Consider the following 111,366-nt stretch of genomic DNA (forward strand, 5'->3'; position numbering starts at 1 on the left):
CAGCGTCCATGTGCCGTTGTCTGCGGCATAAAGCTCCATCACCGCCTTGGGATTGACGAAACCGACGGCAGTTTGTTTTTCGTCGTATTGTCGGGCGAGAAACTCCACCACCTTTGTGCGATCGGCGCAGTTGACGACGCTCTGCGCAGCTGCCGGTTGCGAATTGATGCTGACGGACGCCAGGGCAAGGATTGCCAGGGGAAGCCTGCGCATCATGTTTGATAGCATAACGCACCTCCTTCGCCGGGAGCCCCGGCGGAAGAGGATTCCGCTGACCTGTTCCGCCGAAGACCGGCATATCGCGCCTGACACCTACCCGAGAGGACCGGTGTCGACGCATAGAGCATGACGGGCTTCAACAATCACGAATATCTCTGCGGCCGTCACGCCCGAGCCTGAAGCCGTAACGTTTGCCTGGCGCGAGCCGTTCCATGAAAGGGTTTACTTTTTCTTCATTGCTTCCATGAGCGCTGCGCCGAAGGCGCCCTGGTCGGATGCTTTCGGCTTTTGCGAGTGGGCGGGCTGGCTGCGCTTGCCGCCGTTTGGCGCACCTCCTCTCGCCTCACGTCCGGAATCGGCGCCGCCGTCCTTGCGCATGGTGAGCCCGATACGCTTTCGCGCCACATCCACTTCGGTGACCCGAACCCGGACGACGTCACCGGCCTTGACGACCTCGTGCGGGTCCTTGACGAAACGATCCGCGAGTTGCGAGACATGTACGAGCCCATCCTGGTGCACGCCGATATCGACGAAGGCGCCAAAGGCCGCAACGTTCGTCACAGTGCCCTCGAGCTGCATGCCGACCGTCAAGTCCTTGATGTCGTCGATGCCCTCGGCAAAGTTCGCGGTCTTGAAGCTTGGACGCGGATCGCGGCCGGGTTTCTCGAGTTCCGCGAGAATATCCTTGACCGTCGGCAGGCCGAAGCGCTCGTCGACGAAGACCCGCGGATCGAGCTTCCTCAGCGCAGCACTGTCCCCCATCAGCGACCGCGCGTCGCGGCCGCAGGCGGCGACGATCTTCTTGGCGACGCCGTAGGCTTCCGGATGCACGGCAGAGGCATCGAGCGGCTCTGATCCGTTCGGGATTCGTAAGAACCCGGCGCACTGCTCGAAGGTGCGTGCGCCGAGACGCGGCACCTTCAAGAGTTCCTGCCGGCTGGAGAAGGGGCCCATCGCGTTGCGATGGGCGACGACCGCTTCCGCGGACGACCTGCCGAGGCCGGAGACGCGCGCCAGCAGCGAAGCCGAAGCGGTATTGAGATCAACGCCGACGGCATTCACGGCATCTTCGACCACAGCGTCCAACGAACGGCTGAGTTTCGACTGGTCGACGTCGTGCTGGTATTGTCCAACGCCGATTGACCTCGGCTCGATCTTCACGAGTTCGGCGAGTGGATCCTGGAGGCGCCGGGCGATCGATACGGCGCCTCGCAGGGAGACATCGAGGTTTGGGAACTCCGCTGCCGCGGTCTCCGAGGCTGAATAGACCGAGGCGCCAGCTTCCGAGACGATTACCTTTGTCGGCTTCGGCGCCGGCATCTGCGCGAGCATGTCGGCAACGAGCTTCTCCGTTTCGCGGCTGCCGGTGCCATTGCCGATGGCGATCAACTCGACCTTGTGCTTGCGCACCAGAGTGGCGAGCTCGGCCTGGGTGCCGCGAAGGTCGTTCTTTGGCGGGAAAGGATAGACCGTGCTCGTGTCCAGGAGCTTGCCCGTGCCGTCGACGACGGCGACTTTGACACCGGTGCGGATGCCGGGATCAAGGCCCATCGTCGGACGCGATCCGGCGGGTGCGGCAAGCAACAGGTCCTTGAGATTGCGCGCGAAGACGCGGATCGCCTCCTCCTCCGCCCTCTCACGCAGCTCTCGCATCAGGTCGAGCGAGAGCGACAGCGAAAGCTTGACGCGCCAGGTCCAGCCGATGACGTCCAGTAACCATTTGTCCCCGGGCATCTGCCCGCCGACATCATAGGCGGCAGCAATCATGCGCTCCACCGGTTTGTGCGGAGACAGTTCCACCTGGTCGACGACGATATCGACGGAAAGGATCTCTTCGTTCCAGCCGCGCAGCATGGCGAGCGCTCGGTGACCCGGTGCCGTCGCCCAGCGCTCCGAGTGATCGAAATAATCGGAAAATTTCGCTCCCGCCTCGTGCTTGCCATCGACGACTTTGGCGCGCAGGAACGCCGTTTCGCGCATGTAGTTGCGCAGGCGTCCGAGAAGGTCGGCATTCTCGGTCATGCTCTCGGCGATGATGTCGCGAGCGCCTTCGAGTGCAGCCTTCACATCCGGCACTTCCGCGTCAAGAAAGTCTGCCGCGCGGTCGGCGGGCGCAATCGACCGATCGGCGAGGATCGCCTCCGCAAGCGGACCGAGACCGCGCTCGCGCGCGATTTCCGCCTTCGTGCGCCGTTTCGGCTTATAAGGCAGATAGATATCCTCGAGCTCCGCTTTGGTCGCAGCGGCGGCAATCTTGCCCTCAAGCTCATCGGTGAGCTTGCCCTGCCCGCGGACGGAATCGAGGATCGACACGCGGCGCGCCTCGAGTTCTCGCAGGTAGGTGAGCCGCTCGGACAGGACGCGCAGCTGCGTATCGTCGAGGCCGCCTGTAGCCTCCTTTCGATAGCGGGCGATGAACGGCACCGTGGCCCCCCCATCGATCAATTCGACGGCGGCTGCGACTTGTGCGGCGGTCGCCTTGATCTCGCTTGCAATGATGGTGGCGATGGGTTTTGCGGTCGTGGCCATTCTGCAATCCGTCTGATGTTTCCGGCGGGACCATACCGGCGCAGACGGAGTAGGCCAAGGGAAGAGCAAGAATTGCCGATTGGAACTCCACAGGAGATGGGTTGCCGCCCCTCGTGCCGCTACCGCGGCAGCGGCACGAGGGGCGGCAACTACTTCAAACGGCGACGAGTTCCAGCCGTCGGCGGTTCTTCTCGAATTCGAGAAGCTCACGCTCCTTGGCTTCGATGTAATCGCGTGAGACCGGCACCGTCTCAAGCGACGGCGAGAGCTGGAGTTGGAAGATGAAGTGCTTGTCGTAGAGGAAGGCGGTCTCCGATGAGGCGAGATAGAACTCCCACATCCGGAAAAAGCGCTCGTCATAGAGCTTTATCGCCTCCTCGCGCCGCGCCACGAAGCGCTCGCGCCAGGCCCTCAGCGTCCAGGCATAGTGCATCGGCAGGATTTCGATATCCTTTACGAGCAGTCGGGTGCTCTCGACAGGAGGGAGTACCTCCGAAAGCGCGGGGATGTAGCCGCCGGGGAAGATATATTTTTCGATCCATGGATTCGTGGCCCACGGCTTGTACACCTGGCCGATCGAGTGCAGCAGCATCACCCCGTCGGGCTTCAGGAGTTCCTTCATCTTCCGGAAGAAATTGCGGTAATTGCCGATGCCGACATGCTCGAACATGCCTACAGAGACGATGCGATCGAATTGCTGCCCCTGCAAGGTGCGATAGTCCTGCAATTCGAAACGGACGCGATCGGAAAGCCCGCGCCTGGCCGCGCGTTCGCGCGAGACCTTGAGCTGCTCCTCGCTGAGCGTGATGCCCATAACCTCGACTCCCGACGATTCGGCCAGATACATGGCCATGCCGCCCCAGCCCGATCCGACTTCCAGCACCCTCTGGCCTGGCTGGAGCAACAGCTTGGCGGCAATGTGCCGCTTCTTTGCACGCTGCGCCTCGTCGAGCGATATGCCCGGCGGATGGAAATAGGCGCAGGAATATTGCCAATCCTCGTCGAGGAAGAGATTGAAGAGCTTGCCATCGAGATCATAGTGATGGGCGACATTGTAACGGTTGCGGTTGACCGGCAGACGGCTCTTTACCTGCTGGCGCAGCACGTGCCCAAGCGCGACAATCGTGTTGGCGAAAGTCGCCGCCTTTTCCAGCCCATTGCTCTTGGCGATCGCAAGAACATCGAAAATATCGCCTTCCTCGACGACCGCTCGGCCGTCCATGTACATTTCGCCGAACTTCAGCCCGGGATCATACAGGATCGCTTTTTCCGCTCCGGCGTCGGTCAGGCGGACGGTAGCGTGTTTTCCGGTGCCGTCGCCGAGCACAACCTTCTCACCGGATGAAAAAATAACCGTCAGATTGCCCCGCTGGACAAGACGGCGGAGCAACTTCAACAATGCTGCATTCATATCCTACCTCAACGCCAGACACACAAGGGACCTCTCGGTTCTTCCGTATGGAGCGGGCAGCGGTTCGGCCGGCTTCAGGAGATGAATGTTTCGCGCGACACGTCGCCGGACGCGTCCAGAAGCGGCGAGAAACCGACTCGGGAAAGCCTCACGGCGACCGGCAAGCTGGCGCGGCACGATGTGCAGGAGCAGCGCACGGGATGTCGTCAGGCCAGCCCCTTGGGCTCCTATCCATCGGAACTTCCACTAACTTAGCGGCGTTCGGCGGTTTATCAATGGGGCTTTTTTATGGCCCTTCAAGTACTTGTTGCTTTGCAAACTCGAACGAGCCGGGGTGAGCAGTCGGTGCCGACCCTCTCCCGTGCGGTTGGCTATCAGGCTCGCGCACACCGGCGTAACTCTGGCCTCCGCGCAAGGTTTCATCGATTCCGATCGATGAGCAGCGGCACTTGAACTCTCCCCAAGGCGTTGCATTGGCCGGGACCGTCACCTACCTCCCTCCTGTAGGGCCTTTACGGGTCGACCGCATGTGTTCGCAAAATTGCACCGCGGGATGAGAAAAGGTGTACGCGGTTTTTCCGCCATTGTGCACCAACTTCGTCGCGCTGCCATGTCAGTCGATGCCGTTGCGAAGGAGGAAACACGATGAAGAAATTCGCCATGGTCGCGTTCGTCATCGCCGCCATCGTCTGGCTTCTCAACTCTTCCATCCTTGCCACGCCGCCAGCCGGCGAGACGAAGGTCCTCGCCCATCGCGGTATCCATCAGGTGCACAAGCCCGATGGCGTCGACGAGAAGACCTGCACGGCAAGCCGCATCGAACCGCCGCGTCACTCCTATATCGAGAACACGATCGCTTCCATGCGCGCGGCGTTCGACAACGGTGCCGAGGTCGTCGAAATCGACGTCCATCTCACTCCGGACCGGAAATTCGCAGTCTTCCACGACTGGACGCTCGATTGCCGAACCGACGGCTCCGGCGTCACTGAGGAAACTCCGATGTCCGAACTGAAGCGACTCGACGTCGGCTACGGCTATACGGCCGATGGCGGCAAGACTTTTCCGTTCCGCGGGCATGGCGAAGGGCAGATGCCGACACTGACGGAAGTCTTCGACGCCCTGCCGCATGGCCGTTTTCTGATCAACTTCAAGAGCGAACGGCGGGAGGAAGGCGCGACGCTTGCGGTGCTGTTGCGCATCCAGCCCAAGTGGCGCAAACAGGTCTTCGGAGTGTACGGCGGCAGGACCCCGACACAGGAGGCGCTGCGCCTGGTGGATGGGCTCAGGGGCTATGACAGGCAGTCCACCCTGTCGTGCCTCGGCCGCTACGTCGCTTATGGCTGGACAGGGCTCGTGCCGGAGGCCTGTCACGACACGCTGATCGTCGTACCTGGCAACTTCGCTCCGTTCCTCTGGGGCTGGCCGCACCGCTTTGCGGCGCGCATGCAGGCGGCGGGAAGCGATATCATCCTGGCCGGCGCCAATGGCGGCGGAGATTTTACGACGGGGATCGACAGCGCCGACGACCTGGCTCTCGTTCCGGAAAATTTTTCGGGCTATATCTGGACGAACCGGGCGGAAGCGATCGGTCCTCTGCTGAGCAAGAATCTGGCAGCGTCCAACGACAGCGAATAGCATCGTTCATGCGAACGGACACGGATCCACCTGGCTGCTATCGCGGAAAGTCGAGGCCCATTTCGCGGAAGCGCTCAGGGTCGTCGCCCCAGTTCTCGCGCACCTTCACGAACAGGAAGAGGTGGACCGGCTGTTCGAGGATTTCGGAAATTTCCTTGCGGGCCGCCGTCGAGATGGCCTTGACCGCCTCACCGCCCTTGCCGAGGGCGATCTTTTTCTGGCTCTCGCGCTCGACATAGATCACCTGCTCGATGCGGACAGATCCATCCTTGCGCTCTTCCCATTTTTCAGTCTCCACATGCGATGCGTACGGAAGCTCCTGATGCAGGCGCAGGAACAGCTTCTCACGAGTGATCTCGGCTGCGAGCTGGCGCATCGGCAAATCGGAGATCTGGTCCTCCGGATAGTACCAGGGTCCCTCCGGCAGTGTTGAGGCGAGATAATCCATGAGATCATTGCAGCCGGAACCGTTGAGCGCCGAGACCATGAAGGTGCGGTCGAACTTGATGGCCTCGTTGGCTGCAGCCGCCAGCTTCAGGAGTTCCTCCGGGCGAACCCGATCGATCTTGTTCAACACCAGGACCTTCGGCTGCGGTACCTCTTTCAGGCCCTCGAGGATCGCTTCCGCATCTCCCTTGAGCCCACGCTCGCTGTCGATCAGCAGCACGATCGCGTCGGCATCCTTGGCTCCGCCCCAGGCGGAAGTCACCATGGCGCGGTCGAGCCGGCGGCGCGGCTTGAAGATGCCGGGCGTGTCCAGGAAGACGATTTGGGTGTTGTCGTGGATGGCGATCCCCCGGATGATGGCGCGTGTCGTCTGAACCTTGTGGCTGACGATCGTCACCTTCGCGCCTACGAGGCGATTGACCAATGTTGATTTGCCGGCATTCGTCGCGCCGATCAGCGCCACGAAGCCCGAGCGGGTCGGCTTGGCGCCAGCGCCCTGATGCTCAGCGCCCGTGTCCTGTTCTTTGTCCGTCATGGCTTCCGTCAACTTCCGGCAGACCGTTTCTGCCAAACACCTTCGCGTTCCAGCAACCGCGTCGCGGCGATCTGCTCGGCGCCGCGCTTGGAACGATCTACCCCCGTCTCGGGCTGGATGCCAGCTATCTCGACGGTCACCGTGAAGCGGGGATCATGGTCGGGACCGGAACGGTTGTCCGTTCTGTAGTTCGGCGCCACGCCGAACTTGGCGTGCGCCCATTCCTGCAATTCTGTCTTCGCGTCCCGGCGGGCGGCATCGGCGCTTTCGGCGCGGTGCGTCCAATGCTTGAGGACGAATTCCCGCGCCGCCTCCAGACCGCCATCGAGATAGATTGCGGCGATCAGCGACTCTACCACATCGGCCCTGACATTCATCATGTGCTTGCCGGTGATCCTTTTCACGTCCGAGCCGGTGCGAATGAACTCGTGCAGCGACAGTTCATCCGCCACCTTCGCGCAGCTCTCGGCGCTCACAAGCTGGTTCAAGCGCACTGAAAGCTCGCCTTCATTGGCGTCGACAAAGGTCTGGAACAGGAGTTCGGCGACGCAGAGCCCGAGTACCCGATCCCCCAGGAATTCCAAGCGCTGATAGTTGCTCCCTCGAGCATTGCGGGCACTCGAATGCGTCAGGGCGCGATCAAGCCGCTCCTTCTCATGGAACTGATACTCGATCGCAGCCTCGAGCCTTGTCCGATCCTCCGCGCTCAGTGAGCGACCCTTCATCATTCGACAACCTTGAACAGACGATCGTAGCGGAGGTTCGCCGGCCATTTCCAGATTTCGCGGAAGGAAGTGCCGTTGCCTAGCGAGAAGAAGATAAGGCTCGCGCGGCCCACCAGGTTCTCCGAGGGAACGAAGCCGACGTCGAAGCGGCTGTCGGCAGAATTGTCGCGGTTGTCGCCCATCATGAAGTAGTGGTCTGCCGGCACGATGAATTCGCGGGTATTGTCGCCGCGCGCATCCGGGAATTGGTCAAGCGTGTCATAGGAAACGCCGGTTTCCATGGTTTCGCGGTAGACGGGGATATCACCACCCGTGTCGTACTGGTCGTCCGCCCGGAAGAATCCGTCCGGCACACGATCGACGGGCCTGTCGTTCACATAGAGGATGCTGTTCCTGACCTGGATACGATCGCCTGGAAGGCCGACGAGGCGCTTGATGTAGTCAATGTCCGGGTTCGGCGGGAAACGGAAAACGACGATGTCCCCGCGCTGCGGCTCGCTGGCAAAGATCCGCCCGCTGAAAAGATTCGGCGAAAACGGCAGCGAATATTTCGAATAGCCGTAGGCGAACTTGTTGACGAAGATGTAGTCGCCGACGAGCAACGTCGGCATCATCGAACCCGACGGAATCGTAAAGGGCTGGAAGAAAACCGTCCGGATGACCAAGGCCAGAAGTAGCGCCTGGACGATGACTTTCACGTTTTCCCAAACGCCACTCTGCTTCGCTTCTGTCTTCTCTGCCACTCTGCGTTCTTCCTTGTCGTCCTGCCCGGAGGGCGTATTGCGCCTCAACATTCAACCGCCTCCGAATTCTCCTGCTGCGCGCCACCGCGCATGGCGATGCTATACGTTGCCGGAATGCCGCGCTTCAAGCGACCTTTGCAGCGCCGTGCGACTTTTCAGAGGCGCGGCAAGCGCCCGCGCCTCCATTCAGACGAGCAACAGTCGCTGTAGCGCATTGAATTGCTGCATGTCTTGAAAGCCATGCAGTAGAGCGCGCACTCCTGCGTGGTACCTAGCATCCCAGCAGTGCTCTAGAGCCTTTCCCGTCTAAATGAAAGGCTCTAAACCGTTCCCTCCACCGGGGCAACCGGAAGCGCCTCGATAATCACGAAGGCTTGCGCCAGCGGAAAATCGTCGGTGATCGTCAAATGGATGGCCGCACGGTGGCCGACCGGCAGGATCTCCTGCAGGCGCTCTGCTGCGCCCCCTGTCAATTGCATCGTTGGCTTGCCGCCCGGCATGTTGACGACGCCCATGTCCTTCCAGAACACGCCCTGCGCCAGGCCCGTACCCAGCGCCTTGGAGCAGGCCTCCTTGGCCGCGAAGCGCTTGGCATAGGACGCAGCGCGATTTTTGCGCCCTTCCGACTTGGCAATTTCGATGTCCGTGAAACAGCGGTTCACAAACCGCTCCCCGAACCGCTCGAGCGAATTCTCGATCCGGCGAATATCGATGAGATCGCTGCCGATGCCAATGATCATGATGGCTGTCCGAACCTTTGCCTGCGCTCCAACCGGCGCCGCTTCTGGAACAGCCAGGCCGCCCGGAAGGCTAGAGGATAGAAGATGAGGGCGCCGCCGACGGCGAGCGGCAGCGAACCGACGAGCATCGGCTTCAAAACGGGACCCCAGAGTTCGGCGAGGTTCATCTGCTCGACCATCCGACCGATCTCCGCCGATCCTATGCCCGCCCCGTCTTTTGGCCCGACGATCACGGTGCCGATCTCGTAGGAAGCCGTCAGGATCAGCGGAATGGTGACGGGATTGGCAAGTGCCGTGGTGATGGCGGCTGCAAGTACGTTGCCCGAAAGAACCCATGCGAGCACGACCGCAAGGACGATGTGGAAGCCGAAGAACGGCGTCAAGGAGGATGCGGCCCCGGCCGCGACCCCGACGGCAATCGAGTGCGGAGACGATTTCAGCCGCAGGACGCGCAAGCCAACGTAGCGAAGGCCACGCCCGCGCCCCTTGCGCGGCCAAAGCATCGCGCGAAGTCGTTCGCTCAGCGTGACCGGTTTTCTCCGCCTGAATAACATCTATGCCGTCATCGCATCCCGAAAGCGCCGCTCATCGGCGCAAGACGGCCCTTTGCACTTTGGCGGCCGCCTTTTGATGGGCGCAAGATAGGCGGGAGACCCGCGGCGCGCAAGTGAGGGGCCTGCCGCAAGTCATCCGCATGAGAAGCATGCAGCGAGCGCATATCTCACGAGGTCATCCTCTGATTGGACGCCCGGCTGCAACGCGGCACTTTCCGTTGGCGGGATCAGTAATATTTCCGGAAAAGGCCGCGATCGATCTGATGCTGACGGTATTCGAGGTCGATGCGATCGACGGAACCGTTCAGATACGCGATCTCGCGTTCCTCGACGGAGGGAATGTGCAGGGCACGGGTGATCTTCTTCAACTGCTTGAACATGGCAAACCTCTTCGTTTACCTCCCAAGCCGAAGATAGTTTAGCTGTCGCTGCTTCACCAGCGCGGCGATCAATCGTCAGCCATGCATCCAGCGCATGGCAATCCGACTTCCCGTTCATCCTGGGTCGATTATCACTCGAACAGACGCTTCACCAGGGAAATGCTTGGCAGTTCCTTGAGCTGAGTCATCAAGTGGTTGAGCTGGCGCAAATCCCAGACTTCAAGATCGAATTGCATTTCGCTGAAGTCGGCCGCCACGCGCCCCATGGAGAGGGAGCGGATGTTCACATCGGTCGTTGCGATCGCCTGGGCGATTTCCGCAAGCGTACCGGGCTCGTTCAGCGCACTGACCGCAATCCTCGCCATGAAGCGGCTGTTGTTCGCCTCGTCGAGATCCCAACGCACATCGATCCAACGCTCCGGCTCCTCGTCGAACTTCTGCAGGATCGGCGACTGAATCGGGTAGATGGTGATGCCCTTCTCCTTGTCCATGATGCCGACGATCCGGTCGCCGGGAACCGCCCCTGCGGGACTGAAATGCACCTCGGCGTTGCCGGAGAGGCCGCGGATCGGCAATGCCTCCGGCCCCTCGCCTTTTTGCCCGGCGACCGCCTCCTTCGAGTGGCCGGGCAGCTTGAAGACCATGCCCGCGGCACTGCGCATGTTGAACCAGCCGTCGTCGGCGCTGGGCTTGACGGTGACTCGCTCGTCCTGGTGATCGGGGAAGACCGCACGCAGGACGTCGAGCGAGGAGAGCTCGCCGCGGCCGACGGCCGCGATGGCATCTTCGATCTCCTTCTGACCGAGCCGGTGAAGGACCGGCTTCAGCGCCTCGCGCGAAAAGGTCTTGCCGGCCCGCTCGAAAGTGCGCTCGAGGATGCGGTAGCCGAGACCGGCATATTGTTTGCGTACCGCGGCGCGCGTCGCGCGGCGGATCGCCGCGCGCGCCTTGCCGGTGACGACGATTTCCTCCCAGGCGGGCGGAGGCACCTGGATGCCGGAGCGGATGATCTCCACCTCGTCGCCGTTGTTGAGCCGCGTCACCAGCGGCATGATGCGGCCGTTGATCTTGGCACCGACACAGGTGTCGCCGATATTGGTATGGACCGCATAGGCAAAATCGATCGGCGTCGCGCCACGTGGCAGCGCGATCAACTGCCCCTTGGGCGTGAAGCAGAACACTTGGTCCTGGAAGAGCTCGAGCTTGGTGTGTTCGAGGAATTCTTCCGGGTTGTCGCCCTCGGCAAGCGACTCGATCGTCCGGCGCAGCCATGCATAGGCGTTCGACGTGGGCGAGCGCGTCGCATCCCCCGAAACGCTGTCGCGATCTTTGTAGATCGCGTGTGCCGCGATACCGTATTCCGCGATCTCGTGCATGCGCTTGGTACGGATCTGCAGTTCGATGCGCTGGCGAGACGGGCCAATGATCGTGGTGTGAAGCGACTGATAGTCGTTCTGCTTTGGCGTCGAGATATAATCCTTGAAGCGACCGGGCACCACGCGCCAGCGGGTATGCACGATGCCGAGCGCCCGATAACAGGAGGGGATATCGTCGACGATGATGCGGAAGCCCCAGACGTCCGACAATTGCTCGAAGGAGAGAGATTTCGACTGCATCTTGCGGAAGACCGAATAGGGCTTCTTCTGGCGCCCCTTGACGTGCGCATTCTTCAGGCCTTCGGCCTCGAGCAGTTCGCTCAATTCCTCTTCGATCTTCTTGATCAGCCCCTCGTTGCGTAGCGAGAGCTCCTGCAGTCGCCTGGTGACCGTCTCATAGGCCTCCGGGTTGATGTGTCGGAAGGCGAGGTTCTCGAGTTCCTCGCGCATGTCCTGCATGCCCATGCGCCCGGCGAGCGGCGCATAAATGTCCATCGTCTCCTCGGAGATGCGGGCGCGCTTTTCCGCGGACATGTGATCGAGCGTGCGCATATTGTGCAAGCGATCGGCGAGCTTGACCAGGAGAACACGGACATCGTCGGAGATCGCCAGCAGGAGCTTGCGAAGATTTTCCGCCTGCTTCGCTTTCTTGGTAACGAGATCGAGCTTCTTGATCTTGGTCAGCCCCTCGACCAGTGCACCGATGTCTTCGCCGAAGAGCTCGTCGATTTCCTGCCGCGTGGCCGTCGTATCCTCGATCGTGTCATGCAACAGCGCCACGGCGATCGTGGACTCGTCCAAGTGCATTTCCGTGAGGATCGCCGCTACTTCCAGGGGATGGGAGATGTAAGGGTCGCCGCTCGCCCGCTTCTGCTGGCCATGCTTTTGCATCGCATAGACATAGGCCTTGTTGAGCAGGGCCTCATTGACGTCGGGCTTGTACTTCTGCACGTGCTCAACGAGCTCGTATTGGCGCATCATCCGCTGGCGGCTCCATGGCAATCATACGAACAAAAAAGTGCGCCAATCATGGAGTGGCGCACTGCTTCGAAAACACGTTGGAACGGCTGTGTCCGAACGGATCTCAGTAGTCGTCGCTCTTTTCGGGAGGCACCAGGCCCTCGATACCGGCCAGCAGCTCCTCTTCGGACATGCGGTCGAAGGTCAAAGCCTCCGGCTGGTCTTCCTCCTCCGCAGCCTCTGTGAAAGCAGCGGCCTCCGTCTGCGAGAGCGCAGCCGCATCGGGCTCGGGCTCGTCCACTTCCACATGCTTCTGCAGAGAGTGGATCAGATCTTCCTTCAGGTCGCCGGGAGAAAGCGTCTCATCAGCAATCTCGCGCAATGCGACGACCGGGTTCTTGTCATTGTCCCGATCGACGGTGATCGGAGCACCCTGCGAGATCAAACGTGCACGGTGACTGGCGAGCAGGACGAGTTCGAAACGGTTTTCGACCTTGTCGATGCAATCTTCAACGGTGACGCGGGCCATGGCCTTGTCCTTTGCGACTGGAAGCGCGGCGGTGTCGCCGCTGCGCGATTGACGACGCGAAACCGGATTGGCCGCAGCATGACGGTTCCATCGGCTCCGATTTCTGGAATTAGCGCCCGGATACAATCAAAACCGCATAAGTTCAAGTTTTTCCTGCATCCGGCGCTCACATCATTGCCCGCCACATGATAGAATAGGGTATTTGAGGCATAGGGCGGAGGTCCACAAATACTGATTGTATTCAGCGGAAGCGAGGCAAGAACTCCACCAGCAATCGCAAATTGAAATGTGGATGATCTGCAGCAACTGCTAAAATTTGCAATAGGCAGCATACGCCGCTTGGATTAATGCAATGGCCTAACTTACATTATTTGCAATATCAGCAATTATTAATGTAGTGCACCTATTTTCTGCGCGGCCTGCCGCAGGGGCGGCTCGGTACAATGCGCAGGGCATGAAAAGGAAATTGTGATGTTCGATCCCCGGGAGAAAATCGCTCTGTTCATCGACGGCGCCAATCTCTATGCCGCCTCGAAGAGCCTAGGTTTCGACATCGATTACCGCAAACTGCTCAAAGCATTCCAGAAGCGCGGCTATCTATTGAGAGCCTATTATTACACGGCCCTCATCGAGGACCAGGAATATTCGTCGATCCGCCCGCTGATCGACTGGCTCGATTATAACGGCTACAAGGTCGTCACCAAGCCAGCCAAGGAATTCACCGACTCGCTCGGCCGGCGCAAGATCAAGGGCAATATGGACATAGAGCTTGCGATCGACGCCATGGAGCAATCCGAGACGGTCGACCATCTGGTGATCTTCTCCGGCGACGGTGATTTCACGACGCTCGTCGAGGCGCTGCAGCGCAAGGGCCGCAAGGTCTCCGTCGTCTCGACCATGTCAACCCAGCCGCCGATGATTGCCGACGACCTGCGCCGGCAGGCCGACCACTTCATCGACCTGGCAACGCTCAGAGGCGAGATCGGGCGCGAGCCGTCCGAACGCGCCCCGCGCCCGGCCGAGCCGATCGCCGATGATGTGGAGCTTTAAAGCTCCGAACGATCACGCTCCCAATCCATGAACGACCCACCCCCTCCCCGTAACGGGCAGGGGCTCACGGGCTGGGCTACATCGCCTACATCTCTGCCGCGACCGGCTCGACCAGACGCAACGGTACAAGATAGTGGGCAGGCGAGAGCCGCAGGCGCCTAACCCGTCCCCCTTACGGGAGGGTCTTGATCCACGAGGGAATGGGTCAGCTCACGATATGAGAAAGACACCCGCTCCAAACAACCGCAGAATTCACCCACGCTCTTTGAGCAGCCGGTTTTTCTGGCGGTTCCAGTCGCGCTCCTTGGCCGTCTCGCGCTTGTCGTGCAGCTTCTTGCCCTTGGCGAGCGCCAGTTCGAGTTTTGCCCGACCTCGCTCGTTGAAATAGATCTTGAGCGGCACGAGCGACATGCCTTCCCGGTTGACGGCACCCTGCAGGCGATTGACCTCGCGCTTCGACAGCAGCAATTTCCGGCGACGGCGGGTCTCGTGGTTGAAGCGGTTGGCCTGCAGATATTCCGGCAGGTAGGAATTGATAAGCCAGATCTCGCCGCCCTCGTCGGTTGCGTAGGACTCCGATATATTCGCCTTGCCATCGCGCAACGACTTGACCTCCGTGCCGGTCAGGACGAGACCGGCCTCGTAAGTGTCGACGATCTCGTAGTTGAAGCGGGCCTTCCGGTTTTCCGCCACAACTCGTCTGACCGTGCGCTCGCTGCCCTTTGGTGCCATCAGTTCATCAATCCCGCATGCCTGAGAGCCGCGTCGATCGCCGCCTCGGTCGACGGCTCCAGTGCCGAGAGCAGCGGCGAACGCACGACCCGGCTCATCCGGCCGAGGCGATGGAGCGCGTATTTTGCACCGCAGAGGCCTGGCTCCATGAAGATCGCCTTGTGAAGCGGCATCAACTTATCCTGATACTCCAGTGCCTTGGCGAAGTTGCCGGCAAGTGTCGCCTCCTGGAACTCGGCGCAGAGGCGCGGCGCGACATTCGCCGTGACGGAGATGCAGCCGACACCGCCATGCGCATTGAAGCCGAGCGCGGTCGCATCCTCGCCGGAAAGCTGGACGAAGGACTTGCCGCAGGCCATGCGTTGCTCGGATACGCGCTCGATCTTGCCGGTCGCATCCTTGACGCCGATGATCGTCGGATAGGCCTTCGCGAGCGCCGCCATCGTCTCGACGCTCATGTCGACGACGGAGCGGCCGGGTATGTTGTAAATCACGATCGGCAGCTTCACGGCCTCCGCGATCGCTGCAAAATGGGCAAAGAGCCCCTTCTGCGTCGGCTTGTTATAATAGGGTGTGACGACCAGAATTGCGTCGGCGCCCGCCTTCTCGGCGTGCTGCGCCAGTTCGATCGCCTCGATCGTATTGTTGGAGCCCGCGCCGGCAATGACCGGCACCCGCCGCGCGGCAACCGCGACGCAAAGTTCCACGACCTTCTTGTGCTCGTCGTGCGAGAGCGTCGGGGATTCGCCGGTGGTGCCCACCGGCACCAGGCCGTGGCTGCCCTCTTTTATCTGCCATTCCACGTGCGCGACGAAACTATCCGCGTCCAGCGCCCCGGTGGACGTGAACGGGGTTACGAGTGCAGGAATGGAACCCTTGAACATGCACAACTCCTGACGGCTTGAAGGGCAAGACACGCCCACGCTTTGGCCGCATTCGACGGTTAAAAACTGCCGCACCATAATCATGTGGCATGGTTGCGGCAAGCGGCGTGAAGGTGCATTTCCCGTCTGTTGCGGCGCAATTCGATCGCTACTTTTGGCCTGGGGCGATGTCGAGCGGTGACGAGGCATGTGGAACGCCGGGATCAGACGTTTGCCCGGATCTACACTGGTCAGCGCCGCGCGTCTTATTGGACGCGCATGGGCGGCTATAGACATTTAATTGCTGCATATCCTTGTCGTTTGAATCAAGGCGCATTGAGGAGACGTGCAGTTGGGGCGTTAAACCTTCATTAAGCCAAGCCGGCGCCAAATGAAGGTGAGACAAGGGGAAGCTCGGGGGCTCTTGATGCGCAGACCACTTTTTCTGTCTGCCGCCACCGTAATGGGTGCCGCAATGATGGGCTCCTTCGCGATCGCGAGCGAGGGCCGGATACCCGTCCCGGCGAGCCGGCCCGAGGCCGCTGCAGCGGCGGGCGCTCCGGCCAAAGCCGGACGTGTTGCGGGGGAAACCACCGGCGCCATCCTGGCCGCAATGGCTCCCTTAGCCGGCGCCCTTAAGTCCGGACTCGATGCACTCTCAAATCGGCAAGCGGACAAGGCGCTCGCCATTCGCGAAGGAATGCGAACGGATACGCTTGACCGGCACATCCTCACCTGGGCGATCGCCGTGTCCGGTCAGAAGGGAATACCGTCGCTCGAGATCTCCAAAGCGCAGCATGAACTTCGCGGCTGGCCTGGACTCAAATCGCTGCGCTCCCATTCGGAACGCGCGCTTTACCGCGAAAATCCGCCGGCGGCCGACGTGATCGCCGCCTTCGGCTCGACCCGCCCGGAAACCGCTGAAGGTGCGATCATCCTTGCGCGCGCACTCGTCGCGGAAGGCAAGAGCGGGGCCGCGGCAGAGCATCTCAGGACCGCCTGGTCCAAGGAGACGCTCGACGAGGACGTCGAGAACAAGATCCTCGCCGAGTTTTCCGGCCTGTTGACGACTGCTGACCACAAGCGCCGCATGGAGATGCTTCTCTATCGCAGCCGGGTCGATCAGGCGGAGCGTTTTGCAGCCCTCGGCAAGGCGCAGTCGCTGTACCGGGCCTGGGCGGCCGTGATCCGCGGCCGCGCAAAAGCGGCCGATCTGATCGCCGCGGTCGATCCTTCCTGGCGCGACGATCCGGCCCATCTTTTCCTGCGCATCGAATATCTGCGCAGGCAGGAGAAATACGAGGAGGCCGCGAAGCTCCTCGCGCAGATGCCGCGGGAGAGCGAAGCCTTGGTCGACCCGGGCGAATGGTGGACGGAACAGCGCATTGTCAGCCGCGGACTGCTCGACAGAGGAGATTTCCGCGGTGCCTACCGCATCGCCGCAAATCACACGGCAACCGCAGCGACGGATGTCGTTGATGCCGAATTTCATGCCGGCTGGTACGCCCTTCGCGGGCTTGAGGATGCAGCGGCGGCCGCGCGTCATTTCCGCAGGATTCTCGATGCATCGAGCCGGCCGATTTCGGCCTCGCGCGCCTGGTATTGGCTCGGGCGGGCCGCAGAGGCCGGTGGCCCCGGCAATGCGAGCGACTTTTTCGCCAGTGCGGCGCTCTATCCGGGAACCTTCTACGGCCAACTCGCCGCCGCAAGACTTGGCCGGTCCACCCTGAACGTCAATTATCCCGCACCGACGTCTGACGACCGCGCTCGCTTCGAGAGCCGCGAGGCCGTCCGCGCCATCGATCGGCTGGAGGCGGCCGGCCATGGCTGGCGGGCGGACAACATTTATCGGGCGCTCGCCGAGGAACTAACCAGCCCCGGGGAACTCGCGATCCTTGCGGCGCGCGCGGAAAAGACACGCAACCACCAGCTCTCGCTGCAGATCGGCAAGGTTGCATTCGGCCGCGGCATCGACGTCGCGGCGCTCGCATTCCCGCTCGGCGTCATCCCATCCAGTGCCAATATCGATGGCGCCGGCAAGGCGCTCGCCTATGCAATCGCCCGCCAGGAGAGCGCCTTCAATCCCGCGGCTGTCTCGCCGGCTGACGCCCGCGGCCTCCTGCAGCTCTTGCCGACCACCGCGAAAGGAGTGGCCAGCCGCTATGGCCTTGCTTATTCCGAAGGCCGGCTGACGAACGACGCAGGCTATAATGCGACGCTAGGGTCCCATTATCTCGGGGAGCAGATCGACAGTTTCGGCGGTTCCTACATCCTGACCTTCATCGCCTATAATGCCGGGCCGCGCCGGGTTCCGCAGTGGATTGCGCGCTACGGCGATCCCCGCGGCAAGCCCATCGACGAGGTCGTCGACTGGATCGAGCGCATTCCGTTCGAGGAGACGCGCAATTACGTTCAGCGGGTGATGGAGAATTACCAGGTCTACAAGTCGCGGCTCGGGCAGAAGGCAGACATCGTCTCGGACCTGAGAATGGGGCGCGGGTCTTGAGTTCGGGGGCCGGGTCAGAGTGGACGTCAACCCCGAAGGGAAGCCGATGTTTCAAGAGCATTATTTCCGCGCCAGCGACGGGCTGAAGCTCTACGCCAGAACCTATGGCTTCGAGATTGGTGAAAAACGCAGGCGTCTCCCCATCGTCTGCCTGCCGGGGCTGACCCGCAACAGCCGCGATTTTCACTCTCTGGCGACTTTCCTCGCCTCGCCCGAAGGCGGCGCGCATAAAATTATCGCGCTCGACTATCGCGGCCGTGGGCAGTCTGATCGCGACGCGGACAAGGGCCGCTACACGATCGCCGTCGAAGCCGAAGACGTGGTCACTGCCTGTATGCATTTCAACATCGAAAGGGCGACCTTCATTGGCACCTCGCGTGGCGGGCTCATCCTTCACCACCTCGCCGGCGCGGCCCCTGCCCTTATCGCCCGCGCCGTTCTCAACGACATAGGCCCGGCCATCGAGCTTGAGGGCTTGCTGAAGATAAGGGACTATCTCAACGCGGCGACACGGCCGCAAAGCTGGCCAGCGGCGCCGGCCCATCTGCGAGCCGTGCACGGCGCCGAGTTTCCGATCCTCGGTGAAGAGGACTGGCGCGAGATGGCCGAGGCGATCTTCCGCGACGAAAACGGGGTCCCGGTCCCCGATTGCGATCCGGCGATTGCCGCTCAATTGCAAGGTCTCACCAGCGAAACCGTGCTTACCCCTCTCTGGCCGCAATTCGAAGCCCTTGCGCGCATCCCCACCATGGTCGTGCGAGGCGACAATTCCAGATTGCTGAGCGAGGCGACCGTTGCGGAGATGACCCGCCGGCATGCCGGCCTGGTCACCGTTACCGCACCCGGTCAAGGCCATGCGCCGCTTCTGCATCTCGATGGGCTGAAAGAGGCTGTCGGCGAGTTCGTTAAGGCGTAAAAGGCCGCAACTTCTGACCCTTCTGGAAGACCCTGGGAGGAGTAGAGGCGATCGCAATCGGTCGTCCAACGTTCAATTCTGACTGGAGGTCAGAAATGAACATCAAGAGCCTTCTTCTCGGCTCCGCTGCTGCGCTCGCAGCAGTATCCGGCGCGCAGGCTGCCGACGCCATCGTCGCCGCCGAGCCGGAACCCATGGAATACGTTCGCGTCTGCGACGCTTTCGGCACGGGCTACTTCTACATTCCCGGCACGGAAACCTGCCTCAAGATCAACGGCTTCGTCCGCTTCCAGGTCAACTTCGGTGAAGACGCAGGCGGGTTCTCCGATTGGGATGCTTTCTCGCGTGGCTTCCTGGCGTTTGACGCCAAGAGCGACACGGAATTCGGTACGCTCACCAGCCTCATTGCAATCGAAGCTGATGCTGATGCTCAAGACGGCGCCGACTTCAAGCTTGACGAGGCCTACATCCAGCTCGGCGGCCTAAAGGTCGGTCACTTCTACAGCTGGTGGGACAAGGGTCTGAATGGTGAAACCGATTCGGTCGGTGAGAACACCAAGTTCAATTCTATTGCTTACCTTTATGACGGCGGTGCCTTCCAGGCTGGCGTTGCCATCGACGAGCTTGAAGGCCTGACTACTCGAAACAATGGTGTCGGCGTCGAGGGTATCGTTTCTGCTTCGCTCGGCGGCGTGTCGTTCGACCTGCTTGGCGGGTTCGACACCGAAGTTGAAGATGGTGCGATCCGCGGCTTGATCTCTGCTGACCTTGGCCCGGGTACTCTCCAGGCTGCTGCCATCTGGGCCTCCGACCCGAACGCTTACTGGTCTGACTCCGAGTGGGCTGTTGCTGTGTCCTATGCCTTCCAGGCAACCGAGAAGTTCAAGATCACGCCCGGCGCTCAGTACTGGGGTGACCTCCGTAACGGCGTTGAATTCAACGAAGGCTACGCCGGTGGTGGCGGCTCCTTCGGTAACGGCGATGCCTGGAAGGTCGGTATCACGGCTGACTACCAGATCACCGAAGGTCTCGCAGCTCGTGCGACGGTTAACTACACCGACGTCGACTACGACAACACCTTCGCTGATGATGATTTCGTCACCGGCTTTGTTCGCCTGCAGCGCGACTTCTAATCTGATCTAGTCTCAGGCCCGCAACTCTAAGAGTTGCGGGCTGTTGCTGTTCTGCAACATACGCGTGCCGTCTAGGTCATTGAGATTGCTGAAATATAAGCGTTGGCTTGAGTGCCAGCGGTTTCTTGGTCCATTCGTGGTGGGGTGGGAAGGAAACGGCAAACGTGACGTCAGGCGCCGAAAAATTGGCGAGCGGCTTCGGGATTTCGGGCGATCGTCCGGAATACGAGGTCAATTATTGTTTTGGCCGACAAGGTCCGATCGGTTTGGTAAAGGAGACCTCGCTTGCCGAGTTGTTCCATCGCTATGCCGATATCCTGTGGGACGAAGGGCACCACAAATACAATGTGAAGGCCTTCATCGGTGAACTCGACGAGATTCTACTCGGTGCGCGGTTTTCCACCTTCTCGCAGGACTTGCTCGACAATTTGATTGGCGCATTACGCAAGCGGGGCAACAGCAACGCGACCATTAATCGAAAGATGGCCGCATTGAGCAAGTTGCTGCGGAAAGCGTACAAGATGGGCGATATCCATAGTCTGCCGGAGTTCAGGCGTCAGAAGGAGAGAGCCGGACGCCTGCGATTCCTGGAAGCCGAAGAAGAGGAAGCGTTGTTCCGAGAGATCGGAACCCGCTCGGAACTCTTTCTGAAATTCTCCATCTTCCTTGTGGATACAGGCGCTCGCCTCGGCGAGGGCATCGGCCTCAAATGGAACGACATTCATGAGGGCCGGGTAACGTTCTGGATTACCAAATCCGGTCGAAGCCGCACGGTCCCGCTGACGTCCAGGGCAAAGCAGGTCCTACGTGAGCTTAAGGACAGGGCTCCGGGGCCCTTTGCCGATGTGGATCCGCAGAAATACAGGGCAGCTTGGAACGCGGCTAAAATCGACGCGAAACTGGGCGACGAAGCGGATGTCGTCCCCCATGTCCTGAGACATACCTGCGCGTCCCGCCTAGTACGGGGCGGAATCGATCTCCGGCGGGTCCAGATGTGGCTGGGCCATCAGACGCTGACGATGACGATGCGTTATGCCCACCTGGCAACGCATGATTTGGACATGTGTGTTCCCGTTCTCGAACGGCATCTCGCCAGCTAGGCCCGTTGCCGTCCAGCGACTTGCCCATGCCTGTGGATAGGCACCCATCGTGCGAAGTCCTTGGGCTAAGAAACCCTGGTTCTCCGCTCGCTGTCTCGGAATTGAAAAAGCCCGGCTCGATGAGCCGGGCTTTCCTTCACTGACCGAGGTCAGGTCAGATTAGAAGTCACGCTGCAGGCGGAGGAAGCCGCTGACCTGCTCATCAGCGTCATCCGGATCCGTGTAGTTGATCGTGAAGCGCGAAGCGAGGCCTTCGGTGATCTGGTAATCAGCCGTGATACCAACGCGCCACTGATCGTCACCGGAGTCGAAGCCGCCAGCGCCGTCGTTCAGGTCACCCCAGTACTGAGCGCCGGGGGTGATTGCGAACTTTTCGGTTGCGTTGAAGCGGTACGAAGCAGCAACGCTCCACTCGGAGTCAGACCAGTAAGCGTTCGGGTCGGATGCCCAGATCGCAGCGGCCTGGAAGGTGCCGGGACCAACGTCTGCAGAAAGCAGAGCGCGGATCGCGCCTTCTTCGAGTTCGGTGTCGAAGCCGCCGAGGAGGTCGAAGCTTACGCCGCCGAGCGAAGCGGAAACGATGCCTTCGATGCCGACGCCGTTGTCACGCGTGGTGATGCCCTGGAGTTCGTCAACAGCGATACCAGCCTGGAACGTACCGGCATCATAGACATAGCGGATCGAGTTGAATTCGGTGTTTTCGCCGATCGAGTCGGTTTCACCGTTCAGGCCCTTATCCCACCAGCTGTAGAAGAAGCCAGCGCGGAGGCCGCCGAGTTCGATGTAGGCTTCGTCGACGTCGATGCGGCTGTCGCCAGGGCCGGTGTCGTTGTCGGCGTTGAATTCGATCGCGGCGAAGCCGGTGAGCGTGCCGAATTCGGTGTCGCTCTTGGCGTCGAACGAGATGTAAGCGCGCGAGAAGACATCCCAGTCGGAAAAGCCTTCGACCGCGTCGGCGCCCTCGCCCCAATCACTTGCGTCACGGCCGAAGTCGCCCTGAACGCGGATGAAGCCGCCGATCTTCAGGCAGGTTTCCGTGCCCGGAATGTAGAAGTAGCCCGTGCCGAAAGCGTCGCAAACGCGAACGTATTCCAGGGGCTCCGGCTCGGCGGCGACGATGGCGTCGGCAGCCTGTGCGCCGGATACTGCTGCGAGCGCAGCAGCGGAGCCGAGAAGAAGGCTCTTGATGTTCATTTCTGACCTCCAGTCAAAAGTTTCACACGGGTCTGGGTATCTTTGCTGAAGGACAGCGTTCCCTGCCCCATCCCCAATCGTTCAAGAAGTCGGACGATCAACCGCCCTTGCTTCCGGAGTTGAAAATACAAAACCGGATGGGGCGCGCAACGACCAACTTGCCTGATCGACTCCTTTGCGCCGCCCTTCCCCGATCCCTGTTGCTCAAACGACACAAAATCGCCCCAGACGGCCCGAGTGCGTTAAAAAAGCCTTAAGAAAATCCTTTGGTGACGGGAGGTTAGCGCAAGCCTCGCGGGCACCTCCTGTACCATAAAGAGGCAAAAATCGGCCGAAAAGGGGGGCAGAATCGGGCGCTGGGATGATTCCCCCGGCCGCCATCAGCAGGGTTCGGGGCTCCGACAGAGGCGTTCGGCCAGCTGGAATTGGGTCGATTTCAGCGATTCCCAACAGAATCAACAGGCAAGGATTCGCGAATCGAGGACGGCGCTCGGGGAGAGCGATCGAGTCGGGCTCGGCGCTCTTGGGGTGGGGATTGGCGGCGGCAGCTATCGGCGCCACTCTCTTGCCATGCGGAACTCACACGGACTCCGTGGGGAGAAGGCTTAGCGGCGCCGTCCGGCCCAGCCCGTAACTGTCAGGAGGTAGGTGGCTACCATAGCCGTTTGTTGGCGAAGGCGTGGCCCGACCCGGATTTGAGATAGCGCTCGAACGAGTCCGCTTTCGCCCGCTCAGAAAATGCGACGTAAGTCGTCAGCCGCCATGGCTTGAATTTGGAGGTGTGGGCTGATTTGCCGGCATTGTGCTCTTGTAGACGCTGCTTGAGATCAGCAGTCACTCCTACATAGCGCTGGCCGCAGTTTGACAGGCTTTCGATTAGATAGACGTAAAACAATAAAGCCCTGCTTCGCCAGAGATGTTCTAGCAATCCTGCGAAGCTCGAAGAGCGAAGCAGGATGGCGGAGAAGAAGGGATTCGAACCCTCGATACCGTTTCCGGTATACTCCCTTAGCAGGGGAGCGCCTTCGACCACTCGGCCACCTCTCCGTCAGGGCCTGACTAGTGTCACCGCGCCTTCAATGCAAGATTTTTTTGTCGGTTTTCAGGAAATCCTGGCTTTTTGGGCGCGAGCATCTGCCGCCCAGATACGAGGCGACAAGGCTGGAGCAAGCCCGGTTGGGGAAAGTCCCCCCAATTTTCGCCGTTCGCCTGGCATGCAAGCGCGATCCACGGCGAGATGAAGGAGCGATATTCCCGAGGTCTGGCGATGTCGATGATCATGCATCTCGCGCAAGGAAGATCCGGCCGCGCGGCCGTTTCCTATCCGCATTATGTGATAGAGCGCCCCTGCCGCATTCTCGTCATCGCCAGCCAGCTCAAGGCGAAGACCAAGTATCAGGCGCTCTTGCGCCACATCTCGATCGGCGGCGCAATGCTCGACTTCAACGCCGGGATTATGCTGCCGAAGCATTTCTTCCTTGAAATCGACGGATTGGACGAGGAGATCGGCTGCGCCGAGGTGCATCGCAACGGGTCAGAGCTCGGCGTGCGCTTCAATATGCTGCTCGCGCAGGAATTTCTAAGCCGGCTCATCCGCCTGCAGTTTGCGAGCGGGCTCTGAGCGGCCGATCGCACCCCGCCCAGCTCGACGCCTTGCTAGATTTTTAATGAATGACTTCAAGAGATTGCAAGACTGTCGAGGGAAACTGATCCTCGGCCTTCGCCGCTCACGGGCTCACCGGGACGGGCAGAAGCCGCTGGCGCCTTGCTCTGGCGTGGCAATTATACCGGAGACGACGCATGCTGCAGTCGACGATGTATTCGCTTGTGCCTTCTCCGCTCTACGAGCGACGCTACGAGCGTTTTGCCATCGCCCATGCGGGAACGCTGATGTCGGTACAGCCAGGCCTTGGCGGCGTATCCATCCGCGCCTGCAGGATGATCGAAATTTCGCGAGGCGGAGCACGGCTCTCCGTCGGCACGACCATCGGCCTGCCGCATCATTACTATCTTCACATCGTAGGAACGAACCGCCGTATCGGCTGCGCCGAGATCCACCGGGCGGGAGACAACATCGCCGTACACTTCATCAAGTCGATCGACGAATCGTTTCTCCACCAAATCGTCCGCCACGACTATTTCACCGGCCGGACCAGTGATTTGAGGTCAGGGAGCAGCAGCTACCGCCACGCGCCCTCGGACGAGCATCCTGCTCTGCTGATGAACACCAGGAATAGCGCGGGATGAGTACTGATCGATCACGCGTCAGAGTCTAGGTCGATCCGAGCTGAAATCATCGTGGTCCAGCCGAGATTCCTCGCAGCGGATCTTTCTTTGCGCAAGCCGATTCCGATTCCCGCACATATACGATAAGTTCCGCGGCGCATTTCGTTCGGGGTTGTCCACATGTCCACCTTCTCGCGCTTCACGCCGCTCATCCAATCCTTGCCGGCCACCGTTCCATTCGTCGGACCCGAAGCCATCGAACGGCAGCGCGGCCGCAGCATCGCCGCCCGCATCGGTGCGAACGAGAGCGGCTTCGGTCCGGCCCCTTCGGTGCTACTTGCGATCCGGGAGGCAGCAGCCGAGACATGGAAATACGCGGACCCGGAAAACCACGATCTCAAACAGGCGCTGGCCGGCCGTCTCGGCACGTCTCCTGGCAATATCGCCGTCGGAGAAGGCATTGACGGCCTGCTGGGTCAGATCGTCCGCCTCGTCGTCGAGCCGGGCATGCCGGTCGTGACTTCGCTCGGAGGCTATCCGACATTCAACTACCACGTCGCAGGCCACGGCGGCCGGCTGGCAACCGTGCCCTATGCCGATGATCGAGAAGACCTCGAGGGGCTCCTTGCCACTGTCAAGCGGGAGAACGCGCCGCTCGTCTATTTCGCCAATCCGGACAATCCCATGGGCAGTTGGTGGCCCGCCGATCGCATCATCGAATTCGCCGTCGCCTTACCGGAAACGACGCTGCTCATCCTCGATGAGGCCTATAGCGAAACCGCGCCGCCCGACTCGGTGCCTTCGATCGAAAGCCTGATCGACCGGCCGAACGTCATTCGCACTAGGACCTTCTCAAAGGCCTATGGTCTCGCGGGCGCGCGTGTCGGTTACGTGCTCACCACACCCGGCACTGCCCAGGCCTTCGACAAGATCCGCAATCATTTCGGCATGAACCGCGTCGGCGTCGCGGCGGCGATCGCCGCGCTCGCCGACCAGGCGTACCTGGAGGAGGTCGTCGCCAAAATAACAAGTTCCCGCGACCGGCTCTCCGCAATCGCTCGCGGAAACGAGTTGTTGCCGCTTGCCTCCGCCACGAATTTCGTCGCCGTCGATTGTGGGCGGGACGCGACCTATGCCAAGGCGATCGTCGAGCGGCTGATGGGCGACCACGGCATCTTCATCCGCATGCCGGGTGTGGCACCTCTCAATCGCTGCATCCGCATCAGCGCCGCGCCCGAAGCCGAGATGAAGTTGCTGGAGGCTGCCTTGCCGGCTGTGCTGAAGAGCCTGGGCTAGTCAGTGCCCCTTCCCCTCCGGCCCGCCGGCTGCGCTCGGCAGGCGCGTGGCTTGCACACGGTCAGTGCATCGTCATCCATTCGCGCGCCGCGCGAAGGGCGGCCGCAAGGTCGGTCTTGCTCATTGTTGCCGCAAGGTCTACGCGGAGGCTGGCGGCACGGTCGCAGCCCTTGATGGCGGCGATATTCAGCCACTTGTGCGCGGCGACCAGATCGACGGGTCTGCCGCGGCCGGTTGCATAGGCGAGGCCCATTGCGCAAAGGGCATCGGCCCGGTTGTCGCCGCCCATCGCGGCCTCCGAACCGATCTGCATATCAAAGAGTGCCATTCTCGTCGTCCCTGTCTTCTGTTTAGCGAAGCGGCGCGCCTTTGCCTGGGGAATACGGCAGGCGCGCCCGGCTTCAGTTCGTTGGTCCCTGTTTTGGCCTGCCTCTTATCGGGCGTCCCGAAAGCGCACCGTCTTCGGCAGCGTCGCTTGCGGTTCTTCGGCGGGTTGTTTTCCCTGCTCGTCTTATGGCTTCGAGTATGGCGGGCGCCTTTCAACAGCCGTTTAAAATGCATGCTTAACTTGCCGCAAACAAAGTTCAAACGCTTGGTAAATTTGGGTTTTCGTTAAGCATCAGAATGCCCGGAGTGGCGGCACTCCGCTTAAAAATTTACGAAAACTTAAGTGACGGGTTTCAACCAATTGCTAACCACAAAAGCGAAACGAGTTTTGCGAAGAAGTTGGCCTGCCCCCACGCGACGCGCCGGCGCAGCCTCGAAAACAGAGCCGAAGGCGCGTGGTCGCTTGCCTGCGCCGGCCGCGGTTCCTGAGCGGCTCGCCTGTCGCCTGAAGCACCTGATGCCGAGGGTGGGACGTATTTATCTTTACGTGCGCGTAAGTTAGTCTCCGGCGTTCTAGCGGCTAGGAGGCCGCACTGCTTTGCGGAGGAGATTCAATGATACGTACTTTGCTTGTCACCACGGCGCTCGCTTTCATGGCGACAGGCCCGGCCCTTGCCGCCGAGCCGATCGTCGGAGACTGGAGGACCGCGAGCGGCGCCACAGCGGAAATCGCTCCCTGCGGCGGATCTTTCTGCGTCACGCTGATGACGGGCAAGCATGCGGGCAAGCGTATCGGCAATCTTGCCGGCGCCGGCGGCAGCTATAGCGGCGAAATCACCGATCCGGAGAGCGACAAGACCTATAGCGGCTCGGGCTCCGTCCAAGGCAATTCGCTCAAGATGAAGGGCTGCATACTAAAGGTTCTCTGCAAGTCGCAGACGTGGACCCGTCTTTGAAATTTTGGTTGGGGGTTGGGGTGAAGACCCCTCAACCCCCAGAGACCCATCCCCAACCCCTCCCCACAAGGCGAAGGGGCTTTCTGCGCTGCGCCGCCGCACTTCGATCTTGACCCCCGCGCCAGACGCAAAGGTCACGGACTAGCAGACGAGCGCGACGGACACCTAGCCCCTCTCCCTTGTGGGGAGGGGTCTCTCCTATCCGCACGCTGACCGAGAGCTAGCGTGCGCGCTGACCGAACAGGATCTTCTGAGCTTCCTTGTCCTCTGCAAGCGCCTTCTGGCGGGCTCGTTCCTCCTTGCCGACTTCGATCGCCTTCTTCACCGCGGGCCGCGCCAGCATCGTCTCGAACCAGCGCTTCAAGTTCGGGAAATCATTTAGGTCCTGTCCCTGGTTCTCGTGCGGGATCACCCAGCCGGTCGCAGCCATGTCCGCAATGGAATAGTCGCCGGCCAGGAACGGCCGGTCGGCAAGGCGCTTGTTCATCACGCCGTAGAGGCGGTTCACCTCGTTCGTGTATCGCTCGATGCCATAGGCGATCCGTTCCGGCGCATATTGGCGGAAGTGGTGTGCCTGCCCCGCCATCGGACCAAGGCCGCCCACCTGCCAGAAGAGCCATTGCTCCACCTCGACGCGGGCGCGTTCGTCGCCCGGATAGAATTTTCCGTGTTTGCGGCCGAGATATTGCAGGATCGCACCCGATTCGAAGACTGAGATCGGCTCGCCGCCAGGACCGTCGGGGTCAATGATCGCCGGCATGCGGTTATTCGGCGAAATCTTCAGGAAATCCGGTGCGAACTGGTCGCCCCGACCGATATTGACGTATTTGACCGCATAGCGAACGCCGAGCTCCTCAAGCATGATGGTGATCTTCCAGCCGTTAGGGGTCGGCCAGTAATAGAGCTCGATCGGAGCAGTCATAGGCAGTCTCTCCTCAGGTTCTTGGGAGTCCACACTTAGGAACGCGCTTCGCGCGTGGCAAGGCCCGCGCCTTCAACCAAGATGAACGGCAGATGAATGGGCGCCTCAGCAAGAATTCAGTTTGGTTATGCGAAAAAGCGCTCAATCGATTTAAGAGTGCCTCCAGCCCACGGACAAGATCATGGATATGCTCGCCCGCCGCCTCACAATCATCAGCCTGTTGATGGTTGCCTTCGCCATGACGCTCGCGGCAGCGGTCGGCGCCGATACGGAGCGTCGCCGCCAGAACACCTATATCGGCTCGCTGACGGACTGCACCGTGCACACAGCGCAATATTGCCAGGCCAAGCTCTAAGCAGGGTGAGGCCAAGCGGCGGCTTGCGGCTTGCCGCCCGCGTCCGCGACTAACCCAGGATCGTTATGGAAATGGCCGTGTTCGTCTCCTCCGCCATGCTGGCACTCCGGCTCCTGTTCTTCACTGGTCTGCTGATCGCGCCGTTCGGGGCGGTCGCCTACAACAAGGCCAGCGCTTCCGGCATCGGCAAGAACGGCGCCGGCTTGGTGCTCTTCATAACGCTCCAGCGCCAGGCGATGAGCTGATCTTCCGATGTCGCGCGACTTTAGGACGAGCGACGGTTGCGTAGCACTTTCCTTCGACCTCGCCCCGGAGCGAATTTTCTCCTTGCACAAGGCTCCGCGCTTCGCTCCATTCCCGCGTTGGAAGGAGCGCAACCATGTCCGCATTCGCCATCTATTTTCTTGCCGCGCTGGCCGAAATCGCCGGATGCTTTGCCTTCTGGGCATGGCTCAAGCTCGGCAGGTCGGTCTTGTGGCTGGTGCCCGGCATGGGATCGCTGGCGCTTTTTGCCTGGCTTCTGACGATGATCGATACGGCCGCCGCGGGCCGAGCCTATGCGGCTTACGGCGGCGTGTACATCGCTGCTTCGCTCTTCTGGCTGTGGATTGCCGAAGGTGTCAGACCGGATCGGTGGGACATTACCGGCATGGCTGTGGCACTGGTCGGCAGCACGATCATCCTGGCGGGACCCCGTTAAACGAGATGTGAAAACTACTCATCTGTCGTTTGCTTGTCAGAAGTCGCGGCCTATAATGCGACATGGACAAACAAATTTCTTCAAATTCCGCCCTCTCCACCACCACACCTGAAGCCTTCGAGCCGCAATCCTTCGATAATCCGGCCGAAGCCGTCGATTGCCTGGAGGCGCTTTACGAGCGCAATACGCGCTTCCTGCGCGAGGCATTCGAGGGTTTGGGAAAGAGCGGCAGACCCCTTACCCGTTTCCGCGCCTGCTATCCGCAGGTTAGCATCGAGACGAGCAGCTTCGGCCATGTCGATTCGAGGCTGTCCTTCGGCTATGTCAGCGCACCCGGCGTCTACACGACGACGATCACCCGCCCAAAGCTCTTTCGCCATTACCTGAAGGAGCAGCTCGGGCACCTTATCCGCAACCATGGCGTCAGCGTCGTCGTTTCGGAGTCGGCGACTCCGATCCCGCTGCATTTTGCTTTCGGCGAGAACGCGCATGTCGAGGCGTCGGCGGCCGAAAGCATCGACATTCCGTTGCGCGATCTGTTCGATGCCCCGGATATCACGACCACCGACGACGAGATTGCCAACGGTTCATATGAACCCGGTCCTGGCGAGCCCTCTCCGCTCGCCCCCTTCACCGCACAGCGCATCGACTATTCGCTGGCCCGCCTCAGCCACTACACCGCAACCAGCGCCTCGCATTTCCAGAATTTCGTGCTCTTCACGAACTACCAGTTCTATATCGACGAATTCTGCGCATGGGCGCGCCAGCAGATGGCCGAAGGCGGCAACGGTTACACGGCCTTCGTCGAGCCCGGCAACATCACCACATTGGCAGGCGCCGACAAGCCGGAGAACGATTATTCTCTCGCTCGCCTGCCGCAGATGCCGGCATACCACCTGAAGAAAAAGGGCCACGGCGGCATCACGATGGTCAATATCGGCGTCGGTCCGTCCAATGCCAAGACGATCACCGACCACATCGCCGTCTTAAGGCCGCATGTCTGGCTGATGCTCGGCCATTGCGCCGGTCTTCGTAATAGCCAACGCCTCGGCGATTACGTGCTGGCGCATGCCTATATGCGCGAAGACCACGTGCTCGACGACGATCTTCCGGTCTGGATTCCGCTGCCCGCCCTTGCGGAGGTTCAGGTCGCCCTGCAGGATGCGGTCGCGGAAGTGACGGGCTACAAGGACTACGATCTCAAGCAGATCATGCGCACCGGCACTGTCGCAACGATCGACAACCGCAACTGGGAACTGCGTGACCAGCGCGGTCCGGTCAAGCGCCTCTCGCAGGCGCGGGCCATTGCGCTGGACATGGAGGCGGCAACCATTGCCGCCAATGGCTTCCGCTTCCGGGTGCCCTACGGAACCCTGCTCTGCGTGTCGGACAAGCCGCTGCACGGAGAGTTGAAGCTGCCGGGCATGGCGACGGCCTTCTACCGCACGCAGGTGAGTCAACATCTAAAGATCGGTATCCTGGCGCTGCAGAAGCTCGCGGCCATGCCGCCGGAGAAATTGCATTCGCGCAAGCTCAGGAGCTTTTACGAGACGTCGTTCCAGTAGCGCGCTTCTTCAATTCTTCGGTTTCAGACCGAGCGACAGCAGCGTGCCTGCGGCGGCCGAGACAATCACGAGCAGATGCGCATTGACGCTCGCCCGGCCGAGCACCCCAAGCGTCGCTGCATCGCCCGCCGCGCCGAACGAAATTGCGCCGGCGACGATAGCTGCGGCATAGGTGCCGACGCCGGCCGGCGCATGCACCGGGAGGACCGATGACAGTTCTCCACCGAGCGCCCCGCCGAATGAGGCGGCAAACGGCGCCACCCCCATTAAGGCGAGCACCCAGGCGAGAATCACCACCTTGACCGCCCAGTTCAGCAGCGTCATTGCCCAGGCCCGCAGGAACGTCGAAACGTGATCCGGCAGACCGGCCTCGACTTCCTCTAAGTAGGGCTTGAGCCTGCCGGGCGCCATGCGCCGCGCCACCGCAAGGACCCTCGCCTTGAGCAGAAAGAAGACGAGCGGCGAGACGAAACCCAGAAGCCAAAGGACCCACCAGGCCGCCTGCCCACTCGTTCCGATCACGACGCCAATCGCCGCAACAAAGAGGAGCGCGTGCAGGTCGAGGAGCCGCATGACGAACAGCGCCGAGGTGCCGCGTAACAGCGGAACGCCGAATTCGGAGCGCATCAGCAATGGAAAGCTTGTCTCGCCCGCCCTGAAGGGCAGCATGATGTTGAGCAGATTGTGGATCTGGGTAAGGCGCAGAAGCGTCAGGAACCGACCGGCGGTCTCATTGGGAAAGTAGTCGTAGATTCTGTAGCAGCGCACGAAATAGGTGGCGACCAGGAGTGCAAGCGCCGAAAGCACCGGTGCGAGACCGACTTCTGCCCATTGCCGCATCAAGGCGAGCCATCCCCAGATCCACTCTACGAAGACGGCGTAAGCCGCGACGGCCGTCAGGGAAATCAGTGCCATGCGGTTGCGCGCAAGCCATGATGGCCGACCGAGCTGCCTGTCCGAATTCATGAGATGCCGATTTCCTCTACCGGGCAACGCGATTTCCTTGTTGGTTACTACTGTCAACTGTGCAAGAAAGCCAGAGACAGCAGATCGCGGAGATCACCCTTTGAATCAGAGAGAAGAACCCGCTCAAGCAATGACCAGCGTTGTGCGGCGCGTCGAATTGTCCATCGTCGTCCCGGTGTTCAACGAGGAGGAAAGCGTCCAGCCTTTGATCAACCGCATTAGCGAGGCGATGGTCGATTTCGGCAGCTCATGGGAGTTGATCCTGGTGGACGACGGCAGTACCGACCGAACCTTGCCGAACGCCCGGAGCGAGCTTGCACGCCCCGGATTGCGGTTGAAGGTCATCGAGTTGCAGAAGAATTTTGGCCAGACCGCGGCCATGCAGGCGGGGATTGACGCCGCCAGCGGCCGATTGATCGCCACGCTCGATGGAGACCTGCAAAACGATCCTAGAGACATCCCGCTGATGGTGGCCGCGATCGAGGCGCGCGAGCTCGACCTGCTCGTCGGCTGGCGAAAGAACCGCCGGGACGGCCTGCTGCTCCGCAAGATACCCTCATGGTGCGCCAATTACCTGATCGGCAAAATCACCGGCGTGAAGCTGCATGACTATGGCTGCAGCCTCAAAATCTACCGCGGCGCCATCATCAAGCAGGTGAAGCTCATGGGTGAAATGCATCGCTTCATCCCCGCATGGGTAGCCGGCGTCGTGCCCAGCAGCCGCATTGGCGAAATGGCAGTGACGCATCACGCCCGCCATTTCGGCACGTCGAAATATGGTCTCTCGCGGACTTTCCGCGTGATTCTCGACCTCTTGGCGGTGCTGTTCTTCATGCGCTACAAAGCGCGGCCCGGCCATTTCTTCGGTTCGATCGGGCTGGCCGCCGGTGGCATCAGCGCGCTCATCCTCATCTATCTTGGCATCGACAAGTTCATCCTGGGTAATGACATTGGCACCCGGCCGATGCTGCTGGTCGGCATCATGCTCTTCCTCTCCTCGATCCAGCTCATCACCACCGGCATCCTCTCGGAAATGATGGCGCGCGCCTACTTCCGCGACGACGAGACGGCGAGCTACATCGTGCGGCAGGTCTTCGACCAGGAACCGCCGCATGCTTGAAATGGTCGAACGGCGACCGAACGCGGTTTTCCTGCTTCTCGCCGGCTATTTCCTTCTGTGTATCGCCCTGCGGCTGGCGGCATCCAATTCGCTCGAGATCGACGAGGCCGAGCAGGCGTTCCTGTCGCAGTTCCTGCGGCTCGGATATGGCCCTCAGCCGCCCTTCTATAACTGGCTGCAATATGGGCTTTCGCAAGCGATCGGCACCTCGCTTGCGACGATGACGCTTCTGAAAAACGGGCTTCTGTTCCTCTGCTGTCTCTTCTACGGTCTCGCCGCCCGGCTCGTCCTTGGAGACCGGCACTTGTCGGCGATCGCAACGTTCGGCGTACTCAGCCTGCCTCCGGTTTTCCTGCTGGCGCAACGGGACCTCTCGCACACGGTTGCCGCACTTTTTGCCGTCTCGCTTTTTCTGTACGGGTTTCTTAGAACGCTCACGCGCCCAAGCCTTTTCTCCTATCTGCTGACCGGCATCGCGGTCGGAATCGGCGCCATCTCGAAGTACAACTTCGTGCTGGTTCCCATCGCCGCCATCATTGCCATTCTGCCGGAGCGCGACCTGCGCACGCGCATCTTCGACTGGCGAATTCTCGCAGCGATCGCCGCCGCCGCCATCATCGCCACGCCGCACGGGATTTGGGTGTTGCAAAATCTCGACGCCGCCTCCTCCGGAACCCTGGACGAGATGAAGGAGCGTGAGGCGGAAGGGCGCCTCTTTGAGGCGTTCCACGGCATCGCCGCACTTGCTTCGGCAACGATCGGTGGCAGCTTCGTCACCGTGCTGCTCTTCGGCCTTTTCGCCCACGGCAAGATCCGGCAGATCTGGCAAGCGGAAAGCCAGTGGACTCGCATTGTCGGGCGGATGATTGCGTTTTGTCTCCTGGGGGTGCTGCTGATAGTGCTCGGGGTGGCTGCGACGCATGTTCGCGAGAAGTGGCTGGTCCTCTACCTGGTCCTGCTGCCGCTCTACCTTTGTCTTAAGATCGAGGCCGCGCGGATCAATGCCGCGCCGGGCCTCCGGCTTTTCGTTCCACTGATCGCGACCATTGTTATCGGGGCGCTTGTCATCGTTTCCTCTCGGGCCGCGGTGCGCCCCTGGTTCGGCGATTATTCCCGCTTGAACATCCCCTATGCAGCCTTTGCTGAGAAGGTTGCAAAGATGGAAGGGCGCGAACCCGCCCTCGTCATTGCCAACGACAAGCAGATCGCCGGCAATATTCGCACGCAATTCGCCAGGGCGACGGTCGCCATCCCCTCGATGCTGGAGACAGTCCCGGTCGACAAGAGGAGAAGGCCGCTGCTGGTGGTCTGGCGCAGCGAGGCGGATTCAGCGACGCAAATTCCCGACGCTCTCAACGGGGCACTCAACGCCCTCGGGATGGACGGGAATAAGCAGCGACGGGACCTCGCATTGCCCTATATCTATGGCTCCGATGCGGATCGGTACGGGTTCAGTTATGTCTGGCTCAACGATTAGTGCTTGGATGATGCAGGCGAAATTTACTGGTCGCCTGTGCCGACGAGCAGCTTCAATTCGCCCGGGTGGACGCGCAGGGCAATATCGCGCCGCGCAATCGGCAGAAGCTCGCCGTCGATAACACAGTTGATCTTGCGATCCACCTTCGGGAAATGCAGATCGACGGCGATCGCGCTCATTTCCGTGATGAGAGGGCTTGCCCGAAAACGGCCGCGCAAAATATCGAAGGCGAGTTTCGCCACGCCCGCGGGACTGAGCGGCGGCGCCGTGTAGAAGCCGAGGTGACCAGCGGTCACGTCCTCCGCATACATCAGCGTCGCGTGACCGAAATGGTTGTTCGAAACCGATATCTGCGAGACATGTCGGCGCTCACGATGGCCGTCGGCATCGAATTCGATTTCGAAATCCGGCGGATTAAAGATCACGCCGATGGCCGCACGCGTGCTCGCGCCGATCTTTCCAATGCGTGACGCAAATCGATAGGCATTGCGGTAGCGCACCAGGCGAGCATGGAGCCCCATGGAGAACTGATGTACGAAGGCGCGGCCATCTGCGCTGCCGATGTCGCCGTCGATGATTCTTCCATTTGCGAGAACCTCCGGCACTTTCCAAATATCGATAGGCAGTTTCAGCGACCGGGCGAAAAGGTTCATTGTGCCCGCCGGGATGATGCCGAGCGGCATGCCGCACTTCCAGGCGACACCCGCGGCGGCGGAAATTGTCCCATCGCCGCCGCCGGCGATCATCGCGTCGAGATCGGCGCGCCGGCCAGCCGTCTCCAGCGCCTGGCGCATTTCACCCGCTCCGACGACCGCGATCTCTAGTTCGTGTCCGGCCGCATAAAAGGCCGCCTCCACCGCCCTGCCATAGGCCGCCATGTCCGTCGTGCGAAATGTTCCACCATCCCGATTGAAGATGGCTCTAAGCTTCATGAATACTCCGTTGGCCCAGGCGTCGGCATCTCAGATAAGCGCTTCCGCAGTCGTTTCCAGAGGAACAACTGCAAGTCTCCTCCCAAATCGGCGCGTTTTCAGGGCTCACAAACCTCGAGCGCGATTGCAGGTCACCGTCCGAATGAGTGAGGCTTCAGGGGCCCGCGCCTGACAAGATGCGCGGCGCTGGAAGCATGCACCTTGAAAACGAAAGCGGCTCGAGACGGAGTCCCGAGCCGCTTGCCTTTGCGGGATATCGCCGACCAGCTCGGCGGCCAATCATTCAGCCGTGGACGATTTCCAGGTGCCGCTGCAGGCGGCGGCCATAGGCTTGGCTGACGCGGTCGAAGATGATCGCGATGCCGACGATGGCCATGCCATTGAAAATGCCGAGCGTGAAGTACTGGTTGGCGATCGCCTTCAAGACCGGTTGGCCCAGGCCCTGAACGCCGATCATCGAAGCGATGACCACCATGGCAAGCGCCATCATGATCGTCTGGTTGATGCCGGCCATGATCGTCGGCAGCGCCAACGGCATCTGCACGTTCTTCAGCTTCTGCCAATTCGACGAACCGAAGGCGTCCGCCGCCTCGAGCACGTCCTTGTCCACCAGCCGGATGCCGAGATTGGTCAAGCGGATCATCGGCGGAATGGCGTAGATCACAACGGCGATCAGTCCCGGCACCTTGCCGATGCCGAGCAGCATCACGACGGGGATGAGGTAGACGAAGCTCGGCATCGTCTGCATCACGTCGAGCACCGGGTTGACGACATTCTGGAACCGATCGGAGCGCGACATGGTGATGCCGATCGGGATACCGATCGCGATCGACAGCACCGTACAGACGAAGATCATCGAAATCGTCTTCATCGTGTCGTCCCACATGTCGAAATAGCCGATGACGAGAAGCGTCCCGATACAGCCCGCGACGATTTTCCAGTTGCGGCTGGCGAACCAGGCGATGAGCGCAACAAGCAGGAGAATGATCGGCCAAGGCGTGCGCGTCATGAAGCGCTCGGACTCGATCAGGAAAAACTGCAGCGGATCGAAAAACGCTTCGATGCTGTCGCCATAGGCGCGAGTAAATGCCCGGAAACCTTCGTCGATTACCTTCTTCAGATCCCGAAGCCGGCCGTCATCCATGTGCGGAAATCTGGTCAACCATTCCATCTCTATTCCCCTTCGCAATCGTCAAGGCGGCCCGCCTTTATTGTTCTTTGCCGCCGAAGCACCCTTCACAAGGGAGCCACAGAAGGTTGTCGTTCGAGAGAACGACAACCCATGAAACGGGAGCGGCGCGCAACCGGCGCGCCGCTCCACAGCAGGGATTTCGATCAGAGGGCCGCCTTGACCTTCTCTGCGACTTCCGGCGACACCCACTTGGTCCAGATGTCCGGGTTTTCCTCGAGGAAGTGCTTGGCGCCCTCCTCGCCGCTTGCCTGGTTGTCGGTCATCCAGGCCATCAGCTTGTTGACCACGTCATTCGTCCATGCGCGGGTGTTTAGGTATTCCATGGCCGGGCCGGCGCGGTCGGCGAAGGCTTTCGTTACCAGCGTCTGGACCGTGTCCTTCGGCCAATCGTTCTTCTTCGGATCCGGGCAATCGGCGACCGTATTGCAACGCTTCCACTCTGCGGCGTCATGCGGGACGCCATGGTCGAGCTTCACCATCTCGTATTTGCCGAGCAGAGCCGTCGGAGCCCAATAGTAGCCGACCCAGCCCTGCTTGCGCTCGTACGCCTTGGCGACCGAGCCGTCGAGGCCGGCCGCAGAACCGGTGTCGACCAGGGTGAAGCCTGCTTCTTCAGCGCCGTAAGCCTTGTAGAGCTGCGTCGTCACGACCGTGCCGCCCCAGCCCTGCGGGCCGTTGAAGACGGCACCCTTGCTCGGATCTTCCGGATCGGGGAAGAGCTCCTTATGCTTCAGCACGTCATCGATCGTCTTGATGTCCGGGTGTTCGTCGGCGATGTATTTAGGCATCCACCAGCCCTGGACGCCGCCGTCGGAAAGTGCGGTTGCTGCGGCGACGATCTTACCTTCTTCGAGACCGCGCTTGACGACGTCCGGCAGAAGATCGACCCAGCCTTCCGGTGCGATGTCGGGCTCGCCCTTTTCGATCATCGAGGTGATGGTCGGCACCGTATCGCCGACTACCAGCTCGGCATTGCAGCCATAGCCTTCCGTCAGGATGAATTTATCGACGCTCGCCAGCACCTCCGCGCTCTGCCAGTTCATGTTGGCAATGGTCACATCGCCACATTCCTGCGCCGACGCCGCAGTCCCCAGTCCGAACAGACCAGCGGCCAGGCATGTCGTTGCTAGAAATTTTCTCATTTTACAGTTCCCTCTGTTCCGACGGTGTATTCAAGCAAACTGCCAAACCTCCACCGCATCGGCCGGCAGCGAATGGAACAAGGATTGCTCCAGCCCAAGGCTCTGAAAACAACCACTTGCGCAGCCATGAATCCATACTCCCGATTCATGGTTCCTAACATTGCTATCGGTTCTTTCCGGCGCACACTTGCCCATTTGCGTCAGCAATTGCCCTGACGGCCATTTTGGCGCCAAACACAGATAATTAAAGGCCTAATCTTCACATGGAAGCTGACCATAGGGCCGTTTGACTGCTTTAAAGTCGCCAGTGCGGACACGACATGGGTTGGCAGCAACGGCCATGCTGGTACCAGCGGCCCGCCTTCCGAACACTGCATGTTCGGATAGACCGGGCCCGCGCCCCCTTCTTCCCGGCGGGAGTCCGGGCGGCCCGCCTTCCGAACACTACATGTTCGGATAGACCGGGCCTTCGCCCGCTTCTTTCCTGGCGGGAGTCCGGGCGGCCCGCCTTCCGAACACTACATGTTCGGATAGACCGGGCCCTCGCCCCCTTGTGGCGGCACCCAGTTGATGTTCTGGTTCGGGTCCTTGATGTCGCAGGTCTTGCAGTGGACGCAGTTCTGGGCGTTGATGACGAAGGTCGACTGGCCGTCCTTCTCCACCCATTCGTAGACGCCGGCCGGACAGTAGCGCGTCGACGGGCCGGCGTAGACGTCATATTCCGAACGTTTCTGCAGATCCCAGTCCTTGACCTGCAGGTGCACCGGCTGATCCTCCTCGTGATTAGTGTTCGACAGGAACACCGAGGAGAGCCGGTCGAAGGTAAGCACGCCGTCCGGCTTCGGGTAGTCGATCTTCTGGTGTTTCGCCGCCGGCTCCAGGGAGGCCGCATCGGTCCTGCCATGCTTCAGCGTGCCGAAGAAGGAGAAGCCGAAGAGCTGGTTCGTCCACATGTCGAGCCCACCGAGCGCGACACCCACCGCCGTGCCGAAGCGCGACCACAGCGGCTTGACGTTCCTGACCTTCTTCAGATCCTGGCCGATGGCGCTGTCGCGCCAGCCACGCTCGATCTCGATCGGCTCGTCATTGGCGCGACCGGCAGCGATCGCCTCCGCCAGTTTCTCCGCCGCGAGCATGCCGGAGAGCACCGCATTGTGGCTGCCTTTGATGCGCGGCACGTTGACGAAGCCGGCCGAGCAGCCGATCAGCGCGCCACCGGGGAATGAGAGCTTCGGCACCGACTGATAGCCACCCTCGGTAATCGCGCGGGCGCCATAGGAGAGGCGCTTGGCCCCCTCGAAGGTGCCGCGGATCGCCGGATGGGTCTTGAAGCGCTGGAACTCCTCGAAGGGATGGAGATAGGGGTTCTTGTAGTTCAGGTGGACGACGAAGCCGACCGCAACGAGATTGTCTTCGAGATGATAGAGGAAGGAGCCGCCGCCGGTCTTCATGTCGAGCGGCCAACCGAAGGAATGCTGAACCAGGCCGGGTTTATGGTTCTCCGGCTTCACCTCCCAGAGCTCCTTCAGGCCGATGCCGAATTTCGGCACGTCGCGGCCTTCACCGAGCTTGAATTTGGCGATCAGCTGCTTGGCGAGCGAGCCGCGTACGCCCTCGCCGATCAGCGTGTATTTGCCGAGAAGCGCCATGCCACGGGCATAGTTCGGTCCCGGCTCGCCGGATCTCTCAATGCCCATGTCGCCGGTGGCGACACCGATCACCGCGCCCTCGTCATTATAGAGCACTTCGGTGGCGGCAAAGCCCGGATAGATCTCGACGCCCAGTGCCTCGGCATGGGTGGCGAGCCAGCGACAGACATTGCCGAGCGAGACGACATAGTTGCCGTGATTGTTCATCAAGGGCGGCATCAGGAAGTTGGGCAAGCGGATCGAGCCGGCCGGACCTAAGAAGAGGAAATGGTCGTCGGTGACTTCCGTCTTGAAGGGATGATCCGGCTCATCACGCCAGCCGGGCAAGAGCCGGTCGATGCCGATCGGGTCGACGACGGCACCGGAGAGGATATGCGCGCCGACTTCGGCGCCCTTCTCGAGCACCACCACCGAGAGCTCCGGATCGACCTGCTTCAGCCGGATCGCCGCCGCAAGCCCGGCCGGCCCCGCCCCGACGATCACCACGTCGAATTCCATGCTCTCGCGCTCGGGGATTTCTTGTTGCTCGGTCATTTCCATGCTCTCCAGTCTCCCGGTCTTCCGCCGGCTCTGTCCCAGCTACACCCATTCGTCATTGCAAATGTGTTAGGCCTTGTCGAGCCGGGATGCGACAGAGTTTCTCTGCATTTGCGCATGACTTGATGAGTTTAGCACAGCCGTATCTTACTTGAACGTAAGCGTAAACACATTTGCCACTTGCTTTCGGCCGAGGCACATGCGAGGAGGCCCGCCGCATCCAAGCACGGAGAAGCTCATGGCATCCGCCCTCGGGATCGATTTCGGGACCACCAACTCCGTGCTTGCCGTGGCGGAAGGCGCCTCCACCCGTACCGTCGTGATGGAGAGCCCCGCCGGCAAAGCCTACTCGACCCGGACGGCGCTTTCCTTCCTGAAGGGTTCTGGCCCTCTCCCCTTGAGATAGAAGCCGGGCAGGCAGCGATACGCGAGTTCATCGACAATCCGGGCGGGTGCCGTTTCCTGCAATCGATCAAGACCTTTGCCGCAAGCGCGCTGTTTCAGGGTACGCTCGTCTTTGCAAAGCGGTATGATTTCGAAGATCTGATGCACCGCTTCCTTGTCCGCCTGCGGGAATATGCCGGCGAACTCATGTCCATCGCCCACGGCTTGGCGCTTATCGGCGAACGGGACGATATCGCGACCTGGACGGCGGTTCATTGACGGCCCCTCGGCGGTTGGACCACATTCGCCGATCTGCTAAGGTCGCCCCATGATCTCGGCCAACGACCTCTCCCCTTCCGAACTCGCCGCCCTACTCGCCTTCCATGCGGATGCGGGGATCGAATGGCTTCTGGAGGACAGGCCTGTCGATCGGGTTGCCGAATTCGAAGCGATGAAGGCGAAACGCGCCGAAGGGCGTGCCGCGCCTCAGACCGGGCCGACAGCTGTCACCGGCGCACCGCACCGGCAGGCACACGGGGCTGTCCCGAGTGCCAGAACCGTGCAGCGTCCAGCGACCCTGCCGACGCCGCCGAGCGTCGCGATCCCCGACGAGCAGGCGATCAGCGAAGCGCGATTCGCCGCCGAGAGCGCCCGCTCGCTGGCCGAACTGCGAACGGCGGCGGAAGCCTTTACCCACTGCAATCTGAAAAACAGCGCCCGCAATCTGGTTTTCGCCGAAGGCAATGCCGATTCCGGCATCATGATCATCGGCCCGATGCCCTATGCCGATGACGACCGCGAGGGCCGGCCTTTCAGCGGCAGGCACGGCGACATGCTGGAGCGCATGCTTGCCGGCATCGGCCTTTCACGGGAGGGCGTGCTGCTCAGCAATGTCGTGCCCTGGCGCCCGCCGGGCAACCGGGTGCCGAGCGGGCGAGAGGCGGACATCTGCCGTCCCTTCATCGAACGGCAGATCGCCTTGGCCGAGCCCCGGTATTTGCTACTCCTCGGCAATTTCACCGCGCGGTTCTTCTATGCCAGCAGCGAGACAATCCACCAGATGCGGGGTGAGTGGCGCGAGGTCTCCGCCGGCGGCCATGTCGTGCCAGCGCTTGCCACATTACACCCGCAGGATCTCATGACGGCGCCGGTCAACAAGCGCTTCGCATGGCAGGATCTTCTCGCCCTGAAGGCCAGAATCGGCAACTGAAGCCGCATCCGATCAATGAACATAGAATGAAGGAAGCCATGCGATTTGCGCATGCCAGCGCGGCGTTTTAGTGCATTGCAGAACCGATGCTGCAGCGCAATATAAGGCAATGGGAGGAATGGATTAAGGAATTGAACCATGACTGCCCGCTTTCGTCCGATCCACAGCAGCTTCGAAACGCTCCGCCATGCGAGCGTGGCGCGGCGGACGCCGCTCAACAGCTTCGGCACGGCAGCCAACGAGCAGATGACGGCTATTGGTCTTGCCCGGACCACACGACCCGGCCAGATCTACGCCGACTTCATTCAACGCTGATCGATTCGAGCGCGCCTGACCGACTACAGCGCCGCGCGTCTTCCGACGCGCAAAAGTCGCACTTTGAAATGCTGCATGTCTTTGTCCTTAAATCGAGGTCGATTTGAGGAGACATGCAGTAAGCCTTCTCGCCCCTGCCCGTCGCCCACCCGCTCAGCACTCGCGCTGGCAGCCTTCACCCCTGCGGTGTCACATGCTTGCGCGCCCCCTTGCGCTCCAGGCCTAGCCGGTGCTCCCGGAAAATGATGAAAATGCCGGCACCCACCACGACGGCGGTGCCGAGGAGCATAGTTCCCGTCGGCACATCGCCGAACAGGAAATAACCGATGACGATGCCGAGCACGATCGAAGTGTATTCAAAGGGGGCGATCGTCGACATGTCGGCGTGACGGTAGCTCTCCGTCAACAGGATCTGGGCGATGCCGCCGCAGAAGCCTGCGATCACCAGGAGCAGGAAGGACGTCCACGACATCGCGCTCCAGCCGAAGGGGAGCGTTGCCAGCGAGAATAGCGAGGCCGATAGCGAGAAGTAGAGGACGATCGTGTGCGTGCGCTCCGTCTGCACGAGCTTGCGCACGAGCACCATTGCGGTCGCACCGAGTGTTGCCGACAGGAGGACCGCTATCGCGCCGAGCGCCTCGGACGAACCGAAGCCGCCTTGGTCGAGCAATGTCAATCGCGGCCAGATGATGATCATCACGCCGATTAGACCGATGACCACGGCGGACCAGCGGTAAAGCCGCACAACCTCGCCAAGAAAGAACGCCGCGAAGACCACCGCCAGGAGCGGCATGGCATAACCGATCGCTATGGCCTCCGGCAGCGGCAGATGCACGAGCCCATAGAAGCCGAAACTCATTGACAGAATACCGACGAAGCCGCGCGCGAGATGACCACTGATATTCGTCGTCCGGAAGGCGTCGCGCAGTTGCCCGCGGGCTGCGAGAAAGCCGATTATCGGAACCATGGCAAAGGCCGAACGGTAGAAGGTAATCTGGCCCGTGGCGATATCGTTGCCGGCCGCCTTGATGCAGGTCGACATGCAGACGAAAACGACGACCGACAGAATCTTGAGCAGAATCCCCCGCATCGGGCTGTGTATATCGGCGTTCATTATTAGACAGCGATCGTCCGGGGGAACCAGAGAGGACGGCGGGGCCGCGGGAAGCATGGTGCGCTTTCACTTGGACCTTAGCTGCGCCAGCCAGGATGTGGGATCAAATTTGTTGATGAAACCGATTTTTTCGTGATGACTGGCAGTGAGATAAAGGTTCAAATAGCGGGAACGAAATTATTCTGCGGGATTTAGGTCTTGTTAGTGGCGCTCCGATAAAACCTGCAGTGGATAGGGAGCGGGAGGGACATAGACGCCGTGTCTGCTGCCGGGAGTGCGGTCGCCGGCCTCAGCCGCAAAATCTCGCCCCTTGGCCTTTTCACCATCACAGGCGCCCTCTACAACATGGAACAGAAGGCGCGAGCGGGACTGACCATGCGGACAAATACTGGCCAGATCGTACATCTGGAAGATTATCGGCCGACCGACTTCGTTCTGGAGAGGGTGGATCTGACTTTCGAACTCGACCCGAGGGAGACCAAGGTCGAGGCGCGTCTGATCTTCCACCGGCGCGAAGGCGTCAGCCCCTCAGCACCGCTGGTCCTTGACGGCGATGAGTTGACCCTGACCGGCCTGCTTTTCGATCAGGAGGAAATGCCGGCAACGCTTTACGATGTTTCCGCCGACGCGCTGACGATCCGCGGCCTGCCGGAGAGCGCCCCTTTCGAGATCACCGTCACGACGCTTCTGTCGCCGGAAACCAATACCCAGTTGATGGGCCTCTACCGCACCAGCAATGTCTATTGTACGCAGTGCGAAGCCGAAGGCTTCCGTCGCATCACCTATTTTCCTGACCGCCCAGACGTGCTCGCCGTCTATACGGTCAACATCATCGCCGACAAGGCGACGGCGCCCTTGCTGCTTTCCAACGGCAACTATCTCGGCGGCGCCGACATGAGCGATGGCCGCCATTTTGCCTCGTGGTTCGATCCGCATCCGAAACCGAGCTATCTTTTCGCGCTCGTTGCCGGTGACCTTGGCGTCGCCGAGGACAAATTCATCACCGCCTCCGGCCGCGAAGTGGCGCTGAGGATCTATGTCGAGCACGGCAAGGAACCGCGCGCGACCTATGCCATGGACGCGCTTAAGCGGGCGATGAAATGGGATGAGGAGGTCTTCGGCCGCGAATACGATCTCGACATTTTCATGATCGTCGCCGTATCCGATTTCAACATGGGCGCCATGGAGAACAAGGGGCTCAACATCTTCAACGACAAATACGTGCTCGCCGACCCCGAAACGGCGACCGATGCGGATTACGCCAATATCGAGGCGATCATCGCGCATGAATATTTTCATAATTGGACCGGTAACCGCATCACCTGCCGGGACTGGTTTCAGCTGTGCCTGAAGGAAGGCCTGACCGTCTACCGCGATCACGAATTTTCCGCGGACATGCGCTCTCGCACCGTCAAGCGCATCGCCGAGGTCCGGCACTTGAAGTCCGAGCAGTTCCCAGAGGATGCCGGCCCGCTCGCCCATCCGGTGCGCCCGACACAATACCGTGAAATAAACAACTTCTACACGACGACAGTTTACGAAAAGGGCTCCGAGCTGACCCGGATGGTAGCGACCATTCTCGAGCGAGATCTCTTCAAGAAAGGCATGGACCTCTATTTCGAGCGCCATGACGGCCAGGCGGTAACGATCGAGGATTTCATCGCCTGCTTCGAGGCGGCGAGCGGGCGCGACCTCAAGCAATTCTCGCTCTGGTACCATCAGGCGGGAACGCCCCTGGTCACGGCGTCCGGCTCATACGATGCAGCCAAGCAGACCTTCACGCTCTCGCTCGAACAGTCGGTACCGCCGACGCCGGGCCAATCTGCGAAGCGGCCGATGCATATTCCGCTGCGCATGGGATTGCTGCTTGGGGACGGCAGCGAGGCGGTCGCCACGTCCGTCTCCGGAGCCGAAGTGACCAACGACGTGGTCCATCTTACCGAACGCAGGCAAACCGTCGTATTTTCCGGCATTCCGTCACGGCCGGTTCCCTCTTTCAACCGCGGCTTCGCCGCGCCGATCAATCTGCAAGTCGAACAGAGCGCCGACGATCGCGCCCTCATCGCGCGCCACGAAGCCGATCTCTTTGCGCGCTGGCAAGCGCTGAATACGATGGCGCTCGACAATTTGGTCAAGGCAACGGGGCAAGTGCGGCGCGCCGAGCCGGTCACCTGCGACGAAGCGCTCGTCGAGGGCCTCCTGACAGCTGCCGAGGACGACCGGCTCGAGCCGGCCTTCCGCTCGCAGGTCCTGTCGCTGCCGAGTGAATCCGATATCGCCCGGGAGATCGGTCGCGACAATGATCCGGACGCCATTCAGGCTGCCCGCCAAGCCGTCCTTTCCGCCCTTGCCACGTCCGGCCGGGACACCTTCACGCGGCTGGTCGGGGAAATGACACTTTCCGGGCCGTTTCGTCCCGATGCGACAAGCGCCGGCCGAAGGGCGCTGCGCAATTCGGCGCTCTCCTATCTCGTCTATGGCGATGAACGGCCGGAGAAGGCGGTGAACGCGTTTCGTGCCGCCAATAACATGACCGACCTCAGCTTTGCGCTGACACTGCTGGCGCATCGGTTTCCTTTCGCTGAGGGGACGGTGGAGGCGCTTGCCGAATTCAAGAGGCGCTTTGCGGACAACGCGCTCGTCATCGACAAGTGGTTCGCCATCCAGGCGACGATCCCCGGCGCCTCGACCCTCGATCGGGTGAAGGCACTGATGTCGGATCCGCACTTCAACGCTGGCAATCCAAATCGCGTGCGGTCGCTCGTTGGGACTTTCGCATTCTCCAACCCCACTGGTTTCAACCGCGCAGACGGTGAAGGCTATCGCTTCCTCGCAAAGCAGATCCTCGATATCGACCCGCGAAACCCACAGCTTGCGGCCCGAATCCTGACGTCGATGCGCTCGTGGCGATCGCTCGAGCGGATGCGGGCCGATCAGGCGCGCTACGCGCTCGAGGAAATCGCGGCGGCACCAAACCTTTCCGCCGATGTTAGCGACATTGTCGAGCGCATGCTCCAGGACGAAGGAGCCGCCTGACCTCCGGCTGCCTCCCCTACAATTTTCAAACGATGAAATTTGGTTAATAAATCTTTACCGCCGCCTCTAGACAAGGTGAATCGCCCTGTGATTCATTGAGTCAGATTCGCGCAGGCGGTGCGCCGAATCACGGATACAAGCCTGTACCAGCCAGAATTCTGGAAGGAGGCCGAGATATCCGAGTAAGCGGATCAGCGCGTCCCTTCGGCATCAGCATGCGAGGACGCTATCGAGGACGACAGATTGGGAAAGATGGCGGACGCGCGACGGGGAAGCGCAGCCGACGGGCGGTTGCGACTCAAGTTTCCAGGCCTCGCGGGCCTGGAAGGAGAGTTCATAGAGCAGGCGAAGCTCCTTGCCGAACCGGCCGCGCGGAAGCTCGTTGACATCGAGCCTGTTCTCAAGCGCTCCATTCCGGTCCTCATTATCGCATTCCTTTTGATCGTCGCGATCTCGCGCGTGTCAGGCATCATGAACGAGCATGCCCGCATGGAGACGAGTTCGCGCCATGCTGTCAGCCTCGCAGCCGCGGCGGCAGCCGCGGCTTTCCAGGGCGACGGGGCGGAGCTCTTCGCAGAGGGGCGGCGGTCGGAAGCCGAGCGGCGGTTGGCCGAATATCTGCCGGCCGAGGCTCTCGACGCCGGCATGTTCCTTCTCTTGGTCCGCCGGGACGGACGCGTCTTCGCCGGCACGCCGGGCGGCGCCTCCTTCATCGGCCATGCGCTCGCAGCGATCGCCCCGGATGTGGCGCCGCTGCAATACTATGGCGTGGGTTCCGGACCGATCAAGGCGCTCATCGACGGCTCCGAACACTTCGTGGCGCTGGTGCAGGTGCCGACTTCCGCAGGCGTCGTTTTGTCAGTGATGCCTGTCGCCCAATTCGAGGCCGCCTGGCGCGACGACGTCTCGCTCAATGTCACCCTGTTTGCCGGCATTTCGGCAATCCTGCTCGTCGTGCTCTACGCCTATTATATCCAGGCAAAGCGCGCCCGCGACGCCGATGCCGAGTTCGCAGAATCGAATCTCCGCGTCGAAACCGCGCTTTCGCGCGGTCGGTGTGGCCTGTGGGATTTCGACCTTGCCAATCGACGCCTGTTCTGGTCCCGCTCGATGTACGAGATGCTCGGTATGCCCGGCAACAGCAGCGTGCTGTCCTTCGGCGACGCCGCGCGGCTCATGCACCCGGAAGATCGCGGTATTTACCGGGTCGCGCGGGCCATCGCCAGGGGCAACGAGCGCCAGATCGACCAGGTCTTCCGCATGCGCCACGCGGACGGGCATTACGTGTGGCTTCGCGCCCGCGCGCAGGTGATCCGCACGGTTGCGGGTCGGGCCCACCTCATTGGCATCGCCATGGATGTCACCGAGCAGCATCGGCTTGCGCAACGCTATGCCGAAGCGGACCAGCGCCTCGCCGATGCGATAGAGTGCACGTCCGAGGCCTTCGTGCTCTGGGACAAGCACGACCGCCTGGTCATGTGCAACACCCATTTCCAGCAGGCTTATCAACTGCCGGACCACGTTCTGGTGCCTGGCACCGAGCGGGCGGTGGTCCACGCCGCCGCGGCAAAGCCCGTTATCGAGCGGCGCGTGGCAGACCCGGACCGCGGCAGCCAATCGCAGACGACCGAGGTACAACTCGCCGACGAGCGCTGGCTGCAGATCAATGAGCGCCGGACGCGCGACGGCGGCCTCGTTTCCGTCGGCACCGACATCACGCTCTTGAAGCGCCACCAGGTGCGCCTGCGCGAGTCGGAACGGCGGCTGATGGCGACGATCGGCGATCTCTCGGCATCGCGCATCACGCTCGAACGGCAGAAGGCCGAACTCTCCGTCGCCAATTCAAACTACCAGGCTGAAAAAGAACGGGCGGAGGCTGCAAACCGCGCCAAGTCCGAATTCCTCGCCAACATGTCGCACGAGCTGCGCACGCCGCTCAATGCCATTCTCGGCTTCTCGGAAATCTTGCAGAACCAGATGTTCGGCCCTCTCGGCTCGGAGAAGTATCACGAATATTCCCGCGACATCCACGAAAGCGGCAAGCATCTGCTGAACGTCATCAACGATATACTCGACATGTCGAAGATCGAGGCGGGGCATATGCGCATCTCGCGCGAGAGGATCGATCTCGCGCCGCTCATCGAGGAGACGCTGCGCTTCACCACGATTCCGGCGCAGCAGAAGAATATCCGCGTCGTCCAGCAGGTATCTTCAGGGCTAACGATGTTCGCCGACCGGCGGGCGATGAAGCAGGTGCTGCTGAACCTTCTCTCGAACGCGGTCAAATTCACCAATGAGGGCGGGCGCATATCGCTTAGAGCCCGCAAGGTTCGGGGCGCAGTGACATTGACGATCGCCGATTCCGGCATCGGCATCCCGAAGGATGCGCTGCAAAAGATCGGCTACCCCTTCGAGCAGGTGCAGAGCCAATACGCCAAGAGCAAGGGCGGCTCGGGTCTCGGGCTTGCGATCTCCCGCTCGCTGACGCGGCTGCACGGCGGAACGATCAAGATCCACTCCGCCGAGAACGTCGGCACGATCATCTCCGTCAGGATACCCGATTGCGCCTGATCTACAGCGCCGCGCTTCGGACCCGCAAAGCTCTCTGTAGCATCGACATCGATTTAACGAGCCATGCAGAGAGGTCAGGAACCTGCAATGACCGAGTGGAAGATGCCGCGCACCCCCTTTGAAAGGCGGCGAATATCCGCCTCGAGGTGCTTCAGGTCCGGATAGTCCCCGGCCTGGCAAACGAGATCGATGAGGCCGGCCGGCGCCTCCTCTGGGTCGAACTCGCCGTCGATGCAGAGACGGACGATCTGCGATATTTCGGTAAAAAGGGTAAGCGCCTCGACCGCAGCGTCGAGGTCGTTTGCATCCATCAAGGCGGCGCCGAGCGTCTTCAGCGCCTCCATGGTATGGCTCCCGGCGGGCGATGGCGCCATGCCCCTTTTCGGCGCGATCAGTGCCAGATACTGGGTGATGAACTCGATGTCGACGAGACCGCCTGGGATAAGCTTCAAATCCCAGATGCTGTTCGGCGGTTTCTCCCTGTCGATGAGCTCCCGCATCTCCTCGACGTCTTTGCGGATTTTTCCGACATCTCGTTTCTGCGAGAGAACCTCGGCAAAGATCGCCTCCGCTTCGTCGATCAGGTTTGCATCGCCGCAGATGCAGCGGGCGCGCGTCAGTGCCAGATGCTCCCACGTCCAGGCTTCCTGGCGCTGATATTTGGCAAAGGCGGAAATGCGGGTTGCGACCGGCCCCTTGTTACCGGAGGGCCGCAGCCGCATGTCGACGTCGTAAAGGATGCCTTCGGCAGTGGGCGCGGAGAGAGCGGCGATCAATCGCTGGGTAATGCGGGTGTAATAGCGAGTCGGATCGAGCGGCTTTCCGCCGTCGGACTCTGGCATTTCGTCGTCATAGTCGTAAAGGAGAATGAGGTCGACATCGGAACCGGCCGTCAGCTCGTGGCTACCGAGCTTGCCCATGCCGACGATCGCCACGCGACCGCCGGGCAAGTGGCCATGGACCGCGCGGATTTCCTCCAGGACCGCGTCGAGCGCGGCGGCGATGATCAGATCGGCAAGGTCGGTGAACGCCCTACCTGCCTGCAGGCCGGAAATCGAACCGGTCAGCAGCCTTATGCCGATCAGGAAGCGCTGCTCGGCGGCAATGATGCGCAGGCGATCGAGCACCTCCTCGTAATCGCGGGCGCCAGCGACGAAACTGGCGATGCGCGGCGCAAGATAATCGCGCGTCGGCAGTTCCGCGAGAAGGCCCGGATCCAACATGCCATCGAAGACATGTGGCTTGGCAGCGATGATGTCAGCCAGGCGCGGCGACGAGGACATGATATTGACGATCAGCGACAGCAGCCCCGGATTGTTTCCAAGCAGCGAAAAGAGCTGGATGCCCGCAGGCAACCCTGAGATAAACTTGTCGAACCGCAGGAGCGCCTCGTCGGCGCGCCGGCTTTCACCGAAAACCCGCAGCAGCTCCGGCGTCAGCTCGGTCAGCCTTTCGCGCGCCTCCACGGACTGCGTCGCCCGGTAGCGGCCGTAGTGCCAGGTGCGAATGATTCGTGCGATGTCCGAGGGCCGCTCAAAGCCCAGCGTCTTCAGTGTCTTCAGTGTATCCGGATCGTCCTGCTGGCCGGTGAAGACGAGATTGCCGGTATCGCTCGAGAGCTTCGCCTCCTGCTCGAAAAGCTGGGCGTATCGTCGTTCGACCGTTCGAAGGACGTTCGAAAACCGCGTGGCAAAGGCCGCCGTATCGGCGAAGCCGAGCATGCAGGCGATCCGCTTCAACTCCGCTTCGGTTTCGGGCAGCAGGTGCGTCTGCTCGTCGTGGACCATCTGGATGCGGTGTTCGACCCGGCGCAGGAACCAATAGGCCTCGATCAGCTCGTCCGCTGCCGTCCGATCGATCCAGCCGGCTTCGGCGAGCGCGCGCAGCATCGCTTCCGTCCCCCGCAGCCTCAGCGCAGCCATGCGTCCACCTGCGATCAGTTGCTGCGTCTGGACGAAGAACTCGATTTCACGAATGCCGCCGCGACCGAGCTTGACATTGTGTCCCTTGACCGCGATTTCGCCATGCCCCTTATGGGCGTGAATTTGCCGCTTGATCGAGTGGATGTCGGCGATGGCCGCATAGTCGAGATATTTGCGGAAGACGAAGGGGGTCAGCTCTTTGAGGAACCGCTCGCCGGCCTCCAGGTCGCCGGCAACCGGCCGCGCCTTGATAAAGGCGGCGCGCTCCCAGTTCTGGCCCCTGCCCTCATAGTAGAGCATCGCGGCCTCGACGGAAATCGCAAGAGGCGTTGAACCGGGATCCGGGCGCAGTCTGAGGTCAGTGCGGAAGACGTAACCGTCGCCGGTTCTCTCCTGGAGCACGCGGACCAGACGACGCAGGAGCCGCGCGAAGGTCTCCGATGCCTCGTCGGGTTGAACGATGATTGCGGATTGCGGCTCATAGAAGATGACAAGGTCGATATCGGAGGAATAGTTGAGCTCCGAGGCCCCAAGTTTGCCCATTCCGAGCACGACCACCCCGGAGCCGGCGCTCGGTGCGGCTGGGTCCTTCAGCAAAAATTTGCCACTCTCCTGCGCACTCAAGAGCAGGTGATCGATCACCGCCGAGACGGCCGCATCGGCGAAATCGCTCAACCACCGGGTCGCCTCCCGTCCGTCGAACAATCCGGAAAGATCGGCGAGCGCGATGGCTAGGGCGATCTCGCGTCTCGCCCGCCGCAGCCGCGACATGATCTCCGCGTCGGTGACTGCGGCGCCCACCCTCTCCCCTTGCCACGCCGCCCGGGCAGCGTCGACCCGGCGGCGCAGAAATGACGGCAAGTCTTCTGTAAGCAGCGCCTCGAGGATGGCAGGATGACTGCCGAGGGTGTCGCGCAGGAAGGGCGAGAGCGCCAGCGCGGCGACGAGAAAATCCTTGAACGGCGCATTGGACGCCAGTAGCCGAGCAATTGCATCCCGCCCTTTAGCCGCATCCTTCAGGACCGAAAGGGCGGCCTTCGCCTCCCCCTGACTTGCCGGTCGGATCTCCACGGCTTCGATATCGGACAGCCGCCGCTCGGTCGGTTCTTCCATCGGTTTTCCCCTTCTGCATGCCTCCTAAAGTCTACCGCATGCAGTGTCTCGAAATGCTACGGCGACTTTTTGCGCGTCTGACAAGACGGCGCGGCGCCGTAGGTGCAGGTGGCGATCATTCCGTTCTCCAGGTCGCAGCGGTCGGAAAAACCATCCGCACGGTCAATCCCTGGCCATCCGGCTCCGTCGCCGCAAGCTCGAGGGTGCCATGGTGCATCTCCATCACCGCTTCGACAAGGGACAGGCCGAGACCGGTGCCGGGCTTCGACCGGCTTTCGTCGAGCCGAACGAAGCGCTTGACCACTTCGCTGCGCATGCCTTCCGGCACGCCCGGACCATGATCGGCGACCGTGAGGACGACGTTGCGATCTCCCTTCTTCATCTCGACTTGGATCAGGGGGTTATCGGCCTTCTCGGCGTATTTTACCGCGTTGTCGATCAGATTCCCGAGTGCCTGTCCGATCAGCTCGCGATTGCCGGAAATCAGGACACCAGGCTCTATATCGGCTTTCAGCCGGAGGGCGTTTTCCTCCGCGACCGGCTCGTAGAGTTCGACGCAATCGGCGACAATGCCGCTGAGATCAACATCGCTCATCTCCGCGACTGCGGAGCCCGCCTCCACGCGCGAGATCATCAACAGCGCATTGAAGGTGCGGATCAGCTGGTCGGACTCGGCAATGATCTCCTCGAGCGCGGCGTTTTGTTTTCCGCTGCCGGCAAGCGCCGCTTCCGCCTTGTTGCGCAGGCGCGTCAGCGGAGTCTTGAGATCATGGGCGATATTGTCCGAGACCTGTTTCAAGCCCTCATTCAGCTTCTCGATCCGCCCGAGCATTGCATTCAACGATTCGGAAAGCCGGTCGAACTCGTCGCCGGATCCACTCATCGGTAAGCGTTGCGACAGGTCGCCCGCCATGATCTTGGTGCTCGCCTCGGACATACGGTCAATACGCTTCAGAGCATTGCGGCCGATCCCGAACCAGATCACAAGCGCGCCGAGCACCATTGTCCCGAGCGCGACGACCAGCGCTTGGCGGACGAGCCCGCGAAGCTTCTCAGGCTCCTGAAGGTCGCGGCCGACAAGCACCCGCAAGCCGTTGTCGAGTACGAGAATCTGAGCGAGGGCGACGTGGCTGTCGGTGCGGCTCTCGTCGGTGAAGCGGCGGTAATGGAACGGTTCGGTCGTCCAGCCTCCGGAGTCCAGAAGTCCGGGCTCGAGGCTCGCCACATTGCCCGCCAGGATTTCTCCGCTCGGTCCGGCGATGACGTACAGGCTGGCGCCCGGCTGACGGGCGCGTCGCTCCAGCGATCTAAGCAGCCCGCTGATGCCGGCTCGGTCATAGACACCCTCGATCTGCAGCGCCTCGGTTGCGATCGCCTCACGCGTCTGCTGTTGCAGAAGGCGCTCCGACATGCCGGTAACATAGAAAACGAGAATGGCTGCGCAAAGCGAGAAGAGTATGAGATAAAGCGCGGAAAGCCGAACCGCGGTCGTCCTGAACAGAACGCTGACCTTGCTCATGTATCAGGCGTCCGGTCGTCCTTGATCATATAGCCGGCACCCCGAACGGTTCTGAGCAAGGGCGGATCGAAGTCCTTTTCGATCTTGGAGCGCAGGCGCGAGACGTGGACATCGATTACGTTCGTCTGCGGGTCGAAGTGATAGTCCCACACGTTCTCAAGCAGCATCGTCCTCGTGACGACCTGCCCCGCGTTCTTCATGAGGTATTCGAGCAGACGGAACTCTCGCGGCTGCAGCGGGATCTCCTTGCCTTGCCGCCGTACGGAATGGGAGAGCCGGTCGAGTTCGAGATCGCCGACACGATAGACCATGTCCTGCTCCGGCGCGCCCTTCCGTCGACCGAGGACCTCCACGCGCGCCAGGAGTTCGCTGAAAGCATAGGGTTTTGGCAGATAGTCGTCGCCGCCGGCGCGAAGGCCGGTGACGCGGTCGTCCACCTGGCCGAGAGCGGAGAGAATGAGCGCGGGCGTGTGAACGCCCCTGCGCCTCAGTTCGCTGATCAGCGACAACCCGTCGCGGCGCGGCAGCATCCGGTCCACGACGAGCACGTCATAGGCGTTCTCGCTCGCCATGAACAGGCCGCTCTCGCCGTCACTCGCATGGTCGGACACGATGCCCGCCTCGCGGAACGCCTTCGCAAGATAAGCGGCCGCCTCAAGGTCATCTTCGACAATCAGAATCTTCATGCGCGTGACCATAGTCCCGGACCTCTGTTCGTCTCAACCGGAATCGATCCATAAAGTGGCCCGAACGCAGGGTTCGGCAGAAATGAAAAACGCCGCGAAATCGCAACGAAGTCGCGGCGTCTTGAGCTCGGACTGGAGCGGGCGGGATTGCTAGAGCGATCCCGTCCGCTCCCGATCTCGCCGCGGCGTCAGCTCTGAGCGATCGGGAGAGCGACGAAGCGGCTGCCTTCAGAGGCTTCGATCTGGAAGAGTGCCTTGCTGCGGCCATCCTTCCGGGCGTTGTTGATCACTTTAAGGATGTCGTCTGCCGACTTCACATCCTGGTTGTTCACCGAAACGATCTTCTCCCCCTCCTTCAGGCCGCGGTCGGCGGCATCGGAGTCCGGATCGACGGACGCGATCGTTACGCCCTTTCCGTCATCCGACGGAAGGACCGCGAGGCCGAGATCGGCAAGAGCCTCCTCGCCTACCTCGCCTTGCTGGCTCTGTTCGTCGCCAGTTTCAGGCGCGGTAGCTGCCGTTTCTTCCGGCAATGCTCCGATCTCGAGCTTGACGCTCTCGGACTTGCCGTCGCGCCACAGGGTGACATCGGCGGATGTGCCCGGCTGGAGCGCCGCGACACGGCGCGCGAGGTCACGCGGGTCCTTGATCGGCTCGCCGTTCAACGCGGTGACCACGTCGCCCTTCTTGATACCGGCCTTTTCACCCGGCGAACCCGCCTGAGGCTCGACAACCAACGCACCATTCGCCTCGGACAGGCCGAGCGACTCGGCGATGTCCTTGGTTACCGGCTGGATCTGGACGCCAAGCCAGCCACGAGAGACCTTGCCGTCCTTGATGAGGTCGTCGACGACATCCTTGGCGACCGTGGCGGGAATGGCGAAGGCAATGCCAACATTGCCGCCGGACGGCGAGAAGATCGCCGTGTTGATGCCGACGACCTCGCCCGCGAGGTTGAAGGTCGGTCCGCCGGAGCTGCCGCGATTCACCGCCGCATCGACCTGGATGTAGTCGTCATAGGGCCCCGAGCCGATATCCCGGCCGCGAGCGGAAACGATACCCGCCGTCACTGTGCCGCCCAAACCGAACGGATTGCCGACCGCGACCACCCAGTCGCCGACGCGGACCATGTTATCGTCCGCAAAGGTGACATAGGCGAACTTGCGGTTGGCGTCGGCTTTCAGTACGGCCAGATCGGTCCGGCTGTCCTTGCCGACGAGCTTCGCGTCGAGTTCCGTTCCGTCATTCAGGATGACGTTGAAGGTCGAGCCGTCCGATACGACGTGATTGTTGGTGACGATGTAGCCGTCTTCCGAGATGAAGAAGCCCGAGCCCTGGGCCCGCGGGCGCAGGCGGCCTTCGCCACGGGGGCCACGGCGGTCGCGCCAGCGCTCGGCCCGGTCACCGTCGCGCGGGTCCGGTCCGCCGAATTCTCGGAAGAAGCGCTTGAGCGGATGGTCGTTAGGCAGATCCTCGAAGCCGCGGCCGAAATCGAAGGTGAAATTGCCCGCCTGCTCATCCGAGGCGACGCGCGACTGAACACGTACGGAAACGACGGCGGGGGACACGGCGTCGACGACATTCGCAAAGCTCGGAACCGAGGGAGCCTCGACCTTGACCGCCTCCGCAAACGACTGCGAGATCTGGGCCGGAAGGCCGCTGGTCAGCATGACGGCTGTAAGTCCCGCAACCGTCGAGGTCTTCAGGACTGTCTTGAGAGAGGGACGCAGAGGTTTCTTCGTAGTCATTTCGTTGCCTTTTCTCTTTTCGTGAGCGTTCGCCCGCAGGGCGGCGGCTCGGAAACCGTGGTTGCGAGCAAGAATACGGGACGAGGGCGCCCGAGACCTGCTCGTCCCACTGGCTGTGACTGGAGGAACAGCCGATAAGGCAAGGTGTAATGGAGGGGACCTTACTGCTTTCTGTCCGGCAGATGAACTTTTCGTAATGTTTTCTATGGACCCTGCAAAAGCATTGCTCTCCTCCGTCCCTGCCGCCGCTCTCCATGCGTCAAAGCCATGAAAGAATTTGTGTTCTCTGAAGTGCGCGTTCTAAGGCCGGCGCAATGTCAAGAGCGGAGCAGCTTGTCCAGTTCGGCCCGTTCCTCATCGGAAAGCGGCGTTCCGACGGGCCGTGCGCCACGTCGGCGCGCGGCGACGAAGAGCGTCATACCGCCGACCGCGAGAAGGACGAGAGGCATCCCCCAAAGAAGCAGGGTCTTCACCTCGAATCGCGGCTTCAGGAGCACGAAATCGCCATAACGCGAGACGACATAGGCGATCACGGCTTCGTCGCTGTCGCCGTTCTTCAGGCGCTCGCGCACGAGCAGCCTGAGATCCTTGGCGAGCTCGGCGTTGGAATCGTCGATCGACTGGTTTTGACAGACCATGCAGCGCAGTTCAGCCGAGATCGCCCGTGCCCGCGCCTCAAGTCCCCGGTCCGCCAATACCTCATCCGGATTGACCGCAAGTGCGGGCGAAACGGAGATGCAGAGGAAGAGGACGACGAGCAGGCGGATCATTCGGCTGCTCCCACGGCAAGCGGCGGCGCTTTCCTGGCGCGTGACGGCGTCCCCACCCGCAAGCGTCGGTCGCTCAAGGAAACGATGCCGCCCGTCATCATGAAAAGCGCGCCGCCCCAGATGCAGAGGATGAGCGGCTTCCACCAGATGCGCACGACGATACCGCCGCCGGCCATTTCGTCGCCAAGCGAAACATAGAGCTGGCTCAAGCCGAAGGTCCTGATGCCTGCTTCCGTCGTGGGCATCCGGCGGGCCGAATACAGACGCTTGGAGGACCAGATCTCGGTCACCTTGACGCCACCCTGACTGACGGTGAAATGTCCTGAGTCCTCGGTATAGTTTGGCCCGCGCCCCTCACGCATGCCATCGAAGCGCAGGGTGTAGCCACCGCCGGCTTCAGCGAGCATGCCAGGCTTCATCTCGACGACGGTTTCCGTCTCGTAGGCCGTGACCGCGACGATGCCGATCAGTGTGACACCGAGGCCGATATGTGCGAGCGCTGTGCCGAAAGCCGATCGCGGCAGACCGGCGAGCCTCCTCGCGGCAACTCGGCCGGCGACCTTGCCGATACCGGAGCGAAGCATGAGATCCGTAACTGCGCCGAGAATCAGATAAGCGCCGAGTCCGATGCCGAGGGGCGCGAGAATCGGGCCGCCGTTCTTCGCATGATAGAGGACCGCGGCGACGAGCAGGCCGGCAGCCGTAGCGGCGAACAGGCGCTGGCCCGCACCGGCGAGATCGCCGCGCTTCCAGGCAAGCAGCGGACCGAAGGGCACTGCAAAGAGAAGCGGCAGCATCAAGAGCCCGAAGGTGATATTGAAGAAGGGCGCCCCTACGGAGATCTTGTCACCCGTCAAGGCCTCGAGGACGAGGGGATAGAGCGTTCCGGTCAGCACCGTCGCCGTCGCCGTGGTCAGGATCAGGTTGTTGAGGACGAGCGCTCCTTCACGCGAGATCGGTGCGAACAACCCGCCCGCCTTGAGGTGCGAGGCGCGCAACGCAAAGAGCGCAAAGGCGCCGCCGATGAAGAGAACGAGAATTGCCAGGATAAAGACACCGCGCGTCGGATCGGTCGCAAAGGCATGAACCGATGTTAGTACACCCGAGCGCACAAGAAAAGTGCCGAGCAGCGAAAGCGAGAAAGTCAGGATTGCCAGCAGTACAGTCCAGATCTTCAGTGCCTCGCGCTTTTCCATCACCAGCGCCGAATGAAGCAGCGCCGTTCCGGCGAGCCAGGGCATGAAAGAGGCATTTTCTACGGGATCCCAGAACCACCAGCCGCCCCAGCCGAGTTCGTAATAGGCCCAATAGGAGCCCATGGCGATGCCTGCCGTCAGGGCCGTCCAGGCGGCCAGGGTCCAGGGCCGGACCCAGCGCGCCCAGGCCGCATCGATCCGCCCCTCGATAAGGGCGGCGATTGCAAAGGAGAAGCAGACGGAGAAGCCGACATAGCCGAGATAGAGTAGCGGCGGATGGATCGCGAGACCAATGTCCTGAAGGACGGGGTTCAAGTCCCTGCCCTCGCCCGGGGCGGGAACGAGCCGGGCGAAAGGGTTGGATGTCAGCAGGATAAAAAGCGTGAATGCGGTCGATATCCAGGCCTGTACGGCAAGCACATTGGCTTTGAGCGTGTCCGGCAGGTTACGCCCGAAGCTCGCAACCAACATGGAGAAGAAAACGAGGATCAACAGCCACAGGAGCATCGAGCCCTCGTGGTTCCCCCAGACGCCGGAAACCTTGTAGATCAAAGGCTTGAGCGAATGCGAATTCTCCCAGACGTTCCTGACGGAAAAGTCGGAGGTCACATAGGCGAAGGTGAGCACCGCAAAGGAGAAGAAAACGAGCAGGAAGGAGACGATCGCTGCGCTCGACGCCAGATCCATCAAGGACCGGTCGCCACGTCTGACACCGAGGACCGGCAGCGCGGCCTGAATGATCGCGGTCGCGAGCGCCAGGACTAGCGCGTAGTGCCCGAGCTCGATGATCATTTGATGTTTTCCTTCCCACCGAGCGTCACGCCCTGCGCTTGCAAGCGGTCGGCCACGTCCTTCGGCATGTAGGTCTCATCATGTTTGGCGAGCACCGTGTCTGCGACGAAGACCGGGCTGCCCGAAACGAATGCACCTTCCGCCACGACGCCTTGCCCCTCGCGGAAGAGATCGGGCAGGATGCCCACATAGGTCACCGGCACCGATGCGAGCGTGTCGGTCACGCTGAAGGTGACGGTCTTGCCCTCGCCCCGCTTCACCGAGCCCATCTCCACCAGGCCGCCGAGACGTATGCGCGTGCCGGGCGCGAGATCGGCTTTCGCCAGATCGCCCGGTACGTAGAAATAGGCGACTGCCTGGCTGAAGGCAAACATGACGAGCAGAACCGCGGCAGTCAGGAAACCGACACCGGCGCCAATGATTGCCAACCGTTTCTGCTTACGCGTCATTGTTCCTCTCCGCTGGCTTCGATTCCGAGTTCGCGGCCCAGTGCCAGCAATTGCCTGCCCTCTTCGCCAGCGGCCGGAAAGGCCTTCAGCCCGTCGCGTAATGCATTCGCGGCCTTTTCTCTTTGATCGAGAACAAGATAGGACCGAATGAGGCGCACCCAACCTTCGAAGTTTGCGGGGTCTTCCTTCAGCCGAGCCGCGAGACTGTCGACCATGCCGCGGATCATTGCCTGGCGATCGCCTGGGCTCATCTCCTGCGCGGCTGCGACGTCCCCAGACGTCGGATCGCCGGGCGGCAGAGCATCGCCTTCACCCGACGCGGACCTGGAAAGCTCGGCGATATGCTGGTTGACCACCGGCAGCCAGGGCGCATCCGCCGGCGAGGTGCCCGCGAGCTTGCGGAACGCGGCAAGCGCATCAGCATGCTTGCCCTCCTGTTTCAGGCCGAGCGCCAGATAGAACTCCGAGCGCGGATCGTCAGGGTCGAGCGCCAGCGCCTTCCTCAGCGCATTTTGAGCATCCGCGGTGACCACCCCGCCGGACTGAACGATGAGAGCCTCGGCATAGCCGCCGAGCCGCGCCGCGGACCCGCCGAGCAGGCGGATCGCCCGGTCATAGGCGGCAACCGCATCGTCTACCCTGCCATTGCGCATGTAGATTGGCGCCAGCAGGTCCCACCCCGCGCCGTCCTCCGGATTGACCGCGAGATGATTTTCGGCCTTGGCGATCAGGATATTGACGTCGTCGCCAGGATTGGCAAGTCGAGCGGCGAGCGGCTGTGCCGGCACGCCCGGGCTGCCGGTCGTGAGATAAAGACCGAGCCCAATTGCCGGCAGACAGAGGAGAATGACGAGCTGTGCCAGCCGGTTCGAAGCAACCCGCTTCGGAAGGCCCTCCCGGACGGGCTCGTCGGCGGCGTTCGCGGCAATGAGCCGGCGCCCGATTTCCGCTCTGGCGAGTTCGGCGTCCTCCTGGCTGATCAGCCCGGCCTCGCGATCGCGTGCCAGTTCCTCGAGCTGGTCGCGATAGACCTCGACGTCATGGCTATGGGCAGACGGAAGCGGCGCGGCCGCCCGCATCAGCGGCAGGAGAAGCGCGATAGCGACAGCCGCCGTGAGGACGGCGACGAGAATCCAGAACAACATGAATGGGGAATACTATGAGGGCCTGTCCATTCCAACTCGAAAACCGGAAATGACGGAGATTTGAGGCGTTTCGCCGCAATCTCAGCGCCGCACAGCCCCGGCGACTTAATCAGATGCGCTATAAAGAAGGTCGATTTCAGGAGACATGCAATAGAAGCGCTGAAGGGAACGCATCGGACACTCGAAAGCGGCGCTCAGGTCAGCGGCGTCCAGCTTCCATCACTGTTGCGGCAGGCCGCCCCCCGCCCGCTCGTCGATTGTCCTTCTACGATCACCGTGTGGCTATATTGGCGGCAGTTCTGCGATCCGACCTGATAAGGCGCGGCTGCGACCACCGAACCGCTGACGCCCCGCCCTTCCCACAGGACCGGCTGGCCGCCGGGCGCAGCCTCGAGAGCGCGGTATTCCGCCTCGAGTGCCCTCTGGCGATCCGACTCGCCCAGTTTTATGCCGCCAAGACGCGCAATCACGCCGCCCCGCAGGGCATCAATATAGGCTGCAGACGACGGGCTCCGGGTGGAGACAGCACCGAACGCGGCTGCGGCGGATCCCCGCTGGGCGCTCGAGGTGCTGCAGCCGGCAAGCGCCACGGTCGATGCGACGATCGCGATTCTGCCACCCGAGGCGAGAGCCCGCCTGACTTCTGCGCTAATCATCATGATACGCGACAACTCACTCTCGTTCATCCGCGGCCGCCTGCACCCCGGCAAACATGGTCAGACGGCACTTCCGATTTTCTTTTTGCACCCTCCGCCTTCCGAGGCAACCACGCCGCGGGCAGGCTCTGCCATTTTCGACTGCCGGTGTGACCGCCGGATCACGATGCCCAATCAAGAAATTTGGCATAGCGTTGGTATTCGTGAGTATCACACGAATGCCAGCTTTAGACCGGTTGTTCGTCGCACGTACCGTGGAACACTTTGCGGACCCGCTCAGACGGCAACGGGCAAGACGAGTTTGGCCCGCAGCCCACCCTCTTCGCGGCGGCACAGTTCCACGCTGCCCTGGTATTCACCCACGATCTCACTCACGATCGAGAGGCCGAGCCCCGTGCCGGGCTTGCTTTCGTCAAGCCTTTTGCCGCGCTTCATGGCAAGAGCAATCTGATGCGGATCGAGCCCAGGGCCGTCGTCATCGATCAGAAGCAGTGTCCATTCGCGTCCCGCCGCCTTGGCACGCGCTTCCTCGGGCGCCGGCCCCACGCTCAGCCAGACGTGGTCGCGCGCGTAGCGCGCGGCGTTTTCGAGAAGATTGCCGACCGTCTCCTCGACGTCCTGCAGTTCCATCGCGAGCACCAGCCCCGGCGGATTGACGGAGAGGCTGAATTGCTTTTCCGGATTGAGCCGCCGCATCACACGGACGATTCTTTCAAGGGCCGGCTGTGCCTCGGTCCGCGCCAGCACCGAGCCGCGTTGCGCCGCGATGCGCGCGCGGCTCAGGTAAGACTGGACCTGCGTCTGCATCGCGTCGGCCTGCAGCCTGATCAGTTCGCCATGCGAGACGTCCAGTACGCGCGCCTCGTTGAGCAGCACGGCGATGGGTGTCTTCAGCGAATGGGCTAGGTTGCCGACCTGCATGCGCGCACGCTCGACGATGCGGCGGTTGCTGTCGATCAGCGCGTTTACCTCGTTGGCGAGCGGCTGGATCTCGCGCGGGAAGGCTCCGTCGAGCCGTTCGCTTTCGCCGGTGCGGATCTTCTCGAGCGACCGGCGCACCTGGTCGAGCGGGCGCAGGCCAAAAAGGATCGTCAGCGCGTTCACGCCGAGCCCCCCGAATCCGAAGATCGAGAGCGCGATCGTCAGGTTGCGGGTGAAGCGGTCGATGTCCGCCTCAAGCACGTTCCGGTTGCCGGCGACGCGGAAGCGTGCCGCATGGCCGTCGATGTCGAGAACGACCTCGGTTTCGGCCACCTCGACCTGGTTTCCGAATGGGTCCGTCGTCGTGTAGAAGCGCTCGTAACGGATGTCGAACGGCACCTCCTCGACACTGACGATCGGCAACTTCGCGGTTCCGAGCGAAGTCGAAATCAGAGGCTGCGTTTCGAATTCACCGATAGGCTCGACGATCCAGTACCAACCGGTTTGCGGCTGCGAGAAGCGAAGGTCGCCAAGCTGTGGGCTGCCGGACAGGGCAGCGTTTTCATCGACCGAGATCGAGTTTATGACGTTGTAGAGTTGGGCGCGAAGCAGATCCTGGAAACCGCGCTCCGATCCCTGCCGGTAAAGCTCGGAGATCACCACGCCGATCACGACAAGGGCCATCACCGCCCAAACGGTCGAAACCGCCAGGACGCGTGCCGTGAGGGATCTAATGACCATTGCCGGGTGCTTGCATCCGATAACCGAGGCCGCGCACGGTTTCGATCAGATCGTTGCCGATCTTCTTGCGAAGACGGCCGACGAAAACCTCGATCGTGTTGGAGTCGCGATCAAAATCCTGGTCGTACATGTGCTCGACCAGTTCCGTGCGGGAGACCACCTGCCCCATATGATGCATGAGATAGGACAGGAGGCGGAACTCGTGCGACGTCAGCTTGAGCGCCACGCCGTTGACGGTCGCCTTCGAGCCCTTCGTGTCGAGACGCACCGGGCCGCAAACGATCTCGGAGCTTGCATGGCCCGCCGCCCGGCGGATCAGCGCACGAATGCGGGCCATCACTTCCTCGACATGGAAGGGCTTGGCGACGTAATCGTCGGCGCCTGCATCGATCCCGGCCACCTTGTCGCTCCAGCGGTCGCGTGCCGTCAATATCAGGACCGGCATGATCTTGCCGTCACCGCGCCACTTTTCGAGAACGGTGATCCCGTCCATTTCCGGCAGGCCGATATCGAGAATTACCGCGTCGTAGGGTTCCGTGTCGCCGAGATAATGCCCCTCCTCACCATCGAAGGCCTGGTCGACGACATAGCCGGCTTCCTGCAACGCCTCGGCCAATTGCCTGTTTAGGTTGGCGTCGTCCTCGACTATCAGAATGCGCATTGCTGGTCTTCTTCCCCTGCTTACGATGGGGAGCTAAGCCTACATCGGAACCTTTACGGTCAACTTCTTCGGCCGCCCGCCATTACCAGGGATTAGCACGGTCACGACGCAGTTGCCATCGGAAGTCGGCCTGACCGAGAGCAATTCTCCGCCCGTCTCAGCCACTACATGCGCGGCCGCAGCACTGCAATCGCCAGACGCGGACACGGCAGGCGGAGAAAAGCCTGCGACGCCTGCAGCAAGCACGGCTATGGTTACTCTTGAAGCCATCAATGTACTTTCGAATTGGGAAGTAACATGGAAAAATCTTTAACCGATGCAGGCTGAATGGCAAATGAATGTCCGCCTCCGCGGCCTCCCGGTAACGCTACGCGGAGCTTTCCGCGGTCTTCGGAGCGCCATCAGCGGTTGCAAGGTGAAAGGCGGTGACGGCTGCCCGACCGCTAGCATTTTGTTGTGCCAGGACAGGTTCTTCCTTGACCCACCGGTCTCAGGCCAGCATGATTGAGCAAGCATGCAAACACCCGAAAACTGCGATTCTTGTCAGACCGCTTGGCGCAGATCTTCAACACCCGATACAGCTCTTCAGAGTCGGCCGCCTGCGCGCGCCACCTTCGCTCCCCTGCTCCTGTGGATTTTCGCAGGTTAATCGATTTAAAGATTTTTCAATCGTTTAAATTATTTAATACACTGATTTACAAAGCGTTTACGATGTGGAATGGTCCGCCCTCCAAGCAACTCGCCCAAGAGGAGGACCGGATGCAGTCAGCCGCAAACAAATCGCCCGTATCCCCGTCGAGGATTCCGCAATCGCTGCTCGACCGTTTCGAGAGTGAATGGCGTGCGATGCGAACCGCAGGCGAAGCTGCTGAAAAACCGGTCACGCCTGCGGAATAAGGCTTAACCCATTGGGGCAGTTCGCAAGCGCCCCACACCCAAACAAAGCTATCATGCATCCGCCCGTGGCCTTCACGGACGGATGCTTTTTTGTCAATTGATGAAATCGTGCTAGTCTCTTCGGATGCTAACCGAAGAACTGGAAAAGCTGGCGCTAAGCCTGCCTGGAACAGAGGAAAACGCCCATTTCGGGACGCGGGATTTCCGCGTGGGCAAACGGATCTTCATGACCCTGCCCGAGGCGGGGCGTGTGGTCTTCAAGTTCACACCCGACCAGCAGCGGATGCTGCTTGAATCCGAACCTGGGGTTTGCGCCGCCGTTCCCGGGGGTTGGGGTGCGCGCGGTTGGACGTCTATCTATTTCGTCGGCGCCGACGAGGAACTCCTCCGGCAATCGATGGAAACCGCTTGGCGCAATGTCGCTCCGAGAAGTCTCGCACGGAAGAACGGCCGTCATTGATGCGGAGTGGCCGCGCGGCTAGTCGGCCGGCTCCAGCGCCACTTGCAAGGGCCAGGTCACCAGATAATCCTCATAGTCCTCGAGGTCGATCCCGTCCTCCGCAACGGTGCGCCCGCGCACCGAAATCCCCGCCGCATGCACGGTTTCCGAATCGCCCGAAACGAGCGGATGCCACCAATAGAGGTCGCGCCCTTCGGCGACCAGGCGGTAGCCGCAGGTCGGCGGAAGCCAACTGATCTCGCGCACGCGTTCGGGTGTCAGCTGAATGCAATCGGGCACCGTCGCCTGTCGATTGTCGTAGTCCTTGCACCGACAGGTTTCCCCATCGAGCAAGGTGCAGCGAATAGAGGTCCAGGCGATCTCGCCCGTGTCCCAGTCCTCCAGCTTGTTGAGACAACAGAGTCCACAGCCGTCACAAAGGCTTTCCCATTCCGCCAGCGTCAGCTCATCCAGGCTCTTGGTTTTCCAGAAAGGCATTTCGCCCATAGGAGTCACACTTTCGTCATTTCCACGCCAGTAAGGAAAATTTACATAAAATTGCCGATTATTTAAGGCCGGCGCTCGATATGCAAGTAGATTGGAACTTCGCCCCATGCAATCATCATAAAGGGGCAAACAGAGCTTCGGGACATGAAAACCGTGCAGGAACCGAGGAAAGAGGACAACCGGCCCAAGAAGCGACACATCTTGCTCCGGATCGATTCCTGGATCGACTCGACGGTATGGAATGTGGGATTCCGCCTTGCGGAATTTTGGGAAGACACCACCATCTTCTTCCGTCGCTTCCGTGTTCGCGGCTGGAAAAGAGCGGTCTTCGAGGTGCTTGGCGAGGGTATGACGTTGGGTACGGCCGGCTCGGTCCTGATGCTGGCGCTTGCGCTTCCGGCTTTCGAGGAAACCGAGGGAAACTGGCGTGCCCAGAGCGATTTCGCCGTCACCTTCCTGGACCGCTACGGCAATGAGATCGGCCATCGCGGCATCATCCATGAGGATGCCGTGCCAATCGACGAGTTGCCGGACCATCTCATCAAGGCCGTTCTCGCGACGGAAGACCGCCGATTCTTCGAGCATTGGGGAATCGACTTTCTCGGCCTGACACGCGCCATGACAGAAAATGCCCGCGCCGGCGGCGTGGTCCAGGGCGGTTCCACCCTGACTCAGCAGCTTGCCAAGAACCTGTTCCTTTCGAACGAGCGGACGATTGAACGCAAGATCAAGGAAGCCTTCCTTGCCGTCTGGCTCGAGTCCAATCTGTCGAAGAAGGAAATCCTGCGCCTCTATCTGGACCGCGCCTATATGGGCGGCGGCACCTTCGGGGCAGCGGCGGCGGCGCAGTTTTATTTCGGCAAGGCGATCACCGACGTCAATCTCGCCGAGTCCGCCATGCTTGCCGGGCTTTTCAAGGCGCCTGCCCGTTATGCGCCGCACGTCAATCTTCCGGCAGCCCGCGCCCGCGCCAACGAGGTGCTGACCAACATGGTGCAGGGCGGACTGATGACCGAAGGACAGGTGCTCGCCGCCCGCCTCACACCGGCAACCGTCATCGACCGCGCCGACGTTAAGGCTCCGGACTTCTTCCTAGATTGGGCCTTCGACGAGGTCCAGCGCATCGCCGCCCCCTTCGCACAGCATTCCCTCATCGTCAGGACGACGATCGACATGGGACTGCAGGCGGCCGCAGAAGAAGCCGTGGAATCCGGCCTCAGGCAATATGGTGAGACCTACAAAGTGAAACAGGGCGCCCTCGTGATGATCGAGAACGGCGGCGCCGTGCGTGCCATGGTCGGTGGCCGCGACTATGGCGAAAGCCAGTTCAATCGCGCAACCCGTGCCCTTCGCCAGCCGGGCTCGTCGTTCAAGGTCTATACCTACGCGGCGGCAATGGAAAAAGGCATGACGCCGGAAACGGTCGTCGTCGACGCGCCGATCACTTGGCGCGGCTGGTCTCCGCAGAATTACGGCCGAAGCTATGCCGGGCGCGTGACTCTGCTGACCGCACTGGCGAAATCGATCAATACCGTTCCGGTGCGCCTCGCCAAAGACAAGCTCGGCACAGAGATCATTGCCTCGACGGCAAAGAATATGGGCGTCGAAACGCCGTTGCGCACCGATAAGACCATGCCGCTCGGCACGTCGGAAGTGACCGTGCTCGACCAGGCGACGGCCTATGCCGTCTTTCCCGCCGGAGGCTTCGAGTCCCGGCGCCACGGCATCAGTCAGATCCTGAATTATGACGGCGACATTCTTTACGATTTCGCCCGCGACGCGACGCCGGCGAAACGCGTTCTGAGCGCGCAAGCCGTCTCGTCGATGAACCGAATTCTGACGCAAATCCCCGTCATCGGCACGGGGCGTAGGGCCGCTCTCGACAACGGCATCGTAACGGGCGGCAAGACCGGCACGACACAGGCCTATCGCGACGCCTGGTTCGTCGGCTTCACGGGCGATTACACGACCGCTGTCTGGTTCGGCAATGACGATTATACGTCCACCGACAACATGACCGGAGGCTCGCTTCCGGCAATGACCTTCAAGCGGTTGATGGACTATGCCGAGCAAGGCATCGAGCACCGCGCAATCCCGGGTATCGAAGTGCCGGTCGCGCAGGCGGCGGAGAAGCCGGTCCCGAATGAAAACGCCAAACCGGACGAAAACGCACTGCCCCCGCTTGTGCGGCCGAGATCGCTTTCTGCCGACGTTACCAAAATGCTGAAGACGATCGGCGAGGCATTCGAAAACGCGCCTGCCCTCAAGGCGCGGGAGAAGAACGGCGGCAAGGTCGCAGCGCTCGAGTCGCCGCCGGCCGATGTCCCAACAACGCAACCGTCATCGAGTGCAACGGAGAATTGACTTGGCGACAACAAATCCGTTCTCTAAGGCCCATGTGGATCTTAAGGGTAATCGATTCTAAGCTTCACGGGGCGAGCGAACCGACACTTGCCCTCCTGCATGTTTCCTTCAATCGTACTCGTTTCAAGGACAAAAACATGCAGTAAGTCAAAGCGCTACAGCCTTCGTGCGGATGCGCGGCGCTGTAGACCGCCTAACGCCGGGACAGACGAGACACCAATCGATAGAGCCGCCCCCTTGTTGCGTATTCCCTTTCTCGTCGCCATTACACTCGCATTTGCCTTCGGAGGTGGAATCGCCTCATCCGTATGGGCGCTCAAGGCTACGGCCGGCTTCGGCTCCATCGCGATCGGCCCCTGGGTGGCATTTCCGCAGGCGCAGACCGCCACTGCCGACCCCTACGCCAAGGCGCATCGCGCTCGCGCCGGCGATCTACTCTTCGGCGGTGCGGAAGGGTTGGTGTTCTCCGCAGCGACAGACGACAGCGGTGCCCGGCTGTCGTCTGACTGTTCTTATGATATCTCCGGCATCACGCCGCCTGCCCGGTTCTGGACGTTCTATGCGACCACGGCAGACGGGGTTACCCTGCGGCCGGGGCCGGACCTGCCCGCTGCAATTAATTCGTGGACGGTGCTGCGCGCCCAAGACAGCAGCTTCGTCATTCATGCCTCGGCGGCTGCCAAGCCGAACAACTGGCTCGCGATTCGGCATTCGGGCAGCTTCAAGCTCGTATTGACCCTGCTCGATACGCCGACGGCCGGCTCCTCCGGCCTGATCGACCTTGCAATGCCGAAGATCATCAAGACCGGGTGCGGCAATGCGTAGCCTGCTGTTTGCCATAGTCGTCGGGTTGGTCGGCGCCACACTCCTGCACATCGTGATCGTGCTTGCACTGCCGCAATTTACCGGTCGAGACGCCTATACGCGCGTGCTCGACCTTCTCGAGATGGACAGCTTCTTCGCATTGTCCGCCGAACCTGGCCCGACAGGCTTGCGCAACAGCGATCCCTTTCTGCGCACCGCCGTCTGCAGTTTCTCGGTAGCGGATGCGCCAACGCGGTTCATTGCCCGCGGATCGGTGCCGTTCTGGTCGCTATCGATCTTCGACAGCGGTTCGAACGAAGTCTTCAGCATGAACGACCAGACGGCCGTCAATGGCAATCTCGACCTGGTCGTGGCCACGCCGATCCAATTGGTGGAACTACGCAAGTCGCCACCCGAAGCACTGGCGCAATCGATCATGATCGAGATGGGGGACGAGGATGGCTATGCCGTTCTAAGGGCGCTCGCGCCGCTCGGCAGCTTCGATGAAGAGGTCCGCGATTTTCTCACGGAGTCGAGCTGCGGACTCTTTCGGCGGTCGTAACGCAGGAAATCCGGGAAGCTCCATTCGGAGTTTCGACGTCGTCAAGTTGCCAGGCGGTGCTGATCGCCCGCCGGGAGCAGTCAACTGGTTTTTCCTACTGTTTCTTCGCCGTCCGGCCCGTCGGAGCGCTGGGCTGGGGTCCACGACCGTCAAGGCGCTCGTAGCGGATACCGGTGAAGAACAACACTTTCGCGGTGCCCGAGGTGACGGGTCGCCGTTGTGGCCTATTTCGTTTGCGGTCCTGCATTCTGATTACGTCTGCCATGCTCGTCTCCATACGCTCACGAGACGGATGAACCACTGTACAGATTTCACCCTGCCCATTCGCGGGCTGACGCATTCCGGGTCTCGCCCCGGACAGACGCGCCTTTCTCATTATCTCCTTCTTCCGGCTCTCCGGATTTCATTGCACCCAATGCGGGCCGATCATAGCCGGCCAGCGCCGATTGGGCCATAACCTCTTTTAAGTATCCCTTAAAGCGAGGCACGGTCTCTTAACCATTCTCAGTCCGGGGAGCTGCTAGCGCCGAGCCGCAGCGTTCTTCAGCGTCTTGCAAGCAGGCCGAATATGAAGGCAACCCCGGCAACGGTCGCAAGCGTCGTCACCGGCTCCTCGCGCACCCGTTCACGCAACCGTTCCGTCATCAGCTCAGCTTCACCCTGGACGACCGCCTTCGCCCCGCTGCCGATGGCCGATACGGTTTCCGTCAATCGGGTAATCTCGGCTCTTAGATCCGCGAGCTGGGCTTGCAGTTCCACCTGGGCATCGGCCGTCCGCCCTTCCGTGTCCATTCCGGCATCAACCGCCGCTAACGTCTTGTCAGCCATCGTCTCCGCTCCTTGCCTTTCGCGCGATGTCAACGCCTCGAAGCAAGATTGGTTCCCCGAGAAGAAGCACTGTCCCGCGGCCCCAAGCGAAATACGGGCGGCCAGCGCCGCCCGTATTGGGAGCCCTTCACAACTATTCGTTTTCACACCGAAAGTCGCCGAACTCGCACTCCGGAATCTCTCTCATCTCGCGTTCGCGGCGAATTTCGAGAAACTGACGCTCCCGGTCGCGCCTGCGGGATTCCCGATAATTCTCTTCGTCCTGCCATTCCTCATCGGCGCGGCGTTCCCACTCCTGCTGCCGGCGTCCCCGGTCCCGGTCGCTGCGTTCCCACTCCCGCTCACGGCGCTCCCGCCTACGCTCCCATTCGCCGCGGTCGTCGCCTTCGGCCCAGTCGCGGCGCCAGCGATCGCGGTCGCGATAGAAGTCACGTCCACGGTAGTTGCGGTCCCAATACCGGTCGAATTCGAAAACAACCGTCGGAATTCCGAGCGGGCGGTAGTATTCCGGTTCCAGATAGACGCGGTTGCGGCGGTACATTGCCTGCACGTATCGACCCGCGACCCAACCCCGGCCTTGATAGAAGGACACATCGCACCAGGGACGATCCGCGAGGCAGCCATGAATTTCCACCGACGTTCCCACCGGAATGACCGTAACGGCAGGATAACGGGTACTCGGTCCGGAGCGCATATTGACATTGGCGGTGGCAAAACCCTCCGCGGCTTCGGCGATCGCCGGTGCAAACAGGAGCGAAAATAGAGCCGCCGTTCGCAAAAACGCATGTTTCACTGACATTTCTCCCATTTGGAAGGCCGTGGGCCTTCTCGTTCGTCGGGCCTTCGGACCCATCACCATTCAGAACGCCCGTCGCGCTTTCGATCGCACGAAGGCCGCAGCGGGGCTCCGAGGTGCTGCATGCTTGCCGATGAGATCGGCTCCGTTTTCAGGAATCACGCAGCAGAGAATGAAATAAAAGCGCGTGTGGAGTTTTTAAGGCTGCGGCTGGTTGCGCCGGACCGGCCGCGCCACGGAGATGCCGCAAGCCTGAATAAAGCTCCAACGGCCATAGTTAATTCTGCGCTAACGTTTTCAGTTTATTTTTTGAGACGTGTGCCGTTCCGAGCCATCGGCAATGGCGTCATGCTTTGCGTGCAAGGATTTGTCGTGACGAACCGGTTTCGTGAGTTGGAACGGCCGCAGACGGGCCGGCTGAAGGACGTCGTGCTGATGGCGACCGTCACCAGCTTCGAAAGCCTTCGCATCCCACGCAAATCCGAGATGAGACAATTCGCCGAGCTGTTCGAGCCGCTCTTCCTCGCCTCCAGCGACGAGGCGCGCCGGCAGGCGGCGGCCGCTCTTTCGCAATGCGCGCATGTTCCGGACGCCGTTACCCATCTCATCGGCAGCATGCCTATCTCCATTGCTGCAATCTTCCTGACGCGATCGAAAGCGATTTCCGATCAGACGCTCATCTCGATCATCCGCACGCAAGGTCCCGCCCACGCGAACGCGATTGCGCGCAGGGATGAGCTTTCTCCTTCGGTGATCGATGCCTTGGTCGAGCATCACCACGCTGCGGGGCAGTTCCGCACCGCGGTGTATCAAGTGGATGCCGCCGCTTCGCAGCCGGTCGACGATCCTTCCGCGGACCGCATCGCCCGAGAGAACGAACTGCGCGACGAGATCAAGGTTCTGGCGCGTGTCGGATCGCGAGTCCCGGATTCCGCTTCCGGCGTCCGACCGATCGGCGCACTCCATCAGGCGCTGCTCATGCGTTTTGCGCGCAGCGGCGAAGCGGTTCTCTTCGCCAATGCTCTGGCCGACGCCATGGAGGCAAGCAAGGAGTTAGCCGAGCGGATCCTGCTCGATGTTTCCGGCCAACAGCTCGCCACCACACTTACGGCACTCGACTTCCCGGCCGCGGACATGGCTCCCCTGCTCTCGTTCCTCTACCCTCATCTCGGCGAGAGGCTCGGCGGCAGCACGCGCGCAGATGCCCTGATCGGAAATGTCGACCGCAAAGAAGGCCTGGAGCGGGTGGAAGCCTGGCTTCGTGCCGATTGCGCCGCTCGGCCGGTGCGGTACGAAAGTCATCTCGCCGAAAATCGCAGTACGGACCCGCGTCGGCAGGAAGCGCGCTCCTCACCAAAAATTCCCGATAGGGCCGTGCAATCGCGGCGGCAAAGCGGCAAGCGTTGAGGCCGTCTCGACTGCCGTGTCTCCCTGATTTCAGCGGTCGGATTCGGTCGCGATATCGAGCAGATCGCCGCAATCGTCGATTTCGATCTCGACGATCCAGCAATCCGGGTCGAAGCGGACCTCGGACAGCAGGGCACTGTCGATCTTCTCCGCCTCGGCGTCCTGCAGCCTTATTTCGAACTTGCGTGCCGTATCGCCCTCGTCCTCGAAGAAACTTTGCGGCGCCGGTGCGTAGAGCGTTTCTGTCCCAAGGCGTGCGCGTTGGCGGACGAAAATTGCCCCGGCCTCATCGGCCCCTTTTCGCAGCACCGCCGCATAGCCGCCGCTGGCAAAGACGCGGCGCAATAGAGAAGCAACGAATATGTGGGACTTGAGGCGCATATGAAGGCTGATACACGCCGCGAAGTCGACAGGCAAATGGCTGCGCGGCGCACCGCGTCGTGTCGGGCGCGCAAAAGTGGCTGACCCGCTGCATGCCTCCTCAAGACGGTAATGCCGCCAGAACGCACATGCCTCGTAGAATCGACCGGATATCGGGCTACAGCGCGCCGATTTCCTTCAGTTTTTGGAGAACCTTGGTATTGGGCTCGCCGGTTTGCGGCAGGCGGTAATGTTTTTCGAAATGCCGGATCGCAGCGCGTGTCTGGTCGCCGGCGACGCCATCGACCACAATCTCCGCATAGGCGAGGTTGCTCAGCCCTTTCTGGATGTTCATCACCATTTCGCTGGATACGGGAACATCGGCGTTCTGAACCAGAATCTCGCTTTTCTCCGCACTGCGGATCGCGGCGGCGATCGGATCGGCCTCGGCCGGAATGCTCGTCGGATCCGCATAGGGGCGAGCATCGGGGATTGTGGCGAGCGAGCCGGAACTGCCCGCCGCTAGCAGGCTCTTCAGCAGGTCCGCGCTCGCCAAGCCGGTCTGCAGACCGCCGGCCTGTTTCTCGAAGCGAAGGATCGCGGCCACGGTCTTCGGACCGCTGCGACCATCCGGCACGCCGTCGTAAAGCCCGAGCCGCACCAATTCCGTCTGAATGTCTGCAACGAGCTCCGAAGTTAAGGCCGCTCGCTCGTCCGCGCTGACGGTGGCCTCACCCGGACCTGCTGCATTCGGCTGCTCGCGTGATGGCTCCTGCTCGCCTTCCCGCTCGATCAAGAATGTCGTTACCCGGCGCGGTTCGACAGTCTCGCCGTTCGCCGCGGCCAAGCGTTCGGCAACCTCCGCACTGACGAGCGGAACGCGAGTGCGCAAGAGCGGCGATGGATGAGACCCGTGCTGGTACCACATCGCGTTCGCAGCCACGAAGCTGAAAGCTACGATGAAGGCCGCCGAGCCGCCGGCGCCAAGGGGATGGCGCGCAATCAATCGGCCGCCAAGCGCAAAGCAGCGGCCGGCGCCCCGGGCGACCAATGCCAGGCCTGCCAGCGCCAAGGCTTGCTGCGATCGCGACGCCCTCTTCCGCTCAGGCTGTTTTCGCTTGCGCGGAGCCATGTCCCCTTTCCTTGCTCGTTTGCCCGCTCTGAGAAACCGCGGCGGGTGTGTGCCGTCCCCAGTCACCGCTTGTTTCGCCGCGCTCCCTCAGTCGTGGCGGGAACTCCACCGTGACAGGCGAACTCACCTGCTGCCGCTGCTGAATGCCGGATCCGTCGCGCGGAATCGACGCGACAACGACCGTTCCCTTGCCCTCGGAGCTGCGGATCGTCATGCTGCCGCCGTGCAATTCGACGAGCCCTTTGACGAGGGACAGGCCCAATCCGGTGCCTTCATAACGACGCGTATAGTCGTTCTGAATCTGGACGAAAGGTTGGCCGAGCATCTGCAGCTTGTCCTCGGCAATGCCGATGCCCGTGTCGCTCACCGTTACCTTCAGCACCGCGTTGTCGCATTCCGCATCGACCGTGACGAGTCCGCCCTGATCGGTGAATTTGATCGCGTTGCCGATAAGGTTTATCAAAATCTGCTGGAAGGCGCGCTGGTCGGCATTGATCTCGCCCAGCACCCGTGTCAGGCGGCTTGTCAGTTTCACGCCCTTCTCCTGCGCCTGGTGCGACAGCATGGCCTCGCAGGCAGCGATCGCGTCCGCCACCTGGAAAGGCTCCGGCACCAGTTCATAACGCCCGGCCTCGATCTTGCTCACATCGAGCATCGTGTTGACGACGGAGAGCAGATGCGTACCGGAGCGGTGGATCAGCGCCACGTATTCTCGCTGGCGGTCGTTTTCGAGCCTGCCGAAATATTCTCCGGCAAGGACGTCGGAGAACCCAAGAATGGCGTTGAGCGGCGTGCGCAACTCGTGGCTCACCGCCGCAAGGAAGCGCGTCTTCGCGTCGTTTGCGGACTCCGCATGCGCAGCCTTTTCCACCGCCTCTTCCCTGAGGCGCGCTTCATCGGAGATGTCTCGGGATTGCGCGACGATCGCCACCAGTCGTCCTTCGATATCGCGTAGAGGCGCCATTTCGCACCGCATGTGCACGAATTGAGCGCCTGGCGCCGCAATAGAGGGTCGTTCGAGACGGATATCGACTGCGGAACGTTCGCCATCCAGCCGCAACGCATCAATCGCGCTGAGGAAGGTGATGCGGTCCGAGACGTGAATCTGTTCGAGGAAACCGCGGCCGCGTGGGTCGCGCATCAACTTCAGGTGTTCGGCCGCGTCGCGCCCATGGACAGAGAGCACATTCCCGCGCGGATCATGGATGGTGACGAGCCCGGCAAAGAGATCGAAGGCAGTAGAAAGGTCAGGCAGTCGACCTGCGAGCGCTGCTTCGTCGCGGCGGGCTGCCGGACCTCTGCGGCCGCCGACAATCGCTGCGGCGGCAGCCAGCAGCGAAGCCGACGCCCAGAGTGCGGTTCCCGCAGGCAATGCCACGGAAACCGGCAAAGCTGCCGTGAGTGCAAGCGGTATGATCGGAAGCGCCGTCAGGGAGACGGCGGCGACGGCACGCAGACGCCTGAAATCATGGCGGGCAACGGCAGAAACCTCCGACCGGCGCGGCAGCCATGGCGCGGCTGCCTCGTCCACACGGGATGCCCATTTGCCAGCCATGTCACGCAAGACGTTCACGCAATACCCTGCCGTCATTGTTGTTTTTGTAAGGCTATTCGCGAGAGCCCCGCCGCTTCTCGCGGGTATTTGCCCAAGCCGCCTCGTTATGCTTCGAATCTCGCATTCCCGGCTTAATGAAAGAATAAGCAGAAACCCGGAGGGGGCTTCGAAAACACCCGAAAATTCCCGTTTTAAGGCAATTTGGATGAGCATTGTCGGTTGTGGTTAATGGCGCGTAAGCGGCAGATTTTGGTGCATTTTTTGTTTTCCGTTAACACCTTGGGCAGGCAACGAGGGCGCAAGCCTCGGACAAGACGCCCGCTCTCGCTTCGTGCGCTGCCTTGAACCTTAACGGCAATCGTTAAAATGCGCGAAAATGCTCTGGGGAGGAGGCCGAATTTGCACAGTTCATTAAAATTCGAAACAAATCCGAGCAGTTTGTGAAAAGCGCCCTTGCGATTCCCGCTCTAGGTTTGCTCGTGACATGAGCCGTGGCGCGTCATGAAGGGCTTGAGCGGAAACCGCGAACGGCCAGTCCATCAAGCGAAGTGAGGATGAGCAGAACATGTGGTTTCTCCTGAAGGCGACATTCTGGTTTTCGCTGGTGCTTGTCCTGCTGCCGTTTCTCGATCCGTCGACCAGCACCAAACTCGACCATGGCCCAAGGGTCGAGATCGGCAATACCTTCTCTGCCGCCAATGAAGCGATCCACTACATAAGCGCGATCTGTGTGCAGAAGCCGGATGTCTGCGAAAGGGGCGCCGAGACCTTCGTCGCCCTCGGACATCGCGCTCGTGAAGGCGCGCGAATCGCCTACGAATTCCTGAATACGCAATTCGCCGAAACCGACGCCGCACTGCCGGATGCAAAGGTCATGACCGGCACGGTGAGCCCCGTCGAGGACGGTGCCGCCGCCGAGGCCAAGGATCGGAGCATGCCCGTTTTCAACCGTCTGCCGGTCCCGGAAAAACGCCTCGACGCGAAGGCCGCGAATGCCAAGTAGTGCGGCTACGCCAACCCCGATCCGCGGCCGGCCTTGTTGCTTCCCTTCGCGGCCGCGCCGCTAATGAACGCCAACGCCATGGCCTGTTCTCTTTGCAGCCGGCATCCCCTATATGAATATCAATGGAATGCTCTTTAAGCCCGGCAATTCGGGCGAGGATCAAGACTGCGCGACAACCGCGGTAGCGCAGAATTCGGACGGGTCATGACTTCGATTGAACAGATCATTGATGACTTTGCCTTCCTTGACGAGTGGGAGGACCGGTACCGCTATGTGATCGAGCTCGGCAAAAGCCTGCCGGACATGCCCGAGGCGTGGCGAACGGCCGAGAACAAGGTTCAGGGCTGCGCAAGCCAGGTCTGGCTGGTCACCCATACGGCCGGCGACCCAGAAGACCCGGTCCTCACCTTCGATGGCGAGTCGGATGCCCATATCGTCCGCGGCCTCGTGGCAATTGCGCTCGCCATTTTCTCCGGCAAGCCTGCGTCCGAAATCGCCAGCACCGACGCTCTCGACATCTTCGGCAGGATTGGCCTCATCGAACATCTGTCATCCCAGCGCGCCAACGGTCTGCGCTCGATGATCCGACGTATCAAGAGCGAGGCGGAGACTCGCCTGCCGGCATGATCCCAGCGCCTCTTCGCCGACTGGCGGTGGCGCTGCCGCCCGATCGGTCCTTGCCGCCTCTGTGCGGCGTCCGGTGATCCCACCTGACTGCAAAATGGTCCCAGCAAACAAGAAAAAGCCGGACTGACGCAGTCCGGCCCTGAATTGCAAGGGCGATCTCCCCCTCCATCTGCCCTTTGCCGGCGCGAATCCGCGGCGGCGGTGCTTTACTTGCCGCGACGCTTCCGACGCTGGCCAAGGCCCATCTCCTTGGCAAGACGCGAGCGGGCTTCGGCGTAGGCAGGTGCGACCATTGGGTAATCGGCGGGCAGATCCCACTTTTCGCGGTATTCTTCCGGCGAAAGATTGTGGTGCGTCATCAGGTGCCGCTTCAGCGACTTGAAGGTGCCGCCGCATTCGAGGCAGGTGATCTGGTCATCCTGTACCGACTTCCGGACCGAGACCGCGGGCTTCGGCTTTTCGGCCGGGACGACCACCGGCGCCGGCGCCGTCGTGTTGTTGAGCGCCGAATGAACATCGGCGATGAGCGTCGGAAGCTCCGCAACCGGAACCACATGGTTGCTCACATAGGCGGCAACGATTTCCGCCGTCAGTTCAACCAGGAGTTCGTTGCTCGCACCGAGCGTGTTTTCTGCCATTTTCTTCTCCTATCGGAATTCAGCAACATGTCCTGAAACAGCGCTTCAGGAGCGAGGATGCGCGAAAATGCCGTAAACCGTGTACCCCTTCGAACCGTCCGGTTGTCGCGTAGCGAGGGTAGCCAAGCTCCGCCGCAACATCACGGCCCGGGTCGCGATGGGAAATCTGGCACCAAGGCACGGAGCCGACCGCCGCCTCAAAGCAACAGAGAAGAATCACAACCCAAGCTGGAATTTTCAGTTCAAAGTATTATCACGACGACACTTTTCATTTAGTGGATTAACACTGTTCTAAAAAATGTCAAAACATAATTTGGAGCAGACAGCAGCAATTCTATTCCAAACCACTAAAACTGTCTGCACGCCGCGAATTGTTCGGAAATAAAGAAACAGAAAAGGCGCCTCTCAACGTCGCCCAGCCTCTTCCTTTTGTGGCAGCTGATCTATCACCGACAGCTTCGACATCCTGTAACCTGCCTGATGCGCAGCTTTCGCCAGAAGATGGGCCGAAATCGGCGCCGTGAGTACGAAGAAGACGAAGGCTGCGAGCGCGCGAACGAAGATCGCCGGATCGAGCGAGTGCAAGCCGGCAGCGAAGAGCAGCAGTCCGGATCCGATGGTTCCGGCCTTCGAGGCCGCATGCATGCGCGTATAGAGGTCGGGAAAGCGAACGAGGCCAATCGCCGCCAGCAGGGAGAAGGATGCCCCCACCACCATTACGAGCGCGACGACAAGCGTGACCACGGTTTCGATCTGTGCGGCCATCAGCGCACTCCCTTGCGTTTGCGGTGGCTCGGGCGCCCAGTCTTGCTCCGTTTGGCTAAGTTGCTTGTATCCGCCACTGCCTTGGCTGCGCGCTCGGGGGCAAGGCCGCGCATCAGAACGAAGCGGGCAAAGGCAATGGTTGCCAGGAAGCCGACAAGTCCCAGAGCGATCGCGATATCGATATAGAGGCCGAACCCGGTCTTGATGGCGATTACCGCGATGAAGCCGATTGCGATCGCCACCAGCATGTCGAGCCCGAGCACGCGATCCGGCAGCGTCGGGCCTCGCACAATGCGTATGACCGTCGCCAGCAGGGCAAAGGAAAGCAGGGCCAGGGAGAGGCTGATCGCAGCCGTCAGAACCGTATCGGAGATCATCGTTCGAAAGCCTCCCGGATGCGCCGCTCGAAGCCGCGCGCTATGTCTTGCCGCAACGCGCCCGGATCAGCGCAGTCGAGCGCGTGGACGTAGAGCGTCTTGCGATCCGGGGAAACATCGACCGAAAGCGTGCCGGGCGTCAGCGTGATGAGATTGGCTAGCAGCGTGATCTCGAAATCGCTTCTCACCGTCAGCGGATAGGCGAAGATGCCCGGCTTGAGCGCCATCCTCTCGCGCATCACGAGGATAGCGACCTTGGTGGCGGAAACGGCGAGCTCCTTGAAGAAAAGAGCGATGAGGAGCGCCAGCCGCAACGGTCGTAGCGGATAGGTCACGGGCTGCAGCTCGCGCCTGATCAGCCATAGCGACAGTGCCCCGACAGCGAATCCGAGCATGAGGTTGGCCGGCGTGAAACTGGCGCTGATGGCGCCCCAGATTACGGTCAGGATGATATTGATTGCCAGGAACTTCATCACGGCCTTCCTCCGGGAAAGACCGACTTCTCGTAAGCGGAAGGGTCGGCAAGGCCGGCCGCCGCACTTTGCACCGCCGAGAGAAGCGGCTCGGGATAAAGGCCGATCAGCAATGCCACCAGAGTGAGCGCGGCAAGCGGAGCCATCGTGGTTGCGGGCAGCGCCGCCACGTTTACGGCTGGCGTGGTTCCGTCACGCCAATAGGCGAGCAGGAAGAGACGACCCGTGGCGATCGTGGTGAGAAAGCCGGCAATGAGCAGGGCTGCAGCGAGCCACCACGCGCCGATATCGAGCGCCGCCTTCACGAGCATGACCTTGGGCCAGAATCCCGAGAACGGCGGTAGTCCCGAGACAGCAAAGCAGAGCATCAAGGTCAATGCAGCAAATCCGACGTTCCGGCGGTAGAGGCCGGAGAGCGTGACGATCGAGGCGCTTCCGCCGAGACGCATAGCGATCCCCGAAGCAAAATAAAGCCCGGTCATGACCAGCATCGAATGCAGCGAATAGAAGATGGCGCCGCCGATGCCGCCTGGTCCGCCAACCGCAACGCCAGCGAAAACCGAGCCGATACCCGAGATGATGAGGAAGCCGAGCAGGCGACGGAAGTCCGTCTGCGCCAGCGCGCCGAAGACACCGACAAACATCGTCAAGGCCCCTGCAATCGCCAGAACGAAGCTCAGTTCCTCCCGCTCGACGGGGAAGAGCATCACCATGACGCGGATCAGCGCGTAGATGCCGACCTTGGTAAGCAGCCCGGCAAAGAGCGCCGACACGACGACGCGCGGCGTGTGGTAGGAAGCGGGCAGCCAAAAATTCACCGGGAAGGCCGCTGCCTTCATGGCGAAGGCCAGCATATACAGTCCCGCCAGCGTCATCAGCGGAGCAATGCTGCGCAGCTCCTCCGCCTTGCGCGCGATGTCAGCCATGTTGAGCGTGCCGAAGACGGCGTAGAGATAGCCGGTTGCGATCAGGAACAACGTAGTGGCGACGAGATTGAGGAAACCGTATTTCACAGATGCGTCGATCTGCTCGCGTTCAGAGCCGAGGACCAGAAGGCCAAAAGACGAGATCAGCAACACCTCGAACCAGACATAGAGATTGAAGATGTCGCCGGTCAGGAACGCCCCGGATACGCCGGCCATCAGCACCATCAGCAAGGGGTAGAACCCGTATCGCCGGCCGCTGTCGTTAATATCGGCGATCGAAAAAATGCCGGCGGCAAGCGCGACAATGGCGGCAACCAGGGCAAACAGGGCGCCCATCAAGTCGGCCGTGAAAGCGATGCCGAAGGGAGGCAGCCAACGCCCCATCATCATGGTCATCGGCCCGTGCCTGACGATCTGGTGGAGCAGCAGCCCGTCAATTACCACAAGTCCCACAAGACCGGCGACCGCGATCGTCGGATGGAGGCCGATCGGGCGGCGCAACATCACGAGAAGCGCTCCAATCGCCAGGCACCAGGCTACTGGCAGGATCACCAGCCACTCGGCCGGCGCCGTTGGGGCCATTACCAGCGCGGCGGAAAAATCAACGGGGGGAGAGGTCGAAGCAGCCATGTCGCGGTCAATATCCTAGCGGCGGTGCCGGCTCATCCTTCGGCTCCGCTACGCGCATCTCATCGGTATTGTCGGTCTCGAGATCTTCGTAGGCACGCCAAGAAAGAACGAGAAGAAAGGCGAAGAAGGAAAAGGAAATGACGATCGCCGTCAGGATCAGCGCCTGCGGCAGAGGATTGGCGGCAGGTCCGACGAGGGCTTCGGTGTCGCCGACGATTACGGGCGGCACCTCACGCATCAAACGGCCACCGGTGAATATCAGCAGATTGACAGCGTTTCCGAGGACCGCAACGCCCAGCAGCATCCGGATGATGAACTTCGAAAGCATGAGATACACGGCAACGGTGAAGAAGATGCCGACGAGCAAGGCGAACCAGGCCTCCATCACTCCCCTCCACGTTCTTCGAGCGACAGCGCCACCGAGCTGATGGCGCCGACGACGACCAGATAAACGCCCGTGTCGAAGAGCATCACCGTCGAAAGCGGGATCTCAACGCCGAGAGCGGACGGATAAATCCAAAGCCCGGTCATGAACGGCACACCGGCGGCAAGCGAGATCAGGCCAGCGACCGTGGCCGCAAGAAGGCCTGCACCGGCGATTGCCATCGGATGAAAGAGGATGGCTCGCCGGACCGTCTCGACACCATTGGCGATGCCGTAGATCGCGAGCGCGGAGACGGCGATCAGCCCTCCGATGAATCCGCCGCCCGGCTCGTTATGGCCGCGCAGCAGCACGAAGATGGAAAAGAGCATCATCAGGCTGGAAAGGAACGGAGCGACCGTGCGGAAGATTACTGACTTCATACCCGCTCCTCCACATCCTGTTCATCGACCACCTTCTCGGCGCCGGCCGCCGCGCGCTTGAGCGCCCCCGCTCTCAATCGCACGAGCGCGAGAATCGCAAGCCCGGCAATCATCACGACGGTGATTTCGCCGAGCGTATCGGTACCGCGGAAATCGACGATGATGACATTGACGACGTTCGCCCCATGCGCGATCGACTTCGAATACTGATTGAAGAATTCGGTCAGGCTCGCGTTGAAGGGTACGCCCGTAGCGCGCAGCAAAAGCAGGCAGAAGCCGAGACCACAGGCGAGCGCGATTGCCAGGTCCGGCAACTTCTGGCGCAGCGGTCGGTGGTCGGATGGCGACAACCGGAGCCGGGTCATGACCAAGGCGAGCACGACGACCGAGAGGGTCTCGATCATGAATTGGGTGAAGGAGAGATCCGGCGCGCCGTAGAGCAGGAATATCATCGCGACGGCGAAGCCCTGGACGCCGAGCGAAACGATCGCGGTCAGCCGATCCGGTGCGACCATGATAGCGGCGAGCCCGGCGACGGCAATGATCATGATCGCAAGTTCATGCAGGGGAACGTCCGCCGCAAAGAAAGGCGCGCGCGGGAATTCGCCATAGCGAAACGGAATGGCCAGAAGAACGACTGCGACCAGTATGAAGGTCACGGTCATGTAGACGTCGAGTCGGCCGCTTTGAAACCGCCGGGTGACAGCGACGGCGGAACGCACCAGGGCACGCATGAATTGATCGAAGCCCCGGTCCGGCCCCCAGCCGAAATCGGCCAGGATTGTCGCCATCGCCCCGCGCAGTCGTGCGAGGGAAAGGTAAAAGCCGACCCCGGCGGCAACGGTAACGACTGAAAGCAGGAGCGGCGCGCCGATATGCGGGACGAGCGAAATCTCCACCGACCGCGGCTCGCCAGCTATCGCCGACGCCATGGGCGAAGAGATCAGCCGATGCGCGAGACCAGACATCAGCGCGAGCGAAAGCCCCTTCAAGGCCAGGACCGCGGGCCCGAGCCAAAGCTGCACCGGCGCCTCATGCGGATGCAGCGGCGTGCTCGCCTTCGGCCCCAGGAACGGGTTCAGCGCGATCGCGAAGGCGACGGCGAACATCAGCGCATTGCCGAGAATGGCAAGTGCCGCAAAGACAATCGAGCGAAGGTCAGCAGCGGACAGCGCCGCGTAAATCTCCTCCTTCGCAAGAAAGCCGAAGAAGGGCGGCAGACCGCCCATGGATAGTGCCGCGCCAAGCGCAATCGCGAAGGTAAGCGGCATGGCGGAGCGTAAACCACCGAGCTCGGTCAGATTGCGCGATCCGGTCTCGTGGTCGATGATGCCAGCCACCATGAACAATGCGCCCTTGAACAGCGCATGTGCCACGAGGTAGAGCGCCGCGGCTTCGATTGCATAGGGTTCCCCGAGACCCGTCAGCATGACCAGGAGGCCGAGCGACGACATGGTCGTGTAGGCCAGCATCAACTTCAAGTCCGTCTGGCGCACGGCAAGAGCAGCGCCGGCGACAAGCGTTGTAACACCGAAGAGCGGCAGAAGGATCTGCCATTCCGGCGTTCCGCCTAGAACCGGATTTAGGCGCATCAACAGATAGACACCGGCCTTCACCATCGTTGCCGAATGCAGATAGGCGGACACCGGCGTTGGTGCCTCCATCGCATTCGGCAGCCAGAAGTGAAACGGAAACTGCGCCGACTTGGTAAACGCACCGCCGAGCACTAGGAGAAGCACCGCAAGGTAGAAGGGGCTTTGCTTGAGCTCCGAACCGAAGGAGAGGAGGAGCGAGAACTGGGTGATGCCGCTGACATTCCAGAGGATGAGCAGCCCCGCGAGCAGCAGCAGGCCGCCGCCTCCCGTAACGACCAGCGCCTGCAGCGCGGCGCGTCGCGCCGCCTCGCGGCCGTGATCGAAGCCTATCAGCAGGAAAGAGGTGATCGACGTCAATTCCCAGAACACGAAAAGCATCAGGAAACTGTCGGAAGCGACGAGGCCCTGCATCGACCCCATGAACATCAAAATGAAAGAGAAAAAGCGCCCCTGATGCGGGTGTCCCTTTAGATAGCCGCCGGAATAGAGCACGATCAGCGCGCCGATGCCGGAAATCAGCAACACGAAAGTCAGCGACAGACCGTCGATAAGCCAGGAGAAGCTGACATTGAAGGAGGGTATCCAAACATAGCCGCCGGTCACGATCTCGCCGTTTGACACCTCCGGGACGAAGCGGAGGAAATGGGCGAAGACCGCCGCCGGAACAAGCGCAAGGATCCAAGCGGCGTTGTGGCCGAGCAACCGCGTCAAGGCCGGTGCGACGAGCGCCACGACGAAGGGGAGACCAAGGGCCAGAAATGTCAGGACCGCGATGTCCATCGCTTGCGACGCTCCTCCGCTGACTGATCGACCAGACAAGTCGAATTCCGGACATAGAAGAAGCCCCGGTTCGCCTCAAGAGCAAATCGGCCAAGATCGGAGTTATGTCAGGATTACATCATCGCAATGTGCGACCTCCGACGCACATTGGACCCTCCATGCAGCAGGCAATGTGCACGAGCTTCCCGTTCGGGCCGCAACTCGGCAGGTGCCGCATCCTTCGAATTGCTCCCGTTTGTCGACGCGCGAACCTCATCCTATATTAACGCCGCAATCGACAAGGAGTTTGACGATGGTCCAGCCCGGCCCGGGGAACGTCAAGAAAACCGACGAGGAATGGCGGGCGCTCCTGACGCCCGAGCAATACCGCGTCACGCGCGAGCACGGCACGGAGCGTCCCTTCACCGGTCCATTCCTGGATAACAAGAAAATCGGGACCTACAAATGTGTCTGTTGCGGCCGGCCGCTCTTCCGGTCGGATACGAAGTTCGATTCCGGCTGCGGCTGGCCGAGTTATTTTGCTCCGATCGACGAGCACGCGATCGCCGAATATGTCGACCGTTCGCATTTCATGGTAAGAACGGAAATCCGCTGCGCCGATTGCGATGCCCATCTCGGTCATGTCTTTCCCGATGGACCGCCGCCGACCGGCCTGCGCTATTGCCTGAACGGCACTGCCATGACGTTCGAAGAGGATTGAGGAAGAGCCTCCGCCGTGTTCCGACGGGAACGGGGGGAGATTTCATGTCGGGCTAATGGATAGGTGGCGAGATGATCCATGTTGCGCGCCCGGCGAAAGGCGCGAGACTATAGAAAAATCGGCAGATCGGAGCCGAAAGGACGATTTCCATGCGCCGCCCACTCCTTGGCCTTGCCCTTCTATCGGCGCTTGCCCTCCCCGCTGCCGCCGAAGACGACTGGCATCCCTATGCCGATTCCCGTTTTGGCTATACGGTCGACATTCCTCCGGGTTTCGAGATGCGCGCGCAAGCCGAGAACGGCGAGGGCGCGCGCTTTCATTCCAACGACAATGGCGCAACCCTGATCGTATTCGGCACCCATCCTGAGGGCGGTGATTTTGAAACCGACGTTACCGAGCGGATCGCTTACGAGAAAGCGGACGGCTGGAGAATAATCTTCTCACGCGTCTCGCCCGATTGGGCGAGCTTCTCGGGGGCGCGCGACCGAGAGGTCTTCTATGCGCGGGCAATCGCGCTCTGCGACGGCAGTGTCGCCTATTTCCGACTGCAATATCGCACGTCGAAGCTGACGAGTTTCGATGGCGTGATCTCGCGCATGGCAGCAGCGCTCAGTCCGGCAGAAGGTTGCCAGCCGCCGGACTGAGGCGTTCGGGGTGCGCAGAGGTGGGTTCGGCGCTGCGGATCAGGACGACGCCGCACCGCTGATGCAGGTGATGACGGCCGAATAGTGCACGGCTGAGCCCGCAACGACAAAGCCGTGCCAGATGGCATTCTGGTAGCGCAGCCGCTCCCAAACATGGAAAATGATGCCGACCGAATAGATGACGCCGCCGATGACGATGAGGACCAGCGTCGTCGTGTTCAAGGCGGTGAACAGCGAGCGGGCGGCAAGAATTCCGCCCCAGCCCATGGCCAGATAGAGCAGGATCGTCAGCCGGTCGAAGCGCCCTGGGAGCAGACACTTCACGGCGATGCCGGCAAGAGCAACCGCCCAGATACCGATCAGCATCGTAAAGAGGAAAGGATCGTCCCACCCGCGCTGCAGAAAAGGGGTATAAGTCGCGGCGATCAGCATGAATATCGCAGAATGGTCTATGCGGCGGAGGTATAGCTTCGTGCGGCAGATCGGATAGAGATTGTAGAGGAAGGAGATGGAGAGGGCGAGAACCAGTCCGATGCCATAGACGCAAGCAGCGGCGAGTTGGCCCGACGTGCTCCACACCGTTGCATAGAAGATCAATGCGGTGACGCCGATGAGTGCGGCGGAAAGGCCGATACCGTGGACAATGCCATCCGCAATGAGTTCAGACCGGTCATAGTCCCATTTGACGCCGCTGATATCCACGGGGCTCCTCCACATCCCGCATCGCAGCCGCTATCGGCACCTACGCCGCTGCGCACCTGTCTCGGGCGACCGCTCACCAGAAAAGACGGCGCCCATCCTCCAGGTTATCCTGCCACAAAGCCTTTACCCGGCAAAGCTTCCGCTGGGGTGAAGCGAATCAATTTTCGCGACGAATTACAATATTCGCTCAATGCGGGCGATCGCACAGCTCTCGTCCGCAGCCCTCACCTGGCTCCGGCTTGATGGGAGGCCACGAGGCGATCGGACTGATGAACGGTATTTTTAGCGGGTGCGCGAGGCCACCTCCGCTGCACAAACCTGACAGAGGGGCGCATGGGGAACCGCTTGCAATCTTTCCTGGGAAATCGGATCGCCGCAGCGAACGCAGATGCCGAACGTCCCTGCTGCGATACGGTCGAGCGCAGCATCGATCGCGCGTATCTCGCTCTGCCCGGCAAGACCGAGCCCCTCAAGCACTTCGTCGCTTTCCCGCTCGGTGACGCGGTCCGGCACGTCGGCATTCATCGGCTGCTCGAGATCTTCCTCGATCTTCATCAGCCGACCATAAAGTTCGCGTTTGCGGCGTAGAAGCTGTTCGCGAAAATCTTCAAGCGCGTACTTGTCCATTAGAGGCTCCCTAGGCGCGGCGGTGTCAGAACCGCACCACATTTCTTGTTGTTGTCATGCTATCGGTCGACGAGAACTGCGCAGGGGCAATGGCTGACCACGCGACTGGCGGTCGAACCAATGAAATAATCGATCAACCCCGGACGATGCGACGCTATGATCACAAGGTCCGCGTTCTCTTCGTTGGCGAGGGCGTTGATCGTGCCGGCCGCGCCCCCGGTGCGGATTTCGACGCGCCCGTTGATGCCATGCTTGGTCTTGAGCGCCTCCAGCGTCTTGGTCGCATGCCTGCGCGATTCCTCGATCATCTCCAGCGGAAAATCGACGATCATGTAACCCTGGGCATAGGCGTTGAGGTCCTCGATCACGTTGAGAAGGACGATTTCGCCTCCCTCGTCGATGAGTTTCTCGGCAATGTTGAGCACGGATTCGCCGTGCTCGAGCTGATCCATGGCGATCGGGACGAGAATCTTCTTGTACATGCCAGATACGCTCCTTCGTTACACTCCCGGTCGCCGGCTGGGAAACACAGGCGAATTCCTCACGTGGGCAGGGCGTCCCGATCTGCTGCCCTCATCCCGCATGAGTCGAAACTTCAGCGGCGGCAGCAATTCCGGCATTGATCGAAATCAATCAGCCACCACCCTCGCCGTTGCATCGCCCGTCTTAGGAGGTAGGGCAACGGTCGCGACTGTCAACGTTGGTCGAACACAACATCAAGTAATATAACGGCTTTCTCCAACGTGATCACGTGCTCATATTGGGTTAGAGTTCAAGTGACACGCGAGCGGGTCCTGATGCCCGTGCGGGCGAGAAAGGTAAGAAGATGAAAGAACCGATAGCCTCGCATTCGACGACAGATCTTGCAGCCGATCACACCACATCGATGCCGGCCTTTGTCGAAAAAGCGCATCTGTTGGTTAACGACCTGCCGATGGTTTCGGCCTGGTATCAGCGCATCGTCGGACTTGCTCCGATCGAAACGAGCGCAAGCGGGGAAACGCTCGGCGTCAATGGAACACCGCTGCTGACCCTGACAACGAATCGGAACGCGGCACGGGCACCAGCTAACGCGCCCGGCCTCTTCCATGTCGCCTATCTGGTTCCCGATCGCCAAGAACTCGGCCGCTGGCTGGCGCACGCCGCAAACAACAGCGTCCGCCTGCAGGGCGCATCCGACCATCTCGTCAGCGAAGCGATCTATCTCGCCGACCCGGAGGGAAACGGTATCGAGATCTATCGCGACCGACCTCGCTCGGAATGGAACTACCACGCGGATGGCACGGTGCAGATGAACACGCTGCCACTCGACCTCCAGGCGCTTTATGCCGAAGCCCCGCAAACTGGCTGGAGCGGCCTCGCCGACGGCAGCACGATCGGCCACATCCATCTCCAGGTCTCCGACATCCCCCAGGCCGACGGTTTCTTTCGCGACGCGCTCGGGCTCGATCTGATGGCACGCTATCCAGGGGCGAGCTTCTTCGCCACGGGCAAATACCACCATCATGTCGCAGCCAATATCTGGAACTCACGCGGTGCCGACAAGCGCCGGGACGGCATGACCGGCCTGGTCGACTACACGCTCCGTTTCAGGGAGGCGGAGAGGTTGGCGGCGGCCATCGCCAGGCTCGAGGAGCTCGAGATGCCGATACGCCGCGACGGCGCGTTTCATAGGCTTTCCGACCCGTGGGGTATCGGCCTTACGCTTGCTTTTTAGCCTGTTGCGACCGCCAATTTTATCCATTTCCGTCGCTAGCAATCGGGTGGCAGGGTGATGGCAGGCAAGGTCCGCGCGGGATGCAGGCGGAAAACCGCACACACTTTCGTTGGCGGAGGGCGGACCGGCTCAGAGTTCACCCTTTCAGCTTGATCGCGGTGCAAGCGCTCTCTATCTCATGATCTCCCGCCTTACAGACCCCGGAGAATCCTTTGTCCGCTTTCAAGAATCTGCCCGCTGCGCCCGTCGCTCCGAAAAATCCGGTCACGGATACGCGTCACGGCATCAGCCGGACCGACGAGTATGCGTGGCTCAGAGCCGACAATTGGCAAGCGATGTTCAAGGAACCGTCGATCCTCGACGCGGAGATCCGCAAGCATCTCGAAGCGGAAAACGCCTACATGAATGCTGCGATGGCGGACACGAAGGATTTGCAGAAAACGCTGTTCGCCGAAATGCGCGGCCGCATCAAGGAGGACGATTCCTCCGTTCCGATGAAGGACGGCGCCTTCGCTTATGGCACATTCTACGTGAAGGGCGGCGAGCATCCGCGTTACTTCCGGATACCGCGCGAGGGTGGGGTCAATGACGAAACAATCCGCCAGGTGCTGCTCGACGGGGACAAGGAGGCCGAGGGAAAAGCCTATTTCCGGATCGCCGGCCTCAACCATTCGAGGGATCATGCCCGGGCTATCTGGGGTTACGACGACAAGGGGTCCGAGTATTTCACACTGAGGGTCCGCGATCTCGAAACCGGCGAGGATCTTGTTGACGTCGTCGAGAACACCGGGGGCGGCGGCGCCTGGGCGCCGGACGGCAGGAGCTTCTTCTATACCGTTCTCGATGAAAACCATCGACCGTCGAAGATTTATCATCACGTCATCGGCACGCCGCAGTCGAAAGATCGTCTCGCCTACGAGGAAAAGGATCCCGGCTTCTTCATGTCGGTCGGAGGGTCGCTCATCGATGACTTTATCTATATCGATATTCACGATCACCAAACCAGCGAATACCGGATCCTCTCGACCGAGGATCTGACCGCCGAGCCCAGTCTCGTCGCCGAGCGCGTCACCGGCCTCGAATATTCGATGACCGAGGGCGGCGACGTCTTCTACATCCTGACCAACGCCGATGGCGCCAAGGATTTCAAGATCGTGGAGGCGCCGGTGGAAGCGCCGCAGAAGGAACACTGGCGCGAGGTGGTGCCCCACCGGCCGGGCATCCTGATCCTCAGCCACATGGCCTATGCCCGGCATCTCGTATGGCTGCAGCGGCGCGATGGCCTGCCGGAAATCGTCGTCCGCGACCGCAAGACCGGCGAGGAACACGCGATCGCCTTTGCCGAGGAAGCCTATTCGCTCGGGCTTTCGGGGGCTGCCGAATACCATACCGACGTCATTCGCTTCTCCTATTCCTCGATGACGACGCCGTCGCAACTCTTCGACTACAACATGGCGACACGGGAGCGGAAGCTGCTGAAGACCCAGGAGGTGCCATCAGGCCACAAGCCGGAGGACTACGTGACCCGTCGCGTCTTCGCGCCGGCTCCAGATGGCGCAGCGGTTCCGGTCACTCTTCTTTATCGCAAGGACACCCAGCTCGACGGCTCTGCGCCCTGTCTGCTCTACGGCTACGGCGCCTATGGCATTACCATTCCGGCGAGCTTCAACACCAATTGCCTGTCGCTCGTCGACCGCGGCTTCGTCTATGCCATCGCCCATATCCGCGGCGGCAAGGACAAGGGCTTCCAGTGGTACGAAGATGGGAAAATGGCGAGGAAGCCCAATACCTTCAGGGACTTCATCGCCGCTGCTGACTATTTGAATCAGGAGAGGTTCACCTCTTACGCGAAGATCGTGGCCGAAGGCGGCTCGGCCGGCGGCATGCTCATGGGCGCGGTAGCCAACATGGCGCCGGAGAAGTTCGGCGGCATCATTGCCGCCGTGCCCTTCGTCGATGTGCTGAGCACCATGCTCGACGACACCCTGCCGCTCACTCCGCCGGAATGGCCCGAATGGGGCAATCCGATCGAAAGCGCGGAATTCTACAACATCATCGCCAGCTACTCGCCATATGACAACGTAGCCGCCAAGTCCTATCCGGCCATTCTGGCAATCGGCGGCCTCACCGATCCGCGCGTCACCTATTGGGAGCCGGCCAAATGGGTGGCGAAACTTCGCGAGAAGACCACGGGCAGCGAACCGATCCTGTTGAAGACCAACATGGAGGCAGGCCATGGCGGCGCTTCGGGGCGCTTCCAGCGGCTGGAGGAGATCGCCTTTGAATATGCTTTCGCCATCAAGGTCGCCGGCAGGGTGTAGGAGGAAGCGCCGTGCCGGTCTATGTCGCACTGTTAAGGGCGGTCAATGTTGGCGGCACCGGTACTCTGCCCATGGCAGAGTTGAAGACGATCTGCGAAGGCCTCGGCTTTGCCGACGTGCAGACCTACATCCAGAGCGGCAACGTCCTCTTCCGCTCCAATCTCGCGGAAGACGAGGTGCGGCGGCCTCTTGAGGAGGCGCTCGCAGCAAGGATGGGCAAGGCGCCGGGCGTCATCATGCGCAGCCGGCGCGAGCTCGAGACGGTTTTGGCGGAGGCACCATTTGCAGACGCCAAGCCCAACTTCCTGCTCGTCACCTTCTTGCCGGAGCCGCCTGCCGCGGGCGCGCTCGACAAGCTGGTCGCGCCGGACGGAGAAGAGGTGCATATCCACGGCCGAGAAATCTATATCCACTACCCGAACGGGTCCGGCCGTTCGAAGCTCAAGCTGCCGGCGCTGAAGCCAGGCACGGCGCGTAACCTCAACACTGTTCGAAAGCTCGCAGACATGGCTGCGGCTTTGGAGGACGGCGACTCCTGAACAGCATCACGCCGGCGCTGCCGGTTGGAACAGCAGCCTCACGAAGCTGCGAAAGACGAGCAGCTGATCGGGAAGGCTCTTCGGCTCCTTGAGCGCTTTCGAGAGAACGATCCCGCCTTCGAGGACGGTTGACACCATATCGGCGAGCTGGTCGGCATCCAGAGGCTCGCGGGGCCGATAGGCCTGCATGATGTCCCTGAACATGGCTCCGAAACGGCGGCGCCACATCAGCGCCGCCTGGCGGTTCAATTCCCGGATCTCCCGATCGAAGGCGCGCTCCTGGGTGCACATTGTAGCGACAAGGCAACCGGGATGGCCGTTCGGCAGATCGGCCAGCAACTCCGAAAGCAACTTGAGGCCTAAAAGGAAAGCCTGTAGAGGGTCGTCCGCGAGCTCGCGTCCTCGCCCAAAGATCTCGTCGTAGATCTTTTCGTCATTCTCGATGTAGCGCTCGAGCAGCGCCTTCGCGAGCTCGTTCTTGTCGCGAAAATGATAGAAGAATCCACTCTTCGTGATGCCGATTTCGACGATCAGCTCATCGATGGAGGTGGCCCCGAAGCCCTTGGCGAGCACCGCGACCTCGGCCGCGTCGAGGATCCTTGTCCGCGTTTCCTCGCCCTTTCGCATGGTGCGCTCCTGTACCGCCAGTACAGTTTTCATTTGAGAAATCAGAGGCGAGCGGATCCCCCGTCGCCCGTCTCTTACGGCAAGTTCCTGATGTTACAGCGGTATGCGGGTTTTCGGGCAATAGTATACCGCAAGCCGGCTAGTTTAGCAGATGGCAAAAAGGCAGAAATGCCTTCCGGCCCCGGCACCAGAGCATGAGTGCTGCATGAGGAGGGAAACAGATGGAACATGAAGTTGCCAAATATAGACATGATCTGCCGCTCCTGCGGGGAGGAATGTTCCTCAGCGACGGGGGAATGGAAACGACGCTGATCTTCCATGAGGGATTGGAACTCCCGCATTTCGCATCCTTCGTCCTTTTGTCCTCGTCGGAGGGTCGGCGGCGGTTGCTCGGCTACTACACGCGCTACCTGGACATCGCCCGGCGCCACTCCACCGGTTTCGTGCTCGACACGGCGACATGGCGGGCCAATGCCGATTGGGGCGAAAAGCTAGGCTATGACACAGAAGCCTTGGCTCAGATCAACAAGGACGCAGTCTACCTGCTGACGGATCTACGTGGCGAATACGAACGGCCGCAGGCGCCGATCGTCATCAGTGGGGCGATCGGGCCGCGCGGAGACGGCTACAAGGCCGGCCGGATGACGGTCGACGAAGCGGAAGACTATCACGCGGCGCAAGTTTCAGCCTTTGCCGCGAGCGAAGCAGACATGGTGGCCGCTTATACGCTGACCAATATCGATGAGGCGATCGGCGTTGCCCGCGCGGCGAAGAACAATGGAATGCCTTGCGCCATCTCCTTTACGGTCGAGACAGACGGCAGGCTCGTGACCGGCCGCTCGATCGAGGAAGCGATCGAGACCGTGGACGCGGCAACCGGCGGCTACCCGCATTACTACATGGTCAATTGCGCGCATCCGAGTCATTTCGAAAGAAGCCTCGACCAGCGTCAGCCCTGGGTGCAACGCATCGGCGGCATCCGCGCCAATGCCTCTACCAAGAGCCATGCCGAGCTCGATGAGAGCGAGACGTTGGACATGGGCGATACGCATGATCTCGCCGAACGCTATCGCGGCTTGACAGCGCGTATGCCGCATCTGCGCATCCTCGGCGGCTGCTGCGGTACGGATCACCGCCATATCGCGGCCATCTGCGAGGCATGTCTGCCGCCGGCTGCCCTCAGCGCCTGATTCATGCAGTTTTCAGTCCCTCCCGCGAAACCGGCGGGAGGGAGCCCATGAGGCCTCGCCCCTCGCGAAAAGCGGACGGCTCGTGTAGACTCGCCGGGAAAGGGCGGCCGGAGCATCCTCATCACAGCCGCTGGAGAATGATGGATAGAGTTCCGCCGAGCAAAGCCTCTGAGACCGGCCCCTTCCCCTTCGACAACAGCTATGCGCGGCTGCCCGCCAACTTCTATGCGCGTGTCGAGCCGACGCCGGTGGCGGAGCCATGGCTCATCAAGCTCAATCGGTCGCTTGCCGAGGAACTCGGACTCGATGTCGAAGCGCTCGAACGCGAGGGCGCGGCGATCTTCTCCGGCAACAAGGTGCCCGCGGGCGCGGAGCCCATCGCGATGGCCTATGCCGGCCACCAGTTCGGTACATTCGTCCCCCAGCTCGGCGACGGCCGCGCGATCCTCCTCGGCGAGGTGACCGATTGCAACGGGAAGCGCCGCGATATCCAGCTCAAGGGATCCGGTCAGACGCCCTACTCCCGCCGTGGCGACGGGCGTGCAGCGCTCGGGCCCGTCCTGCGCGAATACATTGTCAGCGAGGCAATGCATGCGCTCGGCATTCCGACCACGCGGGCACTCGCCGCGTCGGTTACCGGCCAGCCGGTCTATCGCGAGGAGATCTTGCCCGGGGCCGTGTTCACCCGCGTCGCTGCGAGCCACATCCGCGTCGGCACCTTCCAGTTCTTCGCGGCCCGCGGCGACATCGAGTCGGTCCGGACGCTTGCGGATTATGTGATCGACCGCCACTACCCCGAGCTCAAGGATGACGAGCGGCCCTATTTCGCCCTCTTCAAGGCGGTAGCGGCGCGCCAGGCGGAACTGATCGCGCGCTGGCTGCATGTCGGCTTCATCCATGGCGTGATGAACACGGACAATATGACGATCTCCGGCGAGACGATCGACTTCGGCCCCTGCGCCTTCATGGATGCCTATGATCCCAAGAAGGTGTTCAGCTCGATCGACCAGTTCGGCCGCTACGCCTATGCCAACCAGCCCGCCATCGGGCAATGGAATCTTGCCCGGCTCGCCGAAACGCTCGTGACGCTCTTTGACGCGGCCGCGGATACGGCGGTCAATCTCGCAAACGAGGTGCTGACAGATTACGGACCGATCTTCCAGAGCCACTGGCTCGAAGGCATGCGCCGCAAGATCGGGCTTGCGACGGCGGAAGACGGGGACCTCGACCTTGTCCAGTCCCTGTTGACGCTGATGCACAAGGGCAATGCGGATTTCACCCTCACTTTCCGGCGCCTCGCGGATTCGGCAGAGGACGAGCGGGCGGACGCGCGCCTTGCCACTCTCTTCGAAGGATCGGGCGAGCTTTCGCCCTGGCTTAAGGACTGGCGCCGCCGGCTCGAACGCGAAACGCAATCGCCAGGCGAGCGTGCCGCCGCCATGCGGGCCGTCAATCCGGCCTTCATTCCGCGTAATCACCGGGTGGAACAGGCGATCGAGGCGGCGATCCAGGGTGCCGACTTCTCGCTCTTCGAGGCTCTCCTCGCCGTCACGGCGAAGCCTTACGAGGACCAGCCGCAACATGCCTTCTTTGCGGAACCGCCGAAGCCGGGAGAAGAAGTGCTGCAGACCTTCTGCGGCACCTGACTGGGTCGCGGCGTCATAGCCTCGGCGCGCCTTTACACCCTGCATTCAGACCATATCGGCGACGATCCTGCCGATCTCGGAAAAGATCGGGTTCAACACCTCGAGCGGCGCTTTCGCTTCACCGGTATAAGCGGCAATGAGGATGGGTCCACGCACTTCCGGCAAAGCGAAGCCGATATCCGAGACGGCGCCGGTCATGCTTGTCCCGGTCTTGTCGCCGATCCGCCAGTCCTTCGGTACACCCGCCCGCAGCCGCGCATCGCCGGTCTTGTTCGCGATCATCCAGCCGACAAGCTGCTGGCGCGAAGTTCCCGACAGCACCGAACCGAAGGCCAGCTTACCGAGCGTTTCCAGCATCGCTGCAGGCGTCGTCGTATCGCGCGGGTCGCCGAACTCGGCTTCGTTAAGCTCGGGTTCCATGCGGTCGAGACGCGTCGTCTCGTCTCCGATCGACCGCAGCCACGATGTCAGCCCGGCCGGACCGCCGTAGCTTTCCAGCAGCAGGTTGGCGGCGGCGTTGTCGCTGATGGTGATCGCCGCCTCGCAGAGCTCGGCAACGGTCATGCCATTGCCGCCGACACGCTTCTCGGTGACCGGCGAATGGGGCAGCAACATATCCCTGCCGAAAGTAAGACGCCGGTCGAGCGCCTCCTCGCCCCGATCGACGCGCGCCAGCGCATAGGCCGCCGCAAGCGCCTTGAAGGTCGAGCACATGGCGAAGCGTTCGGTCTGCCTATGACCGAAGGAAATATTGGTCTCGGTGTCGAGCACGGAAACGCCAAGGCGTCCCCCGGTGAGCTTTTCGAGCTCTTCGAGCTGCTTCGTAACGTCATCCTCCGCTTGGGAGAAAGCCAGCGCAGGAGCCGGCAAAATGAACGCCGGATAGAGTGTGGCGGTTGCAAACAACACGCTGCGACGACTGATAGGCAAAGGCATTGTCTCTTTCCTCCGTTCGGGCGGTGCATCCGCTTCCGACTACTAAATTATTGATATCGAATATTAATCCGAATTGACTACGTCTCGCTACGAGCCGAATATGGCGGTCTTGTGCCCAATCAGTGCGGCGACCGGTGTGCTACGAGAGATTGCACGGGGAGAAATGGCCCAGCCTTGATGGGTACGAGTGGCACCCATATAGTGCTCCACAGCTGTAGACATGGATTGCATATGTATTCGATCGGCGAACTCTCCCGGCGGACGGGCGTCAAAATCCCGACGATCCGGTACTACGAGCAGATGGGGCTGCTTGCCGCGCCGGAGCGGTCGGAAGGCAACCAGAGGCGCTACGAAAGGCGCGAACTCAAGCGGCTCGCCTTCATTCGCCATGCGCGCGACCTCGGCCTGTCGATCGACGCGATCCGCGATCTTCTGGAGTTGAGCGAACAGCCGGAGCGCCCATGCGGCGAAGCGGACCGCATCGCGAGCGAGCATCTCGCCGGCGTTCGGGAGAAGATCGCTCGTCTGAGGAAGTTGGAGCACGAATTGGAGCGGATCGTCGCCTGCCATGGCAATCATATGATCGGCGATTGTTACGTCTTCCGTGCGCTCGCCGACCACTCCTTGTGCGAGGGCGAACATTGAGCGCCGGAACGAATCTGTTTGACAAAAACCGGGAAATGGAGAATCTACCGGCATGATCAAGAACGCACCCATTTGCCGCGCGTATTTTTGGCTGTTCCGATAGGAGCGGCCTGCTGATCATGTTCAACAAGGCCGCCATCAGGCGGCTTTTGTTTTTCACGGCACCTGATGGCGGCAGAGCCACAAGGAGCCGAGAATGCTGCAGACCGCCATCCCCAACCTTCGCCCCGTGCCCTCGCCCAGGGCGCCCATGGTGACGATCCGTTGCGCGAAGCCGCGAGATCTTGCCGAACTGCGCGAGATGATCGTCGAGCTTTCCACCCACCACGGCGACGCCGCCCCGATTACAAACGAACAGCTCGAGCGCGACCTCTTCGGCCGCACGCCCTGGATCACAGCCCTCGTCGCCGAAGCCGGCGGTCAGTTGATCGGCTACGCCATCCTGGTTCCGCAATACCGGGCGGCCGAGGGCGCGCGCGGCATGGAACTGCATCACCTTTTCGTGCGCGCCGGCCACCGCGGCACCGGCATCGGCCGGCACCTTGTCGCCAGGGCGCGGGAGCAGGCGAAGATGGCCGGATGTGACTACCTCACGGTCAGCGCCGCCACTGGCAATCTTAAGGCCCATCGTTTCTATGAATCGGAGCGCTTCGTGCCTCGCCCGGTGACCGGAATGCGCTATATGCAAAAACTCGGCTGACATGGAGGACGGTATGCGGCTTGCGATCGTGCTGACGGAAGGCTTTGCCGATTGGGAATGCGCGCTGTTGATGGCGACGGCGCGCGCCGAACTCGGCGTCGAACTCCTGGTCGCCTCACCCGGAGGCACGGTGGTCACCTCCATGGGCGGTCTGCACATTACGCCGCATCTGCCGGCAAAGACGCTCGCGCCGGCGGAGTTCGACGGCCTCGTGCTTTGCGGCGGCACGATCTGGGAAACAGACGCAGCACCCGATCTGTCGCATACCATCCGTGCGTTCCACATGCAGAACCGTGTCGTCGCGGCGATCTGCGGCGCCACTCGGGCGCTTGCGGCTAGCGGGATCCTGGATCGGACCGATCATACCGGAAATTCGGCCGAAAGCCTTGCGGCGGTGCCCGGCTATCATGGCCAGAGCCATTACCGTAACCAGCCACAAGCGGTTCGCAGCGGTCGGTTGGTGACCGCCGGCGGCACTGCGCCGGTCAGCTTTGCGGCCGAAATCTTTCGCGCCCTCGGCCTCGGATCCGAGGCGCTCGATGCCTATCTCGAGATGTATGCCGAGGAGCATCGACTCCGCTGAGTGCTGCCTCCATCAGAGAATTTTTTGTCGTCGCAACAGTGTTAGAGCGGCAGTGCGAACGCATGCGAGCGCATGCCGCGCTATTGCGGCGGGAGGGCCTTGAGATAGGCGGCGATCGCCTCGCGATCGGAGGCGGGAAGCTTCGCCATGTTCTTCTGCACTTCGACCATCGAGCCGCCGACCGTGTCGAAATCGGGCGTGAATCCGGTTTCCAGGTAGGAGGCGATGTCGGACTCGCTCCAACTGCCTATGCTCTTCGAGGCGGGCGTGATGTTGGGAATGCGGCCCTCGCCTTCCGGGTTCGGTGCGCCGGCGAGCCACGCGCCCGGCTCGAAGCCGCCAAGTGCGTTGCGCGGCGTGTGGCACTCGCCGCAATGGCCGGGACCTTCCACGAGATATTGCCCGCGGGCTAGTTTGGGATCAGCTCCATCGAGCTTAACCCAGGGCTCATCTCTTAGGTACAGGAGCTTCCAGCCGCCGAGTAAGGTGCGGCTGTCGTAGGGGAAGGCCAGATCGTGCGGCTGGGCGACATTGTCGCTCTTCGGCAAGGTTTGCAGGAAGCCCCAGAGATCGTTGATGTCCCGGGCGGTCATGCGTCCATAGGAGCCGTAGGGAAAGGATGGATAGAGGTGCTCACCGTTTCTGCCGACGCCGCGCGTCATTGCGTTGCCGAACTCCGCCAGCGTCCACCCGCCAATGCCCGCCGTTTCGTCCGGTGAGATGTTCGGAGGATAGAAGGTGCCGAAGGGGCTTTTCAGCATGCGCCCGCCAGACAGCACCAGCCTCCGATCGTCCTCGGCCCCAGGAGCGGCATGGCAACTGGTGCAGCCACCGGCCCAGAAGAGCACCTTGCCATTGACGATATCCGGTTGACCCAGTCCCTGCCAATGCGTCTCATCCCAGGGCCGCGGCTTCGTCAGCCACCATAGGGCGCCAGCGCCGACGAGAACCAGCAGGAGCAGACCGGTCAGAAACCTACTTGCGCGCCGCCTCATGATCTCCTCGGGGCAATCGGAAGTTGGCGCCGGATGCGGGCGGAAATCCGCCCGCGCATTCCATGCGTGCTAGAATGCAGAATGGAATGCGCCGGCCGAACAGACGCATTCAAGTAGAAGGCACCGGTCTTCAATCGTTCTCCAGGCGATAGCTCTCATGACAGCTGCCACAGTCCTTGCCGAGAACGCCAAGCGCTGCGCGGACGCCGGCCTGGTCTGCCGGCAGTTCGGCGAGGAACTTGTCGGCATCGCTGCCGAGCTTGGCGGCCTTTGCCTTGAAGTCCTCCATGTTTTCCCAGATCTTCGGGCTGGCTTCGGTCTCCATGCCGGTTTCTGAACCTGCGGGGAAATGATCCGGGAAGGTTTTGACTGTTTCACTGATCGTGGTCAGAGATGCCTTTACGATTTCCGCATCATACGGCTTTTCGCCCTTGGCTATCCCGCTGAGTGCGCCGGCGGCCTGCCCAACCTTCTTCATCAGCTGCTGGCGAACCGCCTGAGGCTCGTTCGCAGCGGTGACGGCGGTCACACCCAAACCCGCGAGGACGGCCGCGAGCGCAAAAGCTCTTATCTTCATCATTATCTCCGGTCATGAATCCGCTTGTGCGGCTTCCGTGTTAAAGGCGCCGGCATGATGGCATTTTAGCCTTTTGACGGAAGTAACATTTTCTTGAAGTGCTTGTCATTTCAGCACAATTCAGCGGCAATACCTCCCATGCCGCGTACAGAAGAAATAACATGAACAATAGTGTCATGTTATTCCTCGCTGCGACTCACATGGCGCCGCTCCAACCCTGCCAGACAGTCAGGGCGGCGATCAGCACAAGGACAAACCCCGCGGCCTTGCCGATCGCGACCGTGACGCTGGGGCTGCCGACAAGCAGATCGCGCCCGCGCCCCGCGGCAAGCGCCAGTCCGCCATAGACGGCCAGCTGCGTCGCCGCGATCAGCACCATCATCACGGCTGCCTGGGACCAGACGGGGCCGAATTGCGGTTTCAGAAATTGCGGATAGACCGCCAGCATAAAGAGGTAGGCCTTGGGGTTCATCAGGCTGGTCAGTGCCCCCTGCCTGAAACTCGCCCAGCGCGACCGCTCTATTCCACCTTCGACGCGGCCGATGGTGATGGAGCTGCGTATCAGCGAGAAGCCGATCCAGGCGATATAGGCGGCTCCGGCAGCGAGCAGGACATTGAAGAGTTCCGGGATCAGATGCAGGACGGCGCTGACACCGAGCGCGGCATAGACCGTATGCAGCACGCCTCCCGCCATGATGCCTGCGGTCGCTGCCAGTCCGGAGGCGCGTCCGCCGGTAATCGCATTGGCCAGAACGAAGACCATATCCATGCCCGGAACGATAATGATGCCGAAGAGAAGGGTGAAGAACAGCCAAAGATTTTCCGTGTAAGTCATGTCAGTATCTCGCTAAAGGTTGCAATGGGCGATGGAGCGGATTGCAGTTCTTTCAATCCGTTGGCCCGTGCTATAACGCTCTCCAACTGACAGGGTCCTGTCAGGAGCATTCGCGACGATGGGGAATCCGATGCGTAAGGCCTCGCGGCTGTTCGAGATCATCCAGATCCTTCGGCTTGCCCGGAAGCCGACGACGGCGGCAGAGATGGCCGAGCGGCTGGAGGTCACGCCGCGATCGATCTATCGCGACGTCGCGGCGTTGCAGGCGATGCGGGTGCCGATCGAGGGCGGGCGCGGCATCGGCTATATTCTGAGACCGGGCTTCGACCTGCCGCCGCTGATGTTTTCCATCGAGGAGACGGAGGCAATCGTGCTCGCACTCGCGCTCATCGCGCGCACTGGCGACCACGAGCTGAGGGCGGCGGCGCAGCGGGTGAACGAGAAGATCACCGGGGCGGTGCCGGCGCCTCTGCGACAGGCTTTCCAGTCACAAGCGCTGCATGCCTGGGGCAGCAGCTTTCCAGCGCCGGAGGGAATTGATCTCTCCCTGGTTCGCCGCGCGATCCGAGACGAACAGAAGCTCGCACTCGACTATCGCGATGAACTCGGCCGGGCAACGGAGCGCACAGTGCGGCCGCTGGCACTGATCTATTACTCGGAACATGCGGTCATGGTGGCCTGGTGCGAACTGCGCCAGGCCATCCGCAATTTCCGCGCCGATCGGGTGGAGCATTGCGAATCGGTCAGCGCGTATTTTCTCGGCGAAGGCGAAAGGCTGCGGCAATTGTGGATGGATGGGTGGAAAGCGCCGGTGAGGGCGGGCGTTTGAGTGCGGGGTTTATCGGAGACGATGGTCTGGAAAGGCCCGGCGCAAGCGCCGGGCCGAATTTCCATTGCGACCATTGAAGCCGCTTACTTCGTCGCCGCCTCATACATTTCGAGGACGTAATCCCAGTTGATCAGGTTGTCGACGAAGGCCTCGAGGTATTTCGGGCGGGCGTTGCGGTAGTCGATGTAGTAGGAGTGCTCCCAGACATCGACGCCGAGGATCGGCGAGGCGCCATGGACCAGCGGGTTTTCGCCGTTCGGAGTCTTCGAAATCTCGAGCTTGCCGTTCTTGACCGAGAGCCAGGCCCAGCCGGAGCCGAACTGGGCGGTGCCGGCTGCAATGAAATCGGCGCGGAACTTGTCGTAGCCGCCGAGATCGGACTTGATTGCCGCGTCGAGCTTGCCCGGCAGGCTGGTGCCGCCGCCGCCCTTCTTCATCCACTTCCAGAAGTGGATATGGTTGTAGTGCTGGCCGGCATTGTTGAAGAGCGGCTGGTTGGTGCCATAGGACTTCTTGACGATTTCTTCCACGGAAAGGTCGGAAAGACCGGCCTCCTCGGCAAGCTTGTTGCCGTTCGTCACATAGGCGAGGTGATGCTTGTCGTGATGATATTCGAGCGTTTCGCGCGACATGAAAGGCGCGAGCGCATCATAGTCATAGGGAAGGTTCGGCAATTCGAAAGCCATTGTGGCATCTCCTCTTGGCATGGGATTTCGTCACGGAAATCTGTGAGCGGAACATAGGCACCGGCTCGGCAGGAGGCAACCGAGGCGGTGCCAAATTTTCCCTAAGCCACGAAAAATACTTCCTTTGCGGACGCAGACAATCGGTCATTGGAGAACTCGATGCGCAACTTTCACGCTGCAGCATCGTTTACATAACCGCGTCGCCTCCGCCGCACAGGAGCTGCAGGAGACTAGCATGGAGTTTCACCAGGGACGTCTCATCGACCATGTGCACCTACGCGTGCAGGATCTCGCCGTCAGCAAGCGCTTCTACCTCGCAGTCCTCGGCGCGCTCGGCCACCAGCCGACCTATGAGACCGATGCATTTTTCGCCTTCGACGAATTATTCGTCGACAAGGCGGACGACTATCAGAGCCGCGTCCATCTCGCTTTCCAGGCGGTCGACCGCGATGCCGTGCGACGATTCCACCATGCCGGCCTCGCGAACGGCGGGACGGATAATGGCGGCCCCGGCGAGCGTTCCTACCACCCGGGCTACTACGCCGCCTTTGTGCTCGACCCGGACGGCAACAATATCGAAGCGGTCCATCACGGGCCTACGACGCGCTCCTCCGCCGACGTGCTCGTCAAGCCGATCGAGGAATGAGCAAAAGTTATGCTTGCCCCTCTCTCGGGTTTAACCCGAGGGACTAGCCCTCTCCCCGCAGCGGCAGCGCGGCTGCTGCGGAGAGCGGGCAGGCCGAATGAAGGGCCGCGCCATTCCGGCCGATTTTAAACGTTACACGTCCCCGCTCGAATGCGCCCAGTCCATGTAGAGGTCGCGCGACTTGGCCGTGATCGGCCCTGCCTGCAGATCGCGGTCTTCGAGCCGGGTCACCGGCACGACCTTCGAATAGTTGCCGGTTGTGAAGATCTCGTCGGCCCCCGCGAAATCGGCCATCGTCAGCGTCGTTTCGACCACCTCGAAGCCGGCTTCGCGCAGAAGACCCATGACGCGAGAGCGGGTGATTCCGGCAAGGAAGGTCCGGTTCGCGGCCGGCGTGAAGACGACGCCGTCCCTGACCATGAAGACGTTGGACGAGCCGGTCTCGGCGATATTGCCGAGCATATCGCGCACCAGCGCATTGTCGAAGCCGCGTGAGCGCGCCTCCTGGAGGATACGGGCATTGTTGGGATAGAGACAGCCGGCCTTGGCGTCGGTCGGCATGCACTCGAGCGTCGGGCGGCGGAAGGGCGACAAGGTCACCGCCGAGCCCGCATGCGCATTGCCCATTGGTGCTTCGAAAAGGCAGAGGGCGAAACGGGTCGACTCCGGATCGACTGCCACCACGCTCCAGGAGCCGTGCTCGCCCCAATACATAGGTTTCACATAGATCGCCGTCTTGCCGTCGAATTTTTTCACGCCCTCCCAGGTCAGCGCCTCGATTTCTTCGGCCGCCATGGTCGGCATCAGCCCGAGCGCTTCGGCGGAACGGTTGACGCGCTGGCAATGCAGGTCGAGGTCCGGCGCGATTCCGTCGAACCAACGCGCGCCGTCGAACACAGTCGAGCCGAGCCACATCGCATGGGAGGTCGGGCCGATCAGCGGCGGATTGCCGGAAAGCCATTCGCCATCAACATAGGTCCAGGTGGTGGATCGCGGGGATGTATCGACGGCCATCGGCTTCTCCTCTCATCTCTTTCGTTCGTTCCGCTTTATCCGGAAAAAGCAGCATAGGGGTGAATGGGTATATCAAAAATAGTCATGGGCTTCCTTTAGGAGCCCTGTGATAAGCCACGCCAATCTGGCCGGACTTCCATGGGAGATGACCGATGAGAGCGATGTATTACGACGCCTTCGAAAAGACGCCGGAGGTGAGGACGCTGCCCGACCCGACGCCGACGGAGAACGGCGTCGTCATCAAGGTGGAAGCAACCGGACTCTGCCGCAGCGACTGGCACGGCTGGATGGGGCATGACCCCGACATCCGCCTGCCGCATGTCCCGGGCCACGAACTGGCTGGAACGATCGCCTCCACCGGCCGCGGGGTGATGCGCTACAAGGTCGGCGACCGGGTGACCGTGCCCTTCGTTTCCGGCTGCGGCCGTTGCGGCGAATGCCGCTCCGGCAACCAACAGGTCTGCGAAGCGCAGTTCCAGCCGGGCTTCACGCATTGGGGCTCGTTCGCCGAATATGTGGCAATCGACTTTGCCGACCAGAACCTCGTGCACCTGCCGGAGAGCATGGATTTTGCGACCGCCGCCAGCCTCGGCTGCCGCTTCGCCACCTCCTTTCGGGCCGTCGCAGACCAGGCCCGCGTTCAGGGGGGCGAATGGGTGGCGGTGCACGGCTGCGGCGGCGTCGGTCTCTCTGCAATCATGATCGCCGCCGCGCTCGGCGCCAACCCGATCGCCGTCGACATTTCCCCCGAAAAGCTCGCCTTCGCCCAGAAACTCGGCGCCGTCGCCGCCATCGATGCGCGCGAGACGGATGATGTTGCCGGCGCCGTCAGGGAGATCACGGCAGGCGGCGCGCATGTCTCGATCGATGCGCTCGGCTCGCCCGTCACCTGCTTCAACTCGATCAAAAATCTCCGCCGGCGCGGCCGTCACGTGCAGGTCGGCTTGATGCTCGCGGAGCACGCCACGCCGCAGATCCCGATGGCGCAGGTGATCGGCCACGAGCTCGAAATCTACGGCAGCCACGGCATGCAGGCCTGGCGCTACGACGCGATGCTCGCGATGATCGTGGCCGGCAAGCTCGACCCAAGGCAACTGATCGGCCGCGAGATTTCGCTGGAAGAGGCTGTACCGGCGCTGGTGACGATGGACCGCGCGACGGACCTCGGCATCAGCGTGATCACGCGGTTTTGAGCTGGAAAATGACCCCTCATCCACCTGCCGGCACCTTCTCCCCGCGAGCGGGGCGAAGGGCAAGCGGCGCGCTCCAGTCCCCTCCCCGTGTGCGGAGAGAGCTGGTCCTCGGGTTAAACCCGAGGAGAGGGGCAATCCCTTGGCAAAGCCGAGGGATTCCGATCGCATCGTTGCGCTGCTATCCTCGCGACAGGCAAGACGAATCAGTGAGGCCCGTCATGGCGCTTGCGGCTCAGGCCACGGAAGGAGAACTATACCGGCCCGTTCTCGCCGGCAATCCGGCGCATCCGAGCGGCTGGCCGGTGCGCGTGATCGTCGGTTCGCAGACCGAGGCCAGGCATAATCGAGCGTTCTGGACGCCGACGCATCTGATATCGATCCGGGCGCCCGCAACCCGGCTCTTGTCGATGATCGAACTGCCGCCGGAGCGGCATCTGGAACTCTTTTTCGGCGATGCCACCGATCCGGATGCACCGGACGCCGCACGCGCCGAGGCAATCAGCGCGACCTTCGCCTTCGTCGACGGGCTGCCCGAGGACGCGCATCTTCTGATCCATTGCTTGAGGGGCATCGGCCGCTCGACGGCACTGGCGCTTGGCATTCTCGCACGCTACATGGCGCCGGAGGCGGCGGCCGCGGCCCTTCACGCGCTTCGCCCCGAGGCCAAGCCTAACCGCCATGTGGTCGGCCTCTGCGATGCGGAACTCGGGCTCAAGGGCAAGCTGGCCAAGCAGGCGTTGCGTTTCCCGGCAAAGGTCTGGAAGGGCTGACGATCGCTGGCAAGTGCGTTGCCATTGTGCAGCGCACAAAAATTTGACATGATCTCCCAAAAACAAAATGGAGAAGCGACGCGTTGTAGTCGCGGACCCCTCGTCCAGGATGTGCCTCCGGGCTGGCTGGATGCGGGTTGAGACGGGAGAAATCGATGTCCTATGCGGCCTATGTCTTTGACGCTTACGGCACACTTTTTGACGTGCATGCCGCCGTGCGCCGCCATGCCGAGGCTATGGGGCCGGACGGCCAGGCCTTTTCGGAGCTCTGGCGTGCCAAGCAGCTCGAATATTCCTGGGTGCGCTCTCTGATGGGCGCCTATGTCGATTTTTGGCAACTGACCGAGCAGTCTCTGGACTACGCCTTTGAGCGCTTTCCCTCCGCCGATCCCAAGCTCAAGAGGCAATTGCTCGACGCCTATTGGGAGCTCGACTGCTATCCCGAGGTGCCGGCCGTGCTTCGCGGATTGAAGGAGCGTGGCGCCAGCATCGCAATCCTCTCGAACGGCTCGCCGGCAATGCTCGCCTCCGCGGTGAAGAACGCCGCGCTCGACATTGTCATCGACGACGTGTTCTCGGTCGACGCGGTCAAGGCCTTCAAGACGGCACCCGCCGTCTACGATCTGGTGACGACGCACTACCGGCTCTACCCGCGGTCGGTATCTTTCCAGTCGTCAAATCGCTGGGACGTCGCCGGCGCGACCAAATTTGGCTTCCGCACCGTCTGGATCAACCGTTACGATATGCCCGACGAATACAGGGACTACGGGCCATCGCTCATTCTCCCCTCGCTCGAAAGCCTGCAATTCGGCGTATAAGGAATGATCCGATGACGTGGTCGGCAGCGCAGTATGTGAAGTTCGAGGAGGAAAGAACGCGGCCAGCACGCGACCTCCTGGCGCAGGTGCAGGTGCTTCCGCCGGGCAATGCCTTCGATCTCGGCTGCGGACCGGGAAATTCGACGGAGCTGATCCGCGCCCGTTTTCCCGGCAATCGTCTCACCGGGGTCGACAACGACGACAACATGCTGGCGGCCGCGCACAAACGGCTTCCGGACGTCGCCTTCGAGAAGGCCGATCTCGCCTCCTGGGTGCCGCCGGATCTCACGTCGCTGTTCTTCGCCAATGCGGTCTTCCAATGGGTGCCGAAGCATATCGACATTCTCGAACGGCTCATCGCCGCGCTCGCGCCCGGCGGAACGCTTGCCGTGCAGATGCCCGACAATCTCGATGAGCCTTCCCATGTTCTGATGCATGAGACGGCCGAGGAGCCCGCTTTCATGCAAGCCTTTAGCGGCCGGACGATACCGCGACTGCCGCTGCCCGCACCGAAGACCTACCTCGAGAGGCTCTCCGACAAGGCGGCACAGATCGAGGTCTGGCACACCGTCTATTATCATCAGCTCGTCAATGCGAACGCCATCGTCGAGTGGATGAAGGGGACGGGGCTGCGCCCCTATCTCGACGTTCTGCCCGCTGAACGACGAACGGAATATCTTGCAGCCTATGCGGAAAAGATCCGCAAGGCCTACCCGGCAATGGCCAATGGCAACGTGCTGCTGCGCTTCCCCCGCCTCTTCATCGTCGCGAGCAAGGGTGGCTGACGCTTGAACCTTCGCCGAGGGGCGGCAAGTATAGGAAACAGCCATTTCCCCGCCGCCATTTCGAGGAGGCCTCCATGCATGCAGTCACGTCCAATGGCGCCCATATTCCCGCCCTCGGTTTCGGCACCTTCCGCATGTCCAAAGACGAGGTGCTTCGTATCCTCCCGCAAGCGTTGAGAATTGGCTTTCGCCATATCGACACCGCACAGGCCTATGGAAACGAGGCGGAAGTCGGCGAGTCCATCCGCCAGTCCGGCATTCCGCGTGCGGACATCTTCCTGACGACGAAGGTCTGGGTCGACAGGTACCGCCACGACGCTCTCATAGCCTCGGTCGATGAAAGCCTGAGGAAGCTGAAGACGGACCACGTCGATCTCCTGCTCCTGCACTGGCCTGGCGGCAGCGACGTGCCCATGGCCGAGCGCCTCGGTGCACTCAACGAGGTGCGCGCGGCCGGCAAGGTCCGCCATATCGGCATCAGCAATTTCAACGCGGCACAGATGGAGGAGGCGGTACGTTTGAGCGATGCGCCGATTGCGACCAACCAGGTCGAATACCATCCCTATCTCGACCAGACGAAGATCCTGCAAGCCGCTCGCCGCCATGGCATGTCGGTCACCGCCTATTATGCGATGGCCAATGGCCGCGTGCCGTCAGACCCGCTCCTGAACGATATCGCTGCGCGCCATGGCAAGACGGCTGCACAGGTGGCACTGCGCTGGCTGGTGCAACAACCGGATGTAGTCGCGCTTTCGAAAACGGCGCGGGAGGCCAGGCTCAAGGAGAATTTCGCCATCTTCGACTTCGCGCTGACGCGGGAGGAAATGGCGGCGATCCGGGACCTCGCGCGTCCGGACGGCCGCATCGTCAACCCGGCGGGCCTGGCTCCGAAGTGGGATGATTGAAGTGTGAGCGGCGATTGCCACCCATCTGGCCTGCCCGTCCTCCGCAGCAGCTGCGCTACAGCTGCGGAGGGTGGACCGGCCATCTCCCCCACAAGGGGCGAAAACACCATCGGATTGCAGCTCGCTCCGACCGAAGCGCTTCTGCAAACGAAAGACCCCGCAGGCGGCGCAGACGTGCCACGTCTCTTCCCCCTCTTGTGGGGGGTCTGCTGCGAACGCTCAAACGAACTGGCTGAGGCCCGGCACCGAAGCGACGACCTCGTCGACAACTTCCTCGCCCGCCTGCTCCTTTGCATAGGCGATGGTTTCCTTGGCGAGCGCGGTGATCTCGCCCATGCCGAGGCCCTCGCTCATCAGTTGCTGGCCGAGCGCCATCACGCCGCCGCCGCCGATTGCCGACATCAACCCGCCCATGAGACCGCCGCCATTACCGCCTTCGCCGCTATATTGAGCAACCAATTCCGGCGCGCCGGGGATTGACTCGATCATCCTGGCGACCGGTCCGTCCGCCGCCTCACGCTGCAAGAAGCCGAGGATCATCCCCACCGCCTTCTCGGCCGTCGCGGGTTCGATGCCGACATTCTCCACCACGCGCGTGACCAGTTCACTCATGGAAGTCTCCTCACTCTATCTTTTTACGTGAACGTTAAGGTAAATTACCGCCTTCGAAATGACAATAGCACCTAACGACCGACCCGTCGCCGGAAAGGGGATAGGTCGCCGCCGCACCGCTGAGGCTTGTTGCTGCGTTGGAGTGCACCGCCTATAACAGAAATCAGCGACGTTTCGACGACCGATTAGCGCCACGACATTGGCAAGAACCCGCTTTCTCAGACGAGAGCGAAAAACGGAGACCGAACTCCATGCTGCAGGAAGGCAAGCTCTATGTCGGCACGAGCCGCAAGCCGGATGATTCGACCAACAAGGCCGAATATCTCGAACTCAAGTTCGGCAATCGCCATGGCCTGATCACCGGGGCGACCGGCACCGGCAAGACAGTGACGCTGCAGATCCTTGCCGAAGGCTACTCGAATGCCGGTGTTCCGGTCTTCTGCGCCGATGTGAAGGGCGATCTTTCCGGAATAAGCGCGATCGGCGAACCGAAGGATTTCCTCCTCAAGCGGGCCGAGCAGATCGGTCTCGCGCCTTACGATTTCCAGGAATTCCCGGTGATCTTCTGGGACCTCTATGGCGAGAAGGGCCATCGCGTCCGCACGACCGTATCGGAGATGGGGCCACTTCTCCTCTCGCGCCTGATGAACGCCACCGATGCTCAGGAGGGCGTGTTGAACATCGCCTTCAAGATCTCAGATGAGGGCGGACTGCCTCTCCTCGACCTCAAGGACCTGCAGGCGCTGCTCAACTATATGGGCGAGCACTCGAGTGAGCTTTCCAATCAGTTCGGTTTCATCTCCAAGTCTTCGGTCGGCTCGATCCAGCGAGAACTGCTGATTCTCGAACAACAGGGTGCCGATCACTTCTTCGGCGAACCGGCCTTGAAGATCTCGGACATCATGCGCACGACCAATGACGGCCGCGGCGCGATTTCGGTGCTCGCGGCCGACAAGCTGATGATGAATCCGAGGCTCTACGCGACCTTCCTGCTCTGGCTCCTGTCCGAGCTCTTCGAAGAACTGGCCGAGGTCGGCGATCCGGAGAAGCCGCGGCTGGTTTTCTTCTTTGACGAAGCGCATCTGCTCTTCAACGATGCGCCGAAGGTGCTCGTCGAACGGGTCGAGCAAGTGGTGCGCCTGATCCGCTCCAAGGGTGTCGGCGTCTATTTCGTCACGCAGAACCCGCTCGATGTGCCGGAAACCGTGCTCGCTCAGCTCGGCAACCGCGTGCAGCACGCATTGCGCGCCTATACGCCGCGCGAGCAGAAGGCGGTCAAGGCGGCCGCCGATACATTCCGCCCGAACCCGGATTTCAATTGCGCCGAGGTGATCACCGCTCTCGGCACGGGCGAGGCACTGGTCTCCACGCTCGAAGGCAAGGGCTCCCCGTCCATCGTCCAGCGCACCTTGATCCGCCCGCCGGCGTCGCGCCTAGGGCCGGTCACCGAAGCCGAGCGGCAGAACACGATCGATGTCAGCCCCGTGCGCGGCCTCTACGATGAGGACTTCGACCGGGAGTCGGCCTACGAAATCCTCGCCAAAAGGGCGGCCAAGGCGGTCGAAGCGGCAAGGCAAGAGGAGGCGGAAACGGCCGAGGAACAGTCCGGCCGCAGCCGCTGGACGCTTCCGGGGTTCGGCGACGATACGGACGACACGCCTTCGGGTCGTCAACCCCGTCCGCGCTCCTCCGGCTATCAGCGCGAAACGATCATGGAAGCCGCGTTGAAATCGGTCGCCCGCACGGTCGCGACCCAGGTCGGGCGCGCGATCGTGCGTGGCATCCTCGGAAGTCTCAAGCGCTAACCATCAGCAAGGGCCGAGGCGATCGCCTCGGCCTCATCAAAACCTGCTCCGGCAGAATGTTTCCATTTAACCCGAAAAGGCTCTAAGGAGCAGCGAGCAAAACGTTGGCCTGTCGCCAACGGAGCTTCGCAGCTCGGAAAGGGCCGACGATGGACGTCAAGGATTCAAACGGCGCCATCCTGAAGGATGGCGACAATGTCACTCTGATCAAGGACCTGAAGGTCAAGGGGACCTCCACGACGCTGAAGCGCGGCACGCTGGTGAAGGGCATCCGGCTGACGGACGATCCAGACGAGGTCGAATGCCGCGTGGAGAAGATCAAAGGGCTGGTCTTGCGCACCGAGTTTCTCAAAAAAGCGTGATGCGGCCGGTCCTGAAGTAGAAATCTCAAGCCGGCGGCCAGCCGCGGGCTCAGGCGCATCCGACCGGCGATTCCAAAAGGTAGCGCCGGATGCGGGCGGAAAACCGCCCGCACTTTTCCTCATCCCGCCTTAGGCTACCGACAGCTTGACGTCGATGTTGCCCCGCGTCGCGTGGCTGTAGGGGCAAACGATATGCGCCTTCTGGACCAGATCTTCCAGCACGGCCTTTTCGACATCGGGCGAAGAGACTTCAAGCGCCACATCGATGAAGAAGCCCGTGCCGTCGTCGCGCGGGCCGATGCCGACCGTCCCCGTCACCTTCGTGTCTTCGGAAAGCTTTACCTTCTCCTTGCCGGCAACGAATTTCAGCGCACCGAGGAAGCAGGCAGAATAGCCTGCGGCAAAAAGCTGCTCGGGATTGGTGCCGCGCGCGCCATCACCGCCGAGTTCCTTCGGTACGGTGAGAGTGACATCGAGGATGCCGTCGGCACTCTTGGCTTGGCCGGCACGGCCGCCGGCGGCGGATGCGGTGGTGCGATAAAGAATGGGCATGGCAGTCTCCTTCCGGGCGTTTTTCGATGAGAAGTTATATATCGCATTATCTAATTGCGCGCAAATTAATTTTGCAAATTGCGTTTTTGGGCTGAGTTTGCGACAATGTAACGATGAATAAGGAAGCCGTGAAGTCTGAAGCTTTGCCCGACGAGGCGCTCGGCCTTGGCCAGCAGCTCTGCTTTGCCGTTTACTCGGCTGCGCACGCTTTCAATCGCGCCTATAAGCCGCTGCTCGACCGATTTGGACTCACCTACCCGCAATATCTCGTGTTGCTGGCGCTGTGGCAACAGGACGCGATGACCGTGAAGCGGATCGGCGAGGAATTGGGCCTGGATTCAGGTACGCTTTCGCCGCTCCTCAAGCGGCTGGAAGCGGCAGGCTATGTCCGTCGCCTGCGCGACCCGGCCGACGAGCGGCAGGTCATCGTGAGCCTGACGGCAAGCGGACGGAATTTGAAGGCGGAGGCCTTCAAGATCCTGGCGGAGATAGGCAAGGCGAGCGGCTGCAGCCTGGAGGAGATCGGCGAGTTGCGCGACGCGCTGCACCGATTGGCGCACCGGCTCGGCGACAGCCTGCAGGAAGACTAATATCAACGGCAGTAGATGCTCAGCGATCTGACCGGAGCCATTATGTGCGTGGCGAGGCGCGCCGTTCGCCGTGTTGCCGTAAAATCATAAGCGAGGTGCAACGGAGCCGCAGCGCGCAAGTGCTTCGGCCCTGCGGGTGCTACAGGGCGCCTAGACCATGCGCCCTACCATCAGATCGGTCAGAATCTCCTGCCGAAGGTTTAAGCTCTGCGGACGCTCCGGCCCGATCGTCAAACGACGAGGATCGGCGCCTTGCCGCGCACGCGGCCGTAGAGGTCGATGACGTCCTGATTGAGCATGCGCACGCAACCGGAGGAAACGGCCTTGCCGATCGACTGCCATTCCGGCGTGCCGTGCACGCGGTAGAGCGTGTCTTGGCCGTTCTGGAAAATGTAAAGCGCACGCGCACCGAGCGGATTATCGAGCCCTCCAGGCATTCCGCCATTATCGGCCGAGTATTTCGCGAGTATCGGCTGGCGGGCGATCATCGATTCCGGCGGCGTCCATTTCGGCCACATCTGCTTCCATTGGATGACGCCACGTCCCGACCAGGCGAAGCCCTCGCGCCCGAGGCCCACGCCATAGCGAGTCGCGCGGCCGCCTTGCTGGATGTGGTAGAGGTAGCGGTCGGCGGTGTCGACGACGATGGTGCCCGGGGCCTCGCCGAAGGGGTCGCTGACCTCCTGGCGATAGAGACGAGGATCGATCTGCCGATAGGGCACGGCAGGAATGAGAATGCCGCCATCCTCCTTCGCCGCATAAATCTCGCCGTAATAAGCATCCTGCGGCGGCAGTCCGGTGGGCATCGGGCCCTCAAGCAGATCGCCGGCCGGTTCGACCCAGCGACCCTCAAGCGCCGGATTGCGGAAAACTGGCATCGTTTCCTGACGAAAACGGTCGGTGTTCATCGAAGAGGTGCAGCCCGCAAGGCCTGCGGAGGCGATTGCGAGCCCGGAGG

General features: G+C 61.5%; 111 protein-coding genes, 1 tRNA gene and 1 pseudogene (2 of these 113 running past the window's edge). 49 read left to right on the forward strand and 64 right to left on the reverse strand.

The window, feature by feature from the left end; translation table 11 throughout:
* The 3 genes from J2Z31_RS07790 to J2Z31_RS07800 all read right to left on the reverse strand — a co-directional run.
* On the reverse strand, window positions 1–228 hold the 5' portion of the coding sequence (locus J2Z31_RS07790) for a hypothetical protein (RefSeq protein ID WP_209601342.1). It extends 87 nt beyond the left edge of the window; only the first 228 of its 315 coding nucleotides appear in the window; its start codon is at window positions 226–228; the stop codon falls past the left edge of the window.
* Window positions 229–441: 213 nt separating this feature from the next.
* The gene (locus J2Z31_RS07795) at window positions 442–2,748 is read right to left on the reverse strand and encodes a Tex family protein (protein WP_209601343.1); all 2,307 of its coding nucleotides are present in this window, start codon (window positions 2,746–2,748) and stop codon (window positions 442–444) included.
* Window positions 2,749–2,902: 154 nt separating this feature from the next.
* On the reverse strand, window positions 2,903–4,159 hold the full coding sequence (locus J2Z31_RS07800) for an SAM-dependent methyltransferase (RefSeq protein ID WP_209601344.1): 1,257 nt from the start codon (window positions 4,157–4,159) through the stop codon (window positions 2,903–2,905).
* Window positions 4,160–4,804: 645 nt separating this feature from the next.
* Between J2Z31_RS07800 and J2Z31_RS07805 the strand changes: the two genes are divergently transcribed.
* A complete protein-coding gene (locus J2Z31_RS07805; RefSeq protein ID WP_209601345.1) occupies window positions 4,805–5,794 on the forward strand; it encodes a glycerophosphodiester phosphodiesterase family protein in 990 nt (329 codons plus the stop codon).
* A gap of 37 nt (window positions 5,795–5,831) precedes the next feature.
* On the opposite strand, the gene era is transcribed toward J2Z31_RS07805, so the two are convergent.
* From era to rpoZ, 8 genes are all read right to left on the reverse strand, one after another.
* Window positions 5,832–6,776: a GTPase Era gene (gene era, locus J2Z31_RS07810; protein ID WP_209601346.1), complete on the reverse strand. Its 945-nt coding sequence runs from the start codon at window positions 6,774–6,776 to the stop codon at window positions 5,832–5,834.
* Window positions 6,777–6,784: 8 nt separating this feature from the next.
* Window positions 6,785–7,501: a ribonuclease III gene (rnc, locus tag J2Z31_RS07815; RefSeq protein WP_209602267.1), complete on the reverse strand. Its 717-nt coding sequence runs from the start codon at window positions 7,499–7,501 to the stop codon at window positions 6,785–6,787.
* A complete protein-coding gene (gene lepB, locus J2Z31_RS07820; RefSeq protein ID WP_209602268.1) occupies window positions 7,501–8,244 on the reverse strand; it encodes a signal peptidase I in 744 nt (247 codons plus the stop codon). Before lepB ends, rnc begins: the two co-directional genes overlap by 1 nt.
* Before the next feature lie 320 nt (window positions 8,245–8,564).
* Window positions 8,565–8,984 (reverse strand): holo-ACP synthase, encoded by a 420-nt coding sequence (gene acpS, locus J2Z31_RS07825; RefSeq protein WP_209601347.1) that lies wholly within the window; start codon window positions 8,982–8,984, stop codon window positions 8,565–8,567.
* Complete coding sequence (locus J2Z31_RS07830; protein ID WP_234939336.1) at window positions 8,981–9,487, reverse strand: DUF2062 domain-containing protein; 507 nt, start codon at window positions 9,485–9,487, stop codon at window positions 8,981–8,983. Before J2Z31_RS07830 ends, acpS begins: the two co-directional genes overlap by 4 nt.
* A gap of 278 nt (window positions 9,488–9,765) precedes the next feature.
* On the reverse strand, window positions 9,766–9,918 hold the full coding sequence (locus tag J2Z31_RS07835) for a DUF3563 family protein (RefSeq protein WP_209601349.1): 153 nt from the start codon (window positions 9,916–9,918) through the stop codon (window positions 9,766–9,768).
* 131 nt (window positions 9,919–10,049) lie between these two features.
* Window positions 10,050–12,275 (reverse strand): RelA/SpoT family protein, encoded by a 2,226-nt coding sequence (locus J2Z31_RS07840; RefSeq protein WP_209601350.1) that lies wholly within the window; start codon window positions 12,273–12,275, stop codon window positions 10,050–10,052.
* Window positions 12,276–12,378: 103 nt separating this feature from the next.
* A complete protein-coding gene (gene rpoZ, locus J2Z31_RS07845) occupies window positions 12,379–12,783 on the reverse strand; it encodes a DNA-directed RNA polymerase subunit omega (RefSeq protein ID WP_209601351.1) in 405 nt (134 codons plus the stop codon).
* Window positions 12,784–13,254: 471 nt separating this feature from the next.
* Between rpoZ and J2Z31_RS07850 the strand changes: the two genes are divergently transcribed.
* Window positions 13,255–13,833, forward strand: coding sequence for a LabA-like NYN domain-containing protein (locus J2Z31_RS07850; protein ID WP_209601352.1), 579 nt, complete (start codon window positions 13,255–13,257; stop codon window positions 13,831–13,833).
* A 252-nt stretch (window positions 13,834–14,085) separates the two neighbouring features.
* Here J2Z31_RS07850 and smpB read toward each other — a convergent pair whose 3' ends face one another.
* Window positions 14,086–14,565 (reverse strand): SsrA-binding protein SmpB, encoded by a 480-nt coding sequence (gene smpB / locus J2Z31_RS07855; protein WP_209601353.1) that lies wholly within the window; start codon window positions 14,563–14,565, stop codon window positions 14,086–14,088.
* Window positions 14,565–15,449, reverse strand: a complete 885-nt coding sequence (gene dapA, locus J2Z31_RS07860) for a 4-hydroxy-tetrahydrodipicolinate synthase (RefSeq protein ID WP_209601354.1) — start codon at window positions 15,447–15,449, stop codon at window positions 14,565–14,567. Before dapA ends, smpB begins: the two co-directional genes overlap by 1 nt.
* 406 nt (window positions 15,450–15,855) lie before the next feature.
* On the opposite strand from dapA, the gene J2Z31_RS07865 reads away from it, so the two are divergent.
* From J2Z31_RS07865 to J2Z31_RS07880, 4 genes are all read left to right on the forward strand, one after another.
* Window positions 15,856–17,934, forward strand: coding sequence for a lytic transglycosylase domain-containing protein (locus tag J2Z31_RS07865; protein ID WP_209601355.1), 2,079 nt, complete (start codon window positions 15,856–15,858; stop codon window positions 17,932–17,934).
* 46 nt (window positions 17,935–17,980) lie between these two features.
* Window positions 17,981–18,850 (forward strand): alpha/beta fold hydrolase, encoded by an 870-nt coding sequence (locus J2Z31_RS07870; RefSeq protein WP_209601356.1) that lies wholly within the window; start codon window positions 17,981–17,983, stop codon window positions 18,848–18,850.
* Between the two features lie 95 nt (window positions 18,851–18,945).
* Window positions 18,946–19,983: a porin gene (locus tag J2Z31_RS07875; protein WP_209601357.1), complete on the forward strand. Its 1,038-nt coding sequence runs from the start codon at window positions 18,946–18,948 to the stop codon at window positions 19,981–19,983.
* A 164-nt stretch (window positions 19,984–20,147) separates the two neighbouring features.
* A complete protein-coding gene (locus J2Z31_RS07880; RefSeq protein WP_209601358.1) occupies window positions 20,148–21,083 on the forward strand; it encodes a tyrosine-type recombinase/integrase in 936 nt (311 codons plus the stop codon).
* A gap of 159 nt (window positions 21,084–21,242) precedes the next feature.
* Here J2Z31_RS07880 and J2Z31_RS07885 read toward each other — a convergent pair whose 3' ends face one another.
* From J2Z31_RS07885 to J2Z31_RS07900, 4 genes are all read right to left on the reverse strand, one after another.
* Window positions 21,243–22,277 (reverse strand): porin, encoded by a 1,035-nt coding sequence (locus tag J2Z31_RS07885; RefSeq protein WP_209601359.1) that lies wholly within the window; start codon window positions 22,275–22,277, stop codon window positions 21,243–21,245.
* A gap of 652 nt (window positions 22,278–22,929) precedes the next feature.
* Complete coding sequence (locus J2Z31_RS07890) at window positions 22,930–23,172, reverse strand: GIY-YIG nuclease family protein (RefSeq protein WP_209601360.1); 243 nt, start codon at window positions 23,170–23,172, stop codon at window positions 22,930–22,932.
* A 62-nt stretch (window positions 23,173–23,234) separates the two neighbouring features.
* Window positions 23,235–23,324, reverse strand: a tRNA-Ser gene (locus J2Z31_RS07895).
* A gap of 18 nt (window positions 23,325–23,342) precedes the next feature.
* The gene (locus J2Z31_RS07900) at window positions 23,343–23,558 is read right to left on the reverse strand and encodes a hypothetical protein (RefSeq protein ID WP_209601361.1); all 216 of its coding nucleotides are present in this window, start codon (window positions 23,556–23,558) and stop codon (window positions 23,343–23,345) included.
* Between J2Z31_RS07900 and J2Z31_RS07905 the strand changes: the two genes are divergently transcribed.
* From J2Z31_RS07905 to J2Z31_RS07915, 3 genes are all read left to right on the forward strand, one after another.
* On the forward strand, window positions 23,551–23,898 hold the full coding sequence (locus J2Z31_RS07905; protein WP_234939337.1) for a hypothetical protein: 348 nt from the start codon (window positions 23,551–23,553) through the stop codon (window positions 23,896–23,898). The two genes, J2Z31_RS07900 and J2Z31_RS07905, sit on opposite strands and share 8 nt — an antisense overlap.
* Window positions 23,899–24,077: 179 nt before the next feature.
* Window positions 24,078–24,524 (forward strand): PilZ domain-containing protein, encoded by a 447-nt coding sequence (locus J2Z31_RS07910; protein WP_234939338.1) that lies wholly within the window; start codon window positions 24,078–24,080, stop codon window positions 24,522–24,524.
* A 159-nt stretch (window positions 24,525–24,683) separates the two neighbouring features.
* Window positions 24,684–25,799, forward strand: coding sequence for a pyridoxal phosphate-dependent aminotransferase (locus tag J2Z31_RS07915; RefSeq protein WP_209601363.1), 1,116 nt, complete (start codon window positions 24,684–24,686; stop codon window positions 25,797–25,799).
* Window positions 25,800–25,860: 61 nt separating this feature from the next.
* Here the strand turns inward: J2Z31_RS07915 and J2Z31_RS07920 are convergent, their stop codons facing one another.
* Complete coding sequence (locus tag J2Z31_RS07920) at window positions 25,861–26,127, reverse strand: SEL1-like repeat protein (protein ID WP_209601364.1); 267 nt, start codon at window positions 26,125–26,127, stop codon at window positions 25,861–25,863.
* Between the two features lie 613 nt (window positions 26,128–26,740).
* On the opposite strand from J2Z31_RS07920, the gene J2Z31_RS07925 reads away from it, so the two are divergent.
* Window positions 26,741–27,082, forward strand: a complete 342-nt coding sequence (locus J2Z31_RS07925) for a DUF2147 domain-containing protein (protein ID WP_209601365.1) — start codon at window positions 26,741–26,743, stop codon at window positions 27,080–27,082.
* 220 nt (window positions 27,083–27,302) lie between these two features.
* On the opposite strand, the gene J2Z31_RS07930 is transcribed toward J2Z31_RS07925, so the two are convergent.
* Window positions 27,303–28,004, reverse strand: coding sequence for a glutathione S-transferase family protein (locus J2Z31_RS07930; protein WP_209601366.1), 702 nt, complete (start codon window positions 28,002–28,004; stop codon window positions 27,303–27,305).
* 181 nt (window positions 28,005–28,185) lie between these two features.
* Here J2Z31_RS07930 and J2Z31_RS07935 point away from each other — a divergent pair, with 181 nt between their 5' ends.
* The 4 genes from J2Z31_RS07935 to J2Z31_RS07950 all read left to right on the forward strand — a co-directional run bounded on the left by J2Z31_RS07935 (window position 28,186) and on the right by J2Z31_RS07950 (window position 30,624).
* Window positions 28,186–28,359, forward strand: coding sequence for a hypothetical protein (locus tag J2Z31_RS07935; protein ID WP_209601367.1), 174 nt, complete (start codon window positions 28,186–28,188; stop codon window positions 28,357–28,359).
* Window positions 28,360–28,430: 71 nt separating this feature from the next.
* A complete protein-coding gene (locus J2Z31_RS07940; RefSeq protein ID WP_209601368.1) occupies window positions 28,431–28,604 on the forward strand; it encodes a hypothetical protein in 174 nt (57 codons plus the stop codon).
* Window positions 28,605–28,738: 134 nt separating this feature from the next.
* Window positions 28,739–29,059 carry a YnfA family protein gene (locus tag J2Z31_RS07945; RefSeq protein ID WP_209601369.1) on the forward strand — a complete coding sequence of 107 codons (321 nt, stop codon included), beginning with the start codon at window positions 28,739–28,741 and terminating at the stop codon, window positions 29,057–29,059.
* A 62-nt stretch (window positions 29,060–29,121) separates the two neighbouring features.
* Window positions 29,122–30,624, forward strand: coding sequence for an AMP nucleosidase (locus J2Z31_RS07950; protein WP_209601370.1), 1,503 nt, complete (start codon window positions 29,122–29,124; stop codon window positions 30,622–30,624).
* Window positions 30,625–30,633: 9 nt separating this feature from the next.
* On the opposite strand, the gene J2Z31_RS07955 is transcribed toward J2Z31_RS07950, so the two are convergent.
* Window positions 30,634–31,590, reverse strand: a complete 957-nt coding sequence (locus tag J2Z31_RS07955) for a lysylphosphatidylglycerol synthase domain-containing protein (protein WP_209601371.1) — start codon at window positions 31,588–31,590, stop codon at window positions 30,634–30,636.
* 100 nt (window positions 31,591–31,690) lie between these two features.
* Here J2Z31_RS07955 and J2Z31_RS07960 point away from each other — a divergent pair, with 100 nt between their 5' ends.
* Both J2Z31_RS07960 and J2Z31_RS07965 read left to right on the forward strand, forming a co-directional pair.
* Complete coding sequence (locus tag J2Z31_RS07960) at window positions 31,691–32,710, forward strand: glycosyltransferase family 2 protein (protein ID WP_209601372.1); 1,020 nt, start codon at window positions 31,691–31,693, stop codon at window positions 32,708–32,710.
* A complete protein-coding gene (locus tag J2Z31_RS07965; protein ID WP_209601373.1) occupies window positions 32,703–34,187 on the forward strand; it encodes an ArnT family glycosyltransferase in 1,485 nt (494 codons plus the stop codon). The genes J2Z31_RS07960 and J2Z31_RS07965 overlap by 8 nt, the downstream gene beginning before the upstream one ends.
* A gap of 23 nt (window positions 34,188–34,210) precedes the next feature.
* Here J2Z31_RS07965 and J2Z31_RS07970 read toward each other — a convergent pair whose 3' ends face one another.
* The 4 genes from J2Z31_RS07970 to J2Z31_RS07985 all read right to left on the reverse strand — a co-directional run bounded on the left by J2Z31_RS07970 (window position 34,211) and on the right by J2Z31_RS07985 (window position 39,636).
* Window positions 34,211–35,119: a diacylglycerol/lipid kinase family protein gene (locus J2Z31_RS07970; protein ID WP_209601374.1), complete on the reverse strand. Its 909-nt coding sequence runs from the start codon at window positions 35,117–35,119 to the stop codon at window positions 34,211–34,213.
* Window positions 35,120–35,402: 283 nt separating this feature from the next.
* A complete protein-coding gene (locus J2Z31_RS07975; RefSeq protein WP_209601375.1) occupies window positions 35,403–36,290 on the reverse strand; it encodes an ABC transporter permease in 888 nt (295 codons plus the stop codon).
* A 164-nt stretch (window positions 36,291–36,454) separates the two neighbouring features.
* Entirely contained in the window at window positions 36,455–37,453 is a 999-nt protein-coding gene (locus tag J2Z31_RS07980) for an ABC transporter substrate-binding protein (protein ID WP_209601376.1), read from the reverse strand.
* A gap of 518 nt (window positions 37,454–37,971) precedes the next feature.
* Entirely contained in the window at window positions 37,972–39,636 is a 1,665-nt protein-coding gene (locus J2Z31_RS07985) for an electron transfer flavoprotein-ubiquinone oxidoreductase (protein WP_209601377.1), read from the reverse strand.
* A gap of 241 nt (window positions 39,637–39,877) precedes the next feature.
* Here J2Z31_RS07985 and J2Z31_RS07990 point away from each other — a divergent pair.
* The 3 genes and pseudogenes from J2Z31_RS07990 to J2Z31_RS08000 form a co-directional block, all read left to right on the forward strand.
* Window positions 39,878–40,263, forward strand: a pseudogene (locus J2Z31_RS07990) (Hsp70 family protein); the annotation flags it as partial.
* 88 nt (window positions 40,264–40,351) lie between these two features.
* Window positions 40,352–41,233, forward strand: a complete 882-nt coding sequence (locus J2Z31_RS07995) for a uracil-DNA glycosylase (protein ID WP_209601378.1) — start codon at window positions 40,352–40,354, stop codon at window positions 41,231–41,233.
* Between the two features lie 138 nt (window positions 41,234–41,371).
* Complete coding sequence (locus tag J2Z31_RS08000; protein WP_209601379.1) at window positions 41,372–41,548, forward strand: hypothetical protein; 177 nt, start codon at window positions 41,372–41,374, stop codon at window positions 41,546–41,548.
* 175 nt (window positions 41,549–41,723) lie between these two features.
* On the opposite strand, the gene J2Z31_RS08005 is transcribed toward J2Z31_RS08000, so the two are convergent.
* A complete protein-coding gene (locus J2Z31_RS08005) occupies window positions 41,724–42,662 on the reverse strand; it encodes a DMT family transporter (protein WP_209601380.1) in 939 nt (312 codons plus the stop codon).
* A gap of 375 nt (window positions 42,663–43,037) precedes the next feature.
* Between J2Z31_RS08005 and pepN the strand changes: the two genes are divergently transcribed.
* Together pepN and J2Z31_RS08015 are read left to right on the forward strand one after the other, a co-directional pair.
* Window positions 43,038–45,698 (forward strand): aminopeptidase N, encoded by a 2,661-nt coding sequence (gene pepN / locus J2Z31_RS08010; protein ID WP_209602269.1) that lies wholly within the window; start codon window positions 43,038–43,040, stop codon window positions 45,696–45,698.
* Window positions 45,699–45,941: 243 nt separating this feature from the next.
* Window positions 45,942–48,269, forward strand: a complete 2,328-nt coding sequence (locus tag J2Z31_RS08015) for a PAS domain-containing sensor histidine kinase (protein ID WP_209601381.1) — start codon at window positions 45,942–45,944, stop codon at window positions 48,267–48,269.
* 74 nt (window positions 48,270–48,343) lie between these two features.
* On the opposite strand, the gene J2Z31_RS08020 is transcribed toward J2Z31_RS08015, so the two are convergent.
* The 12 genes from J2Z31_RS08020 to J2Z31_RS08075 form a co-directional block, all read right to left on the reverse strand.
* Window positions 48,344–51,304 carry a bifunctional [glutamine synthetase] adenylyltransferase/[glutamine synthetase]-adenylyl-L-tyrosine phosphorylase gene (locus tag J2Z31_RS08020; protein WP_209601382.1) on the reverse strand — a complete coding sequence of 987 codons (2,961 nt, stop codon included), beginning with the start codon at window positions 51,302–51,304 and terminating at the stop codon, window positions 48,344–48,346.
* Between the two features lie 115 nt (window positions 51,305–51,419).
* The gene (locus J2Z31_RS08025; protein ID WP_209601383.1) at window positions 51,420–52,823 is read right to left on the reverse strand and encodes a sensor histidine kinase; all 1,404 of its coding nucleotides are present in this window, start codon (window positions 52,821–52,823) and stop codon (window positions 51,420–51,422) included.
* Window positions 52,820–53,521 carry a response regulator transcription factor gene (locus J2Z31_RS08030; protein ID WP_328243240.1) on the reverse strand — a complete coding sequence of 234 codons (702 nt, stop codon included), beginning with the start codon at window positions 53,519–53,521 and terminating at the stop codon, window positions 52,820–52,822. The genes J2Z31_RS08025 and J2Z31_RS08030 overlap by 4 nt, the downstream gene beginning before the upstream one ends.
* A 176-nt stretch (window positions 53,522–53,697) precedes the next feature.
* A complete protein-coding gene (locus tag J2Z31_RS08035) occupies window positions 53,698–55,257 on the reverse strand; it encodes a Do family serine endopeptidase (RefSeq protein WP_209601385.1) in 1,560 nt (519 codons plus the stop codon).
* A 317-nt stretch (window positions 55,258–55,574) separates the two neighbouring features.
* Window positions 55,575–56,027, reverse strand: coding sequence for a cytochrome c-type biogenesis protein (locus tag J2Z31_RS08040; protein WP_209601386.1), 453 nt, complete (start codon window positions 56,025–56,027; stop codon window positions 55,575–55,577).
* Window positions 56,024–58,015 (reverse strand): heme lyase CcmF/NrfE family subunit, encoded by a 1,992-nt coding sequence (locus J2Z31_RS08045; protein WP_209601387.1) that lies wholly within the window; start codon window positions 58,013–58,015, stop codon window positions 56,024–56,026. The genes J2Z31_RS08040 and J2Z31_RS08045 overlap by 4 nt, the downstream gene beginning before the upstream one ends.
* Entirely contained in the window at window positions 58,012–58,464 is a 453-nt protein-coding gene (gene ccmE, locus J2Z31_RS08050) for a cytochrome c maturation protein CcmE (RefSeq protein ID WP_209601388.1), read from the reverse strand. The genes J2Z31_RS08045 and ccmE overlap by 4 nt, the downstream gene beginning before the upstream one ends.
* Window positions 58,461–59,609: a c-type cytochrome biogenesis protein CcmI gene (ccmI, locus tag J2Z31_RS08055; RefSeq protein ID WP_209601389.1), complete on the reverse strand. Its 1,149-nt coding sequence runs from the start codon at window positions 59,607–59,609 to the stop codon at window positions 58,461–58,463. Before ccmI ends, ccmE begins: the two co-directional genes overlap by 4 nt.
* A 194-nt stretch (window positions 59,610–59,803) precedes the next feature.
* Entirely contained in the window at window positions 59,804–60,265 is a 462-nt protein-coding gene (locus J2Z31_RS08060) for a hypothetical protein (protein WP_408022027.1), read from the reverse strand.
* A gap of 276 nt (window positions 60,266–60,541) precedes the next feature.
* Window positions 60,542–61,927 carry an ATP-binding protein gene (locus J2Z31_RS08065; RefSeq protein ID WP_209601390.1) on the reverse strand — a complete coding sequence of 462 codons (1,386 nt, stop codon included), beginning with the start codon at window positions 61,925–61,927 and terminating at the stop codon, window positions 60,542–60,544.
* Window positions 61,917–62,588, reverse strand: coding sequence for a two-component system response regulator FeuP (gene feuP / locus J2Z31_RS08070; protein ID WP_209601391.1), 672 nt, complete (start codon window positions 62,586–62,588; stop codon window positions 61,917–61,919). The genes J2Z31_RS08065 and feuP overlap by 11 nt, the downstream gene beginning before the upstream one ends.
* 39 nt (window positions 62,589–62,627) lie before the next feature.
* Window positions 62,628–62,858, reverse strand: coding sequence for a hypothetical protein (locus tag J2Z31_RS08075; protein ID WP_209601392.1), 231 nt, complete (start codon window positions 62,856–62,858; stop codon window positions 62,628–62,630).
* A gap of 234 nt (window positions 62,859–63,092) precedes the next feature.
* Between J2Z31_RS08075 and J2Z31_RS08080 the strand changes: the two genes are divergently transcribed.
* Complete coding sequence (locus tag J2Z31_RS08080) at window positions 63,093–63,485, forward strand: hypothetical protein (RefSeq protein WP_209602313.1); 393 nt, start codon at window positions 63,093–63,095, stop codon at window positions 63,483–63,485.
* A 124-nt stretch (window positions 63,486–63,609) separates the two neighbouring features.
* A complete protein-coding gene (locus J2Z31_RS08085) occupies window positions 63,610–63,945 on the forward strand; it encodes an MmcQ/YjbR family DNA-binding protein (protein ID WP_209601393.1) in 336 nt (111 codons plus the stop codon).
* 18 nt (window positions 63,946–63,963) lie between these two features.
* Here the strand turns inward: J2Z31_RS08085 and J2Z31_RS08090 are convergent, their stop codons facing one another.
* Entirely contained in the window at window positions 63,964–64,431 is a 468-nt protein-coding gene (locus J2Z31_RS08090) for a YcgN family cysteine cluster protein (RefSeq protein WP_209601394.1), read from the reverse strand.
* Between the two features lie 144 nt (window positions 64,432–64,575).
* On the opposite strand from J2Z31_RS08090, the gene J2Z31_RS08095 reads away from it, so the two are divergent.
* The 3 genes from J2Z31_RS08095 (at window position 64,576) to J2Z31_RS08105 (ending at window position 68,161) form a co-directional block, all read left to right on the forward strand.
* Window positions 64,576–66,795, forward strand: coding sequence for a transglycosylase domain-containing protein (locus J2Z31_RS08095; RefSeq protein WP_209601395.1), 2,220 nt, complete (start codon window positions 64,576–64,578; stop codon window positions 66,793–66,795).
* A gap of 237 nt (window positions 66,796–67,032) precedes the next feature.
* A complete protein-coding gene (locus J2Z31_RS08100; protein ID WP_209601396.1) occupies window positions 67,033–67,620 on the forward strand; it encodes a DUF1214 domain-containing protein in 588 nt (195 codons plus the stop codon).
* Window positions 67,613–68,161 (forward strand): DUF1254 domain-containing protein, encoded by a 549-nt coding sequence (locus J2Z31_RS08105; RefSeq protein ID WP_209601397.1) that lies wholly within the window; start codon window positions 67,613–67,615, stop codon window positions 68,159–68,161. Before J2Z31_RS08100 ends, J2Z31_RS08105 begins: the two co-directional genes overlap by 8 nt.
* Before the next feature lie 543 nt (window positions 68,162–68,704).
* On the opposite strand, the gene J2Z31_RS08110 is transcribed toward J2Z31_RS08105, so the two are convergent.
* On the reverse strand, window positions 68,705–68,989 hold the full coding sequence (locus J2Z31_RS08110) for a hypothetical protein (protein ID WP_209601398.1): 285 nt from the start codon (window positions 68,987–68,989) through the stop codon (window positions 68,705–68,707).
* Between the two features lie 133 nt (window positions 68,990–69,122).
* Window positions 69,123–69,782, reverse strand: coding sequence for an SH3 domain-containing protein (locus J2Z31_RS08115; protein ID WP_209601399.1), 660 nt, complete (start codon window positions 69,780–69,782; stop codon window positions 69,123–69,125).
* 351 nt (window positions 69,783–70,133) lie between these two features.
* On the opposite strand from J2Z31_RS08115, the gene J2Z31_RS08120 reads away from it, so the two are divergent.
* Window positions 70,134–71,192, forward strand: coding sequence for a DUF2336 domain-containing protein (locus J2Z31_RS08120; protein ID WP_209601400.1), 1,059 nt, complete (start codon window positions 70,134–70,136; stop codon window positions 71,190–71,192).
* A 30-nt stretch (window positions 71,193–71,222) separates the two neighbouring features.
* On the opposite strand, the gene J2Z31_RS08125 is transcribed toward J2Z31_RS08120, so the two are convergent.
* From J2Z31_RS08125 to J2Z31_RS08135, 3 genes are all read right to left on the reverse strand, one after another.
* Entirely contained in the window at window positions 71,223–71,573 is a 351-nt protein-coding gene (locus J2Z31_RS08125) for a DUF1491 family protein (RefSeq protein WP_209601401.1), read from the reverse strand.
* Between the two features lie 157 nt (window positions 71,574–71,730).
* The gene (locus J2Z31_RS08130) at window positions 71,731–72,684 is read right to left on the reverse strand and encodes a peptidoglycan-binding domain-containing protein (protein WP_209601402.1); all 954 of its coding nucleotides are present in this window, start codon (window positions 72,682–72,684) and stop codon (window positions 71,731–71,733) included.
* The gene (locus J2Z31_RS08135) at window positions 72,656–74,239 is read right to left on the reverse strand and encodes a sensor histidine kinase (RefSeq protein WP_209602271.1); all 1,584 of its coding nucleotides are present in this window, start codon (window positions 74,237–74,239) and stop codon (window positions 72,656–72,658) included. The genes J2Z31_RS08130 and J2Z31_RS08135 overlap by 29 nt, the downstream gene beginning before the upstream one ends.
* Window positions 74,240–74,804: 565 nt before the next feature.
* Between J2Z31_RS08135 and J2Z31_RS08140 the strand changes: the two genes are divergently transcribed.
* Together J2Z31_RS08140 and J2Z31_RS08145 are read left to right on the forward strand one after the other, a co-directional pair.
* Window positions 74,805–75,242 (forward strand): DUF5330 domain-containing protein, encoded by a 438-nt coding sequence (locus J2Z31_RS08140; protein WP_209601403.1) that lies wholly within the window; start codon window positions 74,805–74,807, stop codon window positions 75,240–75,242.
* A gap of 204 nt (window positions 75,243–75,446) precedes the next feature.
* Window positions 75,447–75,869 carry a SufE family protein gene (locus J2Z31_RS08145; protein WP_209601404.1) on the forward strand — a complete coding sequence of 141 codons (423 nt, stop codon included), beginning with the start codon at window positions 75,447–75,449 and terminating at the stop codon, window positions 75,867–75,869.
* A 206-nt stretch (window positions 75,870–76,075) separates the two neighbouring features.
* On the opposite strand, the gene mucR is transcribed toward J2Z31_RS08145, so the two are convergent.
* The 8 genes from mucR to J2Z31_RS08185 all read right to left on the reverse strand — a co-directional run bounded on the left by mucR (window position 76,076) and on the right by J2Z31_RS08185 (window position 82,857).
* Window positions 76,076–76,507, reverse strand: coding sequence for an exopolysaccharide biosynthesis transcriptional regulator MucR (gene mucR, locus J2Z31_RS08150; RefSeq protein WP_209601405.1), 432 nt, complete (start codon window positions 76,505–76,507; stop codon window positions 76,076–76,078).
* 405 nt (window positions 76,508–76,912) lie between these two features.
* Window positions 76,913–77,272 (reverse strand): monovalent cation/H(+) antiporter subunit G, encoded by a 360-nt coding sequence (mnhG, locus tag J2Z31_RS08155; RefSeq protein WP_209601406.1) that lies wholly within the window; start codon window positions 77,270–77,272, stop codon window positions 76,913–76,915.
* Window positions 77,272–77,649 (reverse strand): cation:proton antiporter, encoded by a 378-nt coding sequence (locus J2Z31_RS08160; RefSeq protein WP_209601407.1) that lies wholly within the window; start codon window positions 77,647–77,649, stop codon window positions 77,272–77,274. The genes mnhG and J2Z31_RS08160 overlap by 1 nt, the downstream gene beginning before the upstream one ends.
* Entirely contained in the window at window positions 77,646–78,122 is a 477-nt protein-coding gene (locus J2Z31_RS08165; protein WP_209601408.1) for a Na+/H+ antiporter subunit E, read from the reverse strand. Before J2Z31_RS08165 ends, J2Z31_RS08160 begins: the two co-directional genes overlap by 4 nt.
* On the reverse strand, window positions 78,122–79,678 hold the full coding sequence (locus tag J2Z31_RS08170; RefSeq protein ID WP_209601409.1) for a Na+/H+ antiporter subunit D: 1,557 nt from the start codon (window positions 79,676–79,678) through the stop codon (window positions 78,122–78,124). Before J2Z31_RS08170 ends, J2Z31_RS08165 begins: the two co-directional genes overlap by 1 nt.
* 7 nt (window positions 79,679–79,685) lie before the next feature.
* Window positions 79,686–80,063, reverse strand: coding sequence for a Na+/H+ antiporter subunit C (locus J2Z31_RS08175; protein WP_209601410.1), 378 nt, complete (start codon window positions 80,061–80,063; stop codon window positions 79,686–79,688).
* The gene (locus J2Z31_RS08180; protein WP_209601411.1) at window positions 80,063–80,482 is read right to left on the reverse strand and encodes a Na(+)/H(+) antiporter subunit B; all 420 of its coding nucleotides are present in this window, start codon (window positions 80,480–80,482) and stop codon (window positions 80,063–80,065) included. The genes J2Z31_RS08175 and J2Z31_RS08180 overlap by 1 nt, the downstream gene beginning before the upstream one ends.
* The gene (locus tag J2Z31_RS08185; protein ID WP_209601412.1) at window positions 80,479–82,857 is read right to left on the reverse strand and encodes a putative monovalent cation/H+ antiporter subunit A; all 2,379 of its coding nucleotides are present in this window, start codon (window positions 82,855–82,857) and stop codon (window positions 80,479–80,481) included. Before J2Z31_RS08185 ends, J2Z31_RS08180 begins: the two co-directional genes overlap by 4 nt.
* A 292-nt stretch (window positions 82,858–83,149) precedes the next feature.
* On the opposite strand from J2Z31_RS08185, the gene msrB reads away from it, so the two are divergent.
* Together msrB and J2Z31_RS08195 are read left to right on the forward strand one after the other, a co-directional pair.
* Window positions 83,150–83,557, forward strand: coding sequence for a peptide-methionine (R)-S-oxide reductase MsrB (gene msrB / locus J2Z31_RS08190; protein WP_209601413.1), 408 nt, complete (start codon window positions 83,150–83,152; stop codon window positions 83,555–83,557).
* A 149-nt stretch (window positions 83,558–83,706) separates the two neighbouring features.
* Window positions 83,707–84,201 carry a hypothetical protein gene (locus J2Z31_RS08195; protein WP_209601414.1) on the forward strand — a complete coding sequence of 165 codons (495 nt, stop codon included), beginning with the start codon at window positions 83,707–83,709 and terminating at the stop codon, window positions 84,199–84,201.
* Between the two features lie 39 nt (window positions 84,202–84,240).
* Here the strand turns inward: J2Z31_RS08195 and trhA are convergent, their stop codons facing one another.
* The 3 genes from trhA to J2Z31_RS08210 all read right to left on the reverse strand — a co-directional run bounded on the left by trhA (window position 84,241) and on the right by J2Z31_RS08210 (window position 86,012).
* Window positions 84,241–84,903 carry a PAQR family membrane homeostasis protein TrhA gene (gene trhA / locus J2Z31_RS08200; RefSeq protein ID WP_209601415.1) on the reverse strand — a complete coding sequence of 221 codons (663 nt, stop codon included), beginning with the start codon at window positions 84,901–84,903 and terminating at the stop codon, window positions 84,241–84,243.
* Between the two features lie 282 nt (window positions 84,904–85,185).
* Entirely contained in the window at window positions 85,186–85,530 is a 345-nt protein-coding gene (locus tag J2Z31_RS08205) for a TraR/DksA family transcriptional regulator (protein WP_209601416.1), read from the reverse strand.
* Between the two features lie 59 nt (window positions 85,531–85,589).
* On the reverse strand, window positions 85,590–86,012 hold the full coding sequence (locus J2Z31_RS08210) for a universal stress protein (protein ID WP_209601417.1): 423 nt from the start codon (window positions 86,010–86,012) through the stop codon (window positions 85,590–85,592).
* Window positions 86,013–86,356: 344 nt separating this feature from the next.
* Between J2Z31_RS08210 and J2Z31_RS08215 the strand changes: the two genes are divergently transcribed.
* The 3 genes from J2Z31_RS08215 to J2Z31_RS08225 all read left to right on the forward strand — a co-directional run bounded on the left by J2Z31_RS08215 (window position 86,357) and on the right by J2Z31_RS08225 (window position 90,107).
* The gene (locus J2Z31_RS08215) at window positions 86,357–87,247 is read left to right on the forward strand and encodes a VOC family protein (RefSeq protein ID WP_209601418.1); all 891 of its coding nucleotides are present in this window, start codon (window positions 86,357–86,359) and stop codon (window positions 87,245–87,247) included.
* A gap of 212 nt (window positions 87,248–87,459) precedes the next feature.
* Window positions 87,460–89,568, forward strand: a complete 2,109-nt coding sequence (locus J2Z31_RS08220; protein ID WP_209601419.1) for a S9 family peptidase — start codon at window positions 87,460–87,462, stop codon at window positions 89,566–89,568.
* An 11-nt stretch (window positions 89,569–89,579) separates the two neighbouring features.
* Window positions 89,580–90,107, forward strand: a complete 528-nt coding sequence (locus tag J2Z31_RS08225; protein ID WP_209601420.1) for a DUF1697 domain-containing protein — start codon at window positions 89,580–89,582, stop codon at window positions 90,105–90,107.
* Between the two features lie 6 nt (window positions 90,108–90,113).
* Here J2Z31_RS08225 and J2Z31_RS08230 read toward each other — a convergent pair whose 3' ends face one another.
* Window positions 90,114–90,734 carry a TetR/AcrR family transcriptional regulator gene (locus J2Z31_RS08230; RefSeq protein WP_209602272.1) on the reverse strand — a complete coding sequence of 207 codons (621 nt, stop codon included), beginning with the start codon at window positions 90,732–90,734 and terminating at the stop codon, window positions 90,114–90,116.
* Window positions 90,735–90,955: 221 nt separating this feature from the next.
* On the opposite strand from J2Z31_RS08230, the gene J2Z31_RS08235 reads away from it, so the two are divergent.
* Both J2Z31_RS08235 and J2Z31_RS08240 read left to right on the forward strand, forming a co-directional pair.
* A complete protein-coding gene (locus tag J2Z31_RS08235) occupies window positions 90,956–91,924 on the forward strand; it encodes a homocysteine S-methyltransferase family protein (RefSeq protein ID WP_209601421.1) in 969 nt (322 codons plus the stop codon).
* A 140-nt stretch (window positions 91,925–92,064) separates the two neighbouring features.
* Window positions 92,065–93,570: a protein adenylyltransferase SelO gene (locus J2Z31_RS08240; protein ID WP_209602273.1), complete on the forward strand. Its 1,506-nt coding sequence runs from the start codon at window positions 92,065–92,067 to the stop codon at window positions 93,568–93,570.
* A 45-nt stretch (window positions 93,571–93,615) separates the two neighbouring features.
* On the opposite strand, the gene bla is transcribed toward J2Z31_RS08240, so the two are convergent.
* Entirely contained in the window at window positions 93,616–94,506 is an 891-nt protein-coding gene (bla, locus tag J2Z31_RS08245) for a class A beta-lactamase (RefSeq protein WP_209601422.1), read from the reverse strand.
* Window positions 94,507–94,737: 231 nt separating this feature from the next.
* Here bla and J2Z31_RS08250 point away from each other — a divergent pair, with 231 nt between their 5' ends.
* The 3 genes from J2Z31_RS08250 (at window position 94,738) to J2Z31_RS08260 (ending at window position 96,434) form a co-directional block, all read left to right on the forward strand.
* A complete protein-coding gene (locus J2Z31_RS08250; RefSeq protein WP_209601423.1) occupies window positions 94,738–95,151 on the forward strand; it encodes a MerR family transcriptional regulator in 414 nt (137 codons plus the stop codon).
* Between the two features lie 196 nt (window positions 95,152–95,347).
* On the forward strand, window positions 95,348–95,851 hold the full coding sequence (locus J2Z31_RS08255) for a GNAT family N-acetyltransferase (protein ID WP_209601424.1): 504 nt from the start codon (window positions 95,348–95,350) through the stop codon (window positions 95,849–95,851).
* Window positions 95,852–95,864: 13 nt separating this feature from the next.
* Window positions 95,865–96,434, forward strand: a complete 570-nt coding sequence (locus J2Z31_RS08260) for a DJ-1/PfpI family protein (protein WP_209601425.1) — start codon at window positions 95,865–95,867, stop codon at window positions 96,432–96,434.
* An 80-nt stretch (window positions 96,435–96,514) separates the two neighbouring features.
* On the opposite strand, the gene J2Z31_RS08265 is transcribed toward J2Z31_RS08260, so the two are convergent.
* From J2Z31_RS08265 to J2Z31_RS08275, 3 genes are all read right to left on the reverse strand, one after another.
* Entirely contained in the window at window positions 96,515–97,429 is a 915-nt protein-coding gene (locus J2Z31_RS08265; protein ID WP_209601426.1) for a c-type cytochrome, read from the reverse strand.
* Between the two features lie 130 nt (window positions 97,430–97,559).
* On the reverse strand, window positions 97,560–98,006 hold the full coding sequence (locus J2Z31_RS08270) for a c-type cytochrome (RefSeq protein ID WP_209601427.1): 447 nt from the start codon (window positions 98,004–98,006) through the stop codon (window positions 97,560–97,562).
* Between the two features lie 196 nt (window positions 98,007–98,202).
* Window positions 98,203–98,841: a LysE family translocator gene (locus J2Z31_RS08275; protein ID WP_209601428.1), complete on the reverse strand. Its 639-nt coding sequence runs from the start codon at window positions 98,839–98,841 to the stop codon at window positions 98,203–98,205.
* Between the two features lie 130 nt (window positions 98,842–98,971).
* Between J2Z31_RS08275 and J2Z31_RS08280 the strand changes: the two genes are divergently transcribed.
* The gene (locus tag J2Z31_RS08280) at window positions 98,972–99,670 is read left to right on the forward strand and encodes a helix-turn-helix transcriptional regulator (RefSeq protein WP_209601429.1); all 699 of its coding nucleotides are present in this window, start codon (window positions 98,972–98,974) and stop codon (window positions 99,668–99,670) included.
* Between the two features lie 83 nt (window positions 99,671–99,753).
* Here J2Z31_RS08280 and J2Z31_RS08285 read toward each other — a convergent pair whose 3' ends face one another.
* Window positions 99,754–100,356: a superoxide dismutase gene (locus tag J2Z31_RS08285; RefSeq protein ID WP_209601430.1), complete on the reverse strand. Its 603-nt coding sequence runs from the start codon at window positions 100,354–100,356 to the stop codon at window positions 99,754–99,756.
* A gap of 235 nt (window positions 100,357–100,591) precedes the next feature.
* Here J2Z31_RS08285 and J2Z31_RS08290 point away from each other — a divergent pair, with 235 nt between their 5' ends.
* Complete coding sequence (locus tag J2Z31_RS08290; protein WP_209601431.1) at window positions 100,592–101,002, forward strand: VOC family protein; 411 nt, start codon at window positions 100,592–100,594, stop codon at window positions 101,000–101,002.
* A gap of 132 nt (window positions 101,003–101,134) precedes the next feature.
* Here the strand turns inward: J2Z31_RS08290 and J2Z31_RS08295 are convergent, their stop codons facing one another.
* A complete protein-coding gene (locus J2Z31_RS08295) occupies window positions 101,135–102,016 on the reverse strand; it encodes a branched-chain amino acid aminotransferase (RefSeq protein WP_209601432.1) in 882 nt (293 codons plus the stop codon).
* Window positions 102,017–102,168: 152 nt separating this feature from the next.
* Here J2Z31_RS08295 and J2Z31_RS08300 point away from each other — a divergent pair, with 152 nt between their 5' ends.
* From J2Z31_RS08300 to J2Z31_RS08320, 5 genes are all read left to right on the forward strand, one after another.
* Window positions 102,169–103,209, forward strand: a complete 1,041-nt coding sequence (locus J2Z31_RS08300; protein ID WP_209601433.1) for a zinc-dependent alcohol dehydrogenase family protein — start codon at window positions 102,169–102,171, stop codon at window positions 103,207–103,209.
* A gap of 218 nt (window positions 103,210–103,427) precedes the next feature.
* Window positions 103,428–103,979, forward strand: a complete 552-nt coding sequence (locus J2Z31_RS08305; RefSeq protein ID WP_209601434.1) for a phosphatase — start codon at window positions 103,428–103,430, stop codon at window positions 103,977–103,979.
* Window positions 103,980–104,134: 155 nt separating this feature from the next.
* Window positions 104,135–104,797 carry a haloacid dehalogenase type II gene (locus J2Z31_RS08310; protein ID WP_209601435.1) on the forward strand — a complete coding sequence of 221 codons (663 nt, stop codon included), beginning with the start codon at window positions 104,135–104,137 and terminating at the stop codon, window positions 104,795–104,797.
* Window positions 104,798–104,808: 11 nt separating this feature from the next.
* Window positions 104,809–105,582 (forward strand): trans-aconitate 2-methyltransferase, encoded by a 774-nt coding sequence (gene tam, locus J2Z31_RS08315; protein ID WP_209601436.1) that lies wholly within the window; start codon window positions 104,809–104,811, stop codon window positions 105,580–105,582.
* Between the two features lie 74 nt (window positions 105,583–105,656).
* A complete protein-coding gene (locus J2Z31_RS08320) occupies window positions 105,657–106,487 on the forward strand; it encodes an aldo/keto reductase (protein ID WP_209601437.1) in 831 nt (276 codons plus the stop codon).
* Window positions 106,488–106,706: 219 nt separating this feature from the next.
* Here J2Z31_RS08320 and J2Z31_RS08325 read toward each other — a convergent pair whose 3' ends face one another.
* Window positions 106,707–107,099 (reverse strand): DUF2780 domain-containing protein, encoded by a 393-nt coding sequence (locus tag J2Z31_RS08325; protein ID WP_209601438.1) that lies wholly within the window; start codon window positions 107,097–107,099, stop codon window positions 106,707–106,709.
* Window positions 107,100–107,350: 251 nt separating this feature from the next.
* Here J2Z31_RS08325 and J2Z31_RS08330 point away from each other — a divergent pair, with 251 nt between their 5' ends.
* Both J2Z31_RS08330 and J2Z31_RS08335 read left to right on the forward strand, forming a co-directional pair.
* Window positions 107,351–108,904 carry a helicase HerA-like C-terminal domain-containing protein gene (locus tag J2Z31_RS08330; RefSeq protein WP_209601439.1) on the forward strand — a complete coding sequence of 518 codons (1,554 nt, stop codon included), beginning with the start codon at window positions 107,351–107,353 and terminating at the stop codon, window positions 108,902–108,904.
* A 149-nt stretch (window positions 108,905–109,053) separates the two neighbouring features.
* Window positions 109,054–109,266, forward strand: a complete 213-nt coding sequence (locus tag J2Z31_RS08335; RefSeq protein ID WP_209601440.1) for an alkylphosphonate utilization protein — start codon at window positions 109,054–109,056, stop codon at window positions 109,264–109,266.
* A gap of 129 nt (window positions 109,267–109,395) precedes the next feature.
* Here J2Z31_RS08335 and J2Z31_RS08340 read toward each other — a convergent pair whose 3' ends face one another.
* Entirely contained in the window at window positions 109,396–109,818 is a 423-nt protein-coding gene (locus J2Z31_RS08340) for an organic hydroperoxide resistance protein (RefSeq protein WP_209601441.1), read from the reverse strand.
* Between the two features lie 113 nt (window positions 109,819–109,931).
* Between J2Z31_RS08340 and J2Z31_RS08345 the strand changes: the two genes are divergently transcribed.
* Window positions 109,932–110,408: a MarR family winged helix-turn-helix transcriptional regulator gene (locus J2Z31_RS08345; protein WP_209601442.1), complete on the forward strand. Its 477-nt coding sequence runs from the start codon at window positions 109,932–109,934 to the stop codon at window positions 110,406–110,408.
* A 230-nt stretch (window positions 110,409–110,638) separates the two neighbouring features.
* Here J2Z31_RS08345 and J2Z31_RS08350 read toward each other — a convergent pair whose 3' ends face one another.
* On the reverse strand, window positions 110,639–111,366 hold the 3' portion of the coding sequence (locus J2Z31_RS08350; RefSeq protein WP_209601443.1) for a L,D-transpeptidase family protein. It continues 43 nt past the right edge of the window; only the last 728 of its 771 coding nucleotides appear in the window; its start codon lies beyond the right edge, outside the window — the gene reads right to left on this strand; it ends in the stop codon at window positions 110,639–110,641.

It is taken from the genome of Sinorhizobium kostiense, assembly GCF_017874595.1.
Classification (GTDB): Bacteria; Pseudomonadota; Alphaproteobacteria; order Rhizobiales; family Rhizobiaceae; genus Sinorhizobium; species Sinorhizobium kostiense.

Bases quoted from the DNA above. Each gene is read 5' to 3' on its own strand.
- J2Z31_RS07795 (WP_209601343.1), bottom strand. From the start codon at position 2,748: ATGGCCACGACCGCAAAACCCATCGCCACCATCATTGCAAGCGAGATC.
- J2Z31_RS07800 (WP_209601344.1), bottom strand. From the start codon at position 4,159: ATGAATGCAGCATTGTTGAAGTTGCTCCGCCGTCTTGTCCAGCGGGGC.
- J2Z31_RS07805 (WP_209601345.1), top strand. From the start codon at position 4,805: ATGAAGAAATTCGCCATGGTCGCGTTCGTCATCGCCGCCATCGTCTGG.
- era (WP_209601346.1), bottom strand. From the start codon at position 6,776: ATGACGGACAAAGAACAGGACACGGGCGCTGAGCATCAGGGCGCTGGC.
- rnc (WP_209602267.1), bottom strand. From the start codon at position 7,501: ATGAAGGGTCGCTCACTGAGCGCGGAGGATCGGACAAGGCTCGAGGCT.
- acpS (WP_209601347.1), bottom strand. From the start codon at position 8,984: ATGATCATTGGCATCGGCAGCGATCTCATCGATATTCGCCGGATCGAG.
- J2Z31_RS07830 (WP_234939336.1), bottom strand. From the start codon at position 9,487: ATGCTTTGGCCGCGCAAGGGGCGCGGGCGTGGCCTTCGCTACGTTGGC.
- J2Z31_RS07835 (WP_209601349.1), bottom strand. From the start codon at position 9,918: ATGTTCAAGCAGTTGAAGAAGATCACCCGTGCCCTGCACATTCCCTCC.
- J2Z31_RS07840 (WP_209601350.1), bottom strand. From the start codon at position 12,275: ATGATGCGCCAATACGAGCTCGTTGAGCACGTGCAGAAGTACAAGCCC.
- rpoZ (WP_209601351.1), bottom strand. From the start codon at position 12,783: ATGGCCCGCGTCACCGTTGAAGATTGCATCGACAAGGTCGAAAACCGT.
- J2Z31_RS07850 (WP_209601352.1), top strand. From the start codon at position 13,255: ATGTTCGATCCCCGGGAGAAAATCGCTCTGTTCATCGACGGCGCCAAT.
- smpB (WP_209601353.1), bottom strand. From the start codon at position 14,565: ATGGCACCAAAGGGCAGCGAGCGCACGGTCAGACGAGTTGTGGCGGAA.
- dapA (WP_209601354.1), bottom strand. From the start codon at position 15,449: ATGTTCAAGGGTTCCATTCCTGCACTCGTAACCCCGTTCACGTCCACC.
- J2Z31_RS07865 (WP_209601355.1), top strand. From the start codon at position 15,856: ATGCGCAGACCACTTTTTCTGTCTGCCGCCACCGTAATGGGTGCCGCA.
- J2Z31_RS07870 (WP_209601356.1), top strand. From the start codon at position 17,981: ATGTTTCAAGAGCATTATTTCCGCGCCAGCGACGGGCTGAAGCTCTAC.
- J2Z31_RS07875 (WP_209601357.1), top strand. From the start codon at position 18,946: ATGAACATCAAGAGCCTTCTTCTCGGCTCCGCTGCTGCGCTCGCAGCA.
- J2Z31_RS07885 (WP_209601359.1), bottom strand. From the start codon at position 22,277: ATGAACATCAAGAGCCTTCTTCTCGGCTCCGCTGCTGCGCTCGCAGCA.
- J2Z31_RS07905 (WP_234939337.1), top strand. From the start codon at position 23,551: ATGATCATGCATCTCGCGCAAGGAAGATCCGGCCGCGCGGCCGTTTCC.
- J2Z31_RS07900 (WP_209601361.1), bottom strand. From the start codon at position 23,558: ATGATCATCGACATCGCCAGACCTCGGGAATATCGCTCCTTCATCTCG.
- J2Z31_RS07910 (WP_234939338.1), top strand. From the start codon at position 24,078: ATGCTGCAGTCGACGATGTATTCGCTTGTGCCTTCTCCGCTCTACGAG.
- J2Z31_RS07915 (WP_209601363.1), top strand. From the start codon at position 24,684: ATGTCCACCTTCTCGCGCTTCACGCCGCTCATCCAATCCTTGCCGGCC.
- J2Z31_RS07920 (WP_209601364.1), bottom strand. From the start codon at position 26,127: ATGGCACTCTTTGATATGCAGATCGGTTCGGAGGCCGCGATGGGCGGC.
- J2Z31_RS07925 (WP_209601365.1), top strand. From the start codon at position 26,741: ATGATACGTACTTTGCTTGTCACCACGGCGCTCGCTTTCATGGCGACA.
- J2Z31_RS07930 (WP_209601366.1), bottom strand. From the start codon at position 28,004: ATGACTGCTCCGATCGAGCTCTATTACTGGCCGACCCCTAACGGCTGG.
- J2Z31_RS07935 (WP_209601367.1), top strand. From the start codon at position 28,186: ATGGATATGCTCGCCCGCCGCCTCACAATCATCAGCCTGTTGATGGTT.
- J2Z31_RS07940 (WP_209601368.1), top strand. From the start codon at position 28,431: ATGGCCGTGTTCGTCTCCTCCGCCATGCTGGCACTCCGGCTCCTGTTC.
- J2Z31_RS07945 (WP_209601369.1), top strand. From the start codon at position 28,739: ATGTCCGCATTCGCCATCTATTTTCTTGCCGCGCTGGCCGAAATCGCC.
- J2Z31_RS07950 (WP_209601370.1), top strand. From the start codon at position 29,122: ATGGACAAACAAATTTCTTCAAATTCCGCCCTCTCCACCACCACACCT.
- J2Z31_RS07955 (WP_209601371.1), bottom strand. From the start codon at position 31,590: ATGAATTCGGACAGGCAGCTCGGTCGGCCATCATGGCTTGCGCGCAAC.
- J2Z31_RS07965 (WP_209601373.1), top strand. From the start codon at position 32,703: ATGCTTGAAATGGTCGAACGGCGACCGAACGCGGTTTTCCTGCTTCTC.
- J2Z31_RS07970 (WP_209601374.1), bottom strand. From the start codon at position 35,119: ATGAAGCTTAGAGCCATCTTCAATCGGGATGGTGGAACATTTCGCACG.
- J2Z31_RS07975 (WP_209601375.1), bottom strand. From the start codon at position 36,290: ATGGAATGGTTGACCAGATTTCCGCACATGGATGACGGCCGGCTTCGG.
- J2Z31_RS07980 (WP_209601376.1), bottom strand. From the start codon at position 37,453: ATGAGAAAATTTCTAGCAACGACATGCCTGGCCGCTGGTCTGTTCGGA.
- J2Z31_RS07985 (WP_209601377.1), bottom strand. From the start codon at position 39,636: ATGACCGAGCAACAAGAAATCCCCGAGCGCGAGAGCATGGAATTCGAC.
- J2Z31_RS07995 (WP_209601378.1), top strand. From the start codon at position 40,352: ATGATCTCGGCCAACGACCTCTCCCCTTCCGAACTCGCCGCCCTACTC.
- J2Z31_RS08000 (WP_209601379.1), top strand. From the start codon at position 41,372: ATGACTGCCCGCTTTCGTCCGATCCACAGCAGCTTCGAAACGCTCCGC.
- J2Z31_RS08005 (WP_209601380.1), bottom strand. From the start codon at position 42,662: ATGAACGCCGATATACACAGCCCGATGCGGGGGATTCTGCTCAAGATT.
- pepN (WP_209602269.1), top strand. From the start codon at position 43,038: ATGCGGACAAATACTGGCCAGATCGTACATCTGGAAGATTATCGGCCG.
- J2Z31_RS08020 (WP_209601382.1), bottom strand. From the start codon at position 51,304: ATGGAAGAACCGACCGAGCGGCGGCTGTCCGATATCGAAGCCGTGGAG.
- J2Z31_RS08025 (WP_209601383.1), bottom strand. From the start codon at position 52,823: ATGAGCAAGGTCAGCGTTCTGTTCAGGACGACCGCGGTTCGGCTTTCC.
- J2Z31_RS08030 (WP_328243240.1), bottom strand. From the start codon at position 53,521: ATGGTCACGCGCATGAAGATTCTGATTGTCGAAGATGACCTTGAGGCG.
- J2Z31_RS08035 (WP_209601385.1), bottom strand. From the start codon at position 55,257: ATGACTACGAAGAAACCTCTGCGTCCCTCTCTCAAGACAGTCCTGAAG.
- J2Z31_RS08040 (WP_209601386.1), bottom strand. From the start codon at position 56,027: ATGATCCGCCTGCTCGTCGTCCTCTTCCTCTGCATCTCCGTTTCGCCC.
- J2Z31_RS08045 (WP_209601387.1), bottom strand. From the start codon at position 58,015: ATGATCATCGAGCTCGGGCACTACGCGCTAGTCCTGGCGCTCGCGACC.
- ccmE (WP_209601388.1), bottom strand. From the start codon at position 58,464: ATGACGCGTAAGCAGAAACGGTTGGCAATCATTGGCGCCGGTGTCGGT.
- ccmI (WP_209601389.1), bottom strand. From the start codon at position 59,609: ATGTTGTTCTGGATTCTCGTCGCCGTCCTCACGGCGGCTGTCGCTATC.
- J2Z31_RS08060 (WP_408022027.1), bottom strand. From the start codon at position 60,265: ATGATTAGCGCAGAAGTCAGGCGGGCTCTCGCCTCGGGTGGCAGAATC.
- J2Z31_RS08065 (WP_209601390.1), bottom strand. From the start codon at position 61,927: ATGGTCATTAGATCCCTCACGGCACGCGTCCTGGCGGTTTCGACCGTT.
- feuP (WP_209601391.1), bottom strand. From the start codon at position 62,588: ATGCGCATTCTGATAGTCGAGGACGACGCCAACCTAAACAGGCAATTG.
- J2Z31_RS08075 (WP_209601392.1), bottom strand. From the start codon at position 62,858: ATGGCTTCAAGAGTAACCATAGCCGTGCTTGCTGCAGGCGTCGCAGGC.
- J2Z31_RS08085 (WP_209601393.1), top strand. From the start codon at position 63,610: ATGCTAACCGAAGAACTGGAAAAGCTGGCGCTAAGCCTGCCTGGAACA.
- J2Z31_RS08090 (WP_209601394.1), bottom strand. From the start codon at position 64,431: ATGGGCGAAATGCCTTTCTGGAAAACCAAGAGCCTGGATGAGCTGACG.
- J2Z31_RS08095 (WP_209601395.1), top strand. From the start codon at position 64,576: ATGAAAACCGTGCAGGAACCGAGGAAAGAGGACAACCGGCCCAAGAAG.
- J2Z31_RS08105 (WP_209601397.1), top strand. From the start codon at position 67,613: ATGCGTAGCCTGCTGTTTGCCATAGTCGTCGGGTTGGTCGGCGCCACA.
- J2Z31_RS08110 (WP_209601398.1), bottom strand. From the start codon at position 68,989: ATGGCTGACAAGACGTTAGCGGCGGTTGATGCCGGAATGGACACGGAA.
- J2Z31_RS08120 (WP_209601400.1), top strand. From the start codon at position 70,134: ATGCTTTGCGTGCAAGGATTTGTCGTGACGAACCGGTTTCGTGAGTTG.
- J2Z31_RS08125 (WP_209601401.1), bottom strand. From the start codon at position 71,573: ATGCGCCTCAAGTCCCACATATTCGTTGCTTCTCTATTGCGCCGCGTC.
- J2Z31_RS08130 (WP_209601402.1), bottom strand. From the start codon at position 72,684: ATGGCTCCGCGCAAGCGAAAACAGCCTGAGCGGAAGAGGGCGTCGCGA.
- J2Z31_RS08135 (WP_209602271.1), bottom strand. From the start codon at position 74,239: ATGGCTGGCAAATGGGCATCCCGTGTGGACGAGGCAGCCGCGCCATGG.
- J2Z31_RS08140 (WP_209601403.1), top strand. From the start codon at position 74,805: ATGTGGTTTCTCCTGAAGGCGACATTCTGGTTTTCGCTGGTGCTTGTC.
- J2Z31_RS08145 (WP_209601404.1), top strand. From the start codon at position 75,447: ATGACTTCGATTGAACAGATCATTGATGACTTTGCCTTCCTTGACGAG.
- mucR (WP_209601405.1), bottom strand. From the start codon at position 76,507: ATGGCAGAAAACACGCTCGGTGCGAGCAACGAACTCCTGGTTGAACTG.
- mnhG (WP_209601406.1), bottom strand. From the start codon at position 77,272: ATGGCCGCACAGATCGAAACCGTGGTCACGCTTGTCGTCGCGCTCGTA.
- J2Z31_RS08160 (WP_209601407.1), bottom strand. From the start codon at position 77,649: ATGATCTCCGATACGGTTCTGACGGCTGCGATCAGCCTCTCCCTGGCC.
- J2Z31_RS08165 (WP_209601408.1), bottom strand. From the start codon at position 78,122: ATGAAGTTCCTGGCAATCAATATCATCCTGACCGTAATCTGGGGCGCC.
- J2Z31_RS08170 (WP_209601409.1), bottom strand. From the start codon at position 79,678: ATGGCTGCTTCGACCTCTCCCCCCGTTGATTTTTCCGCCGCGCTGGTA.
- J2Z31_RS08175 (WP_209601410.1), bottom strand. From the start codon at position 80,063: ATGGAGGCCTGGTTCGCCTTGCTCGTCGGCATCTTCTTCACCGTTGCC.
- J2Z31_RS08180 (WP_209601411.1), bottom strand. From the start codon at position 80,482: ATGAAGTCAGTAATCTTCCGCACGGTCGCTCCGTTCCTTTCCAGCCTG.
- J2Z31_RS08185 (WP_209601412.1), bottom strand. From the start codon at position 82,857: ATGGACATCGCGGTCCTGACATTTCTGGCCCTTGGTCTCCCCTTCGTC.
- msrB (WP_209601413.1), top strand. From the start codon at position 83,150: ATGGTCCAGCCCGGCCCGGGGAACGTCAAGAAAACCGACGAGGAATGG.
- J2Z31_RS08195 (WP_209601414.1), top strand. From the start codon at position 83,707: ATGCGCCGCCCACTCCTTGGCCTTGCCCTTCTATCGGCGCTTGCCCTC.
- J2Z31_RS08205 (WP_209601416.1), bottom strand. From the start codon at position 85,530: ATGGACAAGTACGCGCTTGAAGATTTTCGCGAACAGCTTCTACGCCGC.
- J2Z31_RS08210 (WP_209601417.1), bottom strand. From the start codon at position 86,012: ATGTACAAGAAGATTCTCGTCCCGATCGCCATGGATCAGCTCGAGCAC.
- J2Z31_RS08215 (WP_209601418.1), top strand. From the start codon at position 86,357: ATGAAAGAACCGATAGCCTCGCATTCGACGACAGATCTTGCAGCCGAT.
- J2Z31_RS08230 (WP_209602272.1), bottom strand. From the start codon at position 90,734: ATGCGAAAGGGCGAGGAAACGCGGACAAGGATCCTCGACGCGGCCGAG.
- J2Z31_RS08235 (WP_209601421.1), top strand. From the start codon at position 90,956: ATGGAACATGAAGTTGCCAAATATAGACATGATCTGCCGCTCCTGCGG.
- J2Z31_RS08240 (WP_209602273.1), top strand. From the start codon at position 92,065: ATGGATAGAGTTCCGCCGAGCAAAGCCTCTGAGACCGGCCCCTTCCCC.
- bla (WP_209601422.1), bottom strand. From the start codon at position 94,506: ATGCCTTTGCCTATCAGTCGTCGCAGCGTGTTGTTTGCAACCGCCACA.
- J2Z31_RS08250 (WP_209601423.1), top strand. From the start codon at position 94,738: ATGTATTCGATCGGCGAACTCTCCCGGCGGACGGGCGTCAAAATCCCG.
- J2Z31_RS08255 (WP_209601424.1), top strand. From the start codon at position 95,348: ATGCTGCAGACCGCCATCCCCAACCTTCGCCCCGTGCCCTCGCCCAGG.
- J2Z31_RS08260 (WP_209601425.1), top strand. From the start codon at position 95,865: ATGCGGCTTGCGATCGTGCTGACGGAAGGCTTTGCCGATTGGGAATGC.
- J2Z31_RS08265 (WP_209601426.1), bottom strand. From the start codon at position 97,429: ATGAGGCGGCGCGCAAGTAGGTTTCTGACCGGTCTGCTCCTGCTGGTT.
- J2Z31_RS08270 (WP_209601427.1), bottom strand. From the start codon at position 98,006: ATGAAGATAAGAGCTTTTGCGCTCGCGGCCGTCCTCGCGGGTTTGGGT.
- J2Z31_RS08275 (WP_209601428.1), bottom strand. From the start codon at position 98,841: ATGACTTACACGGAAAATCTTTGGCTGTTCTTCACCCTTCTCTTCGGC.
- J2Z31_RS08280 (WP_209601429.1), top strand. From the start codon at position 98,972: ATGCGTAAGGCCTCGCGGCTGTTCGAGATCATCCAGATCCTTCGGCTT.
- J2Z31_RS08285 (WP_209601430.1), bottom strand. From the start codon at position 100,356: ATGGCTTTCGAATTGCCGAACCTTCCCTATGACTATGATGCGCTCGCG.
- J2Z31_RS08290 (WP_209601431.1), top strand. From the start codon at position 100,592: ATGGAGTTTCACCAGGGACGTCTCATCGACCATGTGCACCTACGCGTG.
- J2Z31_RS08295 (WP_209601432.1), bottom strand. From the start codon at position 102,016: ATGGCCGTCGATACATCCCCGCGATCCACCACCTGGACCTATGTTGAT.
- J2Z31_RS08300 (WP_209601433.1), top strand. From the start codon at position 102,169: ATGAGAGCGATGTATTACGACGCCTTCGAAAAGACGCCGGAGGTGAGG.
- J2Z31_RS08305 (WP_209601434.1), top strand. From the start codon at position 103,428: ATGGCGCTTGCGGCTCAGGCCACGGAAGGAGAACTATACCGGCCCGTT.
- J2Z31_RS08310 (WP_209601435.1), top strand. From the start codon at position 104,135: ATGTCCTATGCGGCCTATGTCTTTGACGCTTACGGCACACTTTTTGAC.
- tam (WP_209601436.1), top strand. From the start codon at position 104,809: ATGACGTGGTCGGCAGCGCAGTATGTGAAGTTCGAGGAGGAAAGAACG.
- J2Z31_RS08320 (WP_209601437.1), top strand. From the start codon at position 105,657: ATGCATGCAGTCACGTCCAATGGCGCCCATATTCCCGCCCTCGGTTTC.
- J2Z31_RS08325 (WP_209601438.1), bottom strand. From the start codon at position 107,099: ATGAGTGAACTGGTCACGCGCGTGGTGGAGAATGTCGGCATCGAACCC.
- J2Z31_RS08330 (WP_209601439.1), top strand. From the start codon at position 107,351: ATGCTGCAGGAAGGCAAGCTCTATGTCGGCACGAGCCGCAAGCCGGAT.
- J2Z31_RS08335 (WP_209601440.1), top strand. From the start codon at position 109,054: ATGGACGTCAAGGATTCAAACGGCGCCATCCTGAAGGATGGCGACAAT.
- J2Z31_RS08340 (WP_209601441.1), bottom strand. From the start codon at position 109,818: ATGCCCATTCTTTATCGCACCACCGCATCCGCCGCCGGCGGCCGTGCC.
- J2Z31_RS08345 (WP_209601442.1), top strand. From the start codon at position 109,932: ATGAATAAGGAAGCCGTGAAGTCTGAAGCTTTGCCCGACGAGGCGCTC.